The organism is Ruegeria sp. CDSA241, from assembly GCF_059611265.1.
In genome coordinates, this window is record NZ_JBXWPF010000017.1 from 1 (window position 1) to 100359 (window position 100359).

Annotated in this window: 116 protein-coding genes; 55 read left to right on the top strand and 61 right to left on the bottom strand. The window is 56.9% G+C overall.

Annotated elements, in window-relative coordinates; genetic code table 11:
* Nucleotides 1–197 (top strand): hypothetical protein (locus tag AC2FJV_RS15155; protein ID WP_271951280.1); only part of this gene is annotated, 197 nt, incomplete at its 5' end.
* Here AC2FJV_RS15155 and AC2FJV_RS15160 read toward each other — a convergent pair.
* Nucleotides 194–784: a hypothetical protein gene (locus AC2FJV_RS15160; protein ID WP_496690305.1), complete on the bottom strand. Its 591-nt coding sequence runs from the start codon at nucleotides 782–784 to the stop codon at nucleotides 194–196. The genes AC2FJV_RS15155 and AC2FJV_RS15160 overlap by 4 nt on opposite strands.
* Nucleotides 785–879: 95 nt before the next feature.
* Entirely contained in the window at nucleotides 880–3228 is a 2349-nt protein-coding gene (locus tag AC2FJV_RS15165; protein ID WP_496714023.1) for a DNA topoisomerase IV subunit A, read from the bottom strand.
* A 201-nt stretch (nucleotides 3229–3429) separates the two neighbouring features.
* Here AC2FJV_RS15165 and AC2FJV_RS15170 point away from each other — a divergent pair, with 201 nt between their 5' ends.
* The 6 genes from AC2FJV_RS15170 to AC2FJV_RS15195 all read left to right on the top strand — a co-directional run bounded on the left by AC2FJV_RS15170 (nucleotide 3430) and on the right by AC2FJV_RS15195 (nucleotide 7737).
* The gene (locus AC2FJV_RS15170; RefSeq protein ID WP_246097307.1) at nucleotides 3430–4032 is read left to right on the top strand and encodes an SH3 domain-containing protein; all 603 of its coding nucleotides are present in this window, start codon (nucleotides 3430–3432) and stop codon (nucleotides 4030–4032) included.
* A 68-nt stretch (nucleotides 4033–4100) separates the two neighbouring features.
* Nucleotides 4101–4928 (top strand): SDR family NAD(P)-dependent oxidoreductase, encoded by an 828-nt coding sequence (locus AC2FJV_RS15175; protein ID WP_281995884.1) that lies wholly within the window; start codon nucleotides 4101–4103, stop codon nucleotides 4926–4928.
* A gap of 80 nt (nucleotides 4929–5008) precedes the next feature.
* Nucleotides 5009–5212, top strand: a complete 204-nt coding sequence (locus tag AC2FJV_RS15180; RefSeq protein WP_142639289.1) for a twin transmembrane helix small protein — start codon at nucleotides 5009–5011, stop codon at nucleotides 5210–5212.
* On the top strand, nucleotides 5213–5785 hold the full coding sequence (locus tag AC2FJV_RS15185; protein WP_142639287.1) for a cob(I)yrinic acid a,c-diamide adenosyltransferase: 573 nt from the start codon (nucleotides 5213–5215) through the stop codon (nucleotides 5783–5785).
* Nucleotides 5786–6049: 264 nt separating this feature from the next.
* Nucleotides 6050–6808 carry an electron transfer flavoprotein subunit beta/FixA family protein gene (locus AC2FJV_RS15190; RefSeq protein WP_496690308.1) on the top strand — a complete coding sequence of 253 codons (759 nt, stop codon included), beginning with the start codon at nucleotides 6050–6052 and terminating at the stop codon, nucleotides 6806–6808.
* On the top strand, nucleotides 6808–7737 hold the full coding sequence (locus AC2FJV_RS15195) for an electron transfer flavoprotein subunit alpha/FixB family protein (protein ID WP_142639283.1): 930 nt from the start codon (nucleotides 6808–6810) through the stop codon (nucleotides 7735–7737). Before AC2FJV_RS15190 ends, AC2FJV_RS15195 begins: the two co-directional genes overlap by 1 nt.
* 61 nt (nucleotides 7738–7798) lie before the next feature.
* Here the strand turns inward: AC2FJV_RS15195 and AC2FJV_RS15200 are convergent, their stop codons facing one another.
* Nucleotides 7799–8620: a DUF6473 family protein gene (locus AC2FJV_RS15200; protein WP_246097305.1), complete on the bottom strand. Its 822-nt coding sequence runs from the start codon at nucleotides 8618–8620 to the stop codon at nucleotides 7799–7801.
* Between the two features lie 162 nt (nucleotides 8621–8782).
* Between AC2FJV_RS15200 and AC2FJV_RS15205 the strand changes: the two genes are divergently transcribed.
* Nucleotides 8783–9658, top strand: coding sequence for a 3-hydroxybutyryl-CoA dehydrogenase (locus AC2FJV_RS15205; protein WP_142639281.1), 876 nt, complete (start codon nucleotides 8783–8785; stop codon nucleotides 9656–9658).
* Nucleotides 9659–9723: 65 nt separating this feature from the next.
* On the opposite strand, the gene AC2FJV_RS15210 is transcribed toward AC2FJV_RS15205, so the two are convergent.
* From AC2FJV_RS15210 to AC2FJV_RS15240, 7 genes are read right to left on the bottom strand one after another with little or no spacing between them, the layout of a single operon-like run.
* A complete protein-coding gene (locus tag AC2FJV_RS15210; protein ID WP_271951305.1) occupies nucleotides 9724–10623 on the bottom strand; it encodes a lysophospholipid acyltransferase family protein in 900 nt (299 codons plus the stop codon).
* Nucleotides 10624–10662: 39 nt separating this feature from the next.
* Nucleotides 10663–10932 carry an HPr family phosphocarrier protein gene (locus AC2FJV_RS15215; protein WP_142639277.1) on the bottom strand — a complete coding sequence of 90 codons (270 nt, stop codon included), beginning with the start codon at nucleotides 10930–10932 and terminating at the stop codon, nucleotides 10663–10665.
* The gene (locus AC2FJV_RS15220; RefSeq protein WP_142639275.1) at nucleotides 10929–11342 is read right to left on the bottom strand and encodes a PTS sugar transporter subunit IIA; all 414 of its coding nucleotides are present in this window, start codon (nucleotides 11340–11342) and stop codon (nucleotides 10929–10931) included. Before AC2FJV_RS15220 ends, AC2FJV_RS15215 begins: the two co-directional genes overlap by 4 nt.
* Nucleotides 11339–12232 carry an RNase adapter RapZ gene (gene rapZ, locus AC2FJV_RS15225; protein ID WP_271951311.1) on the bottom strand — a complete coding sequence of 298 codons (894 nt, stop codon included), beginning with the start codon at nucleotides 12230–12232 and terminating at the stop codon, nucleotides 11339–11341. Before rapZ ends, AC2FJV_RS15220 begins: the two co-directional genes overlap by 4 nt.
* Nucleotides 12217–12687: an HPr kinase/phosphorylase gene (locus tag AC2FJV_RS15230; protein ID WP_496690309.1), complete on the bottom strand. Its 471-nt coding sequence runs from the start codon at nucleotides 12685–12687 to the stop codon at nucleotides 12217–12219. Before AC2FJV_RS15230 ends, rapZ begins: the two co-directional genes overlap by 16 nt.
* A gap of 4 nt (nucleotides 12688–12691) precedes the next feature.
* Nucleotides 12692–14410, bottom strand: a complete 1719-nt coding sequence (locus AC2FJV_RS15235; protein ID WP_496690310.1) for a sensor histidine kinase — start codon at nucleotides 14408–14410, stop codon at nucleotides 12692–12694.
* Between the two features lie 32 nt (nucleotides 14411–14442).
* A complete protein-coding gene (locus AC2FJV_RS15240) occupies nucleotides 14443–15147 on the bottom strand; it encodes a response regulator transcription factor (RefSeq protein ID WP_142639269.1) in 705 nt (234 codons plus the stop codon).
* A 347-nt stretch (nucleotides 15148–15494) separates the two neighbouring features.
* Here AC2FJV_RS15240 and AC2FJV_RS15245 point away from each other — a divergent pair, with 347 nt between their 5' ends.
* From AC2FJV_RS15245 to AC2FJV_RS15255, 3 genes are all read left to right on the top strand, one after another.
* The gene (locus AC2FJV_RS15245; protein WP_142639267.1) at nucleotides 15495–17093 is read left to right on the top strand and encodes a phosphoenolpyruvate carboxykinase; all 1599 of its coding nucleotides are present in this window, start codon (nucleotides 15495–15497) and stop codon (nucleotides 17091–17093) included.
* 275 nt (nucleotides 17094–17368) lie between these two features.
* Nucleotides 17369–17746 (top strand): hypothetical protein, encoded by a 378-nt coding sequence (locus AC2FJV_RS15250; protein WP_246097302.1) that lies wholly within the window; start codon nucleotides 17369–17371, stop codon nucleotides 17744–17746.
* Nucleotides 17747–17782: 36 nt separating this feature from the next.
* Nucleotides 17783–18325, top strand: a complete 543-nt coding sequence (locus tag AC2FJV_RS15255) for a hypothetical protein (RefSeq protein ID WP_271951321.1) — start codon at nucleotides 17783–17785, stop codon at nucleotides 18323–18325.
* Here the strand turns inward: AC2FJV_RS15255 and AC2FJV_RS15260 are convergent.
* Nucleotides 18322–19086 (bottom strand): sulfite exporter TauE/SafE family protein, encoded by a 765-nt coding sequence (locus tag AC2FJV_RS15260; protein WP_496694498.1) that lies wholly within the window; start codon nucleotides 19084–19086, stop codon nucleotides 18322–18324. The two genes, AC2FJV_RS15255 and AC2FJV_RS15260, sit on opposite strands and share 4 nt — an antisense overlap.
* 144 nt (nucleotides 19087–19230) lie before the next feature.
* Here AC2FJV_RS15260 and AC2FJV_RS15265 point away from each other — a divergent pair, with 144 nt between their 5' ends.
* Nucleotides 19231–20922 (top strand): acyl-CoA dehydrogenase family protein, encoded by a 1692-nt coding sequence (locus tag AC2FJV_RS15265; RefSeq protein ID WP_496694499.1) that lies wholly within the window; start codon nucleotides 19231–19233, stop codon nucleotides 20920–20922.
* Between the two features lie 216 nt (nucleotides 20923–21138).
* A complete protein-coding gene (locus AC2FJV_RS15270; RefSeq protein WP_142639261.1) occupies nucleotides 21139–21696 on the top strand; it encodes a hypothetical protein in 558 nt (185 codons plus the stop codon).
* A gap of 2 nt (nucleotides 21697–21698) precedes the next feature.
* Here AC2FJV_RS15270 and AC2FJV_RS15275 read toward each other — a convergent pair whose 3' ends face one another.
* Complete coding sequence (locus AC2FJV_RS15275; RefSeq protein ID WP_496690314.1) at nucleotides 21699–22928, bottom strand: SGNH/GDSL hydrolase family protein; 1230 nt, start codon at nucleotides 22926–22928, stop codon at nucleotides 21699–21701.
* Between the two features lie 232 nt (nucleotides 22929–23160).
* On the opposite strand from AC2FJV_RS15275, the gene AC2FJV_RS15280 reads away from it, so the two are divergent.
* Nucleotides 23161–23553, top strand: a complete 393-nt coding sequence (locus AC2FJV_RS15280) for an META domain-containing protein (RefSeq protein WP_496690315.1) — start codon at nucleotides 23161–23163, stop codon at nucleotides 23551–23553.
* Here AC2FJV_RS15280 and recO read toward each other — a convergent pair.
* The 13 genes from recO to folK all read right to left on the bottom strand — a co-directional run bounded on the left by recO (nucleotide 23537) and on the right by folK (nucleotide 33507).
* The gene (gene recO, locus AC2FJV_RS15285; protein WP_496714049.1) at nucleotides 23537–24262 is read right to left on the bottom strand and encodes a DNA repair protein RecO; all 726 of its coding nucleotides are present in this window, start codon (nucleotides 24260–24262) and stop codon (nucleotides 23537–23539) included. The genes AC2FJV_RS15280 and recO overlap by 17 nt on opposite strands.
* A gap of 95 nt (nucleotides 24263–24357) precedes the next feature.
* The gene (locus AC2FJV_RS15290) at nucleotides 24358–24747 is read right to left on the bottom strand and encodes a SemiSWEET transporter (RefSeq protein WP_496714024.1); all 390 of its coding nucleotides are present in this window, start codon (nucleotides 24745–24747) and stop codon (nucleotides 24358–24360) included.
* Nucleotides 24748–24829: 82 nt separating this feature from the next.
* Nucleotides 24830–25159, bottom strand: a complete 330-nt coding sequence (locus tag AC2FJV_RS15295) for a DUF1491 family protein (RefSeq protein ID WP_142639253.1) — start codon at nucleotides 25157–25159, stop codon at nucleotides 24830–24832.
* A complete protein-coding gene (era, locus tag AC2FJV_RS15300; protein ID WP_496690318.1) occupies nucleotides 25156–26064 on the bottom strand; it encodes a GTPase Era in 909 nt (302 codons plus the stop codon). Before era ends, AC2FJV_RS15295 begins: the two co-directional genes overlap by 4 nt.
* A 202-nt stretch (nucleotides 26065–26266) precedes the next feature.
* Nucleotides 26267–26947 carry a ribonuclease III gene (gene rnc, locus AC2FJV_RS15305; protein WP_271951343.1) on the bottom strand — a complete coding sequence of 227 codons (681 nt, stop codon included), beginning with the start codon at nucleotides 26945–26947 and terminating at the stop codon, nucleotides 26267–26269.
* Nucleotides 26944–27783 carry a signal peptidase I gene (gene lepB / locus AC2FJV_RS15310; protein ID WP_496694503.1) on the bottom strand — a complete coding sequence of 280 codons (840 nt, stop codon included), beginning with the start codon at nucleotides 27781–27783 and terminating at the stop codon, nucleotides 26944–26946. The genes rnc and lepB overlap by 4 nt, the downstream gene beginning before the upstream one ends.
* A gap of 57 nt (nucleotides 27784–27840) precedes the next feature.
* Entirely contained in the window at nucleotides 27841–28260 is a 420-nt protein-coding gene (gene acpS / locus AC2FJV_RS15315; protein ID WP_142639245.1) for a holo-ACP synthase, read from the bottom strand.
* A complete protein-coding gene (locus AC2FJV_RS15320) occupies nucleotides 28257–28880 on the bottom strand; it encodes a LysE family translocator (protein WP_271951355.1) in 624 nt (207 codons plus the stop codon). Before AC2FJV_RS15320 ends, acpS begins: the two co-directional genes overlap by 4 nt.
* Entirely contained in the window at nucleotides 28877–29623 is a 747-nt protein-coding gene (locus tag AC2FJV_RS15325) for a pyridoxine 5'-phosphate synthase (RefSeq protein ID WP_281995877.1), read from the bottom strand. Before AC2FJV_RS15325 ends, AC2FJV_RS15320 begins: the two co-directional genes overlap by 4 nt.
* Complete coding sequence (locus AC2FJV_RS15330; protein WP_142639238.1) at nucleotides 29616–30314, bottom strand: DUF2062 domain-containing protein; 699 nt, start codon at nucleotides 30312–30314, stop codon at nucleotides 29616–29618. Before AC2FJV_RS15330 ends, AC2FJV_RS15325 begins: the two co-directional genes overlap by 8 nt.
* Nucleotides 30315–30330: 16 nt before the next feature.
* Nucleotides 30331–32463 (bottom strand): RelA/SpoT family protein, encoded by a 2133-nt coding sequence (locus AC2FJV_RS15335; RefSeq protein ID WP_142639236.1) that lies wholly within the window; start codon nucleotides 32461–32463, stop codon nucleotides 30331–30333.
* 26 nt (nucleotides 32464–32489) lie between these two features.
* The gene (rpoZ, locus tag AC2FJV_RS15340; protein WP_142639234.1) at nucleotides 32490–32843 is read right to left on the bottom strand and encodes a DNA-directed RNA polymerase subunit omega; all 354 of its coding nucleotides are present in this window, start codon (nucleotides 32841–32843) and stop codon (nucleotides 32490–32492) included.
* Between the two features lie 94 nt (nucleotides 32844–32937).
* Nucleotides 32938–33507, bottom strand: coding sequence for a 2-amino-4-hydroxy-6-hydroxymethyldihydropteridine diphosphokinase (gene folK / locus AC2FJV_RS15345; protein ID WP_142639232.1), 570 nt, complete (start codon nucleotides 33505–33507; stop codon nucleotides 32938–32940).
* 140 nt (nucleotides 33508–33647) lie between these two features.
* Here folK and AC2FJV_RS15350 point away from each other — a divergent pair, with 140 nt between their 5' ends.
* The 6 genes from AC2FJV_RS15350 to AC2FJV_RS15375 all read left to right on the top strand — a co-directional run bounded on the left by AC2FJV_RS15350 (nucleotide 33648) and on the right by AC2FJV_RS15375 (nucleotide 37474).
* A complete protein-coding gene (locus AC2FJV_RS15350; protein ID WP_142639223.1) occupies nucleotides 33648–34217 on the top strand; it encodes a LabA-like NYN domain-containing protein in 570 nt (189 codons plus the stop codon).
* Between the two features lie 190 nt (nucleotides 34218–34407).
* Nucleotides 34408–35358, top strand: a complete 951-nt coding sequence (ispH, locus tag AC2FJV_RS15355) for a 4-hydroxy-3-methylbut-2-enyl diphosphate reductase (RefSeq protein WP_496690322.1) — start codon at nucleotides 34408–34410, stop codon at nucleotides 35356–35358.
* On the top strand, nucleotides 35355–35807 hold the full coding sequence (locus tag AC2FJV_RS15360) for a DUF3429 domain-containing protein (protein ID WP_496678771.1): 453 nt from the start codon (nucleotides 35355–35357) through the stop codon (nucleotides 35805–35807). The genes ispH and AC2FJV_RS15360 overlap by 4 nt, the downstream gene beginning before the upstream one ends.
* Nucleotides 35804–36388, top strand: coding sequence for a class I SAM-dependent DNA methyltransferase (locus AC2FJV_RS15365; protein ID WP_496690323.1), 585 nt, complete (start codon nucleotides 35804–35806; stop codon nucleotides 36386–36388). Before AC2FJV_RS15360 ends, AC2FJV_RS15365 begins: the two co-directional genes overlap by 4 nt.
* The gene (gene rnhA, locus AC2FJV_RS15370) at nucleotides 36381–36848 is read left to right on the top strand and encodes a ribonuclease HI (RefSeq protein ID WP_496714025.1); all 468 of its coding nucleotides are present in this window, start codon (nucleotides 36381–36383) and stop codon (nucleotides 36846–36848) included. Before AC2FJV_RS15365 ends, rnhA begins: the two co-directional genes overlap by 8 nt.
* Nucleotides 36845–37474, top strand: a complete 630-nt coding sequence (locus AC2FJV_RS15375; RefSeq protein ID WP_281973506.1) for a trimeric intracellular cation channel family protein — start codon at nucleotides 36845–36847, stop codon at nucleotides 37472–37474. Before rnhA ends, AC2FJV_RS15375 begins: the two co-directional genes overlap by 4 nt.
* A gap of 7 nt (nucleotides 37475–37481) precedes the next feature.
* On the opposite strand, the gene AC2FJV_RS15380 is transcribed toward AC2FJV_RS15375, so the two are convergent.
* Genes AC2FJV_RS15380 through def (AC2FJV_RS15400) form a run of 5 tightly spaced genes read right to left on the bottom strand, consistent with a single transcriptional unit; the run spans nucleotide 37482 to nucleotide 39889 of the window.
* The gene (locus tag AC2FJV_RS15380; protein WP_496714026.1) at nucleotides 37482–37718 is read right to left on the bottom strand and encodes a GlsB/YeaQ/YmgE family stress response membrane protein; all 237 of its coding nucleotides are present in this window, start codon (nucleotides 37716–37718) and stop codon (nucleotides 37482–37484) included.
* Nucleotide 37719: 1 nt separating this feature from the next.
* A complete protein-coding gene (locus AC2FJV_RS15385) occupies nucleotides 37720–37956 on the bottom strand; it encodes a hypothetical protein (protein WP_142639214.1) in 237 nt (78 codons plus the stop codon).
* 6 nt (nucleotides 37957–37962) lie between these two features.
* Entirely contained in the window at nucleotides 37963–38877 is a 915-nt protein-coding gene (gene fmt, locus AC2FJV_RS15390) for a methionyl-tRNA formyltransferase (protein WP_496714027.1), read from the bottom strand.
* A 2-nt stretch (nucleotides 38878–38879) separates the two neighbouring features.
* Nucleotides 38880–39374, bottom strand: coding sequence for a peptide deformylase (gene def / locus AC2FJV_RS15395; protein WP_496714028.1), 495 nt, complete (start codon nucleotides 39372–39374; stop codon nucleotides 38880–38882).
* Entirely contained in the window at nucleotides 39371–39889 is a 519-nt protein-coding gene (gene def / locus AC2FJV_RS15400) for a peptide deformylase (protein WP_271951383.1), read from the bottom strand. Before def (AC2FJV_RS15400) ends, def (AC2FJV_RS15395) begins: the two co-directional genes overlap by 4 nt.
* A 94-nt stretch (nucleotides 39890–39983) precedes the next feature.
* Between def (AC2FJV_RS15400) and AC2FJV_RS15405 the strand changes: the two genes are divergently transcribed.
* The gene (locus AC2FJV_RS15405; protein WP_281995874.1) at nucleotides 39984–41156 is read left to right on the top strand and encodes a MalY/PatB family protein; all 1173 of its coding nucleotides are present in this window, start codon (nucleotides 39984–39986) and stop codon (nucleotides 41154–41156) included.
* 35 nt (nucleotides 41157–41191) lie between these two features.
* On the opposite strand, the gene AC2FJV_RS15410 is transcribed toward AC2FJV_RS15405, so the two are convergent.
* A complete protein-coding gene (locus tag AC2FJV_RS15410) occupies nucleotides 41192–41545 on the bottom strand; it encodes a hypothetical protein (RefSeq protein ID WP_142639206.1) in 354 nt (117 codons plus the stop codon).
* A 212-nt stretch (nucleotides 41546–41757) separates the two neighbouring features.
* On the opposite strand from AC2FJV_RS15410, the gene AC2FJV_RS15415 reads away from it, so the two are divergent.
* A complete protein-coding gene (locus tag AC2FJV_RS15415) occupies nucleotides 41758–42747 on the top strand; it encodes a glutathione S-transferase family protein (RefSeq protein WP_281995873.1) in 990 nt (329 codons plus the stop codon).
* On the opposite strand, the gene AC2FJV_RS15420 is transcribed toward AC2FJV_RS15415, so the two are convergent.
* Nucleotides 42729–43091, bottom strand: a complete 363-nt coding sequence (locus AC2FJV_RS15420; protein WP_281995887.1) for a response regulator transcription factor — start codon at nucleotides 43089–43091, stop codon at nucleotides 42729–42731. The genes AC2FJV_RS15415 and AC2FJV_RS15420 overlap by 19 nt on opposite strands.
* Nucleotides 43092–43274: 183 nt before the next feature.
* Between AC2FJV_RS15420 and AC2FJV_RS15425 the strand changes: the two genes are divergently transcribed.
* From AC2FJV_RS15425 to AC2FJV_RS15435, 3 genes are read left to right on the top strand one after another with little or no spacing between them, the layout of a single operon-like run.
* A complete protein-coding gene (locus tag AC2FJV_RS15425) occupies nucleotides 43275–44240 on the top strand; it encodes a threonine-phosphate decarboxylase (protein WP_496690327.1) in 966 nt (321 codons plus the stop codon).
* Nucleotides 44237–45157 carry an adenosylcobinamide-phosphate synthase CbiB gene (gene cbiB / locus AC2FJV_RS15430; RefSeq protein WP_271951399.1) on the top strand — a complete coding sequence of 307 codons (921 nt, stop codon included), beginning with the start codon at nucleotides 44237–44239 and terminating at the stop codon, nucleotides 45155–45157. The genes AC2FJV_RS15425 and cbiB overlap by 4 nt, the downstream gene beginning before the upstream one ends.
* 11 nt (nucleotides 45158–45168) lie before the next feature.
* On the top strand, nucleotides 45169–46332 hold the full coding sequence (locus AC2FJV_RS15435; protein WP_496714029.1) for a lytic murein transglycosylase: 1164 nt from the start codon (nucleotides 45169–45171) through the stop codon (nucleotides 46330–46332).
* 20 nt (nucleotides 46333–46352) lie between these two features.
* Here the strand turns inward: AC2FJV_RS15435 and AC2FJV_RS15440 are convergent, their stop codons facing one another.
* The 5 genes from AC2FJV_RS15440 to AC2FJV_RS15460 form a co-directional block, all read right to left on the bottom strand.
* Nucleotides 46353–47150 carry a class II glutamine amidotransferase gene (locus AC2FJV_RS15440; protein ID WP_496714030.1) on the bottom strand — a complete coding sequence of 266 codons (798 nt, stop codon included), beginning with the start codon at nucleotides 47148–47150 and terminating at the stop codon, nucleotides 46353–46355.
* Between the two features lie 162 nt (nucleotides 47151–47312).
* Nucleotides 47313–47663 (bottom strand): hypothetical protein, encoded by a 351-nt coding sequence (locus tag AC2FJV_RS15445; RefSeq protein WP_281973514.1) that lies wholly within the window; start codon nucleotides 47661–47663, stop codon nucleotides 47313–47315.
* 54 nt (nucleotides 47664–47717) lie between these two features.
* Nucleotides 47718–51173 (bottom strand): chromosome segregation SMC family protein, encoded by a 3456-nt coding sequence (locus tag AC2FJV_RS15450; protein WP_496714031.1) that lies wholly within the window; start codon nucleotides 51171–51173, stop codon nucleotides 47718–47720.
* Between the two features lie 140 nt (nucleotides 51174–51313).
* Complete coding sequence (locus AC2FJV_RS15455) at nucleotides 51314–51721, bottom strand: hypothetical protein (protein WP_281995869.1); 408 nt, start codon at nucleotides 51719–51721, stop codon at nucleotides 51314–51316.
* A gap of 44 nt (nucleotides 51722–51765) precedes the next feature.
* On the bottom strand, nucleotides 51766–52956 hold the full coding sequence (locus AC2FJV_RS15460) for an aminotransferase-like domain-containing protein (protein ID WP_496714032.1): 1191 nt from the start codon (nucleotides 52954–52956) through the stop codon (nucleotides 51766–51768).
* Between the two features lie 150 nt (nucleotides 52957–53106).
* Here AC2FJV_RS15460 and AC2FJV_RS15465 point away from each other — a divergent pair, with 150 nt between their 5' ends.
* Entirely contained in the window at nucleotides 53107–53877 is a 771-nt protein-coding gene (locus tag AC2FJV_RS15465) for an FCD domain-containing protein (protein ID WP_142639185.1), read from the top strand.
* Complete coding sequence (locus tag AC2FJV_RS15470; protein ID WP_496714033.1) at nucleotides 53877–54371, top strand: metal-dependent hydrolase; 495 nt, start codon at nucleotides 53877–53879, stop codon at nucleotides 54369–54371. Before AC2FJV_RS15465 ends, AC2FJV_RS15470 begins: the two co-directional genes overlap by 1 nt.
* Here the strand turns inward: AC2FJV_RS15470 and AC2FJV_RS15475 are convergent.
* The 7 genes from AC2FJV_RS15475 to AC2FJV_RS15505 form a co-directional block, all read right to left on the bottom strand.
* Nucleotides 54368–55228 (bottom strand): glycosyltransferase family 2 protein, encoded by an 861-nt coding sequence (locus AC2FJV_RS15475; RefSeq protein WP_496694512.1) that lies wholly within the window; start codon nucleotides 55226–55228, stop codon nucleotides 54368–54370. The genes AC2FJV_RS15470 and AC2FJV_RS15475 overlap by 4 nt on opposite strands.
* Before the next feature lie 177 nt (nucleotides 55229–55405).
* Nucleotides 55406–55966 (bottom strand): F0F1 ATP synthase subunit B, encoded by a 561-nt coding sequence (locus AC2FJV_RS15480; RefSeq protein WP_271951426.1) that lies wholly within the window; start codon nucleotides 55964–55966, stop codon nucleotides 55406–55408.
* A gap of 5 nt (nucleotides 55967–55971) precedes the next feature.
* Nucleotides 55972–56523, bottom strand: a complete 552-nt coding sequence (locus AC2FJV_RS15485; protein WP_496714034.1) for a F0F1 ATP synthase subunit B' — start codon at nucleotides 56521–56523, stop codon at nucleotides 55972–55974.
* Between the two features lie 86 nt (nucleotides 56524–56609).
* A complete protein-coding gene (locus AC2FJV_RS15490) occupies nucleotides 56610–56834 on the bottom strand; it encodes a F0F1 ATP synthase subunit C (RefSeq protein ID WP_005981269.1) in 225 nt (74 codons plus the stop codon).
* A gap of 48 nt (nucleotides 56835–56882) precedes the next feature.
* The gene (locus AC2FJV_RS15495) at nucleotides 56883–57641 is read right to left on the bottom strand and encodes a F0F1 ATP synthase subunit A (protein ID WP_142639176.1); all 759 of its coding nucleotides are present in this window, start codon (nucleotides 57639–57641) and stop codon (nucleotides 56883–56885) included.
* A gap of 2 nt (nucleotides 57642–57643) precedes the next feature.
* A complete protein-coding gene (locus tag AC2FJV_RS15500; protein WP_142639174.1) occupies nucleotides 57644–57976 on the bottom strand; it encodes an AtpZ/AtpI family protein in 333 nt (110 codons plus the stop codon).
* Between the two features lie 184 nt (nucleotides 57977–58160).
* Nucleotides 58161–59072, bottom strand: coding sequence for a DMT family transporter (locus tag AC2FJV_RS15505; RefSeq protein WP_281995865.1), 912 nt, complete (start codon nucleotides 59070–59072; stop codon nucleotides 58161–58163).
* 83 nt (nucleotides 59073–59155) lie between these two features.
* Between AC2FJV_RS15505 and AC2FJV_RS15510 the strand changes: the two genes are divergently transcribed.
* Nucleotides 59156–59488, top strand: coding sequence for an ArsR/SmtB family transcription factor (locus AC2FJV_RS15510; protein ID WP_142639170.1), 333 nt, complete (start codon nucleotides 59156–59158; stop codon nucleotides 59486–59488).
* Between the two features lie 5 nt (nucleotides 59489–59493).
* Here AC2FJV_RS15510 and AC2FJV_RS15515 read toward each other — a convergent pair whose 3' ends face one another.
* From AC2FJV_RS15515 to AC2FJV_RS15530, 4 genes are all read right to left on the bottom strand, one after another.
* The gene (locus tag AC2FJV_RS15515) at nucleotides 59494–59997 is read right to left on the bottom strand and encodes a universal stress protein (RefSeq protein WP_281995864.1); all 504 of its coding nucleotides are present in this window, start codon (nucleotides 59995–59997) and stop codon (nucleotides 59494–59496) included.
* Nucleotides 59998–60006: 9 nt separating this feature from the next.
* A complete protein-coding gene (locus AC2FJV_RS15520; protein ID WP_281973521.1) occupies nucleotides 60007–60270 on the bottom strand; it encodes a hypothetical protein in 264 nt (87 codons plus the stop codon).
* A 69-nt stretch (nucleotides 60271–60339) separates the two neighbouring features.
* Nucleotides 60340–61254 (bottom strand): DMT family transporter, encoded by a 915-nt coding sequence (locus AC2FJV_RS15525; protein ID WP_281973522.1) that lies wholly within the window; start codon nucleotides 61252–61254, stop codon nucleotides 60340–60342.
* Nucleotides 61251–62129 carry a LysR family transcriptional regulator gene (locus tag AC2FJV_RS15530; RefSeq protein ID WP_142639300.1) on the bottom strand — a complete coding sequence of 293 codons (879 nt, stop codon included), beginning with the start codon at nucleotides 62127–62129 and terminating at the stop codon, nucleotides 61251–61253. Before AC2FJV_RS15530 ends, AC2FJV_RS15525 begins: the two co-directional genes overlap by 4 nt.
* A 117-nt stretch (nucleotides 62130–62246) precedes the next feature.
* Here AC2FJV_RS15530 and AC2FJV_RS15535 point away from each other — a divergent pair, with 117 nt between their 5' ends.
* Both AC2FJV_RS15535 and AC2FJV_RS15540 read left to right on the top strand, forming a co-directional pair.
* Nucleotides 62247–62828, top strand: coding sequence for an FMN-dependent NADH-azoreductase (locus AC2FJV_RS15535; RefSeq protein ID WP_271951444.1), 582 nt, complete (start codon nucleotides 62247–62249; stop codon nucleotides 62826–62828).
* A 66-nt stretch (nucleotides 62829–62894) separates the two neighbouring features.
* Entirely contained in the window at nucleotides 62895–63635 is a 741-nt protein-coding gene (locus AC2FJV_RS15540) for an aspartate/glutamate racemase family protein (protein ID WP_496714050.1), read from the top strand.
* Here AC2FJV_RS15540 and AC2FJV_RS15545 read toward each other — a convergent pair whose 3' ends face one another.
* A complete protein-coding gene (locus tag AC2FJV_RS15545) occupies nucleotides 63636–64166 on the bottom strand; it encodes a prolyl-tRNA synthetase associated domain-containing protein (protein WP_496714035.1) in 531 nt (176 codons plus the stop codon).
* 88 nt (nucleotides 64167–64254) lie between these two features.
* On the opposite strand from AC2FJV_RS15545, the gene AC2FJV_RS15550 reads away from it, so the two are divergent.
* The 11 genes from AC2FJV_RS15550 (at nucleotide 64255) to trmD (ending at nucleotide 71178) form a co-directional block, all read left to right on the top strand.
* The gene (locus AC2FJV_RS15550) at nucleotides 64255–64773 is read left to right on the top strand and encodes a hypothetical protein (protein ID WP_496714036.1); all 519 of its coding nucleotides are present in this window, start codon (nucleotides 64255–64257) and stop codon (nucleotides 64771–64773) included.
* 161 nt (nucleotides 64774–64934) lie between these two features.
* Nucleotides 64935–66431 (top strand): signal recognition particle protein, encoded by a 1497-nt coding sequence (ffh, locus tag AC2FJV_RS15555; RefSeq protein WP_142639156.1) that lies wholly within the window; start codon nucleotides 64935–64937, stop codon nucleotides 66429–66431.
* Entirely contained in the window at nucleotides 66432–66986 is a 555-nt protein-coding gene (locus AC2FJV_RS15560; RefSeq protein ID WP_142639154.1) for a GNAT family N-acetyltransferase, read from the top strand.
* A complete protein-coding gene (locus tag AC2FJV_RS15565; protein ID WP_142639152.1) occupies nucleotides 66983–67534 on the top strand; it encodes a GNAT family N-acetyltransferase in 552 nt (183 codons plus the stop codon). The genes AC2FJV_RS15560 and AC2FJV_RS15565 overlap by 4 nt, the downstream gene beginning before the upstream one ends.
* Nucleotides 67531–67827: a chorismate mutase gene (locus tag AC2FJV_RS15570; RefSeq protein ID WP_142639150.1), complete on the top strand. Its 297-nt coding sequence runs from the start codon at nucleotides 67531–67533 to the stop codon at nucleotides 67825–67827. Before AC2FJV_RS15565 ends, AC2FJV_RS15570 begins: the two co-directional genes overlap by 4 nt.
* A 42-nt stretch (nucleotides 67828–67869) precedes the next feature.
* The gene (rpsP, locus tag AC2FJV_RS15575; protein WP_496714037.1) at nucleotides 67870–68259 is read left to right on the top strand and encodes a 30S ribosomal protein S16; all 390 of its coding nucleotides are present in this window, start codon (nucleotides 67870–67872) and stop codon (nucleotides 68257–68259) included.
* Nucleotides 68260–68271: 12 nt separating this feature from the next.
* Nucleotides 68272–68907 carry a 5,6-dimethylbenzimidazole synthase gene (gene bluB / locus AC2FJV_RS15580; protein WP_271951454.1) on the top strand — a complete coding sequence of 212 codons (636 nt, stop codon included), beginning with the start codon at nucleotides 68272–68274 and terminating at the stop codon, nucleotides 68905–68907.
* A gap of 4 nt (nucleotides 68908–68911) precedes the next feature.
* Nucleotides 68912–69061, top strand: a complete 150-nt coding sequence (locus tag AC2FJV_RS15585; protein WP_185956731.1) for a hypothetical protein — start codon at nucleotides 68912–68914, stop codon at nucleotides 69059–69061.
* A complete protein-coding gene (gene rimM / locus AC2FJV_RS15590) occupies nucleotides 69054–69557 on the top strand; it encodes a ribosome maturation factor RimM (protein ID WP_281973529.1) in 504 nt (167 codons plus the stop codon). The genes AC2FJV_RS15585 and rimM overlap by 8 nt, the downstream gene beginning before the upstream one ends.
* Nucleotides 69557–70372 carry a hypothetical protein gene (locus tag AC2FJV_RS15595; RefSeq protein WP_496714038.1) on the top strand — a complete coding sequence of 272 codons (816 nt, stop codon included), beginning with the start codon at nucleotides 69557–69559 and terminating at the stop codon, nucleotides 70370–70372. The genes rimM and AC2FJV_RS15595 overlap by 1 nt, the downstream gene beginning before the upstream one ends.
* Nucleotides 70369–71178, top strand: a complete 810-nt coding sequence (gene trmD, locus AC2FJV_RS15600; RefSeq protein ID WP_271951461.1) for a tRNA (guanosine(37)-N1)-methyltransferase TrmD — start codon at nucleotides 70369–70371, stop codon at nucleotides 71176–71178. Before AC2FJV_RS15595 ends, trmD begins: the two co-directional genes overlap by 4 nt.
* 132 nt (nucleotides 71179–71310) lie before the next feature.
* On the opposite strand, the gene AC2FJV_RS15605 is transcribed toward trmD, so the two are convergent.
* The gene (locus AC2FJV_RS15605; protein ID WP_142639140.1) at nucleotides 71311–72114 is read right to left on the bottom strand and encodes a glycoside hydrolase family 25 protein; all 804 of its coding nucleotides are present in this window, start codon (nucleotides 72112–72114) and stop codon (nucleotides 71311–71313) included.
* Between the two features lie 381 nt (nucleotides 72115–72495).
* On the opposite strand from AC2FJV_RS15605, the gene rplS reads away from it, so the two are divergent.
* Both rplS and rpmE read left to right on the top strand, forming a co-directional pair.
* Complete coding sequence (gene rplS, locus AC2FJV_RS15610; RefSeq protein ID WP_142639138.1) at nucleotides 72496–72879, top strand: 50S ribosomal protein L19; 384 nt, start codon at nucleotides 72496–72498, stop codon at nucleotides 72877–72879.
* An 11-nt stretch (nucleotides 72880–72890) separates the two neighbouring features.
* Nucleotides 72891–73112: a 50S ribosomal protein L31 gene (rpmE, locus tag AC2FJV_RS15615; RefSeq protein ID WP_142639136.1), complete on the top strand. Its 222-nt coding sequence runs from the start codon at nucleotides 72891–72893 to the stop codon at nucleotides 73110–73112.
* A gap of 106 nt (nucleotides 73113–73218) precedes the next feature.
* Here the strand turns inward: rpmE and AC2FJV_RS15620 are convergent, their stop codons facing one another.
* Both AC2FJV_RS15620 and AC2FJV_RS15625 read right to left on the bottom strand, forming a co-directional pair.
* Nucleotides 73219–74805 (bottom strand): MFS transporter, encoded by a 1587-nt coding sequence (locus AC2FJV_RS15620; protein WP_496714039.1) that lies wholly within the window; start codon nucleotides 74803–74805, stop codon nucleotides 73219–73221.
* 79 nt (nucleotides 74806–74884) lie between these two features.
* The gene (locus AC2FJV_RS15625; RefSeq protein WP_142639132.1) at nucleotides 74885–75772 is read right to left on the bottom strand and encodes an AEC family transporter; all 888 of its coding nucleotides are present in this window, start codon (nucleotides 75770–75772) and stop codon (nucleotides 74885–74887) included.
* 211 nt (nucleotides 75773–75983) lie between these two features.
* On the opposite strand from AC2FJV_RS15625, the gene AC2FJV_RS15630 reads away from it, so the two are divergent.
* Nucleotides 75984–76793, top strand: a complete 810-nt coding sequence (locus AC2FJV_RS15630) for a division plane positioning ATPase MipZ (protein ID WP_142639130.1) — start codon at nucleotides 75984–75986, stop codon at nucleotides 76791–76793.
* A 99-nt stretch (nucleotides 76794–76892) separates the two neighbouring features.
* Here AC2FJV_RS15630 and AC2FJV_RS15635 read toward each other — a convergent pair whose 3' ends face one another.
* The 4 genes from AC2FJV_RS15635 to AC2FJV_RS15650 all read right to left on the bottom strand — a co-directional run bounded on the left by AC2FJV_RS15635 (nucleotide 76893) and on the right by AC2FJV_RS15650 (nucleotide 78921).
* Nucleotides 76893–77516, bottom strand: a complete 624-nt coding sequence (locus tag AC2FJV_RS15635) for a putative glycolipid-binding domain-containing protein (RefSeq protein WP_496714040.1) — start codon at nucleotides 77514–77516, stop codon at nucleotides 76893–76895.
* 72 nt (nucleotides 77517–77588) lie between these two features.
* Nucleotides 77589–78212 carry a class I SAM-dependent methyltransferase gene (locus AC2FJV_RS15640; protein ID WP_496714041.1) on the bottom strand — a complete coding sequence of 208 codons (624 nt, stop codon included), beginning with the start codon at nucleotides 78210–78212 and terminating at the stop codon, nucleotides 77589–77591.
* 37 nt (nucleotides 78213–78249) lie between these two features.
* On the bottom strand, nucleotides 78250–78468 hold the full coding sequence (locus AC2FJV_RS15645) for a helix-turn-helix transcriptional regulator (RefSeq protein ID WP_496690345.1): 219 nt from the start codon (nucleotides 78466–78468) through the stop codon (nucleotides 78250–78252).
* A gap of 3 nt (nucleotides 78469–78471) precedes the next feature.
* Nucleotides 78472–78921: a hypothetical protein gene (locus AC2FJV_RS15650; protein ID WP_142639122.1), complete on the bottom strand. Its 450-nt coding sequence runs from the start codon at nucleotides 78919–78921 to the stop codon at nucleotides 78472–78474.
* 900 nt (nucleotides 78922–79821) lie between these two features.
* On the opposite strand from AC2FJV_RS15650, the gene AC2FJV_RS15655 reads away from it, so the two are divergent.
* The 3 genes from AC2FJV_RS15655 to AC2FJV_RS15665 all read left to right on the top strand — a co-directional run bounded on the left by AC2FJV_RS15655 (nucleotide 79822) and on the right by AC2FJV_RS15665 (nucleotide 85130).
* Nucleotides 79822–81438 (top strand): phosphate ABC transporter substrate-binding/OmpA family protein, encoded by a 1617-nt coding sequence (locus AC2FJV_RS15655; protein ID WP_496694520.1) that lies wholly within the window; start codon nucleotides 79822–79824, stop codon nucleotides 81436–81438.
* Between the two features lie 94 nt (nucleotides 81439–81532).
* Complete coding sequence (locus tag AC2FJV_RS15660) at nucleotides 81533–82555, top strand: hypothetical protein (RefSeq protein ID WP_271951478.1); 1023 nt, start codon at nucleotides 81533–81535, stop codon at nucleotides 82553–82555.
* Nucleotides 82556–82853: 298 nt separating this feature from the next.
* The gene (locus tag AC2FJV_RS15665) at nucleotides 82854–85130 is read left to right on the top strand and encodes a serine/threonine-protein kinase (RefSeq protein ID WP_496714042.1); all 2277 of its coding nucleotides are present in this window, start codon (nucleotides 82854–82856) and stop codon (nucleotides 85128–85130) included.
* A gap of 1091 nt (nucleotides 85131–86221) precedes the next feature.
* Here the strand turns inward: AC2FJV_RS15665 and AC2FJV_RS15670 are convergent.
* From AC2FJV_RS15670 to AC2FJV_RS15685, 4 genes are all read right to left on the bottom strand, one after another.
* Nucleotides 86222–86653 carry a glyoxalase superfamily protein gene (locus tag AC2FJV_RS15670; RefSeq protein WP_496690349.1) on the bottom strand — a complete coding sequence of 144 codons (432 nt, stop codon included), beginning with the start codon at nucleotides 86651–86653 and terminating at the stop codon, nucleotides 86222–86224.
* On the bottom strand, nucleotides 86650–88041 hold the full coding sequence (locus AC2FJV_RS15675; protein WP_496714043.1) for an MATE family efflux transporter: 1392 nt from the start codon (nucleotides 88039–88041) through the stop codon (nucleotides 86650–86652). The genes AC2FJV_RS15670 and AC2FJV_RS15675 overlap by 4 nt, the downstream gene beginning before the upstream one ends.
* A 262-nt stretch (nucleotides 88042–88303) precedes the next feature.
* Nucleotides 88304–89542: an adenylate/guanylate cyclase domain-containing protein gene (locus tag AC2FJV_RS15680; protein ID WP_496714044.1), complete on the bottom strand. Its 1239-nt coding sequence runs from the start codon at nucleotides 89540–89542 to the stop codon at nucleotides 88304–88306.
* 61 nt (nucleotides 89543–89603) lie between these two features.
* Complete coding sequence (locus AC2FJV_RS15685) at nucleotides 89604–90056, bottom strand: MarR family winged helix-turn-helix transcriptional regulator (protein ID WP_142639108.1); 453 nt, start codon at nucleotides 90054–90056, stop codon at nucleotides 89604–89606.
* A 58-nt stretch (nucleotides 90057–90114) separates the two neighbouring features.
* Here AC2FJV_RS15685 and hmgA point away from each other — a divergent pair, with 58 nt between their 5' ends.
* From hmgA to AC2FJV_RS15720, 7 genes are all read left to right on the top strand, one after another.
* Nucleotides 90115–91470: a homogentisate 1,2-dioxygenase gene (hmgA, locus tag AC2FJV_RS15690; RefSeq protein WP_496714045.1), complete on the top strand. Its 1356-nt coding sequence runs from the start codon at nucleotides 90115–90117 to the stop codon at nucleotides 91468–91470.
* 65 nt (nucleotides 91471–91535) lie between these two features.
* Nucleotides 91536–92792: a fumarylacetoacetase gene (gene fahA, locus AC2FJV_RS15695; RefSeq protein WP_496714046.1), complete on the top strand. Its 1257-nt coding sequence runs from the start codon at nucleotides 91536–91538 to the stop codon at nucleotides 92790–92792.
* 10 nt (nucleotides 92793–92802) lie between these two features.
* Nucleotides 92803–93753, top strand: a complete 951-nt coding sequence (locus tag AC2FJV_RS15700; protein WP_271951490.1) for an MBL fold metallo-hydrolase — start codon at nucleotides 92803–92805, stop codon at nucleotides 93751–93753.
* A gap of 127 nt (nucleotides 93754–93880) precedes the next feature.
* On the top strand, nucleotides 93881–95491 hold the full coding sequence (locus tag AC2FJV_RS15705; RefSeq protein WP_496714047.1) for an FAD-dependent oxidoreductase: 1611 nt from the start codon (nucleotides 93881–93883) through the stop codon (nucleotides 95489–95491).
* Between the two features lie 5 nt (nucleotides 95492–95496).
* Entirely contained in the window at nucleotides 95497–95694 is a 198-nt protein-coding gene (locus AC2FJV_RS15710) for a DUF2783 domain-containing protein (protein WP_271951493.1), read from the top strand.
* A gap of 19 nt (nucleotides 95695–95713) precedes the next feature.
* On the top strand, nucleotides 95714–96352 hold the full coding sequence (gene maiA / locus AC2FJV_RS15715; protein WP_271951495.1) for a maleylacetoacetate isomerase: 639 nt from the start codon (nucleotides 95714–95716) through the stop codon (nucleotides 96350–96352).
* An 88-nt stretch (nucleotides 96353–96440) separates the two neighbouring features.
* Nucleotides 96441–96776 carry a DOPA 4,5-dioxygenase family protein gene (locus tag AC2FJV_RS15720; protein ID WP_142639094.1) on the top strand — a complete coding sequence of 112 codons (336 nt, stop codon included), beginning with the start codon at nucleotides 96441–96443 and terminating at the stop codon, nucleotides 96774–96776.
* Here AC2FJV_RS15720 and AC2FJV_RS15725 read toward each other — a convergent pair.
* The gene (locus AC2FJV_RS15725) at nucleotides 96773–98401 is read right to left on the bottom strand and encodes an acyl-CoA synthetase (RefSeq protein ID WP_496714048.1); all 1629 of its coding nucleotides are present in this window, start codon (nucleotides 98399–98401) and stop codon (nucleotides 96773–96775) included. The two genes, AC2FJV_RS15720 and AC2FJV_RS15725, sit on opposite strands and share 4 nt — an antisense overlap.
* A 243-nt stretch (nucleotides 98402–98644) precedes the next feature.
* Between AC2FJV_RS15725 and AC2FJV_RS15730 the strand changes: the two genes are divergently transcribed.
* Nucleotides 98645–100036, top strand: a complete 1392-nt coding sequence (locus tag AC2FJV_RS15730) for an aminotransferase family protein (protein ID WP_496694529.1) — start codon at nucleotides 98645–98647, stop codon at nucleotides 100034–100036.
* The last annotated feature ends 323 nt before the right edge of the window (nucleotides 100037–100359 follow it).

The following is a 100359-nucleotide window of genomic DNA, read 5'->3' on the forward strand; positions in this document are numbered from 1 at the left end:
GTCTTGCCGTGGTCAACGTGGCCAATCGTGCCGATGTTGACGTGCGGCTTATTACGCTCAAACTTTTCCTTTGCCATTCCTCAGGCGCCCTTTTGTGCTTTGGGGGACCCTTGGTCCCGTGGTTACATCTGCGCGCGCGAGATATTGGGTTCAAAGGAGAAAATCAAGCACATCCTGCGGGAAATGCCGTTCTTTAAGCCGGATTTTGCGTTGCTTCACCTGAATCGAGTGGCTGGATCAGTTCGGGACGCCGGTCGAACCAACCGTTTTCCAAATGTTCCTCGGCCAACCATTCTTCGACTCGGTCCGCAACTTTCAGAGCCAGCCCGCTCATTTGCTCTTGTTTCGTCCGTTCATGGCCCGAACCTTTCAGGGCACTGCCGCCGGTTGTGTCTTCCAGCACCTGGAATTGCTTACCTTTGGCAAGAAACTCTTTCTTGTTCACGTCATAAACGTTGACCAGAACAATCGCAGTGCTCTTGGGGTTGTAGATCACCGGAATTCCGGGAGGGGCCAGCATGTAGCCCTCGAGGCTGATGCCGATGTCGTATTCCTGAGCGCCCGTATAGCGCCCAAGGCGGATGTCCACCGCGTTTTGAATGGCAGCAGTCCATTCGTCGGGCGTCGCATCCCGGCTTACCGGCCCCTGCACCGCCTTATCGGCAAAGGCATAGTTTACCCGCAACTTGAATTCGCCCAGCGTCTCAGGCTCTTCGTAAACCTGCGTTTGGGTGCAGGCGCCCATCAGGGCCAATCCGGTGATCAGTGTCAAAATGCGCAACATATCTCGTCTCGATAGGCCTGTTTTTCTTTGATCTAACGCACCGATACGGCTTGTGCCAAGCCGTATCGGCATAAATCCTCTGTGACCGGGCCTGATCAGGAGAATTTAAAATCACGCGGGAAGCCGTATGGCGGCTTTTTCCCGACGCTGGCACGCTTGGCCAGCCATTGCGAAAGATCTGCCTCGTGCCGGGTCTTGTCGCCACCCATGGACCATTTCAGGCCCTCTTCCCAGTTGAAGGTGGTGATATCTGACAGCCCGCCGTCCAATTCCAGCGTCCCCTGCCGCCCGCGCGCCATATTGTATTTCTGCAGGCGAACGCCCTTGCCGCGGGTCATTTCAGGCAGTTCCTCGGTCGGGAAGACCAGAAACTTGCCGTTCTGAGAAACCACTGCAACGTGGTCACCTTCGATCGGCTTACAGATAATCGCTGTTTCGTCGCCTTTGACGTTCAGCACCTGTTTGCCGTTTCGGGTCTGTGCCAGCACATCATCCTCGGGCACGGTGAAGCCGTTACCCGCATCCGAGGCCACCAGCAGCTTGCGCCCCGGCTTGTGGATCAGGATGTCGATTATCTGCGCCTCATTCGGCAGGTCGACCATCAGGCGCAGCGGCTCGCCCATACCCCGACCGCCGGGCAGATTCGCGGCACTGATGGTATAGAATCGACCGTTCGAGGCAAAGACCAGCAGCCGATCGGTGGTTTCCGCATGGAAGATAAACCGTGGCCCATCGCCATCCTTGAATTTCAACTCGCGGTTCAGGTCGATATGGCCGGTCATGGCGCGAATCCAGCCCATCTGAGAGCAGACAACCGTGATCGGTTCGCGGTCGATCATCGCCTCAAGCGGGACCTCTTCGACCTGACCGGCTTCGGCAAACTGGGTGCGCCGCGCGCCGCCCTCATAGTCCTTGCCGAAGGTTTTCTTGGTCTCTTTCAACTGCTCGGCGATACTGGCCCATTGCAGGCTTTCATCGGCTAGCAGATCTTCGAGATTGGCACGTTCCAACATCAGCTCATCGCGTTCGCGAACCAGCTCCATCTCTTCCAGACGACGCAAGCTGCGCAGACGCATGTTGAGAATTGCGTCGACCTGGACCTCGGACAGCTCGCCCTCGCCCGGTTTGGGCGAGACATAGTCGGCCTCATTGGTGGCGCGGACATGGTCGATGCCCCAGTCTTCGCGCATCAGCGCAGCCTTGGGGTCATCGTCATAGCGGATAATGTCGATCACGCGGTCAAGATTCAGGAAGGCAACGATAAAGCCCTCCAACACCTCCAGCCGATGGTCGATCTTGGCCATCCGGTGGCGCGACCGGCGCAGCAGAACCTCTTGCCGGTGATCCAGGAAAGCGCGAAGCACTTCTTTCATCGAGCAGACTTTGGGTGTCACCCCGTCGATCAGCACGTTCATGTTCAGGCTGAATCGCACCTCAAGGTCTGAGTTACGATAAAGCATTCCCATCAGCACCTCGGGGTCTACGTTCTTGGAACGCGGCTCAAGGATCAGGCGAATGTCATCTGCGGATTCGTCACGAACGTCGCCAAGGATCGGGATTTTCTTGGTCTGAATCAGCTCGGCGATCTTTTCGATCAGCTTCGATTTCTGAACCTGATAGGGAATCTCGGTGACGACGATCTGCCACTGACCGCGGCCCAGATCCTCGACCTCGAACTTACAGCGCAGGCGGAATGACCCGCGCCCGGTGCGATAGGCCTGCGCGATATTCGCAGGCGGTTCAACGATTACGCCGCCGGTTGGGAAATCCGGTCCGGGCACGTAGTTCAGAAGCGTATCGTCGCGCGCATCCGGCGTCTTGATCAGATGCAAACAGGCGTCACACAGTTCCGAGATGTTATGTGGCGGGATATTCGTCGCCATGCCCACCGCAATACCGCTGGAGCCATTGGCCAGCAGATTCGGAAATAGCGCGGGCAGAACCACCGGTTCGGTCAGCGTGCCGTCATAGTTGTCACGGAAATCGACAGCATCCTCGTTCAGACCCTCAAGCAGAGCCTCGGCCACGATGGTCATCCGAGCTTCGGTATAACGAGAGGCCGCCGGGTTATCGCCGTCGATATTGCCGAAATTCCCCTGCCCGTCGACCAGCGGATAGCGCACATTAAAATCCTGCGCCAAACGCGCCATCGCGTCATAAATCGCGGCATCGCCGTGCGGGTGATAGTTACCCATCACATCGCCCGAGATTTTCGCCGACTTACGGAACCCGCCCGTTGCACTGAGTCGCAGTTCGCGCATCGCATAGAGGATTCGCCGATGCACCGGCTTCAGACCATCCCGTGCATCGGGCAAGGCCCGGTGCATGATGGTGGACAGCGCATAGGTCAGATAACGTTCACCAATCGCGCGGCGCAGCGGTTCGGCTACTTCGCCCCCGTATCCGGGGGCCACCATATTGGGGTCGTCGATCGTATCATTCATAGATGATGTGATACGACGCAAGGGCGCGCGGGTAAAGCAAGCAAGACATATTTTACTGGGGACAAGTGGCGCTTTTTGCAACAGGGGGAGGCAACCCCCCGATTTCCCCCGTTTTTCGACTTGGGTCGCGAATTATGCTAGGATGTCTGACATTAGTCTGCTGCCTTTTTTTGTTTTGATTGATCGACCGGGGGATGCGCCATGACGCGCCTGATTGTAATGAGTTTCGCTGCACTTGGCTGGTGCTTTTACGTCATGAGTGGCGGGCCTAATTTCGAGCCGCGCGGTGTGCGGTCAGAACAGCCTGTGCGAGTCGCCTCGAAAGCGGCCCCCAAAACCGTAGCACCGTCTCCGGCAAAAGAGCTTGTGACAAATGTCGCTATGCGCTCGCCGGTCGTGCGCGAGCGCCCGATTGATCCCCAGCCAGCAGTCGCAGCGATTGTCGCAGAACCCGCCAGTCTGGACACTTTCAACGCGCTTTCGGTGTTTGACGATCAGACTGCCAGCATCACGCTTGCGTCCCTAGAAGACGGTGTAACTGGCCTGAAGCAAATCACCAAGGACGTGCAGCCTGAACCCGCCGCCCAGCCTGAACCCAGGAAAGATATCCGGGAAATCTCCGGGACCCGCGTGAACATGCGTGACGGCCCTGGAACGATCTACCCGATTGTTGGCAAAGCGCGCATCGGCCAGAAGGTCGAGGTGCTAAGTGACTCGGGCACCGGATGGTTGCGACTGCGCGTGTTGCCGCAGCAACAGGTGGGGTGGATTTCGACCTCTTTGGTCAGAAAAACACCAGACTGACGTGGAGCAATGATTGTTCCCATACTCTGTGCACCCTAGCTTGGGGCTGGTTCAGAATCGGGAAAATCATGCAGAAGACCATTCTAATTACTGGCTGCTCATCGGGCATCGGACTGGATGCGGCGCATGGGATGCGCGCGCGGGGTTGGCGCGTGTTTGCCTCGTGCAAACAACAGCGCGATTGCGACCGGTTGCGGGCGCAGGGGTTTGAAAGCCCGCGCATTGATTATACCGATACGGCCAGCATTTCGTCGGGTTTGAACGAAGTGTTGGAGGCCACCGGAGGCACCCTGGACGCGCTGTTCAACAATGGCGCACATGGCCTGCCCGGCGCGGTCGAGGACCTGCCGACCGAAGGCCTGCGTCAGATTTTCGAGGCGAACTTCTTTGGCTGGCACGAACTGACCAGGCAGGTCATCCCGATTATGCGCAGTCAAGGACACGGGCGAATCGTTCAGAACTCTTCGGTGCTGGGTCTGGTGGCCTATCCGTGGCGCGGCGCCTATGTGGCCACGAAATATGCAATCGAAGGGCTGACGGATACACTGCGCCTGGAACTGGCTGATACGGGGATCAAGGTCATTTTGATCGAACCCGGCCCGATCACATCTAAAATCCGCGAAAACTCAATCCCATTCTTCGAGCGGTTCATCAACTGGCAAAACTCGGCCCTGCGCGAGCGGTATGAGTCCTCTTTGTTGAAAAGACTGTATGAATCGCCGGGGCCGGATCGGTTTGAACTGCCCGCATCAGCGGTTACGACCAAGCTGGCCCACGCCGTAGAATCCAAGCGCCCGCGCCCCCGATACTATGTGACAACACCTACATTTATTGCCGGTTGTTTGCGCCGCATCCTGTCGACACGTGCGATTGACCGCATCCTTGCAGGGGTCTGAGGCGAAATAACCCGTTCGCTTTTGGCACGCACGGGTCTAGATGATAGCCCTAGGCAAACAGAAACGCGGACGGTGTACTCATGGACCTAATGATGGTCATTTTGCTTTTGGCCATGGCGGCGGTTGTCGTCGTATTGGCGCTTGGCATCTCGAATTTTGGCAAAAGCGGCAGGGACGCGGCACTGAAAAGCAACAAGTATATGCGCCTGCGTATCCTGTTTCAGTTCATCGCCGTGATTCTGATCGTGCTTTACGTCTGGCTGCGCGGTCAGGGAGGTCAGTAAATGGTCGTATTGAACAAGATTTACACCCGCACCGGTGATGATGGCAAAACCGCACTCGGCAATGGCGAACGCGTCGCCAAATACTCGGGCCGCGTGACCGCTTATGGCACCGTGGACGAGTTGAACGCCTTTGTCGGCGTCGCCCGGACCGAGGCAGATGGGGATGTCGAAGCTGCACTCGCCCGCATTCAGAATGACCTGTTTGATCTGGGCGCAGATTTCTGTCGTCCCGACATGGAAAAGGATGCCGAAGCAGACTATCCGCCTCTGCGCATCGTGCCCTCGCAGATTGACCGGCTGGAGGTTGAAATCGACGCGATGAACGAAGCCTTGGAACCGCTGCGCAGTTTCATCCTGCCCGGTGGCTCGCGTCTTGCGGCGCATCTGCATGTATGTCGAACCGTATCGCGCCGGGCCGAACGGCTTGCGGTTGAGCTGACCAACATGGAGCCGGTCAACGAAACCGCAGTCAAGTACCTGAACCGTCTGAGCGACTGGTTCTTCGTCGCAGCCCGTTGTGCCAATGAAAACGGAACCCAAGATGTTCTGTGGGTTCCGGGCGCGAACCGCTGAAAGCGGCGTCGCGTCCAGTGGACGCGGCGGCGACCGGAAGGGCGAAGCCCCGGCCCGACGGGCGGGCGCAAACCGATAGCTTCCTGCCTTTTGGGTGGATGTGTGGTGCTTGGTCACGTCAAAAATAGCAAAACGCGACGTCCGTTGCAGATGACGTGACGATTTTGCCCTGTTGCCGCCTGAATTGAATCGCTATTCAAGCCCTCATGAACATTGGTGGAGTCGCGACGCGGCTTGCCGTTTTTTGTGAGGAGCTAGCGCAAAATGAAGGTACTCGTGCCTGTCAAACGCGTGATTGACTATAACGTTAAAGTTCGCGTCAAAGCGGATGGCAGCGGTGTCGATCTCGCCAATGTCAAAATGTCGATGAACCCGTTCGACGAAATTTCTGTCGAAGAGGCAATCCGCCTGAAAGAAGCAGGCAAGGCAGACGAAGTCGTCGTTGTTTCTATCGGCGTAAAACAAGCCCAGGAAACACTGCGCACTGCGCTGGCCATGGGCGCGGACCGTGCCATCCTGGTCGTTGCTGCAGATGATGTCCATCAGGACATAGAACCTCTGGCCGTTGCCAAGATCCTGGCCAAAGTGGTCGAGGAAGAGCAGCCTGGTATCGTTTTGTGCGGCAAGCAGTCTATCGACAACGACATGAATGCAACTGGTCAGATGTTGTCAGCTCTTTTGGGCTGGTCACAAGGCACCTTTGCGTCCGACATCGACATCGACGGCGACAGCGCAAAGATCACCCGCGAAGTCGATGGCGGCATGCAAACCATCAGCGTCAAAATGCCGACAATCGTGACCGTGGACCTGCGCCTGAACGAGCCCCGTTACGCGTCGCTGCCCAATATCATGAAGGCGAAGAAAAAGCCGCTGGACGAGAAAACCGCCGATGATTACGGCGTCGACGTCTCGCCGCGCCTGGAAGTCGTCAAAACCGAAGAACCACAGGCACGTGCCGCTGGCATCATCGTCGGCTCGGTGGACGAGCTCGTCGCGAAACTCAAAGAAGCGGGGGCTGTGTAATGGCTGTTCTTCTTCTCGCCGAAGTCAACAATGGTGAACTGGCGCTGGACGCAACCGCCAAAGCTGTAAACGCAGCTAAGGCACTGGGTGATGTAACCGTTCTGGCCGCAGGCGGTTCCGCTGCTGCTGCCGGTGAAGCTGCCGCCAAGATCACCGGCGTCTCAAAGGTTCTGGTCGCCGAGGACGAATCGCTGGGCCATCGCCTTGCAGAATCCACTGCTGCGCTGATCGTAGGTCTGGCTGATGGTTATGAGCACATCGTTGCCCCCGCCACCACCGATGCCAAGAACGTTATGCCGCGCGTTGCCGCGCTGTTGGACGTCATGGTCATCTCGGACGCGTCCGGTGTCGTCGACGGCTCGACCTTCGAACGCCCGATCTATGCGGGCAACGCGATCCAGACCGTCAAATCTGTGGACGCCAAAAAAGTCGTCACTTTCCGAACCGCAAGTTTTGATGCTGCGGGCGAAGATGGCTCGGCAGCAGTTGAGACCATCTCGGTCGGCGAGAACCCCGGTCTATCGTCCTGGGTCGAAGACAAGGTAGCTACAAGCGACCGCCCCGAGCTGACTTCGGCTGGCGTTGTTGTGTCGGGTGGCCGTGGTGTCGGTTCTGAAGAGGACTTCAAGCTGATCGAAGGTCTCGCTGACAAGCTGGGGGCCGCAGTTGGCGCATCGCGCGCCGCAGTCGACTCGGGCTATGCTCCGAACGATTGGCAGGTGGGTCAGACCGGCAAGGTTGTTGCCCCGGATCTGTATGTCGCTGTCGGCATCTCGGGTGCGATTCAGCATCTGGCAGGTATGAAAGACTCGAAAATCATCGTGGCGATCAACAAAGACGAAGAAGCGCCGATCTTCCAGGTTGCCGATTACGGTCTGGTCGCCGACCTGTTCCAGGCCGTTCCGGAACTGACCGAGAAACTCGGCTGATCAACGGGCTAGACTTTTTCACGAAGAATCTTGCATTGGGCCCGTCATCGGCGGGCCCTTTTCATTGCAGGTTTCTGATCGGACCGACCAAGGCGTCAGCAATCGACCTGTGTGCTGCAGGACCTATCATATATTCCGCCATGGGCTGTTGCAGTGTTCCAAACAGCATATCTTCAAGCTCATCGGACTGCCCCGACACGCTGACCGTCACCTCAACGATCTCGGCGCTGAGAGGGCGCAGGGCCTCGATCATCTGTGGCGTGATCCGAATATCAGCACCGTGCTTGGGCTGATCACTTTCTGCCTCACGCAGGACCTGCAAATTCAACAAGACAACAGGCGCTTCAAGCGCCTCAACAAGCCCCCCAATGCGGTCGATCCAATTCCGTCGCAGCTCTTCTGCGATTACCTCGAACCGCGCATCATTGCGGCCCTGCAACAAAATCATCAGGTGATGTACGAAATGGACATCGGCAAAGTCGATCTCGGGATAGAGAGATTTCAGATCCTCTGTCGGAGCCAGAAAACGGTCGTTGCGTCGGGGATGAACCCGGTAGAATCGATTGGACTGCCCCAATATGTCGCTAAGCTGCACCACGCAGAGCTCTGCTTGGTTCAGTAAACCCCTCAACTCCGTGTCATCGCACAGCGCATCTACGCCGCAAAAAAGGCTTCCGAAATTCAGGCACCGTCTGTCCAACCTCTCTTCGAGAACTGCCGCGAATGGCTGCTCGACGAATCGCCCGAATGTTTCGGTCCCACCTGCGCAGGCCACAAATGACTTCTCCAGCGAACGCATTGGCCCACGAAACCACAATCGTGACTCACCGTATTGGCACACGTCATGCTCGAGTCTTCCCGAGCCAGCTTGATGATAGCTCATATCACTCACCCAATTTTCACCCGGATGCCATCTTGCAGCCGCAAGCCTTGAGAATCTCCTAATGTGCGCATTTGAAGCAAAGTCGAACGGTCTGATCCCCTTGCCGCCCGCCCCGATCTGCCGATAGTGTCATCCTACCCCGTGGCACAGAGGCATCAAAAAATGGATGTAAAATCAGTCGGAGTGATTGGCGCAGGCCAAATGGGCAATGGTATCGCCCACGTACTGGCTTTGGCGGAATATGACGTTCTGCTGAACGACGTTAGCCAGGACGCGCTGAACAGCGCCATGGCGACGATTGAAGGAAATATGGCGCGCCAGGCATCGCGCGGAAAAATTTCGGATGAGGAGATGCAATCCGCGCTGAAACGCATCACGACCACAATGGAGCTGCCACAGCTGGGCCAGACTGACCTGGTGATCGAGGCCGCAACCGAGCGTGAGACCGTCAAACAAGCCATTTTCGAAAGTTTGCTGCCACATCTGCAACCGCATACAATCCTGACGTCAAATACGTCATCTATTTCGATCACACGTTTGGCGAGCCGAACAGACCGGCCCGAACGCTTTATGGGTTTTCACTTCATGAACCCAGTTCCGGTGATGCAACTGGTTGAACTGATCCGGGGCATTGCTACGGATCAACCAACATTTGCTGCCTGTAAGGCCGTTGTAGACCGCCTTGGCAAAACCGCCGCCAGCGCCGAAGATTTCCCGGCTTTCATTGTCAACCGCATCCTGATGCCGATGATCAACGAGGCCGTATACACCCTGTATGAAGGCGTGGGGAATGTTCAGTCGATTGACCAATCGATGAAATTGGGCGCAAACCACCCGATGGGACCACTAGAACTGGCTGACTTTATCGGTCTGGACACCTGTTTGGCCATTATGAACGTGCTGCATGATGGATTGGCCGATACCAAATATCGCCCTTGTCCGCTGTTGACGAAATATGTCGAAGCGGGCTGGCTGGGACGTAAAACGCAGCGTGGTTTTTATGACTATCGGGGCGAGGCGCCAGTGCCGACCCGGTAAAGGCCACCGCCCGGAATTCATCCGGGCGCAGCCACGAGATTGTCCTGATCAGGTGAAATTGCAGGTCAGAGCTTGGTTGCCTGCCCAAGACCCAGCGTGTGCTTTCTGAGCCAAGCCATAAAGCCGCGCGGATCTCGCTCCAGCAGCTGCATATCCTCATCCGAGATCGGTTCTCCGATCACCGGGGATTGCGGTTTGTTGCAGGATCGAACGATCTCGTGCAGCAACAAACCCTGGCGCAGAATCGCAGAAAGTTTGTTGGCGATCTGGTAGGCACGCGAATTCCTGCCAGGGAAAAAGATCGGCAGGACCTGCGCGCCGGATCGACGGATCATTTTGGCCGTGAACACGTTCCACTCACGCTCGATCACCGGCCCGAACCAGTCATCCGAAGACATCACAACGCCTGAAGGGAACAAGGCCACAACGCCCCCGTTTTTCAGATGCTCCATCGCATTGCCGCGCATCTCAAGCATCTTGGCCTGTGCCTCGGGATCGTGCGGGAAGGGCACCGGAATCATGAACGACGTCGCCGCCTCGTCCAAACCTGTCAGAACCGAACGGGTCAAGATCCGATAGTCGCTGCGGACCCTGCCGATCAGCTCTGCCAGAATCATGCCGTCGACCATGCCATGGGGATGGTTGGCTACGACGACCACGGGCCCCGTTTTTGGAATACGCGCGATCTGTTCCTCTGGTGTGGTCAGGTCGATGCCCATTATATTAAGCGCACCTGCCCAGAACCGTTGGCCGCGGAATTGTTCATTCTGCTTCTCGAACTTGTTAACCATACCCAAAATGGTCAACTTACCCGTACACCATTCAATGGTGCGGATCGCTGTTGCAGTCCAAGGGTCGTCGAACGAGTTTGCGTAGGTCAGGGTCTTACGATCATAGATCTCGCCCTGGTCCTTGGTCCCATCCACCACCGGGCCTGTCTTGGTCTCGTGCGTTGTTTCCGCCAATTCCTGGTTATCCCGTTCTTCGTATCACGGCGGGTGCGGTCAGAAACCTTCTCCGAACTTGTCGTTCACCAGAGTCTCCAACGCATCAGCCAACGCCTCAGCATCCGGTCCGGACGTCTCGACGTCAATAGTCGTTCCACGAGACGCTGCCAACATCAAAAGACCCATAATGCTGTCGCCGGATGCGGAAAGCCCGTCTTTCGACACCTCGGCCTGAGCGTCGAACCCTTCTACCAACTCAACCAGCTTGGCCGAGGCGCGGGCATGCAGGCCCTTTTCATTGATAATTTTCAAGCTTCGGGTGGTCATTCTTTATCTGTCCGGTTCTCGTCAAACGTCACATTTTGCGCATTGATATACTTACGTCCAGCTTCCATTGCCTGCCGCACGGCTTCGCCAATCGGCAGGTGGCGGGATTTGGCCAGTTTTATCAACATGGGAAGATTTGCGCCGTAAAGGATACGGCGATCCTGCGGCGCGCAGGCACGCAGGCTGAGATTCGAGGGGCTTCCGCCAAACAGATCGGTCACGACGACAACACCGTCACCAACATCAACACTGTCGGCGGCCGCACAGATTTCCGATTGCTTCGCTTCGCGATCATGATCGGCCTCGATCGAGATCGCGGCCAGGCCGGGCTGATTGCCGACCACATGCTGCATCGCGGCCAAATATTCTTTGGCCAGCCCACCATGTGCTACGAGTACGATCCCGATCAATCCGGCCTCACATTCAACGATCGTCTTTCCATTTCGCGATGCCTAATTGCCACTTGCTGCCCCCCCTCTGCAAGGGCCTTTGCAACCGCTTCGGCCATTGCAACCGATCTGTGTTGCCCTCCGGTACAGCCAAAGGCCACGGACAGGTAGGCTTTGCCCTCGGCCCGGTAGGCGGGCAACAACAAAGTCAGCAGGTCAACCACCCTTTCGAAGAAAGGCGCATAGTTCGCGTCGGTTTGAATATAGCTCGCCACATCCGAATTGCGACCATCTTCGGCCCGAAGCTCGGGACGCCAGTACGGGTTGGTGAGAAAACGGCAGTCAAAGACCATATCCAATCCGCGAGGCAAACCACGCTTATAGGAAAATGATTCGATGGTTACCGCCAGATGCCGCCCACCCTGAGGTGCAAACCAACGCTCTACCTCTTCGCGCAGTTGGTGAACATTCAGTGGCGTGGTGTCGATCAACGTATCTGCAAGTTCACGAATTGGGGCCAGCGACTCTTTTTCCTGGCGCACGCCGGTTTCAGGGCTGGCATCCGCAGACACCGGGTGACGTCTGCGGGTTTCCGAATACCGGCGCAGCAGGACTTCATCGCTGCAATCGAGATAAAGCGTGGTCAGGTCAACCTGTTCCATCCACCGAAGCTTAGCCAGCAATTCGATGACGCCAATCGTGGAAAAATCGCGGTTGCGCGCATCAATACCAAGCGCCATGGGACGGTCGGTTTTTGGCCCGTCTAATAGACGCAGCAAAAGACCCATGGGAAGGTTGTCGATGGCCTCGAACCCCAGATCCTCTAAGACACGGATTGCGGTGGACCGGCCTGCGCCGGATGGGCCGGTGACAAGTACGATGCGTCTTTGGGTCGTCATTGATTGGGCCATTCCGGGTCTGCGCACCCGTTTTTCATCAGTAGCAAGAGCGCTGCTGGTAAATTGGAGACGCCAGCGCCCCGAAGCAAGGGAACAGTTTGCCTCAGGATAAGAATTGAACGGGGTTCTGGCAGGCGCTCGGGTTCTTCTTGCGCCATGTCCACCACAAAGCCAACCGGCACCGGCCCAACCGAGACTGCCCGCAACAGGCCAAGACCTCTTGCCTCGATCAGTCCACCGATATTTGGAGCCGCCTCTGCCAGGGCGAGATTGCCATCCATATACAACCGAACCCGATCGTCCGCGACCAGATCGGCCCCCAACGCCATCATCTGCAAAGACAGCGCTGACTTCCCGGTGCCCGAAGGCCCCACGATCAAAACAGCACGGTCTGCTACCGCGACGCAAGAGGCGTGAACGATGGCAGTATCTTTGTGTTCAACAGAGGAGAGTGCGGACGTGCTCACCGCGTCAAACCGGCAGGCCCACGACGAATCGCGCGCCCTGAGGGTCTGATGTTATGTCCGCTTCGGTCGGGCGGATATTCTCGGCCCAAATCACCCCGCCATGCGCCTCGACAATCTGTTTCGAGATCGCCAGACCCAACCCCGAGTTATTGCCGAAATGCTCAACGGGACGTTGGGAATAGAACCGTTTGAACACTTTGGTCAGGGCCTGCTCGGGGATGCCTGGGCCAGTGTCTTCAACAACAACCAGAACCCGATCCTCGCGCCGGCGTACCCACACACGTATGGCATCGCTTTCTTCGCAGAAGGAAATCGCATTGGTGATCAGGTTTACGAACACCTGCGCCAATCGCGCCTCAAGCCCGGTCACGGTGATTGGTTCGGGCGGCAGATCAGTGATGTAATCGATTCCCTTGGCGCGCGCATCCTCGCCCAGATACTGACCGAGGTTTCCGATCAGGTTCAACAAATCAAATGGCTGCTCTTCCTCCTTGACCAGTTCGGCATCCAGGCGCGAGGCGTTCGAAATGTCGCTGACCAGACGATCCAGCCGACGGACATCATGTTCGATCACACCCATCAGCTTATCGCGCTGGTCGTCTCTTTTAACCATGCGCAACGTGCCCACAGCAGATTGAAGGCTGGCTAGGGGGTTTTTGATCTCATGCGCCACATCTGCCGCGAATTGTTCGTTTGCATCAATCCGGTTGTACAGCGCTGTAACCATGCCGCGCAAAGCTCGGCTGAGTCGTCCAATTTCGTCCGGTCGCGCGCTCAGATCGGGGATGCGGATGCGGCCCGGGTTGACCCCCGCACCGCGGTCTTTGCCCATCTCGGCGGCGGATGCCAGGTCGGCCAATGGGTTGGCGATGGTCGATGCTAGGACAAGGCTCAATCCGACTGACACCAAAAGCGCCACGACGAACATGCGCAGGATCCGCTCTTGATCACGGCGGGCCAATGCGTCGATTTCTCCGGCGGGACCGGCCATGGCAACCGCGCCAACGGGCTTTCCATCCAGTTGGATCGGGGCCGCAGCAACGATAACCGTTTCGCCTGCGTCATCCTGAACCGCCTGAACCTGAATATGTCCGGTCAGCGCCTGTGGAATGATGGCCTGAACGCGTTGGGCCAAGGTTGGCGCTTCGCTGGTTTCATCTTGTTTGAACACTTTGGACAGCCCGGTCCAGACCGCGTTCAAGGCATCACTGATCAGTGTGCTTCCAGTCTGCGCATCAGCTTCTGAGCGCAGCATGACCGGCATCTCTGAGACCGCAGGCGCGCCGCGCGTCCAACCAATCAGCGTCCCACGAGCATCGTAAACAAAGACTTCACCGCCGACCGGCAGGCTGAGACCAGCCAACGTATCTTTGACATCCAGGATGGCCGCGTCGCGGGTAATGCCAGTCACATTCTGTCGCAGCTGGGTTTCAAATACGTTGCTGACCAACTGCGCATCACCAACCAAGTTCCGGGCGGTCTGCTGCACCTGTTCTTCTCGCGAATTATCCAGATATAGCAATCCGGTGACCAGAATCACCAATGCAATCATGTTGAATGTGATGATCTTGCGCGCCAGAGGCGAGCCCCGCAGAGAAAACAGATTGCGGCGGCCGCGTGTGGCCCTGAGTTCGGCGGAATCGTCGCTCTGGGGGATGACCCAGTCATCCCCAAGAACGACGTCACCGTCGCGTAACTCGTTTTCTTGCTCAGTATCGCGCACGAGACCCAGTAACCCCTTAACTTAGGCCACGCTTATTCTTCGTTGTACCGATACCCAATACCATACAACGTTTCGATGGCCGAAAACTCCGGATCAGCAGCGCGCATCTTTTTGCGCAGACGCTTGATGTGGCTGTCGATCGTGCGGTCATCTACATAGACCTGATCGTCATAGGCAACATCCATCAGCTGATCGCGGCTTTTGACAAATCCCGGACGCTGCGCCAAGGCCTGCAGCAGCAGGAACTCGGTCACTGTCAAAGAGACATCCGATCCCTTCCAGCTCACCGCGTGGCGCAAGGGGTCCATCCGCAATTCGCCTCGTTCCATCACCTTGGCGTCGCCTGTGTTGGCAGCCACGGGATCACCCGAGGTCGCTTCCTGACGGCGCAGCAAGGCCCGTATCCGTTCTACTAGCAACCGTTGCGAAAAGGGCTTTTTGACATAATCATCAGCACCCATACGCAAACCCAGAACTTCGTCGATCTCGTCATCTTTCGAAGTCAGAAAGATCACCGGCATCTGGGTCTTCTGCCGCAGTCGCTGCAGCAAATCCATGCCATCCATACGCGGCATCTTGATATCCAGCACTGCCATATCGGGCAGCTTCTTGTTAAACGCATCCAGAGCAGCCTGCCCGTCGTTATACGTTTCTACCTCGAAACCCTCGGCTTCGAGCGTCATGGATACGGACGTCAGAATGTTCCTGTCGTCATCCACCAGTGCAATCTTTGACATCGGGTTAACCCCTATTCCTGCTCTCATACGAAACAATTCGCTTATTTGTAGGGCATTTTTGTCGTTTTTATGGCCGCGAATCAATCACCATCTACGAATCGTGCGATTGTTGTCACACACATGCGGCAAAAAAGCCGTTAATGGTCTTCGAAAAGTGTCTGTATTTCCGGCAGAAAAAACATGGTGGCGCTAAACCTGAACTTGGTTGCGCTAACTGCGCCAAACCGTCCTGTTCACGCCCTAAACGACCATGATAAGACCCGCCCAATCGCCGGTTTTCCCGGTACACTGCCCCAAGAGCGCACCTTGGCCAATCTGCCGCCGCGCCGCCACAGGAGAAGACACACATGACATCTGGACGGGTGAACCCGCAATTCCGCCTCGAAGATCAGGGCATCGAGGGTCTGGGCAATGTCTATTACAACTTCATGGAACCGGCACTGATTGAAGAAGCCCTCAAGCGGGGTGAAGGTACACTTGGCAATGGCGGAGCTTTTCTTGTCAGTACCGGCAAGTTCACTGGCCGTTCTCCCAAGGACAAACATGTTGTCCGCACCGACAGTGTCGCCGATTCGATCTGGTGGGAAAACAACGCCGAGATGAGCCCTGAGGGTTTCGAAACGCTTTATGCCGATATGATCGAGCACATGAAGGGTCGTGACTATTTTGTGCAGGACCTGGTCGGCGGCGCCGACCCCGCTTATTCGATCAACGTGCGCATGGTCACCGAACTGGCATGGCATAATCTGTTCATCCGTCACTTGCTGCGCCGCCCGGATCGTGAAGACCTGGATGAGTTCATCGCGGATTTCACAATCATCAACTGTCCCAGCTTCCAGGCTGATCCGGCCAAGCACAACTGCCGTAGCGAGACAGTGATCGCACTGAACTTCGACCGCAAATTGATTCTGATCGGCGGCACAGAATATGCCGGTGAAAACAAGAAATCCGTCTTCACCCTACTGAATTACATGCTGCCTGAAAAAGGCGTGATGCCGATGCATTGCTCGGCGAACCACGCGGTCGGTAACCCCGTAGATACCGCGGTCTTCTTTGGCCTCTCGGGAACTGGCAAGACCACCCTGTCCGCTGATCCGGCCCGCACCTTGATTGGCGATGACGAACATGGATGGTCAGACCGTGGCACTTTCAACTTCGAGGGCGGGTGCTATGCCAAGACGATCAACCTGAACGCCGAGGCCGAACCCGAGATCTATGCAACCACCAGCAAATTCGGCACCGTGATCGAGAATATGGTTTTCGATCCCGAGACCAAGGAGCTGGATTTCGAAGATGACTCGCTGACCGCAAACATGCGTTGCGCCTATCCGCTCGAGTATATCTCCAATGCCTCGAAAAGCGCGTTGGGCGGGCATCCGAAGAACATCATCATGCTGACTTGTGACGCGTTTGGTGTTCTGCCCCCGATTGCGCGGCTGACCCCCGCTCAGGCGATGTACCACTTCCTGTCGGGCTTCACCTCGAAGGTTGCTGGCACAGAGCGCGGCGTGACCGAGCCCCAACCCACATTCTCGACATGCTTTGGCGCGCCGTTCATGCCGCGTCGCCCAGAAGTCTATGGCAACCTGCTGCGCGACAAGATCGCCCAGCACGGCGCGACCTGCTGGCTGGTGAATACCGGCTGGACTGGCGGCGCCTATGGCGTTGGCAGCCGGATGCCGATCCGTGCGACCCGCGGTTTGCTGACTGCCGCTCTGGATGGATCGCTTCGGGATGCGGAATTCCGCAAGGATGCGAATTTTGGCTTTGATGTGCCGGTTTCCGTCCCTGGTGTCGCCGAAGTTCTGCTGGATCCGCGTCGCACCTGGGACGACCAGGCCGCCTTCGATAAACAGGCTGAGAAGCTGGTTCAGATGTTTGCTGAAAACTTTGAGCAGTATCTGCCTTTCATCGACGAAGACATCAAAGCCGTAGCAATCGGTTAATGTTGCAAAAGGGGGGGCAAACCTCTCCCCTTTTTTTCGGACAGCACATCTGTTGGCAATCGTCCTTATACGTCTAACGTAAGGTGTCCTTACAAATTCGTTGCCCGATTTGCCGGTTTAAGCTATCCAATGATGTCATTAAGACAAATTCGCCCGACGCAATCGCGCCGGGCGTTGTTTAAAAATACCTTGGGTAACTCAGCCGCGCACTCACATTCGCGAATTGAGAAACCTAATCAGATAGCAAGTGTATGCCAATGGGGATGAGTGTCAATATGAGACTTTCTGAACATTCAGATTTCAGTTCGTCTCATACCGCTGCTTTGTCGCAGCGCGTGACATGGGAAACGACAGGTAACGAAATGACTGAAATCTTGAAACTGACCGAACTGCGCAAACTGATGCAAAGCATGGAGCGCACGTTGGGGCTGGAACAACTCTCACCGGTAGAGCGCGATATCTATTACGCCGCCGAAGAACTGTCCAAAGCTGACCAGGAAGTTCGGACATTTGGGTTGATTGAACACACGCTTGTGCAAAGCGTCTCGCGCCCGACCTTTTTTCGTGCGCTGAAGTCGCTGGTGCAGAAGGGGTATTTGTCACAAAGCGGTAGCGCGAACCGTGGACGGTATGTTGTGCATGCGCCTAAGTAATAAAGCGTTTGATCTGCGCATTGCTGGCTGACCGCCGTGCGCAGATGGGCCTCTGAAACGTTCTTTGCCTCACTGGCCTACGTAATTGCCTCGTTCCTTACGTTCGAGGTTCTGATGCCACTGCAGAACGTATTCTTCCCCGAATATCCCAGCAAGGCCAGCCTGCTGTTTCTCCCGCATGGTGTGCGTGTGCTCTCTGCTTGGTTGTTGGGGTGGCGGGCGATTTTTGCGCTCTTGCCCGGTGTCTTTCTTGTCTTTGCCTTTCTCGGCGGAAGCGACGTCTTCCTGCCCAACCGTCTGGCCGCCATAGCAATCGCCGTCACAACCGTTCCTGCTGTATTTTACCTATGCAAATGGGTCGGCTTCGATCTGTTTCCCCACCCGGACCGCAAACCATGCTGGTCCTGCGTGATGGGGGTCGGGATCGTCACGTCAGTATTGGTGTCCGTACTGACCAACCTGGCTTTTGGCAGCGGTGGGCTGGAATATATCGCCTTCCTGATCGGCGATATCTCGGGCCTGTTCTTTCTGATGCTGGGGCTCTATTTCACGCTGCGCGCGATAGATCGGCGTGCCTAGCCCATCAGCCCGCGTCGCAACAGGTTCAGCCCTGCGATAAGCAGCACGAACAGGGTGATCTTGCGAAACAGCGCCTGATCTATGCGCGCCTGCAGTTGCAACCCCACCCACATGCCCGCCAGCCCCGGCAGCACCAGAGCAGCCGAGAACGGAGCGGTTTCGGCGCGGAAAATCCCGGAGCCCATATGCGCGAACAGCAACGCCAGCGCCCCCAAACCATAGATGACCCCCTGCACACGCATCTGCACCGCTTTCGGGGTGTTTAAGGCGGTCAGATAAGCCACGGTTGGTGGTCCCCAAATTCCAGACATCCCCCCGACAAAGCCTGCAACCGCAGCGATCATGCCCTCTATTCGGGCAGATGGGCTGGCCAATTTCAGACGCAGCCCCAATACCTGGATCAATGCAAAGACTGTCACCGGGATGCCAATCATCAACAAAAAAGTTGATGCTGGCACTGCGCTGACCAACTGAGCACCAATCAGCAGAAACACCAACCCGACAACCAGAAATACACGGAACTGACGGATCGAGGACACGGCGGCCGGAACACCCCCGCGCAATGCCTGCACCCCATTTGTCACCAGGGTTGGCAGGATAAGCCCCGCGATCGCCATATCCGGCGAAAGGAACATGCTCAGCCCAGAGATCAGAACCATTGGCATGGCGAACCCGACCATGCCTTTGACCCAACCGGCAATGAAGGCAACCCCACAGGCCAGCAGCAGTTCTTGGGCAGAGAGCATAGAAAACAACGTCATGTCCCCCTGATATCACTCCTGACAGGTGCTGCACTGCAAAAATGATCAAGCAACTTTAGAACTTTTTAGTCGCATAATTCGTATTTTTGTTGCGCTGCACGTGCAGCATGATATGACCAGACGACTTTAGGAGAGAGCTGATTCATGGCCCATGACGGACAGGATATGACCCAGATGATTGCATCCGCGATTTTGCCCGAGCTTCTGACGCTGACACGTGCGGCTCTGCCGGCTGTGGACACCGTATTCGAACGCGCCCGCGAGTCGGTCCGCGCGATGGTGACAGAAGATGGTCGCGTGTCCGGCGCTCTGATCGAGGCCAATCAGACCGCCGCTCATGGGTTGGCATGGCTGGCGACATACAACCAGTCGCTGCAGCAAATGCAACGCTGGGCCGATGCTTTGGAGGCAGAAGGCAAATTCGGCGAGATCGAGCAGCTGCTGCACCAAATCGCCTTTGGTGAATACCTGCATCAGGTCGCGGGCGGCATCCCAATGAACCAGGGTGAGATTTTGCGTCTTCAGGACATGGGTCTGGGCTGGGACGCGCTGTCCGGTTTCCAATGCGCTGAAGTTCAGACACTGATGGCACAGGCCAATTCACAGGCTGCACGCAGTCGCTTGGTTGAACTGATGGAAGAACAGGCCGGTGCCACGATGTTCGGAACGTCGGGCCTGGACGAAGAACTGGAAATGATCCGCGACCAGTTCCGCCGCTATGCCCAGGAAAAAGTCGAACCAAACGCCCATGATTGGCACCTCAAGGATGAGCTGATCCCGATGGAAATCATCGAGGAACTTGCCGAGATGGGTGTATTTGGCCTGACCATCCCCGAAGAGTTCGGAGGGTTTGGCCTTTCCAAGGCCTCGATGTGCGTGGTGTCCGAAGAATTGTCGCGCGGCTATATCGGCGTCGGATCGCTGGGCACCCGGTCCGAGATCGCGGCCGAGCTGATCATTGCCGGTGGAACGGATGAGCAAAAAGCGCAGTGGCTGCCCAAGATCGCCAGCGCCGAGATACTGCCGACAGCAGTTTTCACTGAACCCAACACAGGCTCTGATCTGGGCAGCTTGCGCGCCCGAGCAGTCAAGAATACCGAAGGTGATTACGAGATCACCGGCAACAAGACCTGGATCACCCATGCGGCCCGGACCCATGTGATGACTTTGCTGGCGCGCACCAACTCTGACACTTCCGATCATCGCGGCCTGTCGATGTTCCTGGCGGAAAAGACGCCCGGCACGGACGACAACCCCTTCCCCACCCCTGGCATGACCGGTGGCGAGATCGAAGTTCTGGGTTATCGCGGGATGAAAGAATACGAGCTGGGCTTTGATGGCTTCAAGGTCAAGGGTGAGAACCTACTGGGCGGCGAAGAAGGCAAAGGCTTTAAGCAGCTCATGGAAACCTTCGAATCCGCCCGCATCCAGACCGCAGCCCGCGCCATCGGTGTGGCCCAAAGCGCGCTGGACATCGCCATGCAATATGCGCAGGACCGCAAACAGTTCGGCAAGTCGCTGATCAACTTCCCCCGCGTGTCCGGCAAGCTGGCGATGATGGCGGTCGAGATCATGATCGCTCGACAGCTGACCTATTTCTCGGCTTGGGAAAAAGACAACGGTCATCGCTGCGATCTTGAGGCCGGGATGGCCAAGCTGCTGGGCGCCCGCGTGGCCTGGGCTGCTGCCGATAACGGCCTGCAGATCCACGGCGGCAACGGCTTTGCACTGGAATACAAGATCAGTCGCGTGCTGTGTGACGCACGTATTCTCAATATTTTTGAAGGGGCTGCCGAAATTCAGGCACAGGTGATCGCGCGGCGTTTGCTGAGCTAACCTGTAACGGCAACCCTGTTTCCCCGACTTGACCCGGCGCGCGCGCCGGGTCTTTTTTTGCCCAAACTACTGCAGCCCTCAGTTCCTCGAAATCCTACCCTTACCTTCCCTGCTGTCTACGTTCAGCCATGACCAGCCACGGCAGAAACTTCCCCCTATCGCAGCGCCGATATTCCCGGTAGATCAGCGTGCGATCACGAACCAGCGGCGAACCACATGACCCGATCCATTCTTGCCCTTCTGGCCACGCTTGCGGCCTTGGCCCTTGCTGGCTGTGCCACCACCTCTCAGCCGACAGCAACGCAGAACGACATAGACGAACTGGCGTTGGCCATCCGTTCCATGGGTCCCGCGGTTGATCCAGCCGAGGCACAGAAGGCGGCCAACATTGCCTATACCTATTCGCAGCGTCTGGCCCGAGAATGGCAGGTCACCGACCCGGCCATCATCCACAACGCCAAGGTCATTAACGGATTTCGTGAGCGCGGCCTGTGCAACGACTGGGCCGAAGCGATGACCAGCCGTTTAAGGGCCGAAAACTTCCGCACCCTGGAAATGCACTGGGCTACATCACCGCCAACGCCGCTGAGGATCATCCACCATTCCGCAGTGATCAGCGCAAAGGGCGACACGATGTTCGAAGGTATCATCCTTGACCCATGGCGCAACAGTGGCGCGCTGACATGGGCGCCAACGCGCGAAGATACGCGATACAACTGGCGTACCCGCATGGAGGTGCGCACCGCTTTGCTAAACGGAGAGCAACCCTACTGAGGTCAGGACGGGGTCTTACACTGGCTGATCCGTTCCGCCACCACGGGCAGCATCCGCGCAGCCACCAGCTTTGACCCTTCGGGCGTCAGATGCGTGTAATCGACATACAGCACCTTGTCTTTGTGGAGGGGACCGCCGATCTCGGCAATATCGGTGAAAGGCACATTGGCCTCTTCAAACAAAGCAGGGAAATCGACCCGCGCGCGATGCATCAGATCTTCGCGTCCCGGCTTGTACCAATCCCGCGTGAGCTGGGCGATTTCGCGGTCGGTCTCGCTTAGGACATTGGTGTCCTCATAGACGACCTCAGGCTGCAAAAAGACGTGATAGCAAAACCCGTGGTAGTCGCCGAATGTTTCGATCAGCTTGTAATTGCGCAAAAATCCGACCTTTGCAGTCTGCGCAAGCTCTGCTGAAAAGTCTCTTTGCAAGGCGGTAACATCCCCATACGTGATATTTTTGGGGATTTCATAGCGGTCGAACAAGCCTTGCGTAAATTTCGAAGCCAGTTTGAAGGTATAGGAATACTGCGCCGGGTACCGCAGGAACGCATAGGCTGAAAAGAAGGGTTTGCGATCATTCAAGGCGTCAATCATGCGTGCGGACGAGTAAGCATAACTTTGGACCGGATTATCGACCCCAACATTGTAAAAATCATTGTGGCCATCCAGAAACACAATCATGTCCGGGCTGTACTCATATAGCGTCTCGTACAGGTACAACACATGTTGAAAACTGTGATACGCAACAACTCCGGCGTTGATCACCTCAATCGTCACACCGGGCATCTGATCGCCCAACCGCTCACGCAGGTCCTGCTGCAGGAAATACGCAACCGTTTCCTGATTGGTGAGCGTTGGGTGGTCAGGATAAATACTGCCCTGCGATCCGATGGCATAAGCAGTTGAGCCACCCATCAGAAAAATGCGGAGCGTGTCGTCGGGTTTTGGCTGTTCAATCAGCGTATCGTGGCGGAACCCTTGATCGGAATGGATACGCTGTCCGCCAGTATCAAATCCTCGCTGATAGTCTGGGTTCAGTTTGTGACCACGGATCGAAGAATATAGATGTCGCTCTGCCGTATTGCCCAGCGTGTTGTCATACACATAAACCACGGTGAAATACGAAAGCAGTTCAACCAGCAGGAAGAGAAAGAGGGCATAGATCAAAATCATAAAAAACTTGGTTACAGGCCGCATCCGCCCCATGCCAACATCATCATTTCCGCTCACTACGAAGCTCCAATTCTATCAGGTCAAAATCAAATAAACCTGGCGTATATACCGGTGTAAAAATTCCACCTAACTGCCCAAATCTTAGGAAAGGCCCGTTATTCGCTTTCAATATGTCCAAGATGTTTTGCAAGTCAACGGTCACCATTGTATCCGATCCTTTACCTAGTCGGTTCAAAACAATGCGTCCAAGCCCAGGAAACTGTTCTTCGCTGATTTCAGGAATTCTGCCATGTTGCGTTACATAATGCTGCTTTCCCTTTCCGGATTACTCCAATGTCAGAAGGATGAAACCGTTGCGGCCTATGGTGCTGCCGAACGGGAATGGGCCCTGCAAGAGATCAACGGTCAGCCCTACAATGCAAGTGCCTTATTGCGATTTCTGGAAGAAGGCAAAGTAACGGGCAACGCCCCCTGCAACAGCTACACGGGCAGGCTTAACGCGCCCTATCCATGGTTTGAGCTGACCGGCCTGACAGCGACCCGTGCCGCCTGTGCCGGGCTTGAGGCAGAAGGGATCTATTTCGCCGCCCTGCTTGCCATGACCCAATCCGAAGTATCAGGGAACCTGCTGATATTGCGCAATGAGGACGGGCAGGAAATGGTGTTCAAAGCTGCCGATTGATCTGATCAATAAACCGCGCCCGTGCGCCGGGCAGAGGGTTGTTCCCCAACGACGGAGCGACATGGTTTTCTAGAAAATGTCCGGTGGTCAACAATCCTTGCACCAATTCGGTATCCGGCGCGTCGCCCACGCCACGTAGGCAAGGTGGCAAGGGAAGCAACCTATCCACCCAGTCCCCTGCCCCATCAACGCTGACCGCACGACCTGTTTTCGGAGATACATATTCCAAACCTTCTGTTACCCCCGTCACGGCACAGCGTGTCAGGTCAAGGCCAAACCCCAGCTCTTCCAGCAGCGACAATTCCCACCGCAGATAGGCAAGCACCCAAATTTCGTCCTGACCCAGCAGGTCCATCAACTGTTCGGTTTGTTTATAGATGCGCGGATGCGCTTCGCGCTCAGGCAAACAGAACGAGAGCAGGGCCACCACCGCATTCAATCCGGCCAGCGCAAGCCTACCCGAAAACGCCGCCGCCGCCCGCGACCGCAGGGGCTCGACCTGAAAAGTGCCGATATGCTCCTCGAGCCGCGCGCGCCAAAGCACATCTAATTGCGCCCCGGGCTGCAGAATCGGCGCAATCTTGCGGCTGGTTCCACCACGTACGACGCCGGCATGACGACCGTGGCCTTCGGTAAAGACTTCGATAATCGCCGCCGTTTCGCCATGGCGGCGTGAGGTCAGAAGTATGCCGTGGTCGCGCCAGTCCAAAGCGTGTCCAATCTTGTGGGTCAGTCCTGCCCGAGCAAAAGAACGCAAAGCCGGGACCACTGCAAGAGAGACCGGGAAATCGACGACCTATTGGGTCAGAACGTGACCCCCGCGTGGATCAGGATACCCAGGACCATAAGAAGGTTCAGCACCATAGAAATGCCGTTGCCAATATAGATGGGCAACTTCTTGACGATCAGACCGTAGATGAACCAAAGCAAAGACAACGCCGCATAGAGCGACCATGTTAACAGCGATTGGCCCGACGCATGTTGAGAGTGGGTAAAGAAGAGCTTCACAAGCTGTGGAAGCGTGGCAAATGGGCCTAAAATGCCGACAAATACCATGAAGCCCTCGAAGTGCTTCATCACGAGACCAAGGTTTGACTTTATGAACTTCTGACTAAATGTTTCAGCCAACGTAAGACCTCTATCCTCGTCATATGCTGCAACAACCCGTTTCAGCACCATCCGATAAATACGCATACGAATAGCGAAAATGGACCATCTTACCAAGACCTATGACATAACTTTGGCAGAGGCCTGCACCGCGTCTGTGCTACTACCGCTAATCCAGACCGTCCTCACCCAGCAAATGGCGCCCCTGCCGGTCTTCGACCTCAATCACCCAGAGGTCAGGGTCAAAGCTGCGCTGGCGTTGGATAGCCTCGTCCACATCGACCTCGGGACCAGAGGAGAGTTCAACCCACTTGCGCTCACCGCTCATCAGATCAAAGCTGCGCTGGAAGGCTGTGGCCTGACCGTCCAACGTGTTGAGCTTGATCAAAACCGCGCCGGCTGTGTCGTCACCATGGGCCACAACAAAGGCCGGTATTTCCTGAAATCGTAACCGTGCCAGATAGGCGTGAACCCAGAAGTCTGCCGTCAGTCGCGTCATGCGTTTCCGTCTTTGAATTCCAGACCCATTTCCGAATAGCGCTCGGATTCCTCCAGCCAGTTTGGCCGGACTTTGACCTGCAGGAACAGGTGGATCTTGCGATCAAGGAATTCTTCCAGCTCGGCCCGGGCCGCTTGGCTGACGGCCTTGATGGTCTCGCCCTTTTTGCCCAGAACGATACCTTTATGTCCGTCGCGCATGACATAGATGATCTGGTCGATCTTTGCCGACCCGTCCTTGCGCTCTTCCCAGTTCTCGGTCTCGACGGTCAGCTGATAGGGCAGTTCCTGATGCAGCCGCAGGGTCAGCTTTTCGCGTGTCATTTCAGCCGCGATCATACGCAACGGCAGATCAGCGATCTGGTCTTCCGGATATAGCCACGGGCTCTCGGGCAATTCGCCCGCCAACCATTTTCGCAGATCGTCAACGCCATGGCCCTTCTCGGCCGAGATCATGAATGTCTCGGCGAAAGAATAGCGGGAGTTGAGATCGCTGGTCAGGGCCAGCAGAACTTCGGACTGCACCCTGTCGATCTTGTTGATGGCCAGCGCGACGGTGCGGCCCTGCCCGATCTCGTTCAGACCTTCAAGGATGCGCTCTACGCCCTCGGTGATGCCACGATGCGCTTCGACCATCAGGACAACCACATCGGCATCCGCGGCCCCGCCCCATGCGGCGGCCACCATTGCCCGATCCAGACGGCGACGCGGTTTGAAAAGGCCCGGCGTGTCCACAAAGACCAGCTGTGCATCACCTTCCATCGCCACGCCCCGGATGCGGGCGCGGGTCGTCTGAACCTTATGTGTCACGATCGAGACCTTGGCCCCGACCATGCGATTCAGAAGGGTGGATTTGCCTGCGTTGGGCTCTCCGATCAGTGCGATAAATCCGGCGCGTGTCGTCATCTGGGGTTTGATCCTGTTTGCAGATGGGCCTCCCTATCGCAGAAAGAGGCAGCGGACCAGAGCGATTTGCAGCTTTGGCACATGCGTTCAGGATGGCATTGGGTGGGGTATGGTGGGCGACCCATCACCGGATAGGATCCGTGTTCGACCGATAGGCATTTCCGGCCAGCCCTCAGGAGACCGACTATTTTTACCCGGTAGACTAATTCTGCAAACGGTCCAGCAACGACTTGGCGGCCGCCTGTTCGGCCTGACGCTTTGACCCTGCTGTTGCCTGCTCTTCCGCCCCGTCCTGAAGACGCGCAGCGATGGTGAAGACCGGCGCATGGTCCGGGCCAGAGCGTCTGACTTCGACATAGCTGGGCGGTTTCTGGCCCCGTGCCTGCGCCCATTCCTGAAGCGCCGTTTTGGCGTCACGGGCGTCGGCCTCGACATCGTGGATGCGATCACCCCAGAGCTTTAGGATAACGGCGCTGGCGACCTCGAACCCGGCGTCGCGATAAACCGCAGCAATGACTGCCTCCATCGCGTCGCCAAGCAAAGCTTGTTTGCGCCGCCCTCCGGACAGCATTTCAGATCGGCCCAGTTTCAGTACAGCACCCAAATCAATCTGCAGCGCCACATCTGCACAGGCCTCTTTGCGCACAAGCGCATTGAACCGGGGTGCAAGCTGACCTTCGCTCGCTTTTTTGTCCGCCTCCAGCAAGGCCGTCGCCATCACCAGACCCAGCACCCGATCACCCAGAAATTCGAGCCGCTGGTTGTCCGGGCGCGTGGCGGACGAAACCGATCCATGGGTCAGCGAACGCACCAGCAGCTCGGGGTTGGCAAATTCATGCCCCAGACGTTTTTGAAACGCCTTTATTTCGGCGGAAAGCTTCAATTCACAGCCTTAAAGAAGCGGTCTCCGCGCCAGGTCCAGAAGAACAGCATCGACCGGCCAGCGGATGAGAACATGATACGATCTGCACGACCAATCAGGTTTTCATAGGGTACATATCCGACACCCCCGGCCGATTGCGGCAGGCGGCTGTCGCTGGAATTGTCGCGGTTATCGCCCATAAAGAAGTATTCGCCTTCGGGCACTGTATAGACGCCGGTATTGTCCGACCCCTGATTACCGATATTGAGCACATCATAGGACACCCCGTTGGGCAGGGTTTCGATCATGCGGGATTTCTCACACACGCCACCACGGCCAACCGGGCCGTTTTCACAGCGCGGGCGCAGACCCTGCGGACCTTGCGGAGCCGCGACCTCGGTAAAGACCCCATCGGGCTGCTGTGGAACCGGCGTCCCGTTCAGGATGATCTGGCCCTCAATGATCTGGATACGATCACCGGGCAGGCCAATCAGGCGTTTGATGTAGTCGCGGCCCGTCACCGGATGGCGAAATACGATCACATCGCCGCGCTCGGGATCACCGGCCCAGATACGCGAGTTGTCATCGCTTTGCATCCAGCCGCAAACATCTTCGGCGTCGATATTCAGGCCGACGCTGGGGATGATCAGACTGGGGCAAGAGGCATAGGAATATCCATAGGCCATTTTGTTGACGAACAGGAAATCCCCGATCAACAGGGTCTGTTTCATCGACCCTGACGGAATCCAGAACGGCTGAAAGAACAGGGTACGGAAAACGCCCGCGATCAACAGCGCATAGACGATGGTTTTGATCGTCTCCCACACGGGATTTCCGGTTTTGACGTCCTCGGCCATACTGCTCTCCGGTCCTTGGTTTGTTGGGGTGCTACATGCGCGGCGCGGCGGGGTTAGTCAAGACAGAGCGCTGCGTTCGCGAATTGGGCGCGCCTCGATCACCACGAAGGCCTGCGCCCAGGGGTGGTCATCGGTTAGGGTGACGTGGATGATCGCCGCATGACCCTCGGGGGTCATATCGTTGAGCCGTTCCGCCGCCCAACCGGTCACATGCATCACTGGCTGGCCGGTTTTAAGGTTGGTGACAGCCATGTCCTTCCAGGAAATCCCCATACGAAGCCCGGTGCCCAGCGCCTTGGAACATGCCTCTTTCGCGGCCCAGCGCTTGGCGTATGTGCCTGCTGTGTCGGCGCGGCGTTCAGCCTTGCGTTGTTCAGTGTCGGTAAAAACGCGATTACGGAACCGGTCACCAAACCTGTCGAGCGTGCCCTGAATGCGGTCTATGTTTGCGAGGTCTGTGCCGATGCCTAGGATCATGACAACCGCACCGTCAAAATCTTGTAACTTGCCACCCCAAAGAACCCGGCAAAGGCAAAATCGAACCAGCGGCGGGCGCGGCGGTAGGCGCGGACTGTGCGTTCGGATGAGAACAGGAATGCATAGCTGATGAAAATGAGCAACGAGCCCGCGTAAAGCAGGCCGAAATAGCCAAGCAGCATCGACAAGCTGGCGTCATTCGGGGCAACGATTGCGTAGATCGAGCCCCAGCTGAGGATCGCCTTGGGGTTGGTCAGGTGAATCGCCGCGCCTTTGGCAAAGATGGTGCGTAGCGAGCCGGTGACCGGGTTGCCCAACGCCATCTCATCCGACGACAGCGCCCGTTTCAGGGCCTTGAGCGCCAGCCAGCCCAGATAGGCTACACCGACATAGCGGATCACTTCGAACACCCAGACATTGGCCAGCATGATCGCCGACAGGCCCAGCGCGGCGGCGATGCCCCAGGCAGCGGACCCAGCACAGATGCCCAGTGCAAAGACCAGACCGGCGCGGCGGCCTTCGTTCATTGCAGTTCCGGCGATGCCCATGGTTGCCGGACCGGGTGAGCCTCCGGCCATCAGCCAGGCGATCCAGATTGCTATGAAACCCGAGGTTATCATCCCCGCGCCTCATCCATCAGGCGGCGCATTTCCTGAATGGCGGGGGTCATGCCCAAAAAGATCGATTCGCCAATCAGAAAGTGACCAATGTTCAACTCGCGCACCTCGGGGAAAGCGGCGACAGGTTTGACCGTGTCGTATGTCAGACCATGTCCGGCATGCACTTCGAGGCCAAGCGAATGGGCAAAGGTGGACATGTCGCGCAGGCCTTCCAGCTCTTGCGCTGCCTCATCCAGTTTGCCTTCGGCATGGGCGTCACAATAGGCGCCTGTGTGCAGTTCGATCACTTCGGCGCCGATGCGATGCGCGGCCTCGATCTGGCGACGGTCGGCGGCGATAAAGATCGACACGCGACAGCCCGCATCACGCAAAGGTGCAATGAAATGGGCCAGTTTGTTTTCTTCGCGCGCGACTTCCAGCCCGCCTTCGGTAGTCCGTTCCTCGCGCTTTTCGGGGACGATGCAGACCGCGTGCGGCTTATGGCGCAAAGCGATTTGTTGCATCTCGGGCGTGGCTGCCATTTCAAAATTCAGAGGTACCGAAAGAACCTCCATCAACCCGTCAATATCTGCGTCCGAAATATGCCTGCGATCTTCGCGCAGATGGGCAGTAATACCATCTGCACCGGCTTGCTCGGCCAGCGTGGCCGCGCGCAAAGGGTCGGGATAGACCCCACCACGTGCATTCCGCACTGTGGCCACATGGTCGATATTCACACCGAGACGCAAACGGTTCTCAGACATCCTTTGATTCCTTTCCCAAATCCTGGCTCGAGCCTAGTTGGTTTGACTCTGGAACGGCAGCCTCGGATTCAGCCAGACGTTTGATTTCTTCAAACTTCTTTTTGATCCTGTCGCGACGCCGTTGCTGATAGGTGTGGACCAGCGGCAGGCTGAGATAGTAGCAAACCACCCCAGCCAGCAATCCGGGAAGAATGCCGCCAATCAGGTACGGAAAGAAAACCTCGTCGTAGAAAATTCCCAGCCCGTGCCAGTCAGCTACCCGGTCAGTGAATACTGCAATCAGGTTGTCTTTGAGATCACCGATCGCATTGGCAAACTTCCCCATAAGCCCATGGGTGTCGCCCTCTTCAAACTCGGTGCCCAACAGGAAATGCCCGGTCTGAAGGCAAACCACCCCGATGGGCACATAGGTCAAAGGGTTTCCGAAAAACGTACCGCTGAGTGCAGCCAGCATATTGCCGTTGAACAATCGCGCAGCCAGGGCGGCAATGCCAAAATGCAGCCCGTAAAAAGGTGTAAAGGCCGCAAACACTCCAAACCCTACCCCGCGGGCGATGCGTTCAGGTGAATCCGGCAATCGCCGGACGCGGTGTTTCACATAGTGAAAGGCCCGGGTCCAGCCACCACGAGGATAGACGAATTCCGATGCGATCTGGACAGGCGAGCGTCGATCTCGGCGCTTGAATACCACTCCTGATCACCCCTTCTCAGCCAGCCGCAACTGCGGATTTAGCTCTGTCTCTGAAACGTTCAACCGCTGCAACATCGCTTTCGGCCTCAAGCATCAACATCAACGAATGCAACTGCTCTAGGTCGCGCAGTTCAACGTTGACCAGCAGGCGGTAAAAATCCGGTTTGCGATCCACAAATTCTAGGTTCGAGATATTGGCCTTTTTCTCGCCGATCAATGTACAAATGCGACCCAGCACACCTGCGTCATTGCCAATCGTAACATCAATCGTTGCCCCGTAAACAGCCGGGTGAGTTCCCGAGTGCCAGTGCAGATCGACCCAGCGTTTGGGCTCACTCTCGTATTCGCTCAGGCGATCACAGTCGATTGCATGCACGACAACACCTTTGCCGCGATAAGTGATCCCGACGATCCGTTCACCCGGCAATGGCTGGCAGCAAGGGGCGCGGTCAAACTTCTGCCCCGGCTCAAGACCGATCACGGCCCGGCGCATCGGAATGGCATCACCATCATCCTGCGTCAGTTCTGGGTAGACGGCGCTGACCACATCATGGGCAGTTAGTTCTGCACTGCCCAGGCGCGCCAGCAGCTCATGCCGGTCTTTCAGGCGCAGATGCTTGGCAGCAGTGTCCAGCGCCTTGTCGGTCGCTTTGCGCCCGACATGTTCAAATCCCGATCGTGCGAGTTCTTTGCCCAGCTTGATGAACCGCTCTCGGTCAACCTCGCGCAGGGCGCGACGAATGGCTGTACGGGCTTTGCCGGTGACGGCAATTTCCAACCACGTGACTTGGGGAGTCTGACCGTCAGCTGTTATGATATCCACCGACTGCCCGTTCTTGATCCGGGTCCAAAGTGGCACGCGAATACCATCAACCTTGGCCCCCACACAGGCGTGCCCGATGCGCGTGTGGATGGCATAGGCAAAGTCGATCGGCGTCGCACCACGCGGCAGTTTCACCACGTCCCCCTTAGGCGTGAAACAAAAGACCTGGTCCGAATACATCTCGAGCTTGACCGCCTCGAGGAAATCCTCGTGATCCTCTTCGCTGTCGAATTGTTCGGTCAGGTTGGCGATCCACTTAGCCGGGTCGACTGCAAAGGGGTTTTCCGAACGCACGCCATCCCGATAGGACCAGTGCGCGGCCACGCCAGTTTCGGCGACATCATGCATCTGACGGGTGCGGATCTGAACCTCGACCCGCTTGCCGTCACGGCCTGAAACGGTGGTGTGGATCGACCGGTAACCGTTCGATTTCGGCTGACTGATATAATCCTTAAACCGCCCCGGCACGGCGCGCCAACGCTGGTGGATCGCGCCAAGGGTTCGATAGCAGTCTTCTTCGCTTTGCGTAATGATGCGGAACCCGTAGATGTCGGACAGACGCGAGAACCCCTGGTCCTTTTCCTGCATCTTACGCCAAATCGAATAGGGTTTCTTGGCACGGCCAAAAACCTCGGCTTCAATCCCGGCCTTTTCAAGTTCGTGCCGCATGTCGCCGGTGATCCGGTGGATCACGTCACCCGTTTCGCGCTGCAGCGTGATGAAGCGGCGGATGATGGACTGGCGGCCTTCAGAGTTGAGAACGCGGAAGGCGAGGTCTTCCAGCTCTTCCCGCATCCATTGCATACCCATACGGCCTGCAAGCGGCGCGTAGATATCCATCGTCTCGCGCGCTTTGACGATCTGCTTTTCGGGCCGCATCGCCTTGATCGTGCGCATATTGTGCAGACGGTCTGCCAGCTTGACCAGAATGACCCGCAAATCCTTGGACATCGCCATGAACAGCTTGCGGAAGTTCTCGGCCTGTTTGGTTTCGCGGCTGGACAGCTGAAGGTTTGTCAGTTTGGTGACCCCATCAACCAGCTTGGCGACTTCTTCGCCAAACAGCTCAGACACTTTGCCGTAATTGGCCTTGGTGTCTTCGATCGTATCGTGCAGCAGCGCCGTGATAATAGTCGCATCATCCAGACGCTGTTCGGTCAGGATGGCGGCAACGGCAACAGGGTGGGTGAAATAGGGCTCGCCAGAATGGCGGAATTGCCCATCATGCATCTGCTTGCCGAACTCATAAGCTTTGGCAATGCGGTCTGCATTCGTCTTGGGATTGTAGTTGCGGACCAGCGCAATCAGGTCTTCAGCAGAAATCATCCGGTCCGCACCTTCATTTGTGGGGATTACCCCTGGCCTTGAGCCTCCATCAGAGCGCGCAGCAGCTTTTCTTCGGACATGTCGTCATCCGCAGGCTTGTCTGTTTCCGCACCCATCAGCAGCGCCATCTGGTCTTCTTCAGGCTCGTCGACCTCGATTTGGGTCTGGTTGGCCTCAATCAGCCGCTCGCGCAGCTCATCAGCGCTTTGAGTCTCGTCAGCGATCTCACGCAGAGAAACAACCGGGTTTTTGTCGTTGTCACGGTCAACGGTGATCGGACCACCGGCGGAAATCTCGCGCGCACGATGGGCGGCAAGCATCACCAGTTCAAACCGGTTCGGAACCTTGTCTACGCAATCTTCAACCGTCACGCGGGCCATGGGGCGCTCTCCGTTACTGAATCCATGTCAGGAAGAGGTTTATCTAAGGGCGAATCCCTGCCTTGACAAGCAGGAAATGCTGCAAATGCACCAATCATAACGGGGTAACTGCCGCAATATCGTCCGAAGGAAGCCCCGCAAGCATTTCCATGACGGTCTGGTCCAGTATCGGATGCCGCCAGTTCGGGGCAACATCCGCCATGGGAACAAGCACAAACGCACGATCCTGTACCCTTGGGTGCGGCAGGATCAACTGATCCGGCGCCTGCTGTTTCTGATCTTCGGGTGGCAGAGATAACCAGCTTTGAAAAACCTCGCGGTCGGGCAGAACCAGATCATCGTAACAGACCAGGTCCAGATCCAACGTCCGCATTCCCCAGCGCTGAATCCTCTCACGCCCGTAATCATGTTCAATTCCATGCAATATCTGCAGCAACTCAAAGGGTGACCTTTCAGTCTCGATCAACACGGCCGCATTCACATAGTCCGGGCCCGCGCCCTCAGGAAAACAAGGGGTCGCATAAAAGCGGCTTTCAGCCCGAATCAACAGCCCCTGGCGCAAAATCGCGTCAATGGCATGCCGTAGCGTCAGATGGGGCTCAAAACCTCTCACTTTGAGATTTGCGCCGAGGGCAAGCACTGCTTTTGAGGTGGTTTTGCGCATCCTACTCCCTATATTCGGCGAATTGCATACTTGCGATACACCATAAAACCCCTAATTATGGGGATATCAATGCGCTGTATTTTCCCAAGCCTCACTCACGTAACACGCAGCGCGCTGATTTGTACCGGAAGGATCTATTTATGTTTTATAAAGACGAACGGCTAGCGCTGTTCATCGACGGCTCGAATCTTTATGCAGCCGCAAAAGCACTGGGGTTTGACATTGACTATAAACTGCTGCGCCAGGAATTCATGCGCCGCGGTAAGATGCTCAGAGCTTTCTATTACACAGCGCTACTTGAAAATGACGAGTATTCGCCCATCCGTCCACTGGTTGATTGGCTGCATTACAATGGCTTCACCATGGTTACGAAACCGGCAAAAGAATACACCGACAGCATGGGGCGTCGGAAAGTCAAAGGTAACATGGATATCGAACTGACCGTCGATGCCATGGAGCTTGCACCACGTGTAGACCATATCGTGCTGTTTTCCGGCGACGGAGATTTCCGCCCGCTGATCGCAAGCCTGCAACGTCAGGGGGTACGCGTTTCTGTGGTGTCGACCATCCGCAGCCAGCCCCCCATGATCTCGGACGAATTGCGCCGCCAGGCCGACAACTTCATTGAGCTGGAAGATCTCCGCGACGTGATCGGTCGCCCGCCGCGCGAAATGCCGATGGAACCGCGCACCGTTGCCGCAGGCGGGTAATAACCTGGCCCCAAAGCAAACTCGGTTGAAAATTAGCGCGGTCAGGGGAAACCCTGGCCGCGCTTTTAAACAAAGATCAGGTGCTGAAAACACCTATTGGCTAGCATTGAACCATGTCGGATCAATGACATTGTCCTGACTGGACCATGGCCGTGAAAAGACTTACCTGTGTCGGTAAGGAGAACGCGACATGACCAAGCCCCCCCTGACCCTCTATCTTGCCGCCCCGCGCGGGTTCTGTGCTGGTGTCGACAGGGCCATAAAGATTGTCGAGATGGCGCTGCAGAAATGGGGTGCCCCAGTCTATGTTCGGCACGAGATTGTCCATAACAAATTCGTGGTCGATGGACTGCGCGCCAAAGGTGCGATCTTTGTCGATGAGCTGGAAGACTGCCCCGACGATCGCCCAGTGATATTCTCGGCGCACGGGGTTCCCAAATCGGTACCCGCGACGGCGGCGCAGCGCCAGATGGTCTATGTCGACGCCACCTGCCCGCTGGTCTCCAAAGTCCATGTCGAAGCACAGCGCCACGCCGAAGCCGGGCTGCAGATGATCATGATCGGTCATAAGGGCCATCCCGAAACCATCGGAACCATGGGACAGCTCCCGGACGGAGAGGTTTTGCTGGTCGAAACCGTTGCAGATGTCGCCGACGTCCAGGTCCGCGACCCTGACAGACTGGCCTTTGTCACTCAGACGACCCTGTCGGTTGACGACACAAAGGATGTCATCGAGGCACTTCAGGCCCGGTTCCCGTCCATTGTCGGCCCCCACAAAGAAGACATCTGTTACGCCACAACCAACCGGCAAGAGGCGGTCAAGGTTGTGGCCCGGAAGTCCGATGCCCTGTTGGTTGTGGGGGCGCCGAATTCATCAAACTCGCGCCGTTTGGTCGAGGTCGCGGCACGCGCGGGATGCAGCTATGCCCAACTGGTGCAACGCGCGACCGACATCGACTGGCGCGCACTCGAAGGTATCTCTTCGATCGCTCTGACAGCAGGCGCTTCTGCCCCCGAGGTTCTGATCAACGAAGTTATTGATGCGTTCAGACAGCATTACGATGTGACGGTCGAGATGGTCGAAACAGCGACCGAGAATGTCGAGTTCAAAGTCCCGCGCGTCCTGCGCCAACCCGCATGAGTGGCATACCAAGGGCGCCGCTGTTTCTGGGGTTGGCCGGGCTGATCCCCTTCATCTGGGGCGCGCTGACCTATCTGAACGGCGATCTGAACGACTGGGGCCGACAGGCACTGGGCGCACGTTTTGTCGGTCCGTATATCCAGTTGTATTATGGGGCGATCATCCTCAGCTTTATGTCCGGCGTGCTGTGGGGGTTTTCCAGTAAAACCTCTGGCAGCAAGGCCGCGACCTGTTATGCGCTGTCCACATTACCCGCCCTGTGGGCCTTTCTGAAAACCGGCAGCGGGCCTGTCAGCACTGGCACAAATCTGATGTGGGGGTTTGGCGGGCTACTGGTGTTGGATGCCATCTTTTCGTATTGGCGGCTAACACCAGTCTGGTGGATGCGGTTGCGCATTTTGCTGACCGCAGTCGTATTGGCCTGCCTTGCCGTCGGAGTCTATCTGTGAGCGATCCCAAAACTATCAACGCCTATACCAACAACGTGGCCGAATACCTCAAGGTTCCTCTACCACCGGAGCAGCTGACATCGCGTCAGGAATTTGCCGATGCCGTCGGTAAGGGGCATGTGTTGGATCTGGGCTCGGGCCCCGGGTCAGACAGCGCGTTCTTTCTACGCCAGGGCCTGAGCGTGCATGCGCTGGATGCGACGCCCGCTTTTGTTGACTATGCGCGCGCCAATGGCGTGGACGCGCATCTGGGTACTTTCGACGACGTGACCGAAGTGGCCGCATATGACGGCATCTACGCCAGCTTCTCGCTGCTGCACGCGCCTCGCAAGGATTTCCCACGCCATTTGGCGGCCATCCACCGGGCGCTGAAACCGCAGGGCGTTTTTTTCCTGGGCCTCAAACTGGGCACGGGCGAACATCGCGATCATCTGGATCGCTATTATAGCTACTTCTCGCAGAACGAGATCGAGGAGGCCCTGGCAGATGCCGGCTTTACCATCGACGGGATTAGGACCGGGATCGGCAAAGGTCTGGCGGGTTCTTACGATGGCTTCATTCTGGTGCTGGCCCATGCCTGAACTGTTTGCCTATACTGACGGTGCTTGTTCTGGCAATCCAGGCCCGGGTGGCTGGGGCGTGTTGCTGCGTGCAATGGACGGCGACACCGTCCTGAAACAGCGTGAACTGAGCGGCGGCGAAGCTGAAACCACCAACAACCGAATGGAACTGCTGGCCGCGATCAGCGCGCTTGAAACGCTCGAACGTGCCTCGAAAATCACCGTGATTACTGACAGCGCCTATGTGAAAAACGGCGTCACCGGCTGGATATTCGGTTGGAAAATGAACGGCTGGAAAACCTCGAACAAAAAACCGGTCAAGAATGTCGACCTGTGGCAACGGCTGGATGAGGCGCAGATGCGTCATGATGTGACCTGGGAATGGGTCAAGGGCCACGCGGGTCACCCGGAAAACGAAAAGGCCGATGAACTGGCCCGCGCAGGCATGGCCCCATTCAAACCAAAGAAGGCACAGACATGAGCGGTTTGGACCTGCTCGATTATGCCTCGGTTCTGGTTTTTGCGCTGACCGGCGCATTGGTCGCCAGTCGCGCGCAGCTTGATCTTGTAGGATTTGCCTTTATCGCCTGCCTGACCGCCGTTGGCGGCGGCACGGTGCGTGACCTGCTGTTGGATCGAAATCCGGTGTTCTGGGTTGGCCAGCCCAGCTATGTCCTGATGGCCTGCAGTGCGGCGGTGCTTGTGTTCTTTACAGCCCATCTGGTCGAAAGCCGGTATAACTGGCTGGTCTGGCTGGACAGTTTCGCCCTGTCCATCGCGGTCGCTGCCGGCACGGGCGTCGCATTATCCTTGGACCAATCCGGTACGATCGTGGTGTTGATGGGTGTCACCACCGGATGCTTTGGCGGCCTGATGCGGGACGTGGTCTGCAACGAGGTTCCGCTGGTGCTGAAACAGGGTGAGCTTTATGTGTCTTGCGCCCTTGCAGGCTCGGTAGCGGCCGTTATTGCCAACCGGATGGGGTTCGAGGAGCTGACCGTGCTTGCCGCCTGCGCCCTGATCTGCTGGGCATTGCGGGCAGGATCGCTGCTGTTCGGCTGGAAACTGCCCGTCTACAAAAGCCGCCCGCCACGCAGTCGCCCTTGATCAAGGCTTAGCGGCGCATATAGGTCTGCCAGATCCAGATCACCAGAAGCGCGCCCAGCACAGCGCCGATGAACCCGGACAGCCAGCCCATCATCGTGACCAATGCCCGCAGAAGAAATCCACCAACCAAGGCACCAATGATACCGATCAGCATGGTGGTTGGGATATCTGCCTCGATCCGCATCAGGCGGGTGGCCAGAAAACCCGCAGCGGCGCCGATGACGATCAGGGCGATGACGGGCATGTCACTTCCTCCAATGGGTCGGAACGATGATCAGCGCCCCGATCGAGGACAGCACTGCATCCAGACCAGGCGGGCCAAAGCTGACCCCGAACATGATGCGCACGAAATAGAACAAGAACGCACCACCGACGCAGATGATGATCGACTGCAGAATGCCATTATGGGTAAAGCCGGATTTCTCGGACAGATAGCCGACAATCCCAGCAATAACGACAGTCCCCATCAGGATCATGAACATGGCGGCCTACTCCGATGACAGGCGGGTACCAACGGCAATCGGCCACCCCCGCAGAAAAGTTTCCCTATCTTGCGCCCCTTTACCCGCCCGTTGCAAGCGCAGCAGCTTAATCGCGTCATCGTCACAGGCAACCTTCAGTTGGTTGTCAAGAACCTCTCCTGCAACACCCTGCCCCTCGGCCAATTTGGAACCAAGCAGCTTGATCCGCTCACCATTAATCTCGGTCCAGGCGCCGGGAAAAGGGGACAGGCCACGGATCTGACGGTCAATTTCGACCGCGGGTCTGGCCCAGTCAACACGCGCCTCAGCCTTGTCGATCTTGGCGGCATAGGTCACGCCGTCGTCGGGTTGAGGCTCGGGCGTCAGGTTCGGCAGTTTGGACAGTGCCTCGACGATCAGAGAAGCGCCCATTTCAGACAGCCGGTCATGCAACTGCCCTGTGGTCTCCTGCGCACCAATGTCGGTGGCCCGCCGCAACAGGACTGGCCCGGTATCCAGACCAGCCTCCATCTGCATGATGCAAATACCGGTCTGCGCATCACCCGCAATGATCGCCCGATGGATCGGAGCGGCCCCGCGCCAACGCGGCAACAGGCTTGCATGAATGTTCAGACATCCCTGCGATGGCGCATCCAGAATCGGTTGGGGCAGCAACAGGCCATAGGCCACGACGACAGCCACATCCGCATTCAACGCGGCAAAGGCGTCCTGTTCTTCCGCCGATTTCAATGAGACCGGATGCCGAACGGTCAGTCCCAATGCCTCGGCCCGAGCATGAACGGGGGTTGGACGATCCTTTTTGCCTCTGCCCGCTGGGCGCGGAGGCTGGCAGTAGACGGCGGCAACCTCATGCCCCGCATCAATCAGCGCGTCCAGCACCGGAACCGAGAAATCGGGTGTCCCCATAAAGATCAGCCGCATGCCTACCCCAGCTTTTTAGCTTTGCGCAGCAGAATGTCGCGTTTGACCTTGCTGAGCCTGTCGAAATACATCCGCCCGTTTAGATGGTCGATCTGGTGCTGCACGCTGGTGGCTTCGATCCCGACAAAGTCACGGCGGTCGATGATGCCATTTTCGTTGAGAAACTTTACCGTCACAGCCCGGGGACGTTTCACCTTAGCCGACACGCCAGGCAAGTTTGGGCTGGCTTCTTCATGCTCGCGCAATTCGACCGATCTGTGCAGGATCTCAGGGTTTGCCAGCCGCACGGCCCGCCCCCTCTCGGTCGAGCCATCGACCACCGCCAGCCGGAGCATCACGCCGATCTGCGGTGCGGCAAGGCCGACGCCGGGCATCGCCTCCATCGTGTCGATCATGTCATCCCAGATGGCACGAACCTCGTCAGTAATTTCGGTGATATCTTCGGCTTTGGTCCGCAGGCGCTTATCAGGCCATGGCAGGCAGGTACGAACGGTCATTCGCGCGCCTGCTCGCGTTTCAGCTTTTGCATTTTTCGGGTGATCATCTGGCGTTTCATAGGCTTGAGATAGTCGATGAACAGCTTCCCGTTCAGGTGGTCAATCTCATGCTGGACACAGGTTGCCCAAAGGCCATCGAATGTTTCCCGCTGCGCGTTACCGTCACGATCGATCCAAGCCACATCCACGACCTTTGGGCGCGTGACTTCGGCGAATTGTTCGGGGATCGAAAGACAACCTTCTTCATAGACATTCGTCTCGTCAGACGACGCGACCACTTCGGGGTTGAACATGATCAGCGGGCGCGGTGCCTCGCCCTCTTCCTTGACACAGTCCATAACAATCAGCCGGTCCAGCATCCCAATCTGAGGCGCTGCCAGCCCGATACCAGGCGCATCATACATCGTCTCAAGCATGTCATCAGCCAGCTGGCGCAATTCGTCCGTCAGATCCACTACGGGAGAGCAGATCTTTTTCAGGCGGGGGTCGGGATGGATCAGTATATTGCGTTTCATGAGGTTGATTTAGGCCATCACGCCCTAAGCCGCAACGCCCCCCTTGCACCTGCCGAATATGCGGCTAGCTTTCATCCGGACAGATGGAGCAGATATGACATTCAACGACCTGATCGACCGCCGCGGCACTAACAGTTCGAAATGGGACAAGCTTGAAAAGCTGTATGGCCTTTCGCCGGATGACAGTCTGGCAATGTGGACGGCCGATTCCGACTATTCTACGGCGCCTTGTGTGATCGGCGCTGTGCGTAACGCGGCGGATCACGGTGTTTTCGGATATTCCTGGATGCACCCGGACTACCTGAATTCCGTCCAATGGTGGATGAAGAACCGCCACGGGTGGGAGATCGATTCTGATTGGATTCTGACGTCGCAGGGTCTGGGAAATGCGATTGCGCTCTGCCTCGATGTCTGGACCAGTCCGGGCGACGGAGTGGTCATCTTTACACCCGTCTACCATGAGTTTGCACATAAGGTGAACAAGTCAGGTCGGCGCGTAGTGGAGTGCCCCCTGATGCGCGACGGCGACGGCTATGGCCTTGATCTGGAAGACGCGCAGTCGCGGCTGGACGGAACCGAGAAGATGCTTTTGTGGTGCTCGCCTCAGAACCCCTCGGGCCGGGTCTGGACGCCAGAGGAATTGCGCGCAGTCGCGGCATTTGCGGAACGGAACAGCCTGATTCTGGTATCGGATGAGATTCACCACGATCTGGTCTATCCCGGCACGACCTTTGTTCCGATGGATGTCGCCGCGCTGGATGCGCGGCCCTGGACCGTGACACTGACTGCAGCGTCCAAGACCTTCAACATCGCAGGTCAACGGACGGGGAATATGATCATTCCCGACCCGGACCTGCGCGCCGCGATGCGCCGCCGAATCCAGACACTGGATTATGATCCCAGCGCATTGGGAGTCGCAATGATCACCGCTGCCTATTCGCCTGAAGGGGCCGCTTGGGTGGATGAACAGATCGCCCATCTTGATAGCAACCGAAAAATCTTTGACGCTGCAATCGCAGAAATCCCTGGCCTGTGGTCAATGCCCCTACAGGCAACCTTTTTGGCTTGGATTGATTTCTCGGGCACCGGAATGGACCACGCAGAATTTACCCGACGTCTGCGCGAGGATGCAAAAATCGCCACCTCGCCCGGCCCCGGCTTTGGTGCGGGCGGAGAGACATTCGAGCGGTTCAATCTTGCGACGCAACGCGGGCGTGTTGAAGAGGCCAGCAAACGGCTGAAACACGCGTTTTCCGATCTGCAATAGCGGGATGCCCATCGGCAGACCCGATGGGCAAATGCCTAGTCCTTGTTTCCAAGCAGCGCGATGGGCGCGTCCGGAGATCGATAGAAATCCAAAGGGGCCTTGTCGGAGGCGGCCGTGCTGCGCTTGAATTCATAGCGCATTTCGCCTGCCTCACATTCATCGGCAATGATCAGGCATTGATATAAGTGACGCGCGCCATCGTAGATATCGACCAAACCGCGCAATCGAGGCGTGGTCGCGGCCTCTACGGTGAAGCCATCCTTCCACAATCGGAGAATTTTGTAGGTATTGTCACCCAATTCGACACGAAGTCGGCTGGTTTTCTTCAGACTCGCGATTCGCGCAGCATCCAATTCGGCGCTGATTTCTTTGGAAACATAGGTACTCATATCAAAACTCCCCCGCAGCGGACTCTATTTTGGAACGTAGACTGTAAAAATCCAGTGAAGCCGATCACTCAACGCGGTCGAATCCAAACCTGTTGCACGGAAATCCCATTCCAACCTGTGCGAAAACGCAGGCACAATGCGCGGCGGCTCGCATAGGATCGGTTCCCTTCAAAGCGTATGTTCCGGGAAACCGCATTACGGAGGATCCAAGCATGGGCCTATTGGTCGACGGCAAATGGCACGACACATGGTATGATACCAAATCCACAGGCGGCGCCTTCAAGCGTAGCGCGGCGCAATTTCGCAACTGGTTGACCGCTGATGGCAGTGCCGGACCCTCCGGCACGGGCGGCTTCAAAGCCGAACCTGACCGGTACCATCTTTATGTCAGCCATGCCTGCCCCTGGGCCCACAGGACACTGATATTCCGCGAACTGAAAGAGCTGTCCGATCTGATCCCGGTTTCGGTCGTACACCCAGACATGCTGACCAAGGGATGGACATTTGCAACCGACGAACACGGGGCGGCGGGCGACGTACTGTACGGAATGGACTATACCCACCAAATCTATACCAAGGCTGACCCGACCTATTCGGGGCGCGTAACCGTTCCGATCCTGTGGGACAAGGAACAGGAAACCATCGTCTCAAACGAAAGTTCGGAAATCATCCGGATGTTCAACTCGGCCTTTGACGGGATCACCGGGAACACCGATGATTACTGGCCCGAGGCGATGCGTGACGAAATCGAACAGGTCAATGCCCGCGTCTATTCCGACATCAATAACGGGGTCTACAAATCCGGCTTTGCCACCAGCCAGGCGGCATATGACGCAGCCGTTGGCCCGCTCTTTGACACGCTGGACTGGCTCGAAGACCGGCTGTCCACCAGCCGCTATCTGATGGGCGACCGCATCACCGAGGCCGACTGGCGGTTGTTCACCACGCTGATCCGGTTTGATCCGGTCTACCATCTGCATTTCAAATGCAACCGGCGGCGTCTGATCGACTATCCCAACCTGTGGGCCTATACCCGCGAGCTGTACCAGTGGCCGGGTGTCGCGCGGACCGTGAACTTAAACCATATCGTGCGCCACTATCACTACAGCCATGAGAGCATTAACCCGCACCGGATCATCCCGACGAACCCGATCCTGAACTATCTGGAGCCCCATGGGCGCGATCAGCGCCCCGCCGCGTAATGCTCAACCATCGCCGCCAGATCCTCTGGCGGCGTGCAGCTTTGCACATAAGCGCAGGCATTCGGGCTATGGGCAAAGATCGAGCCATCCGAAAAGAAAGTGGTGTTGGTCACGAAGATCACCCGGGCCTCGGGCCTGCGATAGCTGGCAAAATCAGCCACGGCCAAGGCGCTACCGGTTTCCAGCACCAGATCCATCACGATGATCTCAAATTCGGCACCATAAAGGGCAAGGATCGCATCCTCTTGCCCGGTCACAAGCGTGACCTCGGCACCCTGTCGCTCAAGATGCCTTTTCCAGACCCGACCTAAATCAGGGTTACTCTCAACAATCAGTACATTCATCATCAACAACCTCGGCACTTATATTGGTGAGTGGTGCCGACCCCTAAGGTTTGTGTTCACGCCAATTCATTAACAAAGTGTTAACCGAGACGGAGCACGCCCCTGATCACGCGGATTTGCTTGTAAAACTGGCAGAAATCCGCTTGAAACAGGCAAAATTTGGTGATTCCGGCGAGGGGCCCGATGGCGCGCGAAAATAGAGATTTGAATCCGCGGGCCGCTCGGGACCATGGCGGTGGGCTGGATGGGGCCATGTCAGTTTATGGCGGTAAGCGAACCGATTGGATCGACCTGTCCACCGGAATCAATCCGGTTCCATACGAGGTTGCCGGGCTCACCCCATCGGATTGGATGGAATTGCCCGACCATCGCGCATTTGAACGGCTGGCCGATGCGGCCCGCAGTTTCTGGTCAGTTCCCGAGGGTGCAGAGATCCTGCCTGCGCCCGGCGCATCTGCTCTGATCGCCCGCATTCCTGCGCTGGCTGCAACCGGCCGAGTTCAGATTACCACTCCGACCTATAACGAACATGCCGCCGCCTTTGCCGCGCAGGGCTGGACACTACAGAACTCCGGCCCAGTTGAGGCACGCGTGATCGTGCACCCCAACAACCCAGATGGGCGCATCTGGAGCGTGGGCGATGTGGATGCCCCCCTGACGATTATCGACGAGAGCTTTTGCGACGTCACGCCCGATGCCTCGCTGATCCATCTTGCCGACCGGCCCGGAGTTATCGTGCTGAAAAGCTTTGGCAAGTTTTGGGGGCTGGCGGGGCTACGGCTGGGATTTGCCATCGCACGCTCTGATCTGATCGCACGTTTGAACGATCTGACCGGGCCTTGGGCGGTCTCAGGTCCCGCCTTGCGGATCGGAGAGCAAGCGCTGCGCGACACGGCCTGGGCTGACGAGACCCGCCTGCTTTTGGCGGCCGATGCCGCCCGGATGGATCGGATGGTAACGCAGAAAGGCGCGCAGCTGATCGGCGGCACCAGCCTGTTCCGGCTCTATCAGGTCGACGACGCCAGTGCCTGGCAAGACCGTCTGGCCCGCGCACATATCTGGACTCGTGTATTCCCCTATTCGCAAACCTATCTGCGCCTTGGCCTGCCACCGGCAGATGGCTGGGCGCGGCTTGAGGCGGCCCTGTGAGTACCGCCTTTATCTTGGTCTGCGCCATGTGTCTGGATGCGGCACTGGGCGAGCCGGATTGGCTGTGGTCGCGCATCCGGCACCCCGCCGTTATGATTGGTAAACTCATCGAGTGGCTTGACGACCGCCTGAACCATGACTCGTACCGTCGCCTTAAGGGCATAGCTGTTGCCGCGCTGCTGGTCGCAGGTGCCGCTGGGCTTGGGGGGCTTCTGTCTTTGCTTGGCCCGATCATCGGCACCATCATCTGCGCTGTGCTGTTGGCACAAAAATCGCTGGTGGAACATGTTCGCGCTGTTGGCGAGGGTTTGCAGACCTCGCTGGTCGATGGGCGCGCGAAGGTCGCCATGATCGTGTCACGCGACACCAAGGACATGACCGAAGCACAGGTCGCCCGATCCGCGATCGAGAGCGCGGCTGAAAACCTCAGCGACGGAGTCATCGCGCCGGCCTTCTGGTTTCTGGTGGGTGGCCTGCCAGGGCTTCTGGTTTACAAGGCGATCAATACTGCCGACAGCATGGTCGGCTATCGCACGGATAAATACCGCGATTTCGGATGGGCAGCTGCGCGGTTGGACGATGTCCTGAACCTGGTCCCGGCACGACTGACCTTTCTATTGATCGTCATCTTGTCAAACCAATGGGCGAAATGGGAGCAGATGGTGGGCGATGCGCGCCGCCATATCTCTCCCAACGCTGGCTGGCCCGAGGCGGCAATGGCACGCGCGCTGAGCGTGGCCCTTGCCGGGCCGCGCAGCTATGACGGGCAGCTCAGGGATCTGGCTTGGGTCAACGGCGAGGCCCCGCGCGACATCGGCGCGCCAGAGGTTTTCCGCGCATGCGACATGCTTTGGAGGATATGGGGGCTTGCGCTTGGCCTCGTGTCAGTGTGGGTTGGGGTCAGCTTCATAATCTGACGGACCTGTCCATGCGTTTTCTTTCCGGCCTTGTTGCCGCCGCCTTGTTTGCTTCACCTGCGTTTGCCCAATGTGGCGGGGGTTTCAATTCCTTCGTGAAGGGGTTGAAGGCCGAGGCCGTTCAGCAAGGCTTTGACAAATCCACCGTCAATGCCTTCTTCAAAGGTGTGCAACAAGACAACGCGGTATTGAAAGCCGACCGGGCACAGGGCGTGTTCCAGAAACCGTTCATTGATTTTTCGCGACACCTGATTTCACAAAACCGGATCGACCGGGGTCAGGCCATGTCGCGCAAATACGACGCGGTGTTTGACCGGATCGAGCAACAATATGGTGTCTCGCGCGGGGTGCTGTTGGCATTTTGGGCGTTCGAAACGGATTACGGGGCGTTTCAGGGGGATTTCAACACCCGCAACGCGCTGGTGACGCTGGCGCATGATTGCCGTCGTCCAGAATTGTTCCGGCCTCAGGTGTTCGCCGCGATTGAGCTGTACAGCCGGGGAAATTTCTACCCGGCCCGCACGTCAGGTGCCTGGGCTGGCGAGATTGGAATGGTGCAGATGCTGCCCCGAGACATTCTGGAAAACGGGGTCGATGGCGATGGTGACGGCAAGGTTTCGCTAAAAACCTCTGCGCCCGATGCGCTTATGTCGGGCGCCAAGATGCTGTCGCATCTGGGCTGGCAACCGGGGCAGCCTTGGCTGCAAGAGGTCACCGTACCCGCACGGATGGATTGGTCGCTATCGGGCCCGGGCAAACCGCGTTCGGTTTCTGACTGGCAGGCGATGGGCGTTCAGGCACGCAACGGGTCCCTCACCAACCTGCCCGCCTCGCTGATCCTACCGCAAGGGCATAACGGGCCTGCCTTTCTGGCCTATCCAAATTTTGATGTGTATTTCGAATGGAATCAGAGCTTTGTCTATGTGCTGACCGCCGCCTATTTCGGCACCCGGCTTGAAGGGGCACAGGTCTATGACGCGGGCAACGCGGCCCAAGGCTTATCTGGTGCACAGATGAAGCAGCTGCAAAGCAAGCTGCAGGCGCGCGGCCATAATGTGGGCAAGATCGACGGGATTCTGGGCGCAGGGACCCGCGCGGCTGTCCAGTCAGAGCAAGCACGACTAGGCCTGCCTGCGGATGCCTGGCCAACGGCTGAGTTGTTGAACCGGCTCTAGTCGCTCTTCGATACGGCGATCTAGGCGACTTCGGCGTCCAAAGATCGCCCGTTCGGCTCAAACACATGCATCTGCAGCCTATCGCCGCGTGTCTCGATGGCGGTATTTGCCGGGATCTCGGCCCAATCGCCATTCTTCGCATCCAGCGGCTCAGACGCGATAATGATCCCATCATCGCAGGGCCTGTAATGCAGGCTGGGTGCGAAACGGTCCGAGGCATAGCGCGCAGCAAACAGGCGATCTCCATCGGACCAGCAGGCGGCAAAGCGCATATGGGGTAGGCTTCCTTTGGCGCGGGCAAGCACTTCGACACGGTGCACCGCACGCTCCATCGCGGCGATGGGTTCGGCGTCCAACCCTTCGCCATGGGCGATCAGAAAAATCGCCTCGCTTTCAGTTGCGCCAAGGCGATGATCGTACAGGTGGCCCGGTATCATCCCGTCAAGCTGTTGGCGGATACGGTCATGGCCACCTGCCTGCCCGTTATGCATAAAGCTCCACTTACTACAGCCAAAAGGATGGCAGTTGTTCCGCGACGTGGCGGTCCCAGTTGAGGCACGTACATGCGCCAGGAACAGGTGCGATTTCGTGTGATGGGTCAACTGTTTCAGGTTGGCATCCGACCAAGCCGGGTTGGTGTCTTTGTAAAAACACGGCGTTTCGCGCCCGGAATACCAGGCCAACCCAAAACCATCCGCGTTGATCGGCGTTTTGCCAATCAGGGCGTTTCTGCTTTGATGCACCAGCGACTGTTCCTGGTCCATGACAAGTTCGTCCAGAAACCGTTTCGCACCCGCCCAAGCCAGAAATCTGCACATCGACCCGCCTCTTTTGATCCGTTGTTGATACGGGAACTTACAACAACGCGGGGTGAGAATTCGCCCCTGATCCCCATCTAATTTTGAAATATTACGATTAAATGACCACCAAAGATCCAAATTTTCAGATCATTTTCAACAGATGCCCCGGTTTCTTGAATGTCACTCGGGCCGTACTGGGAAACGCTCTCCCTTTTCCGTGATCAGGATCAGGCGTCCAGCACTCAGGACATAAAGATCACATCGACCGAACCCGTTTCTGTATTGGACGCAGATACTGCCATCCTCCGCGATGGAATAGGTTCCGAACGCAGATTCTCCGCTGGCATAGGTATAGGAATAGGCCCCGCCAGCCGAATATCGCGACTGCCCGTCATCATAAAAGGTCAGCGTCCGACCCGCCAGCGCCGTCAACTCTTGTTGGGTCAGGGGGACGTCATCGGGCTTGGTCGTCCATTCCGCGGCCCCTAAAGGGGTAGCAGTCAGTAGGGCGATGATCAGGAAACGGGTCATGGCAGCAGACTAACCCAATTCTTACGAAACCGCTCATAACGTTGCAGTGAGAGGTCAGGCGACCATCTGTTCGGCTTTCTTCAGATCAACCGAGACCAGCTGGCTGACACCCTGTTCTTGCATGGTGACGCCGAACAGACGATCCATCCGCGCCATGGTCACCGCGTGGTGGGTGATGATCAGGAACCGTGTGTCGGTCTGGCGGCACATCTCGTCCAGAAGGTCGCAGAACCGGGTCACGTTGGCATCATCCAGCGGCGCATCGACCTCGTCCAGAACACAGATCGGAGCCGGGTTCGCCAGAAAGACGCCAAAGATCAGGGCCGTCGCGGTCAGGGTCTGTTCACCGCCCGAAAGCAGGCTGAGCGTCGACAATTTCTTGCCCGGCGGCTGGCACATGATTTCAAGGCCGGCATCCAGCGGGTCGTCGCTTTCGACCATGACCAGATTGGCCTCGCCACCACCAAAGAGATGCTTGAACAACATGGCGAAGTTCGAATTCACCTGTTCAAACGCGGTCAGTAGCCGTTCGCGTCCTTCGCGGTTGAGGCTGGAGATGCCGCTGCGCAGCGCTTTGATCGCCTCTTCGAGATCGGCCTTTTCGCCGTTCAGCGTGTCGAATTCTTCCTGAACATCTTTGCTGTCCTCTTCGGCACGCAGGTTTACCGCGCCCATCGCATCTCGCTGGCGTTTGTGGCGGTTGACCTCGGCCTCAAGAGCATCAGCAGCTGGCATCTGGTCGGGATTCACATCCAGCTGGTTCAGCAACTGGTTCGGGGTTAGCTGTTGATCCTCAGCGATACGCTCGGCCGCTGCCGATACGGCCTCTTTGGCTGCATCACAGCGCGCCTCAGCGGCGGCGCGGCTTTCGCGCGCCTCCGAAGCCAAACGTTCCGCTTCGCGCTCAGCCAGCACAATCTCTCGCTGGCGGGCCTCGGCGGCAGCCAACTTGTCGGCGGCCTCGGCCCGGCGGGCTTCGGCAGTTTCGATCAATTCGTTCAACTCTTCACGCGCCTCGGCGATTTCGCCCGGAGCAGCCATCGCTTCGGATAGCTCTTCCTCGGAACTTTCCTTGCGCTCGGCCAGTTCCGAGATTCGCTTTTCGGCGCTGTCCAGGCGGTGCCGCCAACCGCTGAGGTCCTTGGTGACCTCTTGTGTACGGCGGGTACGGGCCTCGCCCTCGCGGCGCAGCTCGTCATGGGACGAGCGGTGAGTCAGCATCGTGATCCGCGCCGCCTCGACCGTCTGTTTGATGTCTTCGACCTGCGCGCGGGCATTGTCGAGATTGCCCAGACCGGTCAAGGCGCCCTCGGCCTCGCGCAGCTGGGCACGGGCGGACATGGCGTCCTCTTTGTGGCGATCAACGGCAAGCGCCAGCGTTTCCAGCCTGCCCTGCGCCAGATTGCGATCGGCCTCGGCCCTGCTGAGCAGACGCGCGGTTTCAGCCATGCGCTGATCGGCGGCGCGGCGTGCCTCGCGGGCGCGGCGGTCAGCCTCGGTCACGTCGGCCAGTTGTTGCGACAGCGTCTCGTGCGCGGCGCGGGCACCGTCGGCCTGCGCCTCAGTCCGGGCCAGTTCCTGTTTCAGTGCCTCAAGTTTGTTGAGCTGTTCAAGCCGCAGGGCGGCCGCACTTGGCGCATCCTCGGCCCAGGCACGGAATCCGTCCCACCGCCACAGATCGCCCGAACGCGAAACCAACCGTTGACCGGGTTTAAGCGAGGCTTGCAAGCGTGCGCCCTGATCCGCGTCAACCAAACCGATCTGCGCGATCCGGCGGCTGAGGCGATCAGGACCGGATACATGCAAGGCCAGCGGCTCGGCCCCATTGGGCAGCGATTGATCGGCATCATAGCCAGCAACCGGTACCCAGCCTGATGGCCCGTCGCCCTCGACCAAGGGTGCCCTCAGATCATCCGCAAGCGCAGCGCCCAATGCCTTTTCATAACCCGGAGCCACACGCAGCATGTCGAGCACCTGCCCGCCTTCTGCGGTATCCCGTTCAACCAGCTTGGCCAGAGCTGTGGTTTCGGCGCGGATCGCACCCAGCTCACCTTCAGCTTCGGATCTTTTCGCACGGGCCTCGGCCTCGCGGCCCTGGGTTTCATTACGTAACTCGTCAGCGGCGGCCAGTGCCTCTTCGGCGGCTTCAGAGGCCTCGCGAGCCTCTTCTTCACCCTCTTGCGCGGCCTCAAATGCCTCGGCGGCGCGGGTCAGGGCTGTTTTCGCCTCATCCACCGCTGCGCGGGCCTTTTCCTCTTCACCTTCCGACCTGGCCAGCGTTTTGCGGCTGTCGTCGACCAATCGCTGGCCGGACTGGTGGCGCGCAACCAGACGCGCCATATCCTCAGTCTCTTGTGACAAGTGGTCTTCGCGGTCTTGCAGGACAGCGGCCGCTTCGCGCGCGACCTCGGCGGCCTCGGCGACTTTTTCGTCGTGGCCATCGGCAGCTTTGGCCAATTCACGAGCTTCCCATTCCAGCCGTTCGATCATCTGCCCCGCATCGCGGTTCAGCCCGGCCTCGCGCTCGATATCGTTACCAAGCTGCTGAATGCGATTAGTCAATGTTTCAATCGTCTGACGGGCGCGGGTTTCCTTATCCGACAGCTGATCCCGCTGCACCTGTTGGCGCTGCAGGACGGCGGCGGCAATGGCCTCTTCCTCGCGCAGGGGCGGCAGGGTTTCTTCGATTTCGGCCCGATTGGCGACGGCAGAGCGTGCTTCAGCTTCGGCGCGCGACGCCTCGGTCAGGCGTTCGCGCAGCTTTTCCTCGGCCTGCTGGCGGGCCATGTCGGCCTCTTTCCAGCGACGATAGAGCAACATGCCTTCGGCTTGGCGCAGCTGCTCTCCGATTTCGCGATAGCGGGCGGCCTGACGCGCCTGACGGGCCAGCTGCGCCAGCTGTCCGCCCAGTTGTTCCAGCACGTCATCCACACGGGTCAGGTTGGCCTCGGTACCCTTCAGCTTCAACTCGGCCTCGTGTCGGCGCTGATAGAGGCCCGAAATTCCGGCCGCCTCTTCCAGAATGCGGCGGCGAGAGCGGGGTTTGGCGTTAATCAGTTCGGCAATGCGGTTCTGTCCGACCAGCGCCGGAGAATGCGCACCCGTTGAGGCGTCGGCGAACAACATCTGCACATCACGCGCCCGCACATCCTTGCCATTGGTCTTATAGGCGCTGCCGACATCTCGGGTGATGCGGCGGACAATCTCAAGCTGGTCGCTGTCATTGAAACCCGAGGGCGCGAGCCGCTCGGAGTTGTCCATGGTCAGCACAACTTCGGCAAAATTGCGGGCCGGCCGCGTGGCGGCCCCGGCGAAAATCACATCTTCCATCGCGCCACCGCGCATGGATTTGGGTCGGTTTTCCCCCATCACCCAACGCAGAGCTTCCAGCAGATTGGATTTGCCACAACCATTAGGGCCCACAACACCGGTCAACCCATCCGCGATAATCAGATCGGTCGGATCAACAAAGCTTTTGAAGCCGGTGAGTTTGAGTTTGCTAAAGCGCAAAGGCAATGGGTCCCGTGATTCCTATACCTTCGAAGTCTGCGCAACGGATTGGGGGTGAGTCAACGGAGTCGCGCAGGATATGGGATATATGGCCCACTTATCCACAACATCTTGCCTAAATCCGCAAGAAAAAGCGCGATTCAGTAGGCTGTACACTCAAAGACCTGATAGCCGTCGCCGTTACCAAGGTCTTGAAACAGCCCGGTATCAATGCATTCGTAATTCGGGACTGAAACCGCCGTCAGCAGCAACCGCTTGCCCATGGCGCGGTCACAACCCAAAACGCCAACGGTCACGGCCGCGTCGCCCAGGACATCCAGTATCGGGCATCCCGAGACCTGAGCCATCGCCATGGCCGCTCGTTCGCGGATCGGGCCAAGACGCGGAGCGTATTGCGAATTAACCCGAACGGCTTCGGCCAGATCTCCGCGCACGCGAACATCAAATACGCTGCCATTCACAGCGATACGCGTCACCTGAACATCGCGAAAGTGAGGGGTCCCGGCCGAACATGCTGCCAGCATCAGAAAAGACAAAATCCGGATCATATCCGCATCATTGCCAAAACTGGTTAACAGAACCTTTCCTTCGCTCAGGCCCTAAGTACTGTTCCCAAGCGGCGAATACCTTCGCGGATCGTATCCTCATCCGAGTTCGAGAAACTCAACCGGATCGTATTGGCGCCCGAACCATCTGCGAAAAAGGCCCGACCCGGCACAAAGGCCAGTTTCACTGTGTCGAGCGCACGGGCCAGCAGGTCTGCCCCGTTCATACCAGTAGGCAGAGTCACCCAGATAAACATGCCGCCCTGCGGATGCGTCCACTGAACACCATCGGGCATGTTCTGTTGCAGCGCCTCCAGCATAGCATCGCGCCTGGCACCATAGGTCTGGCGCAAAAGCGGGATGTGCCTGTCAAAATGCGCGCGAGCTACCTGCTCAACCGCCATCTGGTTCAACGTGGGCGAATGCAAATCCGCCGCTTGCTTGACCAATACCAGTTGCGAGATAATGGGCTTGGCGGCCACCACCCAGCCAACGCGCAAACCGGGAGACAGCGTTTTCGAGAAGCTACCGCAATAGATCGTACGGCAGGACTCGATCGACCCTTTTCGCGCCTGTTCTAACGCCAAAACCGGAGGGATGGCATCTCCTTCATAGCGCAGAGCCTGATAGGCGCCGTCCTCAATCACTGCGATATTCAGATCATCGGCAAGATCCAGCAGGTATTCTCGACCACGTAGGTCAACGGTCTCACCGGTTGGATTTGCGAAATCAGGCGACAGATAAGCGAATTTGACCGCGCCCTCGCCTGCGGCTTCGGAATATTCGGCGGCACCTCTATTGCCATTAAGCATAAGACGGTCGAACCGGGGCTCGTAGGCATCAAAGGCGTTGATCGCCCCCAGATAGGTCGGCCAGCCGATCAACGCAGTATCCCCTGGCGACAAATAGAGCTTGCCCAGATAATCCAAGGCCTGTTGCGATCCCGAGGTGATCAGGATGTTATCGACACTACAATCGACGCCGATCTCGCGCATATGCTGCACAAGCCATTCGCGCAATGGACCATAGCCCTCGCTGACTGAATATTGCAGCGCCTGCGGCCCAGCATTCAAAGCGGCCTGACAAGCTTGGGCAAAGGCCTCGGTGGGAAACAGGTTTGGGTCTGGGATGCCGCCGGCGAACGAGATGATTCCCGGCTGATCAAGAAGTTTCAACAACTCGCGAATTTCCGATGCTTTCATCCGGGACGCGCGCGTTGCAAACAGATTCTGGGTCATCCTTGGCCTCCTCCTGCCCTGTTGCGACCCACCCTAGGTGCAAATTTTATAATGTCAATATTGCTGACCTAAATTCAACTCCACCCCCCTGCTTGAACCAGGCCCGGATACGTGGTCATATGAATTGACCAATTTCGAAAACGCGCCGCCATGCCCTTCCAAAAGATCCAAACTGAAAAGCTGTCCATTGCGGTGGTCAAACAAATCGAGTTGCTGATTCTGCGCGGGATTCTGCGCCCGGGAGAACGTTTGCCTGCAGAACGGGAACTGGCCGACCGTCTGGGCGTTTCACGCCCCTCACTGCGCGAAGCGATTTCTGATCTTCAGCATCAGGGTTTGCTGACAGCCAAGGCGGGGTCAGGAATCTATGTTGCCGAAGTCTTAGGCTCGGCTTTTTCACCGGCTCTGATCCGGTTGTTCAGCAGCCATGACGAGGCGGTTTTCGACTATCTGTCCTTCCGCCGGGACATGGAAGGGCTTGCAGCAGAACGCGCGGCAAGACTGGGGTCGGAAAGCGACCTGAAGGTCGTACAGGCGATCTTTGACAAGATGGAAGCCGCCCATGCCCGCAATGCGGCCGAGGAAGAGGCCCATCTGGATGCGCAGTTCCACATGGCCATCATTGAGGCCAGTCACAACGTGGTCATGCTGCATATGATGCGGTCGATGTTTGACCTGCTACGACAGGGTGTCTTCTACAATCGGCAGATGATGTTCCGGCAGCGTACGACGCGAGACGCCATTCTGGATCAGCACCGGGAAATCAATTCAGCGCTGCAGGCTCGCGACCCTGAGGCGGCGCGCGTTGCAGTCCAGGAGCATCTGGGCTTTGTTCGCATCTGCATGGAAGACCACCAGAAAGCCCTGCGGAACGAAGCCATTGCGCAGCAGCGCCTGGACCATGAGACAGGACAGCACTGATGTTCATTGGGCACCTACCTGGTGCGTATCTGGTCTTTCGCACTGCGACGCCCGGATTGGATAAAGCTGCGTTTGCCGCTGCGATGATTGGTTCCATCGCCCCGGATATCGATTTGCTGTGGTTCTATTTCGTAGACAATCGCAGCCACCACCATCACGAATACCTCACACACCGCCCTCTGCTTTGGCTCGGCATCCTGGCGCTCGGCCTGCTGCTGAGGCTAAGATTCCCGCGCGCAGGACTCATTACTGCAGCCTTCGGCGCCGGGGGTCTGGTGCATATGACCTTGGATTCGATCGTTGGCGAAGTGGCATGGGCTTGGCCAATTTCCGAATTCACCCACCCGCTGGTGGTTGTTCAGGCCACGCATTCTCATTGGATTTTATCTTTTCTAAGCCGTTGGACCTTCAAGATCGAAATCGCAATCACTCTCCTGGCGGCCTATGTGTGGTGGACCAGCAGGCGCAAGAAACAGCAGGGCCTTGAGGGTTAAATTCCGTTCAGCCGCCGCTTAAGACTGTGAACCCACAAATTTGGCCGTTTCATTGCCTTCGGGTCCTGACTGGACAGCGACGGAAACAACCCTTCAGCTTCGGTCCGAGAGCGCAATTCCAACGGCGTGTCCAATATCGCCCCGATCAGGTCATCCGACCGGCTCTGCGCCTGACGCTCGACCTCAATCGCCTGAAGCATTTCCGCATGGTAAGCCTCAGCCGCTTCGGACCGCTGGCCTTTGCGGAACCGGAAAGCCCCAACCTGAGCATGCACGGGCACCAAATCGGTATGTCGCGAAAACCGCAGCCATAACTCTCCGTCGACGGCAAGCTTGAGGTTCTCGTTCAGTTGGCCCCCGACCTGATCCCATAGGTCACGCCGCCAATAGGTCGATTCCTGCTGAACCCACTGATAATCCCCGGCAAGCAGTCTTACCCGTGAAACAGGCTTTGGGCGCCGTACAGTCAGGACATTGTCTTCCTCGTCAATGCACGTGACCCGCCCAGTCATCCAGTTCATGTTTTTGTTCAACGCAAACAGCGATCCTACCGTGGCAAGGCCGCCGGGAATAAGAACATCGTCCGAATTGATCCAACCCATTACGTCGCCCGTGGCCACTGCAAAGCCTTTGTTTACAGCGTTGGCCTGCCCGGTATCCGGGCCCGAGATGATATGTGAAAACGCATCGCGGTACTTTTCGACCACCTCCATCGAACCATCGGTGCTACCGCCGTCCGTCAGGATCAGGTCCAGCTTAGGATATTCCTGCTCAAGCACAGAGAGGATTGTCCGTTCGATGAAATCGACGCAGTTCAGGTTGGGAATAACGACACTGATCGTCGGCAATTCGGTCATAAAGGGCTCTTATCCAGCCCGGTTTCGGCATATGCCGTCGCACGGGCGCAAAATTGGTTGGAGTGTTTCCGAATATGTAACGCAGACAATCGGTCCCCGGTCAAATCGGGAAGCGGGGTGCGAGGTTCGCAGCCCAATGTCCGGACCCGGCAGATGTGCTGCCGGGCCGGAATTGTCTTAGTGAAGCTTTTCGTTCACATCCGCAATGGATGCGTCGATCAGCTTGTTGGCCTGCGTGGCGGTCATCTGCTTGGCCAGCACAGCATTGGCTGCAGAAATAGCAACGGTGATGGCCTGATCGCGGACTTCCTTGACAGCCGACGCTTCAGCCGATGCAATCTGGTCCTGCGCGGTCGCCAGACGGCGCGCGATGGATTTCTCCAGATCGACCTTGGCTTGCTCAGCTGCCAGAACCGCATCTTCCTTTGCGGCGGCCACGATGGCATCCGCCTGACCCTGAACCTCGCGTTGCTTGCGCTCGTACGAGGCAAGCAGGCTACGCGCTTCTTCATGCAGGGCGCGAGCTTCGTCCAGTTCGGACTTGATGCCTTCGGCACGCTTATCCAGCGCTCCACCGATCATGCCCGGGACCTTGAAGTAGAACAGGACTGCGATGAAAACGATGAAGCCCAGCAGAACCACAAAGTCGGTGTTGCCAAGCGAGAAAAACGGGCCACTTGCGGCCAGCGCGGGGCTGGCGGCAGCAAATGTCAGGATAAGGGCAAGAGTGTTCCGCATGTCACTTATCCTTTTGTCTGCGCGTCAACCGCACCGTTGATGGTTTTGGCATCAGCCTCGCCACCCAGAGCGGTAACTAGTTCTACTGCCGCATCCTTGGCAACGATTTGAATGCTTTCCAGCGCACCTGCACGGATGTCGGCAATAGCCTTTTCCGATTCAGCCGCTTTTGCAGCGATTTCAGCATCTGCCTTGGCAATCGCGTCATCCAGACCAGACTGGATTTCGGCGCGTGCTTCGGCAGCGATACGCTGTGCCTCAGAACGGGCATCGGCCAGCGCCTTGTTATAGGCCTCTTCAGCCTCGACCGCTTTGGCCTTTAGATCTTCGGCCGCAGCCAGGTCATTTGTAATGGTCCCCTGACGTTCCGCCAGGATTGCCGCGATGCGGGGCAGAGCCACGCGGGACAGGACCAGAAAGATGACGACCAGCGTGATGACCAGCCAGAAAATCTGGTTGGGGAACCAATCGAAGCAAAGCTGAGGCATACCAATCGCCGACCCATGAGAGTCAACGCAGGTGCCAGCCACCTCTTCGTATACGGGTTCTGTCGCCATGATGTCCTCCGTCGGAACGTTGTCTTTACAACAGGTGGGCCGCTATGGCTTGGGCCCACCTGCGCGTAAGGATCAGGTTCCGCAGATTAGACGGCGAACATCAGCAGCAGCGAAACTAGGAATGCAAAGATCCCCAGGGCTTCTGCAAATGCGATACCGATGAACAGGGTTGCGGTCTGCGAAGCAGCCGCCGAAGGGTTGCGCAGAGCGCCAGCCAGGAAGTTGCCTGCTACGTTGCCCACCCCGATTGCGGCTGCGCCGGAACCGATTGCTGCCAGGCCTGCGCCGATGTGTGCGAGATCGCCTTCCATGATGTTTCTCCTTACGAATTGGAAGTTTCGATGTTTGGGTATCGGACCTTAGTGCGACGGATGCAGTGCATCCTTGAGATATACACAGGTCAGAATGGTGAATACGTAGGCCTGGATGAAGGCCACCAGGACCTCAAGACCGTACATTGCGGTGATCGCCAGAACGGACACGGGCGAGATCACGGCAATCGCGGCGAAGCCTGCGAAAACCTTGATAACCGCGTGGCCTGCCATGACGTTACCGGCAAGACGAATAGAGTGGCTGACCGGGCGCACAAAGTACGAGATCAGCTCGATGATCGCCAGGATCGGGCGCAGCGCCAGCGGCGCGCTGGAGACCCAGAACAGGCCCAGGAATCCGGCGCCGTTCTTGACAAAACCCAGAATGGTCACAGTCAGGAACACGGCCAACGCCAGTGGGATAGTCACGGCGAAATGCGATGTGGTTGTGAACGAGGTCGGGATCAGACCCAGGAAGTTCGCGGTCACGATGAACATGAACAGGGTCATGACATAGGGGAAGTATTTGACGCCATCCTTGCCGCAGATGTCTTCAAGCATCTTGTAGATAAAGCCATAGGCCAGTTCGGCCACCGACTGCATGCGCGTCGGGACAATGGCGCGCTTGGACGTGCTGAGCACCAGCAGGCCGATCACGGCGAGAATTGCGAAAAACAGCCACAGAGTGACGTTAGTGGGCGTGTACCAAGCAATCGCACCGTCGCCAAAAAGCGGTTTGACGATGAACTGATCCATCGGATGGAAAACCAGGCTGCTGCCTTCTGCTGCGGTGGTCTCAGTTGCCACGTTCAGTCCCTCTCGTCTTCGTCGGCCTTGTCGGCCATCTGTTTCTCTTGCGCCTGTTGTGCGCTGCGGAGCATAACCTTTACTCCGGCGACCAGACCCAGCAATGTGAACAGCACCAGGAAGATCGGGATTGTCCCGAACAGGCTGTCCAGCCCGTATCCGATGCCAAATCCGATCCCCAGACCGGATACCATTTCGATGACCATCCGCCAGGCAAGCTCGCCTCCCGAATAATCGGCGTCCGCACGGGCCTCAGGCTTTGACTTGGCCTTTTTTGCCGCCGTGATCTTAGCCTCAAGCTGCGCCATACGCTGCTTTTGGTCATCATCAGTCACGGGCGTTTCCCTCGTACAGTCTTGGGCACGGTGCTAAGGGGCGGAGAGCGCAGAGTCAACGGCGTTGGCAGCCCGAATTGCCGCACTTTACTCTATTGTTTTTAAAGACATTTTTTCCGAGTCAGCATAGACGTGATCAGCCCGAACCACAGGAAGCGGGTACAAAGGTACGGAATCCGCATATTCAACCTTTTGGTTGATCTTTGCCCGACACCCCCTGCCAGATACGTCTGATCACGCGCCCGTCGATCAGCAGCAGACCGGCGAAGATCGCTGCCATTCCCAGCAGATGCTCGGGCCGCAGGGTTTCTCCCAGCACCCATGTTCCAAGCACCAGCGCTGAAACAGGCGCAATCAATGTCACTGTCGAGATATTGGTCGGGCCAACTTTGGGCAGCAGCCAGTAGAACGCGATAAAGGCGGCGGATGTCAGCACAAACCCGATCATCGCCAGCGAGGCCCAAGTCTCGGCCCGGGTTATATGGGGTAGTCCTTCTTGCCAAAGCGCCAAGGGCGTGATGGCCAGCGTAGCACCCGTCAATGCAAGGGCAGTCAGAACCACAGGCTGCATATCCCGGAAGGCCCGCGCGATGTTGACTGAGAACGCATAGCAGATCGGTGCGCAAAGTGTCAGAAGGATCGCCCAAAATTCGGACGACGCGCCACCGCCCAGTACAGGCAGGGACAGCACAACGATACCGGTGAAGCCGCAAACCACGCCCAGAGACTTTAACAGGGTGGCACGTTCACTTCCGGGCCAGAAATGCGAAACAATGACGGCAAAGGCCGGTGTCGTTGCATTGACGATCCCTGCCACACCCGAAGCGATATGCTGTTGCCCAAGCGCATAGAAGGCAAAGGGCGCGGCATAGCTGAGCGCACCAAATCCCAACAACCCAAACGCACGTGTCAGTGTCAGATTGACTGGCAATCGCGCCCCGATCACATAGACCCAGCACCCCAGCGCCCCAAATGCAACCCGTCCCATCGACACCGAAAGCGGCCCAAGTTCCCGCAGCAAAATGGCATTAAACATGAAGGACATGCCCCAGCCGATGCCAAGAATACAAATCACCAGCCAGTATTTTAGTGACATCCCAACCCCCGATACACATGCCGGGGCACAGTGACCTCATACCGAAAATTGTCAAACCGGTTCTTGCGCTTTAGGAAAGGAGTATGTCCAACGATCTCGATACCGTTTTTGCGGCCCTTGCCGACCCCACACGCCGCGCCATCCTTGCGATGCTGCTGGAGGATGACATGGCGGTGACGGATGTCGCCGAACCGTTCGAGATGTCGCTTGCCGCGATTTCAAAACACCTGGTGATCCTGACCAGAGCCGGTTTGATCAGCCAGGAAAAGCGCGGACGGGTGAAGTGGTGCAAGCTGGAGCCTGACGCGCTGCGATCCGCATCCGTCTGGATGCAAGGGTTCGGGCAGTTCGAGCCGGTCAATCTGGACGCGTTCGAACGATTTCTTGAGGTTGAACTGCCCGCAGCCGAGGAATGATCCGCCTACCTGACTACAAAAACAGAGACACTGGCATGTTTCGCCAGATACCCCGCATGGCTCGAGAATATATAGTCGGTAATACGCGGCGCATGGGTGCCGACGACGATAAGGTCAGCTTCGATTTCTTCGGCAGTCCGTGTCAGGTCACCGTCAACTTCGGCGGCGACATCAACCGAATGGATATTGCGATACGCAACTTCGGTCCCGCTGCTTTCAGCCAGCTGTTTAGCAAAATCACGTAGGTTCTTGTCAATCGCAGCATCTGACTGAACAGGGTCACCCGGTTGGGTGCCGGTGACACTGACCAAAGTAATCTTGGCCCCCTGCCATTCGGCTATAGCTGCTGCAACTTTGGCGGCCTTGCGCACCTCGGGTGGCAGATGAAGATCAACCGGGATCATGATATGACTGTACATGGGACGTTCCTCCTTGGCCTGAAGCATAGAGAAACCAGAGGGTGCCAGGCCTTGATCTGCCTCAACACCGTCGCCCGCTTGGTCAAACATTGAAACGGGCTAGCCTTCCTGACTGTATTCAACACCGGTCACGACCCCCGAAGGGTCCGCCCGACACAACCACGGGGCCTGGGCCCCGGTAACGGAAACCGTCGTGACCGACCCGCCCGGTTCGGTATCGGTGGACATTGCCCGAACATCCCCGGGCCGCGTTCCAGTTTCGGCTGCGACCAGCGCCTCGCAACTGGCTTGTAAATCCGTTTCAGATGACCCGGCACAGGCGCCGCAAGCCACCAATATCATTATGGAAAGAACTGGTTTCATGTCGTCCCCTTGGACGTTTCATATTCTGGTCTAGGGCTAAGCCTGACACAATTTGGTCGTTTCACAAGTTCAATCAGCTTGCGGCAAAGGACGCGCGGGTTTGCCCTCCTCGGATTTCAGTAGCAAAACCAGGGCCAGGATCGTCAGACCGGCACCAAAATAGACGACAGGGCCAACCGCCTGCTGCCCCAGAGAGATTTCCCACAGAATGACCCAACTGGGAACCAGATAAGTATAAGCCATCACCTTTGCCGATGGCAGGCGCAGCGTTGAATACTGAACCAGCACGAAACTGGCCGCGGTTGCAAAGACCGAAACATAAATCAAACCCACCCAGACTATCGCTGGCAGGTTCGCCCAGTCGGTGGCACGGATCTCGGACCAGCCGTAGATCGTCAGCATCAGGCATCCCGCCAGAAGCGTACCAAAGGTAAACACCACTGCAGGCTCTCCACGGTTCAGCTTGCGTACAAGGGGAGTATACAAAGCATGCGCGACACAGCCCCAGAAATAGATGATTTCCCCCTGCCCGATATCGAACGCGCGCACGGCTTGCCAATCGGCGCGAAAGATCACCCACAGCGCCCCGACTGCCCCAAGGGTCAGTGCAAGCGCCATCCTTGGTGTGGTGATCTGGCGCAACAAGATCCAACCGGCGAATGCGGCCATAACCGGAGTCAGCGTAAAGACCGCTGCCGCGTTGACAGGCGGTGCAGTCTTCAACCCGTAGAACATCAACACGAAATAGGCCGCGAATACTCCGCCCAGAACCAAATAGCGCCACGAGGCTTGTGCCGCGCTGCGCGGCAGGCCGGTGGTCATAAGGGCGGCACCCCCAATCACCACGGATGCGATGCCAAACCGGGCCGCGGTAATGGCTTCGGGCGCGATCTGATTGGCGATCAGTGACCCCAGCGAGAAACTCCCTGCAACCAGGGCCGAAAAAATCAGCATGGCCAGATGGCCACGCGCCTGTTGACTCATTTTGCCCAGCTCTTGGATTGCTCTTTCAGATAGGTCAGAAAGGCCTGCACCTTGGTCGTGCGATGCAGATCCACATGGGTAACAAGCCACAGATCACCAAACCACTCCGGCATCGGGTCGATCACTTCGACCAGATTCGGATCTCCTGCAGCTGACCAACGTGGCATGAAACCGATACCCGCGCCGGACAGGACCGCCTCGCGGATACAGAAGTTGTTGGTACAACGGAAGGTGATGCGCTCGGCTGGCACGGTCTGGCGCAACCAGCGGGAAAACGGCGCTCGGCTGTTTTCGTCATCGGTACTGATGAAAGAATGATCCGCAAAGTCATCCAGGCTGCCAGGCTTGCCGTGCAGCGCGACATAATCGGTGCTGGCGTATAACCCGACCTCTTGCTTCATAAAGGACTGAACCACGTTGTCGGGCTGATCAGGCGCTGACCCGGCACGGATCGCCACGTGCGCTTCGCCATATTCCAGACGAAACAGCCGATCACCGGTCAGATACCGGACGATCAGTTCCGGGTGCCGTCGCTGAAACTCGGCAAGAACCGGCACCACCAGAGATGCCAGAGAGGACAGAGACGTCACGACCAACTCGCCCGACACGTCATCACCCCGACCCTTCATACGGCCGATCAGTTGATTGAACTGATCCTCAGTCGCCTGTGCCACACGCAACAGGTCCTCTCCGGCTTCGGTCGGGGTATAGCCGCGCGCATGGCGCTGGAACAGCTTGACCGCCAGCCGGGCCTCAATTGCATCAATGTGGCGAATGACGGTGGCATGATGCACACCCAGGACCTCGGCCGCGCCACTGACCGTTCCCATACGCGCCACCTGATAGGCGGTTCTTACCTCGTCCCAGTTGTCCACTGCGGTTTTCCATTGTGCAAATTCTAACAGACCCTGTTGACTTACCAGAGTTTTGTTCGCTCGCGCAACGCTCATATCGGGCCAAGACACATCCTGCACACCAAAGGAAATTGAACCATGACCAAAACTATCCTGCATATCGACGCATCGGCCCGCCGCGAAGGCTCGACCACTCGTGACCTGTCGGCACGCATCGTCAATCACTTGGGCGCTGACCGCATAATTCGCCGTGACCTTGCCACACCTCTACCGCTGCTGACCGAAGCCTGGGTCAGCGCAAATTTCACCCCTGCCGATCAGCGCAGTGCCATGCAACAGGACCAGTTATCCCTGTCTGACGAGCTGGTAACTGAACTGCAGCAGGCCGATACGCTTGTCATAGGCCTGCCGATCTACAATTTCTCGGTGCCCGCGGCGTTCAAAGCCTGGATCGACCTGATTGCCCGCGTCGGAGTGACTTTTTCGTATTCCGAAAGCGGTCCAAAAGGCCTGTTGGATGGAAAGCGCGCGGTTTTAGCCGTGGCGTCGGGTGGCACAGCTGTCGGGTCTGATGTCGATTTTGCCACCACCTATGCCAAGCATGTACTTGGCTTTATCGGTATCCATGACGTCGAAATCGTCGCCGCCGACCAGTTGGCGCTGGATGCCGAAGGTTCTCTCAGCAATGCACGAAATGCGGTTTCGCAACTGGCAGCCTGATTGACCTTCACCTCAGAAAACGTCCAGTCTGTCCTGGATACCAAATGGGCAGACTGGACGCACGCAATGAAAAAGATCGGCATTCTGGGCGGCGTGGGCTGGGCCTCGACCGTTGATTATTACCGGGCGATTGCCGAAGGCGCGGGGCGGTTTTTCGCCCAGCGCGGACATGGATCCCCTCTGCCCATCCCACCCATGACCATCGAGTCCGTGACCCAGGCTAAAACCCGCGCCCTACGCGGCGTCGCGGGCGATGAGGCCAGTTGGACCGGATTTGATGCTGTATTTCGGGAAGCTTTGTTAACTCTTGAAGCCGCTGGCTGTGACTTTGGGATTATCGCCTCGAACACACCCCACGCGCGGCTGCATGCAATCCGACAGGGCGTTACGATGCCCATTCTCAGCATCTTCGATGCAACCGCCGAGGTTACGGCCTCGACAGAGGCCACGCGCGCGCTGGTTCTGGGCACCACGGTAACGATGCAGGCGACGCACTATGCCAACAAACTGGGCGAGATTGGCATCAGCGCAAACGCCCGCCTGCCCGAAAGCGAAATTGCAAAGATGCAAGCGATGATCGACGGTGATTTCTACGGCGGCGCGTCAGAAAGCGCCCGTGTGCGCCTGCTGGCCTTTTGTAACCGGCATGCCGAACCCGGAATCGCAATCCTTCTGGCCTGCACGGAACTGCCGCTGGCCTTTCCCGATCATCTGGACGACCCTGTGTTCGAGGCTGACGGGCATCTGTTCATCAACCCGTCCGCTGCACATGTGGCCGCGGCCCTGGAGGAGGCGTTAGTGCCCTGATCAGGGCAGCCAGTTCACCGCGCATGTAATCCGATCGAAGAAGGCCATCAAATCAGCGCGCGATATGGCAACTGTGCGGTCGTTGACCAAGGGATGCATGTTGATCACATCGGTCTGTTGTGCGGCAGCATCCATGTAAAAGCGTACATCATTCTGCACCCCGTTGATCATCGCCAGCGGGCTGACAGCCCCAGGGCGGATGCCGAGGTTTTGCAACAGCCGATCCGCCGAGCCAAAGGACAGGCTGCCGACACCCAGCTCGGCGCCCAGCGCCTTGAGGTCGATGTCGCGGCTCTGTTCCAGCGTCACCAGATAGTTCCGCTTTTTCTTATCGCGCAGATAGAGGTTCTTGAGGCGCAGGGTACGCTCACCCGGCACAAGAAACTGATCTTCGACGCCTTTCGCATCCTCAACCGTGCGCAGCGGGATGTGGGTATGCAGCCTATAGGTCAGGCCCCACGCACCCAGCTGCGCCAACAGCCCATCGGAACTGAGCGGCAATGTGTCTTGAAAAGCGGATGATGCGTCCATGGGAACCTCCTGTCTGCCTCGCTCATCGCCCAACACGGGTACGATTTCAAGCCGAGACAAACCGCAAAACGGGTGCTAGCGTGCCGCCATGAAAGTGACGCGCAATTCCTCTAACCAGTTGATCCTTTCCGATACCCCTTGGTTTATCGGCATCATGCTGGTCTTCTTCATTCTGGCATTTGTCGGCGCAGGCCTGTTCTTGGCCAGCGAAGGCGGTGAGGGCATCTTGTTCGGCATCTTCTTTGCACTGTTCGGCGGTGGAATGGGTTTTGGAGCATTCTGCGCATTTGTCCGTCGTGTTCAGGTCATCCTGGACCGAAAGGAAGACCGCATTATGATCCGCAGGCAGTCCGTTTTTGGCTATGAGACTGTCGAGCATGTGCTTTCAAACCTATCCCATGCGGAGATTGAAAGCACGATATCTAGAAGCGACAAGGGGTCATCCACCCTCTATCGCCCTGTGCTAATATTGGACAAGGGGATGAGCGCGGGACGTCATCCCATCGTCGAAGCGTTCTCGAACGGTCGTGGCGCGCATCGGCTGGTTGATGCGGTCAATAACTGGCTTCCTGTGCGCAAGGTTGACACCGCTAGCCGTTCAGCTTAAATCCCTGCCCAACATCCGGAAGCGTCTGATCTTCCGGTCCCTTGAGTCGTTCAGGGATCGCCCCCCACCAGCGAGTTTCGCCCGTGGGGGCAATTGTGTATTTAACCGGTGTTTCTTATCTGAGAAGCGCCACCAGATAACCGGCTAAGGAGGCCGCAGGCATGTTTGAAAATCTATCCGAACGCCTCTCTGGCGTCTTTGACCGGCTGACCAAACAGGGTGCGCTGTCTGAAGAGGACGTCAAGACCGCCCTGCGCGAAGTACGGGTTGCCTTGCTTGAGGCTGACGTCTCGCTGCCGGTCGCGCGTGAGTTCGTAAAGAAGGTGCAGGACCAAGCCACCGGACAAGCGGTGACCAAGTCGATCACCCCCGGCCAGCAGGTCGTCAAGATCGTGCATGACACGCTGGTTGACGTGCTGCGCGGTGAGCAAGACCCCGGTGCGCTCAAGATCGACAACCCGCCTGCCCCGATCCTGATGGTCGGTTTGCAGGGTTCGGGTAAGACGACAACCACCGGTAAGCTGGCCAAACGCCTGAAAGAGAAAGAGGGCAAGAAGGTCCTGATGGCCTCGCTGGATGTTTATCGCCCGGCGGCGATGGATCAGCTGGCCGTTCTGGGCACACAGATCGGCGTCGATACGCTGCCGATTGTTCCCGGACAGAAGCCCGTCGACATCGCCAAACGCGCCAAGCAGCAAGCGACGCTGGGTGGTTATGACGTCTATATGCTCGACACTGCGGGCCGTCTGCACATCGACGAAGTGCTGATGAACGAGGTCGAGCAGGTTCGCAACGCGGTCGACCCGCGCGAAACCCTGCTGGTCGTCGACGGTCTGACCGGTCAGGTCGCCGTTGAGGTCGCCGAGGAATTCGAAGCCAAGGTCGGTATCTCGGGCGTGGTTCTGACCCGTATGGATGGCGATGGGCGCGGCGGTGCGGCGCTGTCGATGCGCGCGGTCACCGGCAAACCGATCCGCTTTGTGGGCTTGGGCGAAAAGATGGACGCGCTTGAGACGTTCGAGCCGGACCGGATTGCAGGACGTATTCTGGGAATGGGCGACATCGTTGCCTTGGTCGAAAAGGCCCAGGAAACAATGGAGATCGAACAGACCGAGCGCATGATGAAGCGCATGGTCAAAGGTCAGTTCAACATGAACGACCTGAAGATGCAGCTGGAACAGATGATCCAGATGGGCGGCATGCAAGGCATGATGGGCATGATGCCCGGCATGGGCAAGATGGCCAAACAGGTCGAAGAATCGGGCATGGATGATAAGGTGCTCAAGCGCCAGATCGCCTTGATCCAATCCATGACCAAGCGTGAACGCGCCAACCCGCAACTGCTGCAAGCCAGCCGCAAGAAACGTATCGCGGCGGGTTCGGGTATGGAGGTCAGCGACCTCAACAAGCTGCTCAAGATGCACCGGCAGATGTCGGACATGATGAAGAAGATGGGCAAGATGGGCAAAGGCAAGATGCTGAAACAGGCCATGAAGGGCATGTTTGGCAAAGGCGGCCCCTCGCCAGAAGACATGGCGGCAGGCATGGACCCCAAGGCGCTGGAGCAGGCGGCCAAAGCGATGGGTGGCAAGATGCCCGGAATGGGCGGAGGCATGGCCCTGCCTCCGGGCCTCAGCGGATTTGGCAAAAAGAAGTAAATGACCGCCGCTGCACCTCATATCCCCCGGCTTGAAACCGAACGCCTGATCCTGCGCGCCCCGTGCGAGGACGATTTCAGCGCGCTGGAAGCATTCTTTGCCAGCGACGCATCGAAATTCGTCGGCGGTCCCAAACGTGCGGATGAGACATGGCGGACACTTGCCCTACTGCTGGGTCACTGGACCCTTCGCGGCTATGGGTATTGGGCGGTAGAGGAAAAAGGCGCCGGCAAATACATCGGCCATGTAGGGCTGTGGTTTCCGCATAGCTGGCCTGAGCCGGAAATCGGCTGGACACTGATGAGCAGCGCAACAGGCAAAGGATACGCGACCGAGGCGGCGCTCGCAGCACGGACATATGCCTATGACGTACTGGGCTGGGATACTGCTATTTCTCTGATCGACCCCGACAATCTGGCGAGCAGAGCCGTGGCCGATCGATTGGGTGCGCGGTTTGACAGCATCTATAAACACCCGGCCTATGGCGAGATGCAGGTTTGGCGGCATCCGGCTCCATCAGACCTTGAGAACGGTGGAGTGGAGGCATACGCATGACGACGTTCTCCATCCCGATCATCGAAACTGAACGCCTTGTTCTGCGGGCCCCGCATGCGGATGACTTGCCTGAGTTGACTGCCTTCTATGCATCCGAGCGCAGCCATATGGTTGGCGGTCCGCGGGATCAGGTGGGCAGCTGGAGCTCTCTGGCAACGCGTCTGGGTCACTGGGCGCTGAAAGGCTACGGCCTTTGGCATCTGACCGAGAATTCCAGCGGTCGCTTTGTTGGCGCGGTTGGCATCATTGATGTACCTGGCTGGGACGAACCCGAACTCGGCTGGACCCTGATGGACGGGGCGGAAGGCAAAGGTCTGGCTTTCGAGGCAGCCCTTGCAGCTCGCGACTATGCTGCGCGCCAACAGGGTTTGAATGGCGTCATCAGCTATATCGCGCATGAAAACACGCGCTCTCGTGCCTTGGCCGAGCGTATGGGGGCCAGCTTCGAGCGCGAAGGCGAAGTGATGGGCAAGCCCTGCCAGGTCTGGCGCCATCCCACGCTCGATTTATCCGAACCTGCTTTGACCACCGAAAGGACCGGCCAATGACCAATCCCGTGACTCAGGCTGCCGCGTTGCTCAAGGACCACCGCGAAAGCATCGATCGCTTGGACGCGATTCTGGTTTACACACTGGGCGAGCGGTTCAAGCACACACAAGCCGTTGGCAAACTGAAAGCGGCACACGACCTTCCCCCGTCCGATCCCACGCGCGAAGCTGCGCAGATCGCACGGTTAGAAGACCTGGCGAAAGAGGCCGATCTTGACCCCGATTTCGCCAAGGCTTTTCTGAATTTCATCATTCAGGAAGTCATCCGACACCATAAGAAACACCAGAATTGACCGGGCCGTTCCCGGCACACGCCATCTAAAGGAGATACCACCATGGCAATGAAAATTCGTCTCGCCCGCGGCGGCTCGAAAAAGCGTCCCTTCTACCGCATCGTGGCTGCCGACAGCCGCATGCCGCGCGACGGCCGTTTCATCGAAAAGCTGGGCACCTACAACCCGCTGCTGCCGAAAGACAACGAAGAGCGCGTTAAAATGGACATGGAGCGCATCCAGTACTGGCTGGACCAGGGCGCCCAGCCCACCGACCGGATCGCCCGCATGCTGGAAGCAGCCGGCGCCAAGGAAAAAGCTGAGCGTAGCAACCCCAACAAGGGTACCCCGGGCAAGAAAGCTCAGGAGCGCGCGGAAGAAAAAGCTTCAAAGGCCGCTGAAGCTGCCGAAGCTGCTGCTGCGCCTGCTGAAGAAGCAGCAGCAGAAGAGTAAGCAGGGCGGCGCGTGCGGGATCAGACCTTTACCGACGATTTTCGCGCGCAGTTCGATCTGTTGTTGCGGCTCCGGCGCGATGTGCGCCGGTTTCGCGACGATGCTGTGGACGAGGCAGTGCTGACGCGCTGCCTCGACGCATTTCGACTGGCGCCTTCTGTTGGGCTCAGCGAGCCTTGGCGTGTGGTCCGAGTCGAAAGTACCGCCGCGCGTGAGGCTGCGCTTAAGAACTTTCAGGCGGCGAATGCCCAGGCCCTAAAGGGATACTCGGGCGACAATGCGCGGCTCTACAGTCAGCTGAAACTGACGGGAATGCAGGAAGCACCGGTGCAGCTGGCCGTGTTCTGCGACGATTCCACCGACAAGGGGCGCGGTTTGGGTGCAGGTTCGATGCCCGAGATGCGGCGCTATTCCGTGGTCTCGGCAGTCACCCTGTTCTGGCTTGCCTTGCGGACCGAAGGGATGGGGTTGGGATGGGTGTCTATTCTGGACCCCGAACGAATGGCGCGTGATCTGAATGTGTCGGATAGCTGGCGGTTGATCGGTTACTTCTGTGTCGGATGGCCCGAAGAGCACTCGGAAACCCCCGAGTTGCAGCAATCTGGCTGGGAATTCCGCGACGACAACCTGCTTGTGGAGGTACGATAGACGTATGTTCGGACTATTACGGCTTCCTATCCTGTTGATGATCGCCTTTATTGTGGGCGTGTTTTTCGAACGCTCGAACCAGCGCGAAGCGTGTGAGGCACGCGGGTTATGGCAAGACGGGCTATGTGTGACGGTGGATGGACCAAATGAATGACCTGATCTGCGTAGGAAGTGTTGCGGGCTCATACGGGGTGCGCGGCGAAGTGCGCCTGAAAAGCTATTGCGCGATCCCTGAGGATATCGAAGCCTATTCGCCGCTGACGGATGAACAGGGCGCGAAACGCTATCCGCTGGTCCTGACTCGTCCGATCAAGAATGGCTTTGCCGCCAGATTGGGCGGAGTTGAAACCAAGGAACAGGCAGATGACCTGAAGGGGCTGCGCCTGTTTGCGCGGCGCGATCAGTTGCCTTCGCTACCTGATGACGAGTTCTACCACACAGATCTAATCGGGCTTGCGGTCTATGACACAGGGGGCGCGTTGCTGGGTCAGGTTAAATCTGTCCAGAACCACGGTGCGGCGGACCTGTTGGAATTGCACGGGCCGGGCCTGAATTCCACTGTTTTGCTACCGTTCACACTCGAGTCGGTTCCTACAGTTGATCTGGAACAGGGCCGCATCGTCGCCGACCCGCCCGAAGGGCTGATCTGATGCGTCGGGTCCTGCTGCATCTGGGCCTGCACAAAACTGGCACAACAGCAGCGCAATCCTTCCTCTATGAAAATCGCAAGCTGATTTGGCCGCATTTTGCGCTGGTCCTACCGTATCGCACCCGCAATTCCGGCCTGTCCCGCGCGGCCACCAACCATTCCGTCTATGGAACAGTGGGAACCCTCTCCGAGTTTGGCAGTCAGCTGCGCGAATTTCTGGACAGCCTGGATTTCGGCGACAAGCGGGGACTGATCCTGAGCGAAGAAAACTTCGCCGGCCTCAGGCCCAGCCGCAATATCGACCAAGGCTATGCTGCGGCCCCCGATCTGGCTGCCTGTCTGGTGGATTCAATTCGCCAGCGATTTTCAGGGCAAGAGGTTGAGATCACGATATACCTGTCTCTGCGCCAGCGCGGAGGCTGGTTGCGCAGCCTGTGGGCACATGATCTGGAACGGATGCGACAGGTTTTTGACTTTGAAACCTTTCGCGACAACCTGGACCACCTGCCCCCGCTGCAAGACACCGTCAGCCGCATCAAGGAAAAGCTGCCTTCCGTCTCTGTTACGACTGAATGGCTGGAAGATTTGCAACTGCGACGGCTTGGACCTGGCGACCCCTTTGCCGAATTTATGGACCTGTCGCGTGAAAAGGCCAACCTTCTGGTGCCTCCGACTCAGGTCAATACCCGGCTCCCCGAAGACGTCCTGTCCGAGTTGCTGGAACTGAACCGTTCGCGCCTGGAAGAAGCGGCTCTGGTTGCGCAAAAGACTGCCGTGATTGAACGCGCGCAGACAGACCTGATTGGTACATCATGACTGATACGTCCCCGAAATCTCATGGTCGCAAGGCGATCCGTCCTACGCTGAAACCGCGCGAACTGCTTACGCCCACGCCCGATTTGCATGGGGTGTGGAAGGCCAAGATCATCACCTTGTTTCCGTCGGCCTTTCCCGGAGTTCTTGGCGAAAGCCTGACTGGAAAAGCCCTGCAAGAAGGGTTGTGGCAGCTGGAAACCGTTGACCTGCGTCAGTTCGGTGTCGGCAAGCATCGCAATGTGGACGACACCCCGGCCGGCGGCGGAGCGGGGATGGTGTTGCGCTCTGATGTATTGGGCGAAGCAATCGAGCACACGATGACCGAGGCGCAAGGAAACTGGCCTCTGATCTACCTTAGCCCGCGCGGTCGCCGCATGGACCAGCGCATGATGCAGAACCTCGCGCGCTGTGATGGCATGACCCTGCTATGTGGGCGGTTTGAAGGTGTTGATGAGCGGGTGCTGGAGCATTACGGCGTCCAAGAGGTCTCGCTGGGGGATTTCGTGATGACCGGAGGCGAGATTGCCGCGCAAGCGCTGATCGACGCCACGGTGCGTCTGATCCCCGGCGTTCTGGGCAATCAGGCCTCGGCCGAAGAAGAGAGTTTTTCGTCGGGCCTGCTGGAGCACCCCCAGTACACCCGCCCGGCCGAATGGAAAGGCCGCCCAATCCCCGAGATTTTGATGTCAGGCCATCATGGTCGCATCGCCGAATGGCGTCACGATATGTCCGAACAGATCACCCGCGAACGGCGACCCGATCTGTGGGAGGCCTATCTGAGTGAACGGGAAGAGACGTCTGACTGACATCCCCCGTGTGACATGAGCCCCGCAGCTGAGCGGTCCCGGTTGCAGAATTATTCGGGGGGAAAAGCGCGAATGCAGGCTTGATCACTTCGTCGTGGGCGACACCATCGAAACCTATGGGGTGCCCAAAGTCTAAGGGCTACCAGATTTCCAGCGCGCCCAGATTTCCGGTGGCCCGTTGAAGACATTGATATCAACCCTCCCCTGAACACCGGGCACCAGCCCGGTGCCGGTGTATTGCCAGAGCCGCCACACCGCTTTGGGATACACATTTCGCGGATGACCGGCGACCGAACGCAACCAGAACTCAGTCTTGGGCAGCCGCCCGATATTCGTATCACCATAGAAATCCACCGTCGTATAGACGATCGGACGGCGCCCATAGTGGCGTTCGAGGATATCCAGGAACTGTTGAGCCTCGGCCCGGACCGTCGCACCATCGGGGCGCAAGGTGCAGGTCTTAGAATGCGGGGTCCACTCCATGTCCAGCACATGTGGCAGATCCGATCCCTTGGGTACGTTCTGGATGAACCAGCGGGCCTGTTCCCGCGCCGACCGGCAGAAATAGTAGTAATGATATGCCCCCCACGGCACGCCCGCAGCCTGCGCACCTTGCCGATGGCTGGCAAACATGGGGTCGGCGACATCGCCCCCTTCGGTCGCTTTGATAAAGACGAAACTAACGCCGGACTGCTTGGCGGTGCGCCAGTCTATCGCTCCTTGCCAGCGCGATACGTCCAGCCCGTGCACCGGGTAATGCCCCGGATGTCTCCCTTCCCATTCGTGGGGGTCTGCATCTGCAAAGGCTGGGAAGATCACAGAGGGCGGCGTAGCATCTGGAAACGACTGGGCCTCGACCAGTTGCGGCGGCGGGCTGCTGCGACCGCAGGACAGGGTCGCAAAGGCCATGACGGCGAGCATCAATGCGGTGCGCATGATCTAATCCTGTATCAAATGACTGCTCTTATAATTACGTCCAGTTTGCCTAATCAGCCCCGCAAGGCAATGGTTCTGTTTGCGTGCGGCGGAAACCCACCGTTTTCCCCGCCTTGCATGGCGATTTAGGCTTGATCCCTGCCCCCGATGCCCGTAAATGACCGCAATCCGGTGCCGCAACTTCGCGACTCCGGTGTTTTGGTTTGCATCATGTCGTGACGCCCGGCTTTCTTCAGCCACGGCGCGGCGGGCAGGCCAGAGACCAAGTGAACATTCGATCTGACCTCTGGCGGGCTGTACGCAGGACCCGGTGAAGACCAAGAGCTCTCAGGCCGTGCCCAAACTTCGTGGACCAACCACGAGCAGATAGGAGAACCTGCGATGGACCTGATCGCACAGCTTGAGGCGGAACAGATTGCCGCCCTGGGGAAAGACATCCCTGATTTCAAAGCCGGTGACACCATTCGTGTCGGCTTTAAAGTGACCGAAGGGTCGCGCACCCGTGTTCAGAACTACGAAGGCGTCTGCATCGCCCGTAAAGGTGGCAACACCATCGCCGGTGCGTTCACCGTGCGTAAGATTTCCTTTGGTGAAGGCGTGGAGCGTGTGTTCCCGCTGTATTCAACCAATATCGACAGCATCACCGTTGTCCGCCGTGGCCGCGTTCGTCGCGCCAAACTGTATTATCTGCGCACTCGTCGCGGTAAATCCGCACGTATCGCAGAGGTCACCAACTACAAGCCCAAAGCTGGCGCCGAAGCGTAAGGAACGGAAAGATGAAAAAAGACATCCATCCCGATTATCACGTCATCGACGTCAAAATGACCGATGGCACCATAGTTCAGATGAAATCCACCTGGGGCTCCGAAGGCGATCAGCTGGCTCTGGAAATCGACCCCTCCGTGCACCCCGCATGGACGGGTGGCGGCGCGCGTCTGATGGACGCCGGTGGCCGTGTGTCGAAGTTCAAAAAGAAATACGAAGGTCTGGGCTTCTAAGCCTGACCCGTTTCGAATGCGAAAGGCCGCCCCTCTGGGCGGCCTTTTTCGTTTTACCCGAAACCTCTGACACCGCCCTGACAAGAAAAGCGTCAGGATCAATCCCTCAGGAATTCTTCGCGCGTGTCAGATCCGCCGCGCTGTGCACCGGGGGCACAGGGCCGCGCAGCAACATCAACCCCAGCGTCACGCCGATCAGCGCCGCAATCGCCGTCACCATCATGGCGCTGTCAAAAGCGTTGTCCTGCAGGTCGCGCAAAGCATTTGACAGAGCACTTCCCGACGTCGGATCCATGCCGGCAATCAGTTGCTGGATTTGACTGGGCGTTCCGTGGGTCAGCGCATGAGCCAGATCATCACGGGGGGCCGAGCCGGCCGGTAACGCGTCGATCACTTCGGTAAGACCCCGACGAGAGGTGATGGCTTCGGCAAGCCCGCAGACCACAGCCCCCAACGTAGCCCCGAAATAGAGGCAGGCATTGATTACACCTGAGCCTTGCCCCACATGCTCATCAGGCAAAAGCCGCAACCCAAGACGCGGTAGCAGCGAGAAACAGATACCAAGACCAATGCCGACGATCATCAACTTCCACCAGATCTGCGCATATTGAGTGGGAACTGTAATCGTGGTCAGCAACAAAAACCCAGCGGCCATTGCGCCCAGCCCGATCACAACAGGCCATTGAAAGCTGTAGGGCGCAAGAAATCGAGGCGCGATGACCGAGATCGCGAACATGCTTAGGCTCAACGGCATAATCGCAAGCCCAGCCCCGATAGACGTGTATCCGAATGCATCAGGCGATTGGACGAATGTGTTGAAGTAGACGAAAAAGCCAAACAGCATAAAGCCGGTAAGGAACATCCCCGCTGCCGCCATGAAATAGCGCGGATGAAGGAAATAGCGCAGTTCGACCAACGGATCTTCGCTGCGGCGCGAGGCCAGCACCAAGCCGACCAAGGCCAGCATGGCGACACCCAGCGGCACCAGAGTCAACGGTGCTCGCCATCCGCCACTTTCCCCATTGCTCAGGGCAAATGATAGCGGCCCCAGAAACAGCACAAGAGCCACAGCGCCGAGATAATCGAACCGGGCATCGGCCAGTCGCGTGTTCGGTACATAGTTCCGTTTTCTCACGGTCAAGCCAATGATAAACGCGGTGGTCAGCAGGATCAGATCGGTGGCGAATACGGCTCTCCAACTGATGTAATGGGCGAATGCGCCGCCAAGGATAGGGCCGATCCCGATCGACAGTCCGACGATGGCGCCCCATGCTCCGGTAACGCTGGCGCGTTTTTCCTCCGGGGTCGCTGCAGTCAACAAGGGCAACGACGTGCCAAACAGCGCTGCGGCCCCTGCCCCCTGCGCCCCACGGCCAAACAGCATCATCGCCCCGTCCTGCGCGAACAAGGCCGAGGCAGAGCCTATGGCAAAAACGATCATGCCAACCAGAAACACGCCCAGCTTGCCCGTGATATCACCCAGCCGACTGATAATCGTCACCAGCGTGGCACTGACCACGGTATAGATGGCCATGACCCATTGCAGGCCCGAAGGCGACAGATCGAACTCATTTTTGAGATCAGGCAGGATGGTCGCGACCGCCGTGGAATTGAAGCCAACAACAACCATGCAAATCGCCGTCATGATCAATACAACGCGTGCGCCAGCATCAGATGAATTCGCTTTTAACATCAAATACGTCCTTAAATACGGGTGGCGGTTTTGGATCGTCACAACGATAGTTTAACAGGAATGTGCAGGCCGCCTAGCCTTAGATCCAGTAGGACAGCGCCAGCGGCAAAGCGATGATCGTTGTCAGGGTCGAAACCAGTATGAACCCGGCAACATCGGGGCCGTATTCCGGCACATGCTGGTCTATGAACAAATAGGTCGCCACCGATGACGGCATCAAACAGCACAGGATCACCGCGCCGCGCTCAGCGCCTGTAAAGCCGAAGGCCCAGACCAACCCGCTGGCGATTGCAACTGCCATCACCAGGTGCAAAGCGGTCAGCGTCACCGCACGCCCAAGGCGGTTGACCCGAAGGCTGGCCAATGTGTGGCCCAATGTCAGCAGCATCAGCGGGATGGAAAGCCCACCCAGGATATCGAATGACTTCGCAACAGGCTGAGGCAGGCTATAGCCGCTGGCCATCAGCACCAGCGATAGGACCACCGCATATATGATCGGCGAGGTGGCGAGCTTTCTGGGCGAAAACTCTTTGGCTGGTATCCACATCCCTACAGTGAAGATGCTGACAAGAACGACCACTACAAATGCCATCGTATAGGCCATCCCCGCATCGCCTAACGCAAGCAAGGTGATTGGCAATCCGATATTGCCCACATTCCCATGCATCAGAGGCGTCAGAAAGGCCCGCGCCGGCAGACGCATTACCTTCAGCGCCGCAAATCCCAGAACACCAAACCCGGCAATCGCCAAAACCGCAGCGGCCATCACGTCCAGAAACGTTCCAACAGCGATCTTTGTGGCCGACAGATGCGAGATGATCAGTGTGGGATATCCAACCCGCGAAACGATCGCGCCAATGACCTTGTTGTCAAAGGGCGTTTTGGTCAACGCCAGTACATACCCAGCCCCGGCACAGATCAGCACCGGCAGCACCACATTCAGTACGTTCAGAAACAGATGCTCCAAGCCATGTCTTTCTCACAGTCCTTAAGCCTGGAGATTGAAACATAGTCCCGGCTTTCGCAAGTCAGCGGCCTAAGGGCAGGCTGAGATTTCCGCAACAGGGGCTTTTTATGCAGCCCTACCTTGTTTCGGGTTCTTCCCTTCCCGCTTTCCACAACATATAGTGGCCTGCAACAACGTGTACGCAAACACGGTGAGACTTGGGAATACAGGCATGGCACATATTATCGTAGTGGGGAACGAGAAGGGCGGCGCGGGCAAATCGACTGTGTCCATGCATGTGGCCACCGCACTCGCCCGCCTGGGTCACAAGGTCAGCACCCTGGATCTGGACCTGCGGCAACGCAGCTTGGGACGGTATTTCGAGAACCGGAATAGCTTTCTGAAAAGCGCGGACCTGACCCTTCCCAGCCCCCGCCACCATGACCTGCCCGAGATTGATGCAAGCACGCTGAAACCGGGAGAAAACATCTATGACCACCGCCTCTCAGCGGCCGTGTCCGAGCTGGAAAGCGATAGCGATTTCATCCTGATCGACTGCCCCGGCTCTCATACCCGTCTCAGCCAGGTGGCGCATTCGCTGGCTGATACGCTGATCACTCCGCTGAACGACAGTTTTATCGATTTTGACCTGCTGGCACGCATCGATTCTAAGGGTGAGAAAATTCTGGGCCCGTCGGTCTATTCCGAGATGGTCTGGAACGCACGCCAGCTGCGCGCGCAAGCCGGCCTGAAGCCCATCGACTGGGTCGTAGTGCGCAACCGCGTCGGCACCCAGCGCATGGTCAACAAGGAAAAGATGCAGCGCGCGATCGAGATGCTGTCGCAGCGCATCGGCTTCCGGGTTGCTTCGGGCTTTTCCGAACGCGTTATTTTCCGAGAACTGTTCCCGCGCGGGCTGACCCTATTGGACCTCAAGGATATCGGGATCAAACAGCTGAACATCTCGAACATCGCAGCACGTCAGGAATTGCGCGACATGATGAAAGAGCTGAACCTGCCGGGTGTTGAGATCGATTTTTAGAAGCTTTTTACGACGGGTAGACGGACTATACTGCCGCTCACCTGGAAAAACGAAAGTCCGTTTCTGGCAATCGTTTTCGCTTTAGAGCCCTTGTTGGGCCTAAGCTATTACTGCTTTCCAATACTCAGGGTAAACTCGAACGAAACCAAATCCATCGACAGTCAAATTTGCTTCGTATCCACTATTGATCGAAGTGTACCTATAGGTATTCTCGTTCAGCCGCTCATATCGTTGCTTCAGCGGTTTGAATGTCCAGGTTTCATCATCCAACCAAACAGCAGTGAACTCTGCCTGATCTCCAATCCCTAGCTGGAGTCGCTTGATCGCATTCGTGTTCGTGGCCGGTGTAAACCCAAGATCGATGTCGAGCAATTCATCAACAGCATCCACAACTTTGTCATTCGAGGTCCATGTACCATCGCCTTGCTTCACTAAAACAAGATCAACCCTATCTGCCCCAATCCAACGCTGTACGGTGGCGGCGCTACACTCCCATTCGTCATTACAGGTCACGGAATAAGCTATTCTGACAGGAGAATTTTCAACTACGTAGACAGCCATGCCCGAGATTACGCGAGACGTTCCGTTACAGTTAACCGAACAGGCTTCTGTGCCCACGACATCAATCCGTCGCCACATTGTACTTCGCATCATCGCCTCAACCATCGCTATTGCTTTGCTTGCCCCATAGCAGACATTCATGCGTGTTTCAGCATAGGTCAATCAGGGCTCTCTCCAGCCGTTCTCGGCGGCGTGCATGAACGGCTGGGTCAGTGTTGTCAGAAGTCGAACGAACTAACCGCTGTTCCTTGCGATGATGAAAGCAGTCGAACCCGTTTCGGGACGCCACTTTTGTTCAATTTCGAACCCATGAGCTTGCAAACGCTCTACAAGGATTTCTTGCGTCAGGGCGCGGATCTTGGGCAATAGGCCAATGGTCCCGAGAGCTGGTATGACGAACTTCTCGAGACCTTCCAGGCAGACCGTCGAGCTGAAGAACAGGCCACCTTCCTTCAAGGAACTACGAACACGGTCCAGTGTCGCGTCAAGATCCAGTACCAAGTGCAGGATCGACATAGCCAGTACGGCATCATACTGTTGACCCTTCGCCGGAATAGGCCAGCACTCGAACGCGCTGACTTCAAAGTTGATGTTCTTGCTGCCCTGCGCGTCGGCTTTTTCCCGGGCGATTGAGATCATTTCGGATGAATAGTCGATGGCGTCGATATGGGCGACTTTTGGGGCGTGAATGAGCGCCGTCGTACCTGTGCCACAGCCAAATTCCAGGACGCGGTCTTGGGGGGACAGGTGTCTTGCAGTTATGTCCAGTTTGTATTCATAGGCGGCTTGGTTTTGGACCGGACGGCGGGCATAGGATCTCGCCATCAGATTCCAGAACCGGGTGGGTTTGATGAACATATCTAATCCTTTGGTAGGGTGCAGCAGACGCGATGATTTAGCTGGCGTCTTGGACGTCGAAGACTTTTTCGAGGGGCTTGTCGAATACACGAGAAATCAATATCGCCAGTTCGAGCGTTGGTGAATATTTGGCGTTTTCAATGGCAACGATGGTTTGTCGGGTGACTCCAACCTTTTCGGCGAGTTCTTTTTGCGTCATTTCATCTGCGTCAAAGCGTAGACGTCTAATGTTGTTGGTGATCCTGAGCTTGCCCATGGATCAGTACCCCCGCCGATAGCTAGCAAATTTGACAATATCTGCTGACAGGGATCCGAAGGCCATTCCGAAATAGATGATGTTGAAGCCAGTGAGCGCTGATGCGTTGAGAGCCATGGCGACGACAGCTGAGATAAAACCCGCACCCGCGAAGATAATGATGGCGTAGCTGCCACGGCGCTCGAACATCTTGTCACGTTCATCAACGACGAAGCTGGGTTTGGGTTCGTGAGTAACAATCGCAAACCCAATGTTGAACAGTATGGTGCCGATGATGGTGGCCACGACGCCCAGGGGGATCAGCCAGATCACCATGCGGGCCCAGTTGTTTACAGCGTCTGGGCCATCAAACAATCCAGAGGCATTCATATCCAGAAGCCGTGAAACGACAAATGCACTAACGGCGAGGTTCACGAAGATCGAGACGACCGTATTGCGATCTTGGTAGGTCATTTCTGAAATCCCTATTGGACAGAACACTTCTAGTGAGTCGATTATTACTTACACGTTGTATGAAATATTATACTCAGTGTCAAAAATAATATACCTCACAATCGAAGTGTAGTTGCAGCTTGTGCTCGATGATGGGCATCTACGACTCCAACTGGAGTGCTGCGCGTTTGCGACTGGCCCAAAGGTTGTGTCGCCAACTTTTCGAAGACTAGAACCAGCGTTATGCTAGACCCAATTATCCTGCGATCTCAGCAAACACCCGAAAGCCAGAGGTTGTATTACTAGAGAATTGTTTCTTCCGGATCATGTTGACTACCTCAATGCCATCCAGTGTGGCTGAAGCTGATCTAAATGGCTTGAACCCACACATGTGCCGTACGCGTCATTTAAAGTTTGCGACACAACCCCTTCGCTTCAGCAGCGGCAACTTTGGATGATATCGAAGTCCCTCACATAATCCGCAAGGGGCAATTCACACCCGGATTCTGTCCGTTTCGGCAGTTCGCCAAGCTCGCGGCCTAACTCACGAGCGATTGCTGAAACCGCTCGCCGGGTTCAGAACTTTCCAACAGAACCGTTCGAGTGCCCGAAATAGTTAAGAATCACCTGGGTCAAAGGCTGCGAATGCGTGGCAAGAAAGGTATGAGGTTCGTCCTGGGAAATCTCAGGGAAAACCTGAGCCCCTAAAATCACGACTCAATTCGACGTTGAATCGCGTCAGCTTCGGATACAAGCTAAGAAAGAGCGCCAACTGTGGTCAGAATCTGCCTCAAACGTGTCCATAAGTGGGGGGAAGCAAGGCAATTTTATGTATCCCCGCTGCAGCCTTGACTAAACTTCCCGGGTACCGCTACGTCATTAAGAAATTATGAAGGTTGTATCAGTTTTTGCGAAACAACCTTGAGTAAAACGAGAATCAATAATCAGAAGTTTGAGGTTAGGAAAATGTTAAATCGGGTCCTGAAAACTACCTCTGGTGCGTTGATGTTGTCCGTCGCGACCATGGCAAACGCTGAAACTGTTCAGTTGAACAGTTTAGACGGCGGAATGACTCTGACCGGAGAGCTAATAGATTTTGATGGCGCCAATTACGAACTCCGAACGGTGGTTGGTACAATCACGGTTGACGCTTTCAAAGTTGAATGCATTGGCGAAGCCTGCCCCAGTCGGAACGAAGGTCCAGTCGAATATGGCATTTCAGGTTCTTCTCGCCTGGTCGATGTCTTATTCGCTGATCTTACGACGCAATTCGGTGAGGAGATTGGCGGCACTGCTTTGCGCTCTGAGGAAGAAGGTGTCGATAAGCTACTGCTCCGTAACGAGCTAGGCGAGTTTTTGGCCGAAGTCTCCTTGATGGGTGGTGACTCCGCAGACGGGATCAAACAACTGGTCGATGGGAACTCAGCACTGGCCGTGACCACACGCCCTGCTCAACCCGACGAGCTGGCGAGCGCATCGCAGGCTGGACTCGGGGATATCACCACGAGTGAAAACGAGAAAATTTTTGCGCTGGACGGTCTAGTTGTTATTACATCGCAAAGTAACCAACTGCGGGCAGTCGCCGAACAGGATCTAGCGCGAATATTTTCCGGAGCCATATCCAACTGGAGCCAGATTGGTGGGCCCGATGCCCCGATCCAGCTTTACATGCGAGCGCCTGAAAGCGGAACTGCGTTGGTTTTCAATGACCTGATCATGAACCCCGTGGGCGCAACATACGCGAGCGATACAAGCTTTTTCGAAACAGACACGGAATTGGCTGCAGCAGTTGCTTCTGATCCGCTTGGTATCGGAATTACCAGCCTCGCAAGTGCTGATGAGGCCAAGGTTCTTGCAATTCGCGGTGTTTGTGGAATTCAGGTTCCAGCGACACCTTTCACCATCAAGACAGAAGAATACCCGCTTAGCCGACGCTTGTATGCATATACCGGCAAAACTGCGCCAGCACAGTTGAACCGCTTCATGCAATTCCTCGAAAGCGAAAAGGCGCAAGAGACAATTGATGCTTCGGGCTTTGTGTCACTTGGTGAATCCCTGCAAGGCCCCAATGAGCAGGGACTACGCTATCTTGGCGCAGTAATGCCAACCGATGCAGAGGTTACCCTGAAACAGTTGCAGGAAATGTCCGCTGAGCTGTCCGGTGCCGACCGTAGTTCTATAACCTTTCGGTTTGCATTCGGATCCTCTCGCCTGGATACGCGGGCACAGGACGACATAAGGCGCCTTGCTTCGTTGCTTGCCAAGGAAGAAACCACAAACAAAGAACTTCTTTTGATCGGATACACAGACTCTGTCGGCGCTGGGGGATCCAACCGGTCACTCAGTCAGCAGCGTGCCAAACAAGTTAGCAATGCGTTGCTACAAGCAGCGCCTACCAACAGCCTGGACGGGTTAACCATCCGAACTCTGGGTTATGGTGAGATCTCGCCGCTAAGTTGCAACGACACTGAGAATGGTCGCCGTATCAACCGCCGAGTGGAAGTCTGGTTGCGAGACGTTGTCACCACATCCCAGTAGCGAAGCGCCAACTCAGCTTCGGAACGGGAATACAACGGTCAGTGACCAAGACGATAATTCAATGGAGTAACGTCGTATGAGAATGCTCGCAGTATTGGCCAATGTTTTCCTACTGCAATTGTCAGGGGCGGCTGTCGCGCAGGAAGACCCATACAAATCCGCAGTAGACAGCTGGCTCAATGGTAGCGAGGCCGTAGGCCTGCAAGGTTTGTCGGAAGCGGCCAGTCAGGGGAACACATCGGCGCAAATGATCCTTGGTCAGATCGATCGCGATACTGTACCTGGAGGATTTTCCGATTACTTGATCAATCATCAGGCACGAGACCAGCTTCTTCGTGCACCGGATCCCGATAAGGGAACCGTAAACTGGTTGCTTGCTCTGAGCAATCCTGCCCTACAAAAACACGGCGAGGCCATCTTTGGATATCGGGTTGGTCGTCAGCCAATCAGCAATGCGATAGCACTGCAAACTCATGGTGAGATTGAAGGCGCCGAGTATGTATTGTGGAATACACTGAATAACGGCCGCTTTGATCTGATCAATTCCATGCCTTCAGAAAACTACGGCCTGTCCGAAGCCGGTTTTCTCAAGTGGATCGAAGCTTATATGGCGCGGGAAAACAAGGCGATCACGATGCGGGCCTTTGTGGAAGAATCCAATCCCAAACGTGTTTCGGGGTTGTTGGGTCTCAAACGACTGGCACGACTGTTGAACCTCAATCAGCATTTTTCCGACGAAGCCAACCAGTTCACGACAGTGATGCTGGGCCGGGGCTCGGACTTGCCTGAAAGTGTCGATTTGGTTCGCTTGAACGAAAGCATTTCTCGCATCAGTGAAACCGATAAATACTTGAACATCGTAAAACGCTACTGCGACTCATGCGAAGGTGAAACAGTAGACTACGATTGCGTGGTTCAGGCTCTGGAAATCATAGGTGGCTACAAGACGCTGATGTCCATCCGCACCCCAGTTGAGGGGTCAATTGACCAGGCTACATTCATGAATTCTAATCGTTCGGTCGAAATCTTCGCGCAGTTGGTAAACAACATGCGCCGCCACTACTCTCGTGGCATTCGATCGTCTTGCATTGCCGCTAATCTGAAAGCCAAGATCTAACATATAGCTAAAACAAGGTTTGATTGAGATTATCACATGTTTGAAGGCGTCGTGAACCTTTGCAAAATAGCTTAACCGTTCAATGGTTCCGGTTCCGATAAAGCAAAAGTAAAACGTTTGTATGTACTGACTTCCTACGCTGACCAACTTGGATCGAACAGTGTGCATACTGGAAATCACGAAACAAACGGACTCGCGTAAAGAGTGTGTATAACTGAGAAACGTTTTGTGATTGGAAATTGAATAATTCCTGATGTGCAAGGGACGATAACGGACGGGACGAGGCATGGGCAACGTAATGAAACTAGTAACGACTGGTGATGAAGATACGGGTCAGATGATCGGAGCCTCTTCCGCAGATGATCTCCCTGCCGGCGCCCGGTTGTTGCATGGTCAGTACAAAATTGACCACTACCTGAACAGCGGCGGCTTCGGCATTACCTATCTGGCCAATGACAGTCTCAACCGCAAGGTGGTCATCAAAGAGTGTTTTCCAGCCATGTTCGCGCGCCGACAGAATCTGCTGGTGAAGGCTCGTGTGCAAAAACACAAAGAAGATCTTCGCCAGATTGTGCGGCACTTCATCAACGAAGCACAGCGCCTGGCAACTATGGATCACCCCAATATCGTTGGCGTGCACCAAGTCTTTGAGGACAATGACACCGCCTATATGGCACTGGACTTCGTTGAAGGCCCGGATCTTTTGGACGCAATCGACGACGCTGAAACCCAGCTGGACGAAGCCGATGTCATGTCGATCCTGCGGCAGATTCTGGATGCGGTCGCATTTATGCACAAGCAAGGGATGTTGCATCGGGACATATCGCCTGACAACATTCTGGTCGGACCAAACAAGATACCTGTATTGATTGATTTTGGTGCTGCGCGCGAGCAAAATAGGAAAACAAACCGAGTTTTGTCTGCCTTACGCGCAGTCAAGGATGGCTATTCCCCACAGGAATTTTATGTCACTGACGGCGTGCAAGGACCGTTTAGCGACCTCTATTCCTTGGCGGCAACATTCTATCATGTGATCACCGGAGAGCGCGCGCCAGACAGCCAGACTCGGGTCTCTGCGATTGCCGAGCAAAAGCCCGATCCTTGCAAACCTTTGCAGGGGCGCTTTGATAAGTATGATGACGTCTTTCTCGAAGCGCTCGACAAGGCTATGTCGGCGATGCCAAAGGATCGCTTTCAAACCGCTGATGAGTGGCTCGAGGCGATAGATCACTTGACCGAACCGACCGCCGTTGAACAGGATGTTAGAGTTGCGGTTTCTTCATCCGGCGGAATCAACCGTGTCGCAATAACCGGCGGGCTGCTGGCATTTGGAGTTGTAGGTGCCGTAGTCGGCGTGCTGGCCATCGGAGCATTTTCACCATCCTCCGAGCCACAAGCAACGCAAGAGGACGTTTTGGCTGCCGAAGCTGAAGCCCGCGCCCAAGCTGAGATCGAAGCAGCGGCGACAGCAGAAGCAATCGCAGATGCCACCGCACGGGTCGCAGAAGCCGAGGCACGACTGGCCCAAGCCGAAGCCCGCGCGCAGGCAGAGACCATAGCGCGTGCTGAGGCCGAAGCTGCAGCTCAGGCAGCGGCTCAGGCCGAAGCCGAAGCCCGCGCCAAAGCGGCAACCGAATCGGAAGCTCGTGCACAGGCTGAGGCCGAAGCGGCTGCTCAGGCGGCGGCCCAAGCCGAAGCCGAAGCACGTGCCAAAGCCGCTGTGGAGGCAGAAGCACGCGCGCAAGCCGAGGTTGAAGCGGCCGCCAAAGCCGCAGCAGAGGCAGAAGCGCGCGCGCAGGCCGAAGTCGAAGCGGCAGCCAAAGCCGCAGCAGAAGCGCAAGCCCGAGCACAGGCTGAGATCGAAGCAGTCGCAATGGCGATGGCAGAGGCAGAATCGCGCGCGCAGGCTAGCGTTGAAGTTGCTGCTAAAGTGAGCACTGGCGACACAGATCAGGCGAATGTCGAAGCTGATACTACCACTCAAATCGTTCAGGATTTAGGGCCGACTTCAGTGAAATCTGAATGGAAGGTTCTTCTGCCTTTTGTAGCGTCGGCGGATAGTCCCGATACTGTGGAATACGTCGCTAGCGAGGCCCCGGTTTGGGTTCACGCGGGGCTGCGTATTGACTCTGTCAATGGGATTGAAATCAATGATCTGAACTCCATCGCTGCCGTTCTACTTCAATCTGGGGCTACTCCTTCGCAAGAGGGAACCATGGATGTGACCATCGGGCTTTCAAACCCAAGAGACGGTGTAGAAGTGCGGGACGTTTCACTGGGTGTCGTACAAGACACGACCTTGTCGAATGGCGTCGTTTTTCAAACTCAATATGCAGAGAATGGAAAATGGGTTACGAGCGTGGTTCATGTCCCAGAAGATGTAGGCCCAGGCACAACTCTGAAACCGAACGACCAGCTGACAGCATATTTTCCGACAGATGAAAATATCGATGGGCAAGATACGATTGCCGATCTTCTGCGTGCAGGTTTGAATGACGGCCAGACTGACTTCAAGTTCACGGTCAGAAGAGGCACTTCTTTGTGGCTGGCGGACTTGCACTACGTGGGCAAGTAATAGAGAGATCATGGCTGAACGCAGTGTGCGAGTTGACCACGCCACATTGAATAGGTGGGTTGTGAAAAAGCATAACACTGGTTCTAGTCTTTCGAAAAGTTTGCGACACAACTGTCTGGGCGTGCGTAACAGACAAAGATAACGAAACCGGTATGTTTCATTTCACCGTATATGGTGAGAGTGAGCCAAAGTTCTCTGAACAAGCCGGTGTTCTGAGCAGCGGTATGGTTACTCGTCGGTTGTTTCTGTGAACCAACGGTATTTAAATACAGTAGGACAATATGGCTCGCAGAGATGAAAAGCGCATATATAGAATGTGAACGTTGGATGAACGGTATTTCCATGCGAAAAGATGGCTAGGCTTTATTGTTTGGAAGCCTCTCGGTATCAGGTCCGGATACTAGAGACTCAGGATCTGAAAATGCAGTGTTTTCAGTTTCCTACCAGAGAAAATCGGAGTGCAGGTGCTGGACAATTGCCGTCTTTGGTCCTCACGGAAAAACCTTCTTGGCCTTTTAACCTTGGTTTGGTCCATCAATCAGTACTCGAAGCCAACAACGTGGGTTCGTTTCAAACAGATCAAAAGGACTTCGATAATCTTGCAATTTACATAACTCAATCAGAGGCTTTCTCCACAGAAAGAAGTCTACTGTTTCTGTCAGATCGAAGGTTTGATCTTATCCAGCAACCGTTCAGTTTTACATCACCACCGAAGGCCTACTTCCCGCCGGAGATGTTTTTCGCCGCGATCACAAAGCGTACAAAGCGGTCATTCGAGCGGAAAATACCAGGGGCATGTTTGTCCGCACAGCAGACATCGACCACCACTTCTGATCGTTTGAACCATACAAAAACTGTCAGATGACGGCTTTGAGCCCAATCTGTACCTTCGGTATTTTAGCTGCGCGCGCTCGCGCACGAAAATCTCCGTAAGAGGTCAGGTTCCGCCGCCGCAAGGCTGCGGCAAAATCTGCCATTCGCCGATTGCGCAGAATTTCTAATACGACATATTCACAGGTTACGGGACAAGACCGCCATCGGCTTCAATCGCGCCAACAGCCGCTGACAAATTTAAAATCCGGATTTCCCTGTCAGCATAAATTGATTTGAAGGTGCGCCTGCCCGTCGCTTGTCCGTTCAACAGAATGTCCTTTGGGACCAATTACACCACGAATGCGCGAGCGGAAATTTGAGAAGCCTTCGGATGTGACAACGTCTACGGCTTCATCCAAGTGCAGTTCTAACCGGAACCATCCTGGTTTCATGATCGAAATAGAGACCACATGCCCCGTGAACGGTTGCGATAGATACGTTCCGCTGACCTTGTCACCGATGGCCCATCCCTTGGGTGGTCCGTTTCCGATGGCTGCAAACATCGTGTTCCAATCGCGGAACCCGTGTTGGTGGGCGACCAACTCGAGGGACTTGGCATGGCCAATCGATGCCCCTTCTTCGGTCAATTTTGTGCGCAAACGCTTAGCTTGATCCTTGGCTTGCGTAGCTGACGGAAACTGCGTGTTCATGACGCCACTCCTTTTTTGGTGCGGAAAATACCCCATTTTAACTCTGGGTCTTGCGCGGAGAGCCACAACACTACAACAGTGAGACCCAACATCATCACTTCGGCCAGCGGGCCCGCATACCAGATGCCGACTTCGCCAAACCAGAGGGGCAACAGGAACGTCAACGGGATCGCAAAGGCATAAGGTTTTGTCAGCCCTAGAAGGGCTGCCTTTCCTGCAGATCCAATCGCCTGAAAATAGGTCGCAATCATCATCAACGGGCCCAACAGGAAAAAGACACATGTCATTACCGGCAAGATGCGCGCAACCTCTGCAATGACCGACGTGTCGTCTACAAACGCGCTGGCGATCCGGCTAGGCATGCTAATCACAACGACCTGCACGATTGCGCAATAAACAAACGCGACACAAAGTGCCATGCGCAGGCTTGCATCTGACCTTTGCCAAAGTTCAGCACCATAGTTGTTGCCCGTGATCGTCTGCATTGCAAACGACAAGCCCAGAAGAGGCAGGAAAGCAAAGGTGATGACTCGCGTGATGATCCCGTAAGCAGTAATTGCGTCGGCATAACCCGGACGACCAATCCATTGCAGGGCTGAGATAATCGCGGCCGACCCGAGAGCTAGTCCAATGAAATTGAGGCTTTGTGGTGCACCCAGTGCGAGGATCCGCCCCCATTTTCCGCATACGGAATGGGACAGCAAGGTCGCAGGACGCAGCGATGTTTCCCCAAACAATCGGAACGCAAAAATGATCGCAAACGCGAGCGCTTGTGCCGCCGCAGTTCCATAGGCTGACCCAGCGACGCCCATGTCCAGAACGGCGATTAGTACGTAGTTGAACCCGATGTTTGCAATCGAAACCAACAGACTCATCGCCGCCATGAAGCCCACGCGCCCTTCGTTGCGCAACGCATCAGAATTGACTGACAACACGAACAACAGTGGCGAGAAAAACACCGTAATCCGCAGGTAGACCACCCCCATCTGGGCCAAAGTCTCTGACCCACCAGCGGCCAGCAATGCAACTGGCTGGCCCAATAGAAGGAACAACACTATCAGGACTGCGCCCAATCCAATTGCCAGCCCGTGTGCGCCTGCAAACGTGGCACGCGCGGCGTTCATGTCACCCGCGCCAAGGGATCGCGCCAGAAGGCTCGACATGCCGTTCGCCACAAGCGTGGAAAGCGCCACAATCAGCATGTAGATCGGGAACATCAACGTGACCGCAGCCAGCGCATCAGGACCCACATAAATGCCCAGAAACAGCGCATCTGCAACAGACAGAAGCCCATTCATCCCCATCACGAAAATGATCGGAAATGCGGTCCTAAAGTAGATGGTGCCAAGCGGCCCATCGGTGAATGTATTAGTGGGGGTATCAGTCATGTCCCATATCTCTCTTGCCTGATCGCGCAATTTGAGATGGGACCCGCATTACCATCCGCGCGATATGCGGAAAGAGGTAGATAGAGAATTAAGTCGCAGAACTTAACCAAGACAAAAGTCAGCGGGAGGCAGGCGTCCACAGCCTGTACGTTGGCTAATCTGAAATTTTTCTGTCGTCAAGCGGTTAGACTGCATCCGATTTTGCGGAAGCTGACTTACGCCGCGTTGCAGAAAATCGCTAATATGGGCTCAAACCGGACGCTCAAACGCCTGATTGCGTTCCGGCAACACTATAAACCGTAAACAGCTCTTTCGGTTCGGCCACACCGCGCAGCATATAGCGCCCCACCGAGATCAGATCCTGATCGTAGGGCTGCGCCGCGCGGGCTACGTCATCCGAGATCAGTATCCGTTGCCCCAAGGACCGATGCATCCCAGCGATACGCGCGGCCTGATTTACCGCTGGGCCGATCACCGTGAAATCCAAACGTGTCTCAGAACCGATATTGCCATACAGAATTTCGCCCGCATGCAAGGCCAGTGTGAAGTTGGCCACCGGCAGTCCAGCGGATTCGCGCTGCGCATTCAGTTCGGCGATCCGGTCCTGCAACATGGGAACCGCCTGCAGGGCCGCCTGCACGTCCTCTTCAATCTCGCCGACATTGAACATAGCCATCAGTCCATCGCCCATGAACTTCAGAATATTGCCGCCATTATCGTGCACGACGCCAACGGCAACCGCCAGATAGTCGTTCAACATATCGATGATCTCGATTCCGGGCAGATTCTCGGAGAGGCTGGTAAAGCCTTCAAGGTCGAAATTCCATATCACGGCGTCGATCTGCTGTAGGGATCCGCGACGAATTTCACCCGACAAAACACGCCGTCCAGCATCCCGACCTAAGTAGACGCGCATCAGATCTTTGGATATCCGCGCGTTCGAGGCTGACTTTAATGCCAGGCCCAAATGGGGCAGAGCCGTATTGATAAGGTCAAGATCCTGTTCCCGAAACCCATCCGGCGCGTTCGAGGCCCACGACAACAGGACTCCATCTACGGCTTTTTTTGAGGTCTGCGACCGCGGATCGAAATTCACACCTTTAGCGTAATACTCGGTCGCACCAGCTTCGCGTAATTCATTGATCAATGGATAGCGGCTGGGCTCGTTCTGATCGACCATGCGTTCATGGACGCCGTCAAGATCGTGATGTAAAATCGCATATAGAGGACTGCTCATCCAGTCTTCTCTGGTCTCTTCTGAATACTCGAATTTCTGATAGTCACCGCCGGTGTCTTGATACCAGCTGTATCCGGTGCCGCCATATACCGGGTGCAGCGCCGATTGCGCCGCGTGAAATCGCATCAGGGGCACACCAAGTTCAATCAGACGGGTACAATAGCCATCCAGCAATTCTTCTTTTTCGGCACCTTCAAGGCCCCGCGTCACCAGCCAGTTGATCAGATCATTTGATTTTGCCGCGTTTTGGTTCGGGGCTGTCATTTCACATTCCTGTGTCCGCTCTGGCTTCCATCTGGGAGCGAAGGGTTCGAATTACCAGAGGTCAATTCATATCAGCCAGCTTTCGCAACATTTTGCGCAACAAGGTAGCCTCGTTTTCTGTGAACATTGCGGCAAGCTGAGCATCATATTGCTGCGCAATACCACGCAATTCGCGATAAACCGACCGTCCGGCCGTGGTCAATGCAAGATGTTCAACGCGGCGATCCGTCTGGCTGACGGTTCTGACAAGAAATCGGCGCTGCTCAAGCCTGCTGACCGCGCGGCTTATCTTGGTTTTGTGAATCCGGGCGCGTTGACCGATTTCTTTCGCGCTCAATTCTCCGTAATTGCCCAGATGAAACAACACTCTCCATTCCGTGCGCAGCATCCCATAGCGGTCTTTGTATACACGCTGAAATTCCAGTGCGCTTTCTTCGGCTGCCCGGTTCAGCAGATAGGGCAGGAAATCCAGCAGATCAAACCCGTCTCTTTCGGTACTTTCTGTCTTTGTCATGCTTGTTAGTTACAAAATCAACTATTATCTCACAAGCAGAAAACAGCAGGAGCCAAGGATGAACCATCCGACAGACCCGCATAAAATGATCCAGGCCAGTACGCCCGCTGGCACCCATCCGGGCTATATGCCCGGCTTTGGCAATGATTTCGAAACCGAGGCCCTACCCGGTGCGCTGCCGCAGGGCATGAACAGCCCGCAACGCTGCAACTATGGGCTATACGGCGAACAACTGAGCGGCACTGCCTTTACCGCCAACCCACCCGAGCGCACCTGGTGCTATCGTATCCGCCCTTCGGTGAAGCATTCGCATCGCTACAATAAGATCGACCTGCCCTATTGGAAATCGGCACCTTGTGTTGACCCAGATGTGACCAGCCTGGGCCAGTATCGCTGGGACCCCGTCGCTCATACCCGAGATGGGCTGACATGGCTGACAGGCATGCGCACGATGACCACAGCAGGGGATGTGAATACGCAGGTCGGGATGGCCAGCCATATCTATCTGGTCACCGAATCGATGGTGGATGACTATTTCTTCTCGGCCGATTCCGAATTGCTGGTGGTGCCTCAAGAAGGCCGCCTGCGCTTTGCGACCGAGTTGGGGATCATCGACCTTGAGCCCAAGGAAATCGCCATTCTGCCGCGCGGGTTGGTTTATCGGGTTGAGGTTCTTGAGGGCCCTGCCCGCGGCTTTGTCTGCGAGAATTACGGGCAAAAATTCGAACTGCCCGGACGCGGCCCGATCGGCGCCAACTGTATGGCTAACCCACGAGATTTCAAGGCACCTATCGCGGCCTATGAAGACCGTGAGGTACCATCGAGCGTCACTGTCAAATGGTGCGGGCAGTTCCACACCACAAAGATTGGGCAAAGCCCGCTGGATGTAGTCGCCTGGCACGGCAATTATGCCCCGTACAAATACGACCTGCGCACATATTGCCCGGTGGGTGCGATCCTGTTTGACCACCCTGACCCGTCGATCTTCACCGTACTCACCGCGCCGTCTGGACAACCGGGCACGGCCAATATCGACTTTGTCCTGTTCCGCGAACGCTGGATGGTGGCCGAAGATACGTTCCGCCCCCCTTGGTATCACAAGAACATCATGTCTGAGTTGATGGGGAATATCTATGGCCAGTATGACGCCAAACCACAGGGCTTTGTTCCCGGCGGCATGAGTCTGCACAACATGATGTTGCCGCACGGACCTGACCAGGATGCCTTTGACAACGCGTCGAATTCGAACCTTGGACCGGATAAGTTGGATAATACGATGTCCTTCATGATCGAAACCCGGTTCCCGCAGCATCTGACATCATTTGCAGCGACCGAGGCCCCGCTGCAGGATGATTACATTGACTGCTGGACGTCGCTTGAGAAAAAGTTCGACGGTACACCGGGCAAGAAATAATTCCGATTGAGGTCGCAGATTTTTCGACGAAAAATCTTGGCCCCTGACAAAGGTTTGGAGACAAAATGCCATTGAAGAAATCCTGGGTGAGCTCGGCCAATTCTGCCGATCACCCTTTTCCTTTGAACAACCTGCCTTATGGCGTGTTTTCGACAGGCGGCGAAGACCCGCATTGTGGTGTTGCAATCGGCGAAATGATCCTTGATGTCACAGCTGCCGAGGCCGAGGGACTGGTCGTTCTGGACGACGAACCGCTGTTCGACCTGCCTTTCTGGAACCCGCTGATGGAGCAAGGCCCCGCCGTTTGGGCCGCCCTGCGCAACCGTCTGATGGATCTGCTGGCCGAAGGCAGCGCGGCACAAGAGGACGTCGCGCCTTTGCTTGTGGCGCAGGCAGATGCCGAGCTGCACATGCCTTTTGCCGTCAGCGAATATACCGATTTTTACGCCGGTCGGCACCACGCCCAAAATGTCGGCACCATGTTCCGTGGACCAGAGAATGCATTGCCCCCTAACTGGCTGCATATTCCCATCGGGTATAATGGCCGGGCGTCTTCGGTCGTGGTGTCGGGAACAGATATCCGCCGCCCTTGGGGTCAGTTGAAATCCCCCGATCAGGACCTTCCGGCCTTCCTTCCCAGCCGTCGTTTCGACATCGAGCTTGAGATGGGCGCCATCGTGGGCACGCCCTCTGACGGACCAATTTCCGTACAAGAGGCAGACGACAATATCTTTGGCTATGTCCTTCTGAATGACTGGTCCGCCCGCGATATTCAGGCGTGGGAGTATCAGCCGCTTGGGCCGTTTCAGGCCAAGGCCACCGCCACGTCGATCAGCCCATGGATCGTGACCAAGGCGGCGCTGGAGCCTTTCCGCTGTGACACGCCCGAGCGGGATTTTGAGTTGCTGGATCACCTTAAAGAGACCGGCCCGATGCTGTATGACATTGATCTGTCGATCACAATGGCTCCGGACGGCAAGGTCGCAACCACAATCGCGCGAACAAACTATAGTCAGATGTACTATTCCGCCGCACAGCAGTTGGCCCATCACACGACGTCGGGCTGCCCGATGAACACCGGTGATCTGCTGGGGTCCGGCACCATCTCTGGCCCGACAAAGCCCGAGCGCGGTTCGATGCTGGAGCTCAGCTGGGGCGGGAAAGAGCCGCTGACACTGGAAACCGGCGAAAGCCGCAGCTTTATCGAGGATGGCGACACGCTGACCCTGACAGGAGCGGCCAAGGGGAAAGGGTACACGATCGGATTTGGCGAATGTGCCGGAACCGTGCTGCCCGCTCTCGAAAACCCATACTCGCGATAAGGAACCACAAATGGCCAAGGCATTTGCGTCCCAGGGGGACATGTCGGAAAAGAAAATCTCGTTCACCGAGGTAGGAGACGGGCTTTATGCCTTTACCGCCGAAGGGGATCCGAATTCGGGCGTCATCATCGGTGATGACAGTGTCATGATTGTCGAGGCACAGGCGACGCCCCGTTTGGCCAACAAGGTAATCGAATGCGTGCGCTCGGTCACGGACAAGCCGATCACGCATGTGGCGCTGACCCATTATCACGCCGTCCGTGTTCTCGGTGCCAGCGCCTTTGGGGCGCAGCAGATCCTGATGTCAGACATGGCCCGCGCGATGGTGGTGGAACGGGGACAGGAAGATTGGGACAGTGAGTTCCAGCGTTTCCCGCGCCTGTTCGAAGGGCACGAAAGCATTCCCGGTCTGACTTGGCCCACGACCACGTTCAGCGACACCATGACGGTGTATCTGGGCAAACGTCGGATTGACCTGATGCATCTGGGCCGCGCACATACAGCAGGCGATATCGTGATCCATGTACCCGATCAGAATGTGATGTTTACCGGTGACATCGTCGAGTATCACTCGGCCTGCTACTGCGGCGATGGGCATTTCGGCGACTGGGGCGATACACTGGATGAGATCAAGTGGTTTGATGTCGACGCCATTGCGCCAGGCCGTGGCGATGCCCTGGTCGGCAAGGACATGGTCAATGCAGCCATCGAAAACACCCGCGATTTTGTCGACAGCACCTATCGTCCGGCAGCCAAGGTTGCGGCGCGCGGAGGAAGCCTGAAGGAAGCATGGAACGCGGTGCGCGCCGAATGCGACCCGAAATTCGCCGATTACGCGATCTATGAACACTGCCTGCCCTTCAACGTCGCCCGTGCCTATGACGAGGCGCGCGGGATCGACACCCCGCGCATCTGGACCGCCCAACGAGATCTGGAGATGTGGGAAGCCTTGCAGAGTTAAGGACATACGGTCGCATTTGATCCAGATCGTTTTTCGCAGGACGGATTGGTGAGACCCTGGGATCGGGACCACTGAGCCTGAACGGCTGGTGGAAAGGACCCTCAGCGCAGCGCAATGGGAGAGCCCCATGAACAAGATCTTCGAAATACCGCTTTACGCCTACGCGCGAAATCCCGATCAGGACGCCGTAGCCCCAATACGCCACAAGGTGATCGTCATCGGCGCCGGGCCAATCGGCTTGGCCACAGCTATTGATCTGGCACAACAGGGCGTTGAGGTTGTCGTTCTGGACGAAAATGACAAGGTCAGCTTTGGCAGCCGGGCCATCTGTTTTTCACAGCGCACGCTGGACATAGCCGACAGGCTTGGATGCGCAGAGCCCTTGGTCCGGAAAGGTGTTCTTTGGGATACCGGCAAGGTCTTTTTCGACACAAGACAGATCTATGAATTCAATTTGCAGCCAGAACAAGGCTATGCCAATCCGGCATTTATCAATCTGCAGCAATATCACCTAGAACAGATCCTTGTGGACCGCTTGCGCGCACTCCAAGCTGAAGGCGCGCCAATCGATATTCGCGGCCGCAATAGGGTCGAGGCGATCGGCACCCATGAGGACCATGTCACGCTTGAGGTAGAGACCCCCGAAGGCCCCTACAACATCGAAGCCGACTGGTTGATCGCCTGTGACGGCGCGCACTCTCCGGCCCGCAGGATGCTCGGGTTGGATTTCGACGGGCGCGTGTTCGAAGATAACTTCCTGATAGCTGATGTCGTGATGGAGGCTGACTTTCCTTCCGAACGCTGGTTCTGGTTTGATCCACCGTTCAACAGGGGGCAATCCGCCCTGCTGCACAAACAGCCCGACAATGTCTGGCGCATTGACCTGCAACTGGGTTGGGATATCGACAAGGAACGGGAAAAACGGCCCGAGAATGTGATCCCGCGCCTCAAGGAGATGCTGGGCGAAGATGTCGAATTCGATTTGGAATGGGTCTCGATCTATACCTTCCAGTGTCGCCGGATGGAGCGATTCCGGTATGGCCGGGTCTTGTTTGCCGGCGACAGCGCCCATCAGGTTAGCCCGTTTGGTGCGCGTGGGGCCAATTCGGGTGTACAGGATTCGGACAACCTGAGTTGGAAGCTGAAGCTGGTTATCGACGGAAAAGCGCCCGATTATTTGCTGGATAGCTACAGCCATGAACGGGTGCAGGCCGCTGATGAGAATATTGCCTATTCCAGTCGCTCGACCGACTTCATCACGCCGAAATCCCAGATGTCCCGCTTGTTGCGCGACGCCGTTCTGGACCTGGGCGAGCACTACGAATTCGCGCGCCCTCTGGTGAATTCCGGCCGTCTGAGCACACCTTGTACCTATGCGGGCTCGTCGTTGAATTCCGCAGATGCGCTGAACGGGCCAGATATCACCCGTCCCGGCGCAGCGTGCCCGGATGCCCCCCTCGGCGCCGCGTTCCTGCTGCCGAAACTCGCGGGCAAGTTTACCCTTTTGACGATTGACGCCGACGCACCAGACACTCTTGAGGATGACGGGGTTCAGGCAACCCGCTTGGCGTTGTCGGTTAAGGACGATCCGACCCTGGCGCTCAAGCGCCGCTATCTGGGGGATGCCACCAGCGCGGTTTATCTGATCCGTCCCGATCAACACGTGGCCGCCCGCCGTGATACGTACGAAGAAAACGCATTCCGGCAGGCGATCCGCAGGGCCACCGGTAAGGAGTAAGCGAGATGACCCAACTGATCCTCACACCTAATCTGGACAATGCAGATGATTTCTATTTTGAACTGATCGCTGCCCATGACGGGCTGGATAAATCCGACAGCGACGCGCTGAATGCGCGGCTGGTACTGGTGCTAGCCAACCATATCGGAAATGCCGAGGTGTTGTCTGAAGCCCTGAAAGCCGCCAAGCTGAACGAGAATTGACGTAAACAGGAGGCCAGCGATGAGTGGCGTAGTTCTGTATGATTATTGGCGCTCGTCGGCCAGCTACCGGGTGCGGATCGCGTTAAACTTGGCTGGCATCACCTATCGTGCGGTGTCTGTCGATCTTGTCGCCGGAGATCACAAATCTGATGCGCATCTGAGGCGCAACCCTCAGGGGCTGGTTCCTGTGCTTGAGATTGACGGGCTGCGGCTGACGCAATCTTTGGCAATCATCGACTATCTGGACATGACGCGGGGTCTGGGGTTGCTTCCTGCGGAACCCGGTATTCGCGCACAAGCACTGGCGCTGGCACAAACCATCGCAATTGATCTTCACCCAGTCTGCAATTTGTCAGTCGCACGCCATGCAACCGCGCTCAGTGGGAATGCGGAAGGTATGCCTGGCAAATGGATGAACCATTTCATACGACCGGGTCTGCTTGCGTTCGAAGCCCAGTTGGGCGGTTTCCAACAGACCCCCTATTGCACTGGGCCGCAGCCAGGGCTGGCTGATCTGTGCCTGGTCCCACAGATGTACAATGCCCGCCGCTATCAGGTCGATCTGACCGACCTGCCCCGTATCCTGGGCGTAGAGGCCGCCTGCGCCAAACACCCAGCCTTTGCCGCAGCGTATCCCGATCAACACGCCCCCACCTGATCCTCTGCACAGGGTCTGTGTGCCGATGCGAATGGGAATTGCCTGACCCCTGCCTTACGTTCTTCAAAACAAAATGCAGGAGGCCCCAATGCCCGAAATCATCGGCTATCACGCCCATGTCTATTTCGATGCAGAAACGCAGGATACCGCCCGGCAGCTCTGTGAAGAAGCAGTGCGCCTGTTCCCAGTTGCAATGGGGCGGATGCACGCCCGCAATGTAGGCCCACATCCAAGGTGGAGCTGCCAGTTGGGCTTTGCAGCCGACGCATTTGATCAGGTCATTCCCTGGCTGACGCTGAATCGGCAAGGGTTGACGATATTCACCCATCCCGAAACCGGCGAGCATCTGGCAGACCACCGCGACCGCGCCATTTGGATGGGTGAGATGCTGGATCTGGATCTGTCGATCTTCGACCAGCTTTAACCCAACGCCTTCGCCTGATCTCTCAGCTTGAACTTCTGAATCTTGCCGGTCGAGGTCTTTGGCAAAGGACCGAAGACCACCGTCTTAGGCACCTTGAAATGGGCCATGTTGTCCCGGCAGAACCCGATGATCTCTGCCTCTGTCGATTGCCCATCTGGTTTGAGTTCAACAAAGGCGCATGGTGTTTCGCCCCATTTGTCATCGGGGCGGGCGACCACGGCGGCCTCCATCACGGCGGGGTGCTTGTACAAGATATCCTCAACCTCAACCGATGAGATATTCTCACCTCCCGAAATGATGATATCTTTGGACCGGTCCTTGAGTGCGACATATCCATCCGCATGCATCACCCCAAGATCGCCCGAGGCGAACCAGCCGCCCCGGAACGCCTTGTCCGTGGCATCGGAGTTTTTGAGATACCCTTTCATGACAACATTGCCCTGCATGAAAATCTCACCCAGCGTCTCGCCATCCGCAGGCACGGGTTCCAACGTATCCGGGTCGGCCACCATAAGGCCGGACAGGGCCGAATACCGCACACCCTGACGTACCTTCAAAGCGGCGCGTTCTTCGCCTTCTTTACTGTTCCATTCATCCTTCCAAGCGCAGACCACGGACGGACCATAAGTCTCGGTCAGGCCATAGACATGGGTAACTTCGATCCCCATATCCTCCATCTTCTTAACTACAGCCGCCGGAGGTGGAGCGCCCGCGGTCATCACTTTGATCTCGTGATCGAAATCCTTAAGGTGATCGGGCGCGTTGGCCAACATGTTCAGAACAATCGGCGCACCACAGAAATGCGTGACCTTCTCATCCCGAAAGGCGGCATAAATCGGCTCATCCCGAACCGCCCGCAGGCAAACCGAGACCCCTGCATTTGCCGCCATAGCCCAAGGGAAACACCAGCCGTTGCAGTGGAACATCGGCAAGGTCCACAGATAGACAGAATGCCGGGGCATGCCCCAGTCCAGCAGATCAGATTGGGCATTCAGGGCCGCACCGCGGTGATGATACACAACCCCTTTTGGATTGCCTGTGGTGCCCGAGGTATAATTCAGCGTGATCGCATTCCATTCATCCGCTGGCAGGGACCATGCGAACTCGGGATCGCCCTCGGCCAAGAGCGCATCGTAAGTCAGACTGCCCTGTTTCTCGCCACCATCAAAGCTGGGATCCTCGATATCGATGACGAGAATATCGTGATCAACCTGTTCAAGTGCGTCTTGCACAACCGCAGAAAATTCCGGATCGACCAGCAGCACCTTGGATTCCGCATGGTTCAGGATGAAGGCAATGATCGGCGCGTCCAGCCGGGTGTTAATCGCGTTCAGCACGGCGCCGGCCATGGGAATGCCAAAATGGGCCTCGTACAGTTCGGGGATGTTTGCTGCGATGATCGAAACTGTATCTCCTCGCCCTATTCCACGCCTATCCAGAGCGCTCGCCAGTCGACGACAACGGGTATAGGTTTCGGCCCAGGAATACCGGCGGACGCCATAAACAACTGACGGGTAATCAGGGTAGACCTGCGCCGTCCGTTCGATAAAGCTTAGCGGTGACAGCGGCGTATAATTCGCCTGGCATTGATCCAAGTGGCGTTCATATATGTTGGCCCCTGTCATCTGCGGATCCTCCCAAATCGCAAGTTGCGCGAATTGAACACAAACATAGTCCCATGACAAACCCGTAGAAATACGGGCTGAGGCGGCCAAATAACTGTGCTGTGCCCGACTGGCGATACCAACCTACCCGATCTGGCCCTATCTTGTACTGGCCATTCACGCTGATCTGAGCCATCGAATATACAAGCCGAGGCAACACCGCCTCTGCAAGATGTGCACACGCTAATTTTGAAAGGACATGTCATGGACGGCACGTTCAACGAAAACGATCTTTCCCGCGTCGTCGAAGCCGACCGCGCCCATATTTGGCACCACTTGATCCAGCATAAACCCTTTGAAACCAACGACCCGCGCATCATTGTCGAAGGTAAGGGCATGCGTGTCTGGGATCAAAAAGGCAAAGAGCATCTGGACGCTGTATCGGGCGGCGTATGGACTGTGAATGTCGGCTATGGCCGCGAATCGATCTGTAAGGCGGTTTACGACCAGCTGATGAAGCTGTGCTATTTCGCCAACTCGGCAGGCTCGATCCCAGGTGCTTTGTTCGCCGAAAAGCTGATCGAGAAAATGCCTGGCATGAGCCGCGTGTATTACACCAACTCGGGCAGCGAGGCGAATGAGAAGGCGTTCAAGATGGTTCGCCAAATCGCCCACAAGAAATACGGCGGCAAGAAGACCAAGATTTTGTACCGTGACCGCGACTATCACGGCTCGACCCTGGCAGCGATGTCGGCAGGTGGTCAGGACGAGCGCAACGCGCAGTACGGGCCTTTCGCCCCCGGTTTCATCCGCGTGCCGCATTGCATGGAATACCGCAAGCACGAGCTGGACGGCGCGCCCGAAGAGAATTTCGGCGAATGGGCCGCGGATCAGATCGAAGAGGTGATCCTGCGCGAAGGCCCCGATACGGTTGGCGCCTTGTGCCTTGAGCCCGTGACCGCCGGTGGCGGCGTGATCGAAGCGCCCGAAGGGTATTGGCAGCGCGTACAGGAAATCTGCAAGAAATACGATATCCTGCTGCATATCGACGAGGTCGTCTGCGGCGTGGGCCGCACCGGCACCTGGTTCGGGTATCAGCAATATGGTGTGAAGCCGGATTTTGTGACCATGGCCAAGGGTGTCGCCTCGGGCTATGCCGCCATCGCCTGCATGGTAACTACTGAGGAAGTCTTTGACATGTTCAAAGAAGACGCCTCGGACCCGATGGGCTATTTCCGCGATATCTCGACATTTGGTGGCTGCACCGCCGGTCCAGCGGCCGCGATCGAGAACATGCGGATTATCGAGGATGAAAACCTGTTGGGCAACTGCTCGGCCATGGGCGACCGGATGACGGGCAACCTTCAGGCGCTGATGGAAAAGCACAAGGTCATCGGCGATGTACGCGGCAAAGGCTTGTTCCTGGGGGCTGAGCTGGTCGCAGACCGCGCGTCCCGTGAGCCAGTTGATGAGAAGCTTGCCCAGGCCGTTGTGGCCGACTGCATGGCGCAAGGCGTGATCATCGGCGTCACCAACCGCTCGGTCCCCGGTCGGAACAACACTCTGTGCTTCTCACCAGCGCTGATTGCCACCGCGGATGACATCGACCAAATCACCGATGCTGTCGATGGCGCACTGGGGCGTGTATTCGGCTGACACCGTTAGCAGTCTCTTAGGATGAGACTATGAAAACCGGCGCTGCTTGCGTCGGTTTTTTCTCAATACGGATGCCCAAACCCTCAATATGCGACCGGATGCTCCCGCTCAGTGCTGAATGTCGGTGGCCCGGGTTGTAGAATCCGTTGATGTATTCTTTGAGCGTAAGCGGTGCAACTGACCCCCGAATTAGCCCCTGATCCGCCTCTTGTTTCCATTGCATATTGTCTAGGGTCAGGACCCATTGATTTCCGTTTTGCGGCGTGATTCACGGTTCAAAAACGAGCGGTGAACATGTCTGATCTCTTCTGGCTTACGGATGC

What these genes read in the sequence shown, in the direction of transcription:
- AC2FJV_RS15205 (WP_142639281.1), top strand. Translation starts at nt 8,783, where the DNA reads ATGGATGTAAAATCAGTCGGAGTGATTGGCGCAGGCCAAATGGGCAAT.
- AC2FJV_RS15720 (WP_142639094.1), top strand. Translation starts at nt 96,441, where the DNA reads ATGCCCGAAATCATCGGCTATCACGCCCATGTCTATTTCGATGCAGAA.
- AC2FJV_RS15260 (WP_496694498.1), bottom strand. Translation starts at nt 19,086, where the DNA reads ATGACGTTGTTTTCTATGCTCTCTGCCCAAGAACTGCTGCTGGCCTGT.
- AC2FJV_RS15565 (WP_142639152.1), top strand. Translation starts at nt 66,983, where the DNA reads ATGACGACGTTCTCCATCCCGATCATCGAAACTGAACGCCTTGTTCTG.
- rnhA (WP_496714025.1), top strand. Translation starts at nt 36,381, where the DNA reads ATGCCTGAACTGTTTGCCTATACTGACGGTGCTTGTTCTGGCAATCCA.
- AC2FJV_RS15505 (WP_281995865.1), bottom strand. Translation starts at nt 59,072, where the DNA reads ATGTCACTAAAATACTGGCTGGTGATTTGTATTCTTGGCATCGGCTGG.
- rpmE (WP_142639136.1), top strand. Translation starts at nt 72,891, where the DNA reads ATGAAAAAAGACATCCATCCCGATTATCACGTCATCGACGTCAAAATG.
- AC2FJV_RS15650 (WP_142639122.1), bottom strand. Translation starts at nt 78,921, where the DNA reads ATGACCTACCAAGATCGCAATACGGTCGTCTCGATCTTCGTGAACCTC.
- AC2FJV_RS15525 (WP_281973522.1), bottom strand. Translation starts at nt 61,254, where the DNA reads ATGAGTCAACAGGCGCGTGGCCATCTGGCCATGCTGATTTTTTCGGCC.
- AC2FJV_RS15710 (WP_271951493.1), top strand. Translation starts at nt 95,497, where the DNA reads ATGACCCAACTGATCCTCACACCTAATCTGGACAATGCAGATGATTTC.
- AC2FJV_RS15215 (WP_142639277.1), bottom strand. Translation starts at nt 10,932, where the DNA reads ATGACCACCCGAAGCTTGAAAATTATCAATGAAAAGGGCCTGCATGCC.
- AC2FJV_RS15190 (WP_496690308.1), top strand. Translation starts at nt 6,050, where the DNA reads ATGAAGGTACTCGTGCCTGTCAAACGCGTGATTGACTATAACGTTAAA.
- AC2FJV_RS15540 (WP_496714050.1), top strand. Translation starts at nt 62,895, where the DNA reads ATGAAAAAGATCGGCATTCTGGGCGGCGTGGGCTGGGCCTCGACCGTT.
- AC2FJV_RS15545 (WP_496714035.1), bottom strand. Translation starts at nt 64,166, where the DNA reads ATGGACGCATCATCCGCTTTTCAAGACACATTGCCGCTCAGTTCCGAT.
- AC2FJV_RS15485 (WP_496714034.1), bottom strand. Translation starts at nt 56,523, where the DNA reads ATGGCGACAGAACCCGTATACGAAGAGGTGGCTGGCACCTGCGTTGAC.
- AC2FJV_RS15325 (WP_281995877.1), bottom strand. Translation starts at nt 29,623, where the DNA reads ATGTCTGAGAACCGTTTGCGTCTCGGTGTGAATATCGACCATGTGGCC.
- AC2FJV_RS15375 (WP_281973506.1), top strand. Translation starts at nt 36,845, where the DNA reads ATGAGCGGTTTGGACCTGCTCGATTATGCCTCGGTTCTGGTTTTTGCG.
- AC2FJV_RS15380 (WP_496714026.1), bottom strand. Translation starts at nt 37,718, where the DNA reads ATGCCCGTCATCGCCCTGATCGTCATCGGCGCCGCTGCGGGTTTTCTG.
- AC2FJV_RS15460 (WP_496714032.1), bottom strand. Translation starts at nt 52,956, where the DNA reads ATGACCCAGAATCTGTTTGCAACGCGCGCGTCCCGGATGAAAGCATCG.
- AC2FJV_RS15665 (WP_496714042.1), top strand. Translation starts at nt 82,854, where the DNA reads ATGAAACTAGTAACGACTGGTGATGAAGATACGGGTCAGATGATCGGA.
- AC2FJV_RS15335 (WP_142639236.1), bottom strand. Translation starts at nt 32,463, where the DNA reads ATGATTTCTGCTGAAGACCTGATTGCGCTGGTCCGCAACTACAATCCC.
- AC2FJV_RS15185 (WP_142639287.1), top strand. Translation starts at nt 5,213, where the DNA reads ATGGTCGTATTGAACAAGATTTACACCCGCACCGGTGATGATGGCAAA.
- AC2FJV_RS15725 (WP_496714048.1), bottom strand. Translation starts at nt 98,401, where the DNA reads ATGACAGGGGCCAACATATATGAACGCCACTTGGATCAATGCCAGGCG.
- hmgA (WP_496714045.1), top strand. Translation starts at nt 90,115, where the DNA reads ATGAACCATCCGACAGACCCGCATAAAATGATCCAGGCCAGTACGCCC.
- ffh (WP_142639156.1), top strand. Translation starts at nt 64,935, where the DNA reads ATGTTTGAAAATCTATCCGAACGCCTCTCTGGCGTCTTTGACCGGCTG.
- AC2FJV_RS15420 (WP_281995887.1), bottom strand. Translation starts at nt 43,091, where the DNA reads ATGAATGTACTGATTGTTGAGAGTAACCCTGATTTAGGTCGGGTCTGG.
- rplS (WP_142639138.1), top strand. Translation starts at nt 72,496, where the DNA reads ATGGACCTGATCGCACAGCTTGAGGCGGAACAGATTGCCGCCCTGGGG.
- AC2FJV_RS15195 (WP_142639283.1), top strand. Translation starts at nt 6,808, where the DNA reads ATGGCTGTTCTTCTTCTCGCCGAAGTCAACAATGGTGAACTGGCGCTG.
- trmD (WP_271951461.1), top strand. Translation starts at nt 70,369, where the DNA reads ATGACTGATACGTCCCCGAAATCTCATGGTCGCAAGGCGATCCGTCCT.
- rpoZ (WP_142639234.1), bottom strand. Translation starts at nt 32,843, where the DNA reads ATGGCCCGCGTGACGGTTGAAGATTGCGTAGACAAGGTTCCGAACCGG.
- era (WP_496690318.1), bottom strand. Translation starts at nt 26,064, where the DNA reads ATGACGACACGCGCCGGATTTATCGCACTGATCGGAGAGCCCAACGCA.
- AC2FJV_RS15730 (WP_496694529.1), top strand. Translation starts at nt 98,645, where the DNA reads ATGGACGGCACGTTCAACGAAAACGATCTTTCCCGCGTCGTCGAAGCC.
- def (WP_271951383.1), bottom strand. Translation starts at nt 39,889, where the DNA reads ATGAAACGCAATATACTGATCCATCCCGACCCCCGCCTGAAAAAGATC.
- AC2FJV_RS15465 (WP_142639185.1), top strand. Translation starts at nt 53,107, where the DNA reads ATGCCCTTCCAAAAGATCCAAACTGAAAAGCTGTCCATTGCGGTGGTC.
- AC2FJV_RS15520 (WP_281973521.1), bottom strand. Translation starts at nt 60,270, where the DNA reads ATGAAACCAGTTCTTTCCATAATGATATTGGTGGCTTGCGGCGCCTGT.
- AC2FJV_RS15445 (WP_281973514.1), bottom strand. Translation starts at nt 47,663, where the DNA reads ATGACCCGTTTCCTGATCATCGCCCTACTGACTGCTACCCCTTTAGGG.
- AC2FJV_RS15435 (WP_496714029.1), top strand. Translation starts at nt 45,169, where the DNA reads ATGCGTTTTCTTTCCGGCCTTGTTGCCGCCGCCTTGTTTGCTTCACCT.
- AC2FJV_RS15360 (WP_496678771.1), top strand. Translation starts at nt 35,355, where the DNA reads ATGAGTGGCATACCAAGGGCGCCGCTGTTTCTGGGGTTGGCCGGGCTG.
- AC2FJV_RS15685 (WP_142639108.1), bottom strand. Translation starts at nt 90,056, where the DNA reads ATGACAAAGACAGAAAGTACCGAAAGAGACGGGTTTGATCTGCTGGAT.
- rpsP (WP_496714037.1), top strand. Translation starts at nt 67,870, where the DNA reads ATGGCAATGAAAATTCGTCTCGCCCGCGGCGGCTCGAAAAAGCGTCCC.
- AC2FJV_RS15705 (WP_496714047.1), top strand. Translation starts at nt 93,881, where the DNA reads ATGAACAAGATCTTCGAAATACCGCTTTACGCCTACGCGCGAAATCCC.
- fmt (WP_496714027.1), bottom strand. Translation starts at nt 38,877, where the DNA reads ATGCGGCTGATCTTTATGGGGACACCCGATTTCTCGGTTCCGGTGCTG.
- lepB (WP_496694503.1), bottom strand. Translation starts at nt 27,783, where the DNA reads ATGGCCGAGGACGTCAAAACCGGAAATCCCGTGTGGGAGACGATCAAA.
- AC2FJV_RS15475 (WP_496694512.1), bottom strand. Translation starts at nt 55,228, where the DNA reads ATGACCGAATTGCCGACGATCAGTGTCGTTATTCCCAACCTGAACTGC.
- folK (WP_142639232.1), bottom strand. Translation starts at nt 33,507, where the DNA reads ATGCGCAAAACCACCTCAAAAGCAGTGCTTGCCCTCGGCGCAAATCTC.
- AC2FJV_RS15385 (WP_142639214.1), bottom strand. Translation starts at nt 37,956, where the DNA reads ATGTTCATGATCCTGATGGGGACTGTCGTTATTGCTGGGATTGTCGGC.
- AC2FJV_RS15630 (WP_142639130.1), top strand. Translation starts at nt 75,984, where the DNA reads ATGGCACATATTATCGTAGTGGGGAACGAGAAGGGCGGCGCGGGCAAA.
- AC2FJV_RS15160 (WP_496690305.1), bottom strand. Translation starts at nt 784, where the DNA reads ATGTTGCGCATTTTGACACTGATCACCGGATTGGCCCTGATGGGCGCC.
- maiA (WP_271951495.1), top strand. Translation starts at nt 95,714, where the DNA reads ATGAGTGGCGTAGTTCTGTATGATTATTGGCGCTCGTCGGCCAGCTAC.
- AC2FJV_RS15560 (WP_142639154.1), top strand. Translation starts at nt 66,432, where the DNA reads ATGACCGCCGCTGCACCTCATATCCCCCGGCTTGAAACCGAACGCCTG.
- AC2FJV_RS15180 (WP_142639289.1), top strand. Translation starts at nt 5,009, where the DNA reads ATGGACCTAATGATGGTCATTTTGCTTTTGGCCATGGCGGCGGTTGTC.
- AC2FJV_RS15245 (WP_142639267.1), top strand. Translation starts at nt 15,495, where the DNA reads ATGACATCTGGACGGGTGAACCCGCAATTCCGCCTCGAAGATCAGGGC.
- AC2FJV_RS15170 (WP_246097307.1), top strand. Translation starts at nt 3,430, where the DNA reads ATGACGCGCCTGATTGTAATGAGTTTCGCTGCACTTGGCTGGTGCTTT.
- AC2FJV_RS15425 (WP_496690327.1), top strand. Translation starts at nt 43,275, where the DNA reads ATGGCGCGCGAAAATAGAGATTTGAATCCGCGGGCCGCTCGGGACCAT.
- AC2FJV_RS15295 (WP_142639253.1), bottom strand. Translation starts at nt 25,159, where the DNA reads ATGACGCGACTGACGGCAGACTTCTGGGTTCACGCCTATCTGGCACGG.
- AC2FJV_RS15290 (WP_496714024.1), bottom strand. Translation starts at nt 24,747, where the DNA reads ATGCGTATTTATCGGATGGTGCTGAAACGGGTTGTTGCAGCATATGAC.
- AC2FJV_RS15440 (WP_496714030.1), bottom strand. Translation starts at nt 47,150, where the DNA reads ATGTGCAGATTTCTGGCTTGGGCGGGTGCGAAACGGTTTCTGGACGAA.
- AC2FJV_RS15550 (WP_496714036.1), top strand. Translation starts at nt 64,255, where the DNA reads ATGAAAGTGACGCGCAATTCCTCTAACCAGTTGATCCTTTCCGATACC.
- AC2FJV_RS15700 (WP_271951490.1), top strand. Translation starts at nt 92,803, where the DNA reads ATGGCCAAGGCATTTGCGTCCCAGGGGGACATGTCGGAAAAGAAAATC.
- AC2FJV_RS15270 (WP_142639261.1), top strand. Translation starts at nt 21,139, where the DNA reads ATGACCCGATCCATTCTTGCCCTTCTGGCCACGCTTGCGGCCTTGGCC.
- fahA (WP_496714046.1), top strand. Translation starts at nt 91,536, where the DNA reads ATGCCATTGAAGAAATCCTGGGTGAGCTCGGCCAATTCTGCCGATCAC.
- AC2FJV_RS15250 (WP_246097302.1), top strand. Translation starts at nt 17,369, where the DNA reads ATGAGACTTTCTGAACATTCAGATTTCAGTTCGTCTCATACCGCTGCT.
- AC2FJV_RS15670 (WP_496690349.1), bottom strand. Translation starts at nt 86,653, where the DNA reads ATGAACACGCAGTTTCCGTCAGCTACGCAAGCCAAGGATCAAGCTAAG.
- AC2FJV_RS15280 (WP_496690315.1), top strand. Translation starts at nt 23,161, where the DNA reads ATGTTGCGTTACATAATGCTGCTTTCCCTTTCCGGATTACTCCAATGT.
- AC2FJV_RS15405 (WP_281995874.1), top strand. Translation starts at nt 39,984, where the DNA reads ATGACATTCAACGACCTGATCGACCGCCGCGGCACTAACAGTTCGAAA.
- AC2FJV_RS15510 (WP_142639170.1), top strand. Translation starts at nt 59,156, where the DNA reads ATGTCCAACGATCTCGATACCGTTTTTGCGGCCCTTGCCGACCCCACA.
- AC2FJV_RS15535 (WP_271951444.1), top strand. Translation starts at nt 62,247, where the DNA reads ATGACCAAAACTATCCTGCATATCGACGCATCGGCCCGCCGCGAAGGC.
- AC2FJV_RS15620 (WP_496714039.1), bottom strand. Translation starts at nt 74,805, where the DNA reads ATGTTAAAAGCGAATTCATCTGATGCTGGCGCACGCGTTGTATTGATC.
- AC2FJV_RS15640 (WP_496714041.1), bottom strand. Translation starts at nt 78,212, where the DNA reads ATGTTCATCAAACCCACCCGGTTCTGGAATCTGATGGCGAGATCCTAT.
- AC2FJV_RS15675 (WP_496714043.1), bottom strand. Translation starts at nt 88,041, where the DNA reads ATGACTGATACCCCCACTAATACATTCACCGATGGGCCGCTTGGCACC.
- AC2FJV_RS15480 (WP_271951426.1), bottom strand. Translation starts at nt 55,966, where the DNA reads ATGCGGAACACTCTTGCCCTTATCCTGACATTTGCTGCCGCCAGCCCC.
- AC2FJV_RS15645 (WP_496690345.1), bottom strand. Translation starts at nt 78,468, where the DNA reads ATGGGCAAGCTCAGGATCACCAACAACATTAGACGTCTACGCTTTGAC.
- AC2FJV_RS15415 (WP_281995873.1), top strand. Translation starts at nt 41,758, where the DNA reads ATGGGCCTATTGGTCGACGGCAAATGGCACGACACATGGTATGATACC.
- AC2FJV_RS15570 (WP_142639150.1), top strand. Translation starts at nt 67,531, where the DNA reads ATGACCAATCCCGTGACTCAGGCTGCCGCGTTGCTCAAGGACCACCGC.
- AC2FJV_RS15455 (WP_281995869.1), bottom strand. Translation starts at nt 51,721, where the DNA reads ATGATCCGGATTTTGTCTTTTCTGATGCTGGCAGCATGTTCGGCCGGG.
- AC2FJV_RS15585 (WP_185956731.1), top strand. Translation starts at nt 68,912, where the DNA reads ATGTTCGGACTATTACGGCTTCCTATCCTGTTGATGATCGCCTTTATT.
- AC2FJV_RS15595 (WP_496714038.1), top strand. Translation starts at nt 69,557, where the DNA reads ATGCGTCGGGTCCTGCTGCATCTGGGCCTGCACAAAACTGGCACAACA.
- AC2FJV_RS15470 (WP_496714033.1), top strand. Translation starts at nt 53,877, where the DNA reads ATGTTCATTGGGCACCTACCTGGTGCGTATCTGGTCTTTCGCACTGCG.
- AC2FJV_RS15265 (WP_496694499.1), top strand. Translation starts at nt 19,231, where the DNA reads ATGGCCCATGACGGACAGGATATGACCCAGATGATTGCATCCGCGATT.
- acpS (WP_142639245.1), bottom strand. Translation starts at nt 28,260, where the DNA reads ATGATCCTAGGCATCGGCACAGACCTCGCAAACATAGACCGCATTCAG.
- AC2FJV_RS15175 (WP_281995884.1), top strand. Translation starts at nt 4,101, where the DNA reads ATGCAGAAGACCATTCTAATTACTGGCTGCTCATCGGGCATCGGACTG.
- AC2FJV_RS15320 (WP_271951355.1), bottom strand. Translation starts at nt 28,880, where the DNA reads ATGATAACCTCGGGTTTCATAGCAATCTGGATCGCCTGGCTGATGGCC.
- AC2FJV_RS15605 (WP_142639140.1), bottom strand. Translation starts at nt 72,114, where the DNA reads ATGCGCACCGCATTGATGCTCGCCGTCATGGCCTTTGCGACCCTGTCC.
- AC2FJV_RS15680 (WP_496714044.1), bottom strand. Translation starts at nt 89,542, where the DNA reads ATGACAGCCCCGAACCAAAACGCGGCAAAATCAAATGATCTGATCAAC.
- AC2FJV_RS15165 (WP_496714023.1), bottom strand. Translation starts at nt 3,228, where the DNA reads ATGAATGATACGATCGACGACCCCAATATGGTGGCCCCCGGATACGGG.
- AC2FJV_RS15240 (WP_142639269.1), bottom strand. Translation starts at nt 15,147, where the DNA reads ATGTCAAAGATTGCACTGGTGGATGACGACAGGAACATTCTGACGTCC.
- def (WP_496714028.1), bottom strand. Translation starts at nt 39,374, where the DNA reads ATGACCGTTCGTACCTGCCTGCCATGGCCTGATAAGCGCCTGCGGACC.
- AC2FJV_RS15410 (WP_142639206.1), bottom strand. Translation starts at nt 41,545, where the DNA reads ATGAGTACCTATGTTTCCAAAGAAATCAGCGCCGAATTGGATGCTGCG.
- AC2FJV_RS15515 (WP_281995864.1), bottom strand. Translation starts at nt 59,997, where the DNA reads ATGTTTGACCAAGCGGGCGACGGTGTTGAGGCAGATCAAGGCCTGGCA.
- rimM (WP_281973529.1), top strand. Translation starts at nt 69,054, where the DNA reads ATGAATGACCTGATCTGCGTAGGAAGTGTTGCGGGCTCATACGGGGTG.
- AC2FJV_RS15350 (WP_142639223.1), top strand. Translation starts at nt 33,648, where the DNA reads ATGTTTTATAAAGACGAACGGCTAGCGCTGTTCATCGACGGCTCGAAT.
- rapZ (WP_271951311.1), bottom strand. Translation starts at nt 12,232, where the DNA reads ATGGCCCAATCAATGACGACCCAAAGACGCATCGTACTTGTCACCGGC.
- AC2FJV_RS15200 (WP_246097305.1), bottom strand. Translation starts at nt 8,620, where the DNA reads ATGAGCTATCATCAAGCTGGCTCGGGAAGACTCGAGCATGACGTGTGC.
- AC2FJV_RS15490 (WP_005981269.1), bottom strand. Translation starts at nt 56,834, where the DNA reads ATGGAAGGCGATCTCGCACACATCGGCGCAGGCCTGGCAGCAATCGGT.
- ispH (WP_496690322.1), top strand. Translation starts at nt 34,408, where the DNA reads ATGACCAAGCCCCCCCTGACCCTCTATCTTGCCGCCCCGCGCGGGTTC.